This window comes from Natranaeroarchaeum aerophilus (assembly GCF_023638055.1).
GTDB lineage: Archaea > Halobacteriota > Halobacteria > Halobacteriales > Natronoarchaeaceae > Natranaeroarchaeum > Natranaeroarchaeum aerophilum.
Map to the genome: position 1 here is coordinate 57,672 of NZ_JAKRVY010000007.1, position 109,257 is coordinate 166,928.

118 protein-coding genes, 1 tRNA gene and 3 pseudogenes (2 of these 122 running past the window's edge) are annotated in these 109,257 nt (G+C 61.8%); 67 read left to right on the top strand and 55 right to left on the bottom strand.

The annotated features are described in order from the left end of the window. From AArcSt11_RS12190 to AArcSt11_RS12210, 5 genes are all read right to left on the bottom strand, one after another. A protein-coding gene (locus AArcSt11_RS12190; RefSeq protein ID WP_250597422.1) for a competence protein CoiA family protein crosses the window boundary here: on the bottom strand, positions 1–852 show its 5' portion. 282 nt of this gene lie to the left of the window's left edge; the window shows 852 of its 1,134 coding nt (coding positions 1–852); the start codon lies at positions 850–852; its stop codon lies off the left edge, out of view. 23 nt (positions 853–875) lie between these two features. Next, on the bottom strand, positions 876–1,511 hold the full coding sequence (locus AArcSt11_RS12195) for a hypothetical protein (RefSeq protein ID WP_250597423.1): 636 nt from the start codon (positions 1,509–1,511) through the stop codon (positions 876–878). A gap of 822 nt (positions 1,512–2,333) precedes the next feature. Then, a complete protein-coding gene (locus AArcSt11_RS12200; protein ID WP_250597424.1) occupies positions 2,334–2,519 on the bottom strand; it encodes a hypothetical protein in 186 nt (61 codons plus the stop codon). A gap of 286 nt (positions 2,520–2,805) precedes the next feature. Further along, a complete protein-coding gene (locus AArcSt11_RS12205) occupies positions 2,806–3,948 on the bottom strand; it encodes a tyrosine-type recombinase/integrase (RefSeq protein WP_250597425.1) in 1,143 nt (380 codons plus the stop codon). Then, entirely contained in the window at positions 3,945–4,328 is a 384-nt protein-coding gene (locus AArcSt11_RS12210) for a hypothetical protein (RefSeq protein ID WP_250597426.1), read from the bottom strand. Before AArcSt11_RS12210 ends, AArcSt11_RS12205 begins: the two co-directional genes overlap by 4 nt. Positions 4,329–4,391: 63 nt before the next feature. Between AArcSt11_RS12210 and AArcSt11_RS12215 the strand changes: the two are divergent. Then, positions 4,392–4,676 (top strand): annotated as a pseudogene (locus AArcSt11_RS12215) (endonuclease III domain-containing protein); the annotation flags it as partial. A 250-nt stretch (positions 4,677–4,926) separates the two neighbouring features. Continuing rightward, the gene (locus AArcSt11_RS12220) at positions 4,927–5,553 is read left to right on the top strand and encodes a TetR/AcrR family transcriptional regulator (RefSeq protein WP_250597427.1); all 627 of its coding nucleotides are present in this window, start codon (positions 4,927–4,929) and stop codon (positions 5,551–5,553) included. Positions 5,554–5,771: 218 nt separating this feature from the next. Here AArcSt11_RS12220 and AArcSt11_RS12225 read toward each other — a convergent pair whose 3' ends face one another. After that, a complete protein-coding gene (locus tag AArcSt11_RS12225; protein WP_250597428.1) occupies positions 5,772–6,200 on the bottom strand; it encodes a dCTP deaminase/dUTPase family protein in 429 nt (142 codons plus the stop codon). Positions 6,201–6,284: 84 nt separating this feature from the next. On the opposite strand from AArcSt11_RS12225, the gene AArcSt11_RS12230 reads away from it, so the two are divergent. After that, positions 6,285–7,391, top strand: a complete 1,107-nt coding sequence (locus tag AArcSt11_RS12230) for an AI-2E family transporter (protein WP_250597429.1) — start codon at positions 6,285–6,287, stop codon at positions 7,389–7,391. Here AArcSt11_RS12230 and AArcSt11_RS12235 read toward each other — a convergent pair. Further along, entirely contained in the window at positions 7,388–8,167 is a 780-nt protein-coding gene (locus AArcSt11_RS12235) for an alpha/beta hydrolase (RefSeq protein WP_250597430.1), read from the bottom strand. The two genes, AArcSt11_RS12230 and AArcSt11_RS12235, sit on opposite strands and share 4 nt — an antisense overlap. 489 nt (positions 8,168–8,656) lie before the next feature. On the opposite strand from AArcSt11_RS12235, the gene AArcSt11_RS12240 reads away from it, so the two are divergent. The 3 genes and pseudogenes from AArcSt11_RS12240 to AArcSt11_RS12250 all read left to right on the top strand — a co-directional run. After that, positions 8,657–8,995, top strand: a complete 339-nt coding sequence (locus tag AArcSt11_RS12240; protein ID WP_250597431.1) for a DUF7957 family protein — start codon at positions 8,657–8,659, stop codon at positions 8,993–8,995. A 256-nt stretch (positions 8,996–9,251) separates the two neighbouring features. Beyond that, positions 9,252–9,818 (top strand): hypothetical protein, encoded by a 567-nt coding sequence (locus tag AArcSt11_RS12245; RefSeq protein ID WP_250597432.1) that lies wholly within the window; start codon positions 9,252–9,254, stop codon positions 9,816–9,818. A 71-nt stretch (positions 9,819–9,889) separates the two neighbouring features. After that, a pseudogene (locus AArcSt11_RS12250) lies at positions 9,890–10,031 on the top strand (IS5/IS1182 family transposase); the annotation flags it as partial. Positions 10,032–10,092: 61 nt separating this feature from the next. Here the strand turns inward: AArcSt11_RS12250 and AArcSt11_RS12255 are convergent. Further along, complete coding sequence (locus AArcSt11_RS12255; RefSeq protein ID WP_250597433.1) at positions 10,093–11,337, bottom strand: eIF2B alpha/beta/delta subunit family protein; 1,245 nt, start codon at positions 11,335–11,337, stop codon at positions 10,093–10,095. Between the two features lie 129 nt (positions 11,338–11,466). Here AArcSt11_RS12255 and AArcSt11_RS12260 point away from each other — a divergent pair, with 129 nt between their 5' ends. Further along, positions 11,467–12,225 (top strand): coenzyme F420-0:L-glutamate ligase, encoded by a 759-nt coding sequence (locus AArcSt11_RS12260; protein WP_250597434.1) that lies wholly within the window; start codon positions 11,467–11,469, stop codon positions 12,223–12,225. A gap of 3 nt (positions 12,226–12,228) precedes the next feature. After that, on the top strand, positions 12,229–13,212 hold the full coding sequence (locus AArcSt11_RS12265) for a 5,10-methylenetetrahydromethanopterin reductase (RefSeq protein WP_250597435.1): 984 nt from the start codon (positions 12,229–12,231) through the stop codon (positions 13,210–13,212). Here AArcSt11_RS12265 and AArcSt11_RS12270 read toward each other — a convergent pair. Continuing rightward, the gene (locus AArcSt11_RS12270) at positions 13,166–13,402 is read right to left on the bottom strand and encodes a DUF8024 family protein (RefSeq protein ID WP_250597436.1); all 237 of its coding nucleotides are present in this window, start codon (positions 13,400–13,402) and stop codon (positions 13,166–13,168) included. The genes AArcSt11_RS12265 and AArcSt11_RS12270 overlap by 47 nt on opposite strands. Before the next feature lie 120 nt (positions 13,403–13,522). Between AArcSt11_RS12270 and infB the strand changes: the two genes are divergently transcribed. Next, the gene (infB, locus tag AArcSt11_RS12275) at positions 13,523–15,322 is read left to right on the top strand and encodes a translation initiation factor IF-2 (protein ID WP_250597437.1); all 1,800 of its coding nucleotides are present in this window, start codon (positions 13,523–13,525) and stop codon (positions 15,320–15,322) included. Positions 15,323–15,701: 379 nt separating this feature from the next. Here infB and AArcSt11_RS12280 read toward each other — a convergent pair whose 3' ends face one another. Both AArcSt11_RS12280 and AArcSt11_RS12285 read right to left on the bottom strand, forming a co-directional pair. Further along, on the bottom strand, positions 15,702–15,902 hold the full coding sequence (locus tag AArcSt11_RS12280) for a hypothetical protein (protein ID WP_250597438.1): 201 nt from the start codon (positions 15,900–15,902) through the stop codon (positions 15,702–15,704). Between the two features lie 41 nt (positions 15,903–15,943). Then, complete coding sequence (locus tag AArcSt11_RS12285) at positions 15,944–16,339, bottom strand: DUF5811 family protein (RefSeq protein WP_250597439.1); 396 nt, start codon at positions 16,337–16,339, stop codon at positions 15,944–15,946. Positions 16,340–16,574: 235 nt separating this feature from the next. On the opposite strand from AArcSt11_RS12285, the gene AArcSt11_RS12290 reads away from it, so the two are divergent. The 5 genes from AArcSt11_RS12290 to AArcSt11_RS12310 all read left to right on the top strand — a co-directional run bounded on the left by AArcSt11_RS12290 (position 16,575) and on the right by AArcSt11_RS12310 (position 20,492). After that, positions 16,575–18,797: a CDC48 family AAA ATPase gene (locus tag AArcSt11_RS12290; RefSeq protein WP_250597440.1), complete on the top strand. Its 2,223-nt coding sequence runs from the start codon at positions 16,575–16,577 to the stop codon at positions 18,795–18,797. Positions 18,798–18,844: 47 nt separating this feature from the next. Beyond that, a complete protein-coding gene (locus AArcSt11_RS12295; protein WP_250597441.1) occupies positions 18,845–19,030 on the top strand; it encodes a hypothetical protein in 186 nt (61 codons plus the stop codon). 115 nt (positions 19,031–19,145) lie between these two features. After that, complete coding sequence (locus AArcSt11_RS12300; protein WP_250597442.1) at positions 19,146–19,289, top strand: hypothetical protein; 144 nt, start codon at positions 19,146–19,148, stop codon at positions 19,287–19,289. 2 nt (positions 19,290–19,291) lie between these two features. Next, the gene (locus AArcSt11_RS12305; protein WP_250597444.1) at positions 19,292–20,074 is read left to right on the top strand and encodes a hypothetical protein; all 783 of its coding nucleotides are present in this window, start codon (positions 19,292–19,294) and stop codon (positions 20,072–20,074) included. 46 nt (positions 20,075–20,120) lie between these two features. Beyond that, the gene (locus AArcSt11_RS12310) at positions 20,121–20,492 is read left to right on the top strand and encodes a hypothetical protein (RefSeq protein WP_250597446.1); all 372 of its coding nucleotides are present in this window, start codon (positions 20,121–20,123) and stop codon (positions 20,490–20,492) included. A 29-nt stretch (positions 20,493–20,521) separates the two neighbouring features. Here AArcSt11_RS12310 and AArcSt11_RS12315 read toward each other — a convergent pair whose 3' ends face one another. Beyond that, on the bottom strand, positions 20,522–21,580 hold the full coding sequence (locus AArcSt11_RS12315) for a glucose 1-dehydrogenase (RefSeq protein ID WP_250597447.1): 1,059 nt from the start codon (positions 21,578–21,580) through the stop codon (positions 20,522–20,524). Positions 21,581–21,651: 71 nt separating this feature from the next. Further along, positions 21,652–22,209 carry a DUF6663 family protein gene (locus AArcSt11_RS12320; protein ID WP_250597448.1) on the bottom strand — a complete coding sequence of 186 codons (558 nt, stop codon included), beginning with the start codon at positions 22,207–22,209 and terminating at the stop codon, positions 21,652–21,654. Positions 22,210–22,297: 88 nt separating this feature from the next. On the opposite strand from AArcSt11_RS12320, the gene AArcSt11_RS12325 reads away from it, so the two are divergent. From AArcSt11_RS12325 to AArcSt11_RS12350, 6 genes are all read left to right on the top strand, one after another. Beyond that, on the top strand, positions 22,298–23,098 hold the full coding sequence (locus AArcSt11_RS12325; protein WP_250597449.1) for a hypothetical protein: 801 nt from the start codon (positions 22,298–22,300) through the stop codon (positions 23,096–23,098). An 82-nt stretch (positions 23,099–23,180) separates the two neighbouring features. Next, the gene (locus tag AArcSt11_RS12330) at positions 23,181–24,278 is read left to right on the top strand and encodes a BMP family lipoprotein (protein ID WP_250597450.1); all 1,098 of its coding nucleotides are present in this window, start codon (positions 23,181–23,183) and stop codon (positions 24,276–24,278) included. A gap of 30 nt (positions 24,279–24,308) precedes the next feature. Next, positions 24,309–25,892 (top strand): ABC transporter ATP-binding protein, encoded by a 1,584-nt coding sequence (locus tag AArcSt11_RS12335; RefSeq protein ID WP_250597451.1) that lies wholly within the window; start codon positions 24,309–24,311, stop codon positions 25,890–25,892. After that, a complete protein-coding gene (locus tag AArcSt11_RS12340) occupies positions 25,889–27,022 on the top strand; it encodes an ABC transporter permease (RefSeq protein WP_250597452.1) in 1,134 nt (377 codons plus the stop codon). Before AArcSt11_RS12335 ends, AArcSt11_RS12340 begins: the two co-directional genes overlap by 4 nt. Then, entirely contained in the window at positions 27,019–28,074 is a 1,056-nt protein-coding gene (locus AArcSt11_RS12345) for an ABC transporter permease (protein ID WP_250597453.1), read from the top strand. Before AArcSt11_RS12340 ends, AArcSt11_RS12345 begins: the two co-directional genes overlap by 4 nt. 66 nt (positions 28,075–28,140) lie before the next feature. Further along, positions 28,141–29,358, top strand: a complete 1,218-nt coding sequence (locus tag AArcSt11_RS12350; RefSeq protein ID WP_250597455.1) for a Gfo/Idh/MocA family protein — start codon at positions 28,141–28,143, stop codon at positions 29,356–29,358. Positions 29,359–29,392: 34 nt separating this feature from the next. Here AArcSt11_RS12350 and AArcSt11_RS12355 read toward each other — a convergent pair whose 3' ends face one another. Continuing rightward, positions 29,393–30,427 (bottom strand): Gfo/Idh/MocA family protein, encoded by a 1,035-nt coding sequence (locus AArcSt11_RS12355; RefSeq protein WP_250597456.1) that lies wholly within the window; start codon positions 30,425–30,427, stop codon positions 29,393–29,395. Positions 30,428–30,516: 89 nt separating this feature from the next. Here AArcSt11_RS12355 and AArcSt11_RS12360 point away from each other — a divergent pair, with 89 nt between their 5' ends. From AArcSt11_RS12360 to AArcSt11_RS12380, 5 genes are all read left to right on the top strand, one after another. After that, positions 30,517–31,194 carry an HAD family hydrolase gene (locus AArcSt11_RS12360; RefSeq protein ID WP_250597458.1) on the top strand — a complete coding sequence of 226 codons (678 nt, stop codon included), beginning with the start codon at positions 30,517–30,519 and terminating at the stop codon, positions 31,192–31,194. After that, entirely contained in the window at positions 31,187–32,146 is a 960-nt protein-coding gene (locus AArcSt11_RS12365) for a phosphotransferase family protein (protein WP_250597460.1), read from the top strand. The genes AArcSt11_RS12360 and AArcSt11_RS12365 overlap by 8 nt, the downstream gene beginning before the upstream one ends. Before the next feature lie 41 nt (positions 32,147–32,187). Continuing rightward, positions 32,188–32,406 (top strand): hypothetical protein, encoded by a 219-nt coding sequence (locus tag AArcSt11_RS12370; protein ID WP_250597461.1) that lies wholly within the window; start codon positions 32,188–32,190, stop codon positions 32,404–32,406. A 311-nt stretch (positions 32,407–32,717) separates the two neighbouring features. Continuing rightward, on the top strand, positions 32,718–33,530 hold the full coding sequence (locus tag AArcSt11_RS12375; protein WP_250597462.1) for a DUF726 domain-containing protein: 813 nt from the start codon (positions 32,718–32,720) through the stop codon (positions 33,528–33,530). Between the two features lie 298 nt (positions 33,531–33,828). Beyond that, positions 33,829–34,038, top strand: coding sequence for a hypothetical protein (locus AArcSt11_RS12380; protein ID WP_250597463.1), 210 nt, complete (start codon positions 33,829–33,831; stop codon positions 34,036–34,038). A 103-nt stretch (positions 34,039–34,141) separates the two neighbouring features. On the opposite strand, the gene AArcSt11_RS12385 is transcribed toward AArcSt11_RS12380, so the two are convergent. Both AArcSt11_RS12385 and AArcSt11_RS12390 read right to left on the bottom strand, forming a co-directional pair. Continuing rightward, a complete protein-coding gene (locus tag AArcSt11_RS12385) occupies positions 34,142–34,333 on the bottom strand; it encodes a DUF7563 family protein (protein WP_250597464.1) in 192 nt (63 codons plus the stop codon). A 438-nt stretch (positions 34,334–34,771) separates the two neighbouring features. Next, positions 34,772–34,845: transfer RNA gene (locus AArcSt11_RS12390), tRNA-Tyr, on the bottom strand. A gap of 144 nt (positions 34,846–34,989) precedes the next feature. Here AArcSt11_RS12390 and AArcSt11_RS12395 point away from each other — a divergent pair. The 4 genes from AArcSt11_RS12395 to AArcSt11_RS12410 all read left to right on the top strand — a co-directional run bounded on the left by AArcSt11_RS12395 (position 34,990) and on the right by AArcSt11_RS12410 (position 37,532). Beyond that, positions 34,990–35,499, top strand: coding sequence for a double zinc ribbon domain-containing protein (locus tag AArcSt11_RS12395; RefSeq protein ID WP_250597465.1), 510 nt, complete (start codon positions 34,990–34,992; stop codon positions 35,497–35,499). Positions 35,500–35,714: 215 nt separating this feature from the next. Beyond that, complete coding sequence (gene cdrS, locus AArcSt11_RS12400) at positions 35,715–35,891, top strand: transcriptional regulator CdrS (RefSeq protein ID WP_238477558.1); 177 nt, start codon at positions 35,715–35,717, stop codon at positions 35,889–35,891. 2 nt (positions 35,892–35,893) lie between these two features. Then, on the top strand, positions 35,894–37,087 hold the full coding sequence (ftsZ, locus tag AArcSt11_RS12405; protein WP_250597466.1) for a cell division protein FtsZ: 1,194 nt from the start codon (positions 35,894–35,896) through the stop codon (positions 37,085–37,087). Between the two features lie 229 nt (positions 37,088–37,316). Then, positions 37,317–37,532 (top strand): Ig-like domain-containing protein, encoded by a 216-nt coding sequence (locus tag AArcSt11_RS12410; protein WP_250597468.1) that lies wholly within the window; start codon positions 37,317–37,319, stop codon positions 37,530–37,532. A 15-nt stretch (positions 37,533–37,547) separates the two neighbouring features. Here the strand turns inward: AArcSt11_RS12410 and ncsA are convergent, their stop codons facing one another. Then, on the bottom strand, positions 37,548–38,558 hold the full coding sequence (ncsA, locus tag AArcSt11_RS12415) for a tRNA 2-thiolation protein NcsA (protein ID WP_250597469.1): 1,011 nt from the start codon (positions 38,556–38,558) through the stop codon (positions 37,548–37,550). A 48-nt stretch (positions 38,559–38,606) separates the two neighbouring features. Continuing rightward, positions 38,607–39,299: an alpha/beta hydrolase gene (locus tag AArcSt11_RS12420; protein WP_250597470.1), complete on the bottom strand. Its 693-nt coding sequence runs from the start codon at positions 39,297–39,299 to the stop codon at positions 38,607–38,609. 117 nt (positions 39,300–39,416) lie between these two features. Here AArcSt11_RS12420 and AArcSt11_RS12425 point away from each other — a divergent pair, with 117 nt between their 5' ends. Next, positions 39,417–39,578 (top strand): hypothetical protein, encoded by a 162-nt coding sequence (locus tag AArcSt11_RS12425; RefSeq protein WP_250597471.1) that lies wholly within the window; start codon positions 39,417–39,419, stop codon positions 39,576–39,578. A 3-nt stretch (positions 39,579–39,581) separates the two neighbouring features. Here the strand turns inward: AArcSt11_RS12425 and AArcSt11_RS12430 are convergent, their stop codons facing one another. After that, positions 39,582–40,454 (bottom strand): hypothetical protein, encoded by an 873-nt coding sequence (locus AArcSt11_RS12430; RefSeq protein ID WP_250597472.1) that lies wholly within the window; start codon positions 40,452–40,454, stop codon positions 39,582–39,584. Between the two features lie 81 nt (positions 40,455–40,535). Beyond that, positions 40,536–40,760 carry a hypothetical protein gene (locus tag AArcSt11_RS12435; protein ID WP_250597473.1) on the bottom strand — a complete coding sequence of 75 codons (225 nt, stop codon included), beginning with the start codon at positions 40,758–40,760 and terminating at the stop codon, positions 40,536–40,538. 204 nt (positions 40,761–40,964) lie between these two features. On the opposite strand from AArcSt11_RS12435, the gene AArcSt11_RS12440 reads away from it, so the two are divergent. After that, positions 40,965–42,398 carry an ATP-binding response regulator gene (locus tag AArcSt11_RS12440; protein WP_250597474.1) on the top strand — a complete coding sequence of 478 codons (1,434 nt, stop codon included), beginning with the start codon at positions 40,965–40,967 and terminating at the stop codon, positions 42,396–42,398. A gap of 166 nt (positions 42,399–42,564) precedes the next feature. On the opposite strand, the gene purH is transcribed toward AArcSt11_RS12440, so the two are convergent. Next, a complete protein-coding gene (gene purH, locus AArcSt11_RS12445) occupies positions 42,565–44,181 on the bottom strand; it encodes a bifunctional phosphoribosylaminoimidazolecarboxamide formyltransferase/IMP cyclohydrolase (RefSeq protein WP_250597476.1) in 1,617 nt (538 codons plus the stop codon). A 168-nt stretch (positions 44,182–44,349) separates the two neighbouring features. On the opposite strand from purH, the gene purB reads away from it, so the two are divergent. Continuing rightward, a complete protein-coding gene (purB, locus tag AArcSt11_RS12450; protein ID WP_250597478.1) occupies positions 44,350–45,732 on the top strand; it encodes an adenylosuccinate lyase in 1,383 nt (460 codons plus the stop codon). Between the two features lie 21 nt (positions 45,733–45,753). On the opposite strand, the gene AArcSt11_RS12455 is transcribed toward purB, so the two are convergent. From AArcSt11_RS12455 to lysA, 3 genes are all read right to left on the bottom strand, one after another. Then, positions 45,754–46,536 carry an SIMPL domain-containing protein gene (locus AArcSt11_RS12455; RefSeq protein ID WP_250597480.1) on the bottom strand — a complete coding sequence of 261 codons (783 nt, stop codon included), beginning with the start codon at positions 46,534–46,536 and terminating at the stop codon, positions 45,754–45,756. A gap of 72 nt (positions 46,537–46,608) precedes the next feature. After that, positions 46,609–47,688 carry a M20/M25/M40 family metallo-hydrolase gene (locus AArcSt11_RS12460; protein ID WP_250597482.1) on the bottom strand — a complete coding sequence of 360 codons (1,080 nt, stop codon included), beginning with the start codon at positions 47,686–47,688 and terminating at the stop codon, positions 46,609–46,611. Then, positions 47,688–48,923 carry a diaminopimelate decarboxylase gene (gene lysA / locus AArcSt11_RS12465; RefSeq protein ID WP_250597484.1) on the bottom strand — a complete coding sequence of 412 codons (1,236 nt, stop codon included), beginning with the start codon at positions 48,921–48,923 and terminating at the stop codon, positions 47,688–47,690. The genes AArcSt11_RS12460 and lysA overlap by 1 nt, the downstream gene beginning before the upstream one ends. A 120-nt stretch (positions 48,924–49,043) precedes the next feature. Here lysA and AArcSt11_RS12470 point away from each other — a divergent pair, with 120 nt between their 5' ends. Beyond that, entirely contained in the window at positions 49,044–49,913 is an 870-nt protein-coding gene (locus AArcSt11_RS12470; protein ID WP_250597486.1) for a hypothetical protein, read from the top strand. Between the two features lie 97 nt (positions 49,914–50,010). Next, positions 50,011–50,457, top strand: a complete 447-nt coding sequence (locus AArcSt11_RS12475; protein WP_250597488.1) for a glutaredoxin family protein — start codon at positions 50,011–50,013, stop codon at positions 50,455–50,457. Between the two features lie 21 nt (positions 50,458–50,478). Here AArcSt11_RS12475 and AArcSt11_RS12480 read toward each other — a convergent pair whose 3' ends face one another. After that, positions 50,479–51,111 (bottom strand): FAD-dependent oxidoreductase, encoded by a 633-nt coding sequence (locus AArcSt11_RS12480; RefSeq protein ID WP_250597490.1) that lies wholly within the window; start codon positions 51,109–51,111, stop codon positions 50,479–50,481. Between the two features lie 161 nt (positions 51,112–51,272). On the opposite strand from AArcSt11_RS12480, the gene AArcSt11_RS12485 reads away from it, so the two are divergent. Continuing rightward, positions 51,273–53,027, top strand: a complete 1,755-nt coding sequence (locus tag AArcSt11_RS12485) for a 2-oxoacid:acceptor oxidoreductase subunit alpha (RefSeq protein WP_250597492.1) — start codon at positions 51,273–51,275, stop codon at positions 53,025–53,027. Continuing rightward, positions 53,024–53,890 carry a 2-oxoacid:ferredoxin oxidoreductase subunit beta gene (locus AArcSt11_RS12490; protein ID WP_250597493.1) on the top strand — a complete coding sequence of 289 codons (867 nt, stop codon included), beginning with the start codon at positions 53,024–53,026 and terminating at the stop codon, positions 53,888–53,890. The genes AArcSt11_RS12485 and AArcSt11_RS12490 overlap by 4 nt, the downstream gene beginning before the upstream one ends. An 18-nt stretch (positions 53,891–53,908) precedes the next feature. Here AArcSt11_RS12490 and AArcSt11_RS12495 read toward each other — a convergent pair whose 3' ends face one another. Next, positions 53,909–55,240, bottom strand: coding sequence for a glycosyl hydrolase family 28-related protein (locus AArcSt11_RS12495; protein ID WP_250597494.1), 1,332 nt, complete (start codon positions 55,238–55,240; stop codon positions 53,909–53,911). A gap of 188 nt (positions 55,241–55,428) precedes the next feature. After that, positions 55,429–55,929: a GNAT family N-acetyltransferase gene (locus AArcSt11_RS12500; protein WP_250597495.1), complete on the bottom strand. Its 501-nt coding sequence runs from the start codon at positions 55,927–55,929 to the stop codon at positions 55,429–55,431. Between the two features lie 78 nt (positions 55,930–56,007). Here AArcSt11_RS12500 and AArcSt11_RS12505 point away from each other — a divergent pair, with 78 nt between their 5' ends. The 3 genes from AArcSt11_RS12505 (at position 56,008) to AArcSt11_RS12515 (ending at position 58,409) form a co-directional block, all read left to right on the top strand. Next, on the top strand, positions 56,008–56,625 hold the full coding sequence (locus tag AArcSt11_RS12505) for a hypothetical protein (protein ID WP_250597496.1): 618 nt from the start codon (positions 56,008–56,010) through the stop codon (positions 56,623–56,625). A 93-nt stretch (positions 56,626–56,718) separates the two neighbouring features. Then, a complete protein-coding gene (locus AArcSt11_RS12510; protein WP_250597497.1) occupies positions 56,719–57,801 on the top strand; it encodes a DUF3179 domain-containing protein in 1,083 nt (360 codons plus the stop codon). After that, positions 57,801–58,409 (top strand): hypothetical protein, encoded by a 609-nt coding sequence (locus tag AArcSt11_RS12515; RefSeq protein ID WP_250597499.1) that lies wholly within the window; start codon positions 57,801–57,803, stop codon positions 58,407–58,409. Before AArcSt11_RS12510 ends, AArcSt11_RS12515 begins: the two co-directional genes overlap by 1 nt. Here AArcSt11_RS12515 and AArcSt11_RS12520 read toward each other — a convergent pair. Both AArcSt11_RS12520 and AArcSt11_RS12525 read right to left on the bottom strand, forming a co-directional pair. After that, complete coding sequence (locus AArcSt11_RS12520) at positions 58,376–59,785, bottom strand: PAS domain-containing sensor histidine kinase (protein ID WP_250597501.1); 1,410 nt, start codon at positions 59,783–59,785, stop codon at positions 58,376–58,378. The genes AArcSt11_RS12515 and AArcSt11_RS12520 overlap by 34 nt on opposite strands. Positions 59,786–59,984: 199 nt before the next feature. Further along, positions 59,985–61,223 (bottom strand): mandelate racemase/muconate lactonizing enzyme family protein, encoded by a 1,239-nt coding sequence (locus AArcSt11_RS12525; protein WP_250597503.1) that lies wholly within the window; start codon positions 61,221–61,223, stop codon positions 59,985–59,987. 165 nt (positions 61,224–61,388) lie between these two features. On the opposite strand from AArcSt11_RS12525, the gene AArcSt11_RS12530 reads away from it, so the two are divergent. Beyond that, entirely contained in the window at positions 61,389–62,000 is a 612-nt protein-coding gene (locus AArcSt11_RS12530; RefSeq protein WP_250597505.1) for a translation initiation factor IF-2 subunit beta, read from the top strand. 178 nt (positions 62,001–62,178) lie between these two features. On the opposite strand, the gene AArcSt11_RS12535 is transcribed toward AArcSt11_RS12530, so the two are convergent. Genes AArcSt11_RS12535 through AArcSt11_RS12545 form a run of 3 tightly spaced genes read right to left on the bottom strand, consistent with a single transcriptional unit; the run spans position 62,179 to position 65,749 of the window. Next, complete coding sequence (locus tag AArcSt11_RS12535) at positions 62,179–63,735, bottom strand: cobyric acid synthase (protein WP_250597507.1); 1,557 nt, start codon at positions 63,733–63,735, stop codon at positions 62,179–62,181. Positions 63,736–63,770: 35 nt separating this feature from the next. Next, positions 63,771–64,427 (bottom strand): cob(I)yrinic acid a,c-diamide adenosyltransferase, encoded by a 657-nt coding sequence (locus AArcSt11_RS12540; RefSeq protein ID WP_250597508.1) that lies wholly within the window; start codon positions 64,425–64,427, stop codon positions 63,771–63,773. Further along, positions 64,424–65,749 (bottom strand): cobyrinic acid a,c-diamide synthase, encoded by a 1,326-nt coding sequence (locus AArcSt11_RS12545; RefSeq protein WP_250597509.1) that lies wholly within the window; start codon positions 65,747–65,749, stop codon positions 64,424–64,426. The genes AArcSt11_RS12540 and AArcSt11_RS12545 overlap by 4 nt, the downstream gene beginning before the upstream one ends. A gap of 213 nt (positions 65,750–65,962) precedes the next feature. Between AArcSt11_RS12545 and AArcSt11_RS12550 the strand changes: the two genes are divergently transcribed. Genes AArcSt11_RS12550 through AArcSt11_RS12565 form a run of 4 tightly spaced genes read left to right on the top strand, consistent with a single transcriptional unit; the run spans position 65,963 to position 69,100 of the window. Continuing rightward, positions 65,963–66,871 (top strand): ABC transporter substrate-binding protein, encoded by a 909-nt coding sequence (locus AArcSt11_RS12550; protein ID WP_250597510.1) that lies wholly within the window; start codon positions 65,963–65,965, stop codon positions 66,869–66,871. A 3-nt stretch (positions 66,872–66,874) separates the two neighbouring features. Then, positions 66,875–67,585 (top strand): ABC transporter permease, encoded by a 711-nt coding sequence (locus AArcSt11_RS12555; protein ID WP_250597511.1) that lies wholly within the window; start codon positions 66,875–66,877, stop codon positions 67,583–67,585. Continuing rightward, positions 67,582–68,409, top strand: a complete 828-nt coding sequence (locus tag AArcSt11_RS12560) for an amino acid ABC transporter ATP-binding protein (protein ID WP_250597512.1) — start codon at positions 67,582–67,584, stop codon at positions 68,407–68,409. Before AArcSt11_RS12555 ends, AArcSt11_RS12560 begins: the two co-directional genes overlap by 4 nt. Next, entirely contained in the window at positions 68,402–69,100 is a 699-nt protein-coding gene (locus tag AArcSt11_RS12565) for a TOBE domain-containing protein (RefSeq protein WP_250597513.1), read from the top strand. The genes AArcSt11_RS12560 and AArcSt11_RS12565 overlap by 8 nt, the downstream gene beginning before the upstream one ends. 2 nt (positions 69,101–69,102) lie before the next feature. Here AArcSt11_RS12565 and AArcSt11_RS12570 read toward each other — a convergent pair whose 3' ends face one another. Genes AArcSt11_RS12570 through AArcSt11_RS12600 form a run of 7 tightly spaced genes read right to left on the bottom strand, consistent with a single transcriptional unit; the run spans position 69,103 to position 74,854 of the window. Then, positions 69,103–69,870, bottom strand: a complete 768-nt coding sequence (locus tag AArcSt11_RS12570; RefSeq protein ID WP_250597515.1) for an adenosylcobinamide amidohydrolase — start codon at positions 69,868–69,870, stop codon at positions 69,103–69,105. Then, the gene (locus AArcSt11_RS12575) at positions 69,863–70,873 is read right to left on the bottom strand and encodes an aminotransferase class I/II-fold pyridoxal phosphate-dependent enzyme (RefSeq protein ID WP_250597517.1); all 1,011 of its coding nucleotides are present in this window, start codon (positions 70,871–70,873) and stop codon (positions 69,863–69,865) included. Before AArcSt11_RS12575 ends, AArcSt11_RS12570 begins: the two co-directional genes overlap by 8 nt. 1 nt (position 70,874) lies before the next feature. After that, positions 70,875–71,906: a nicotinate mononucleotide-dependent phosphoribosyltransferase CobT gene (gene cobT / locus AArcSt11_RS12580; RefSeq protein ID WP_250597519.1), complete on the bottom strand. Its 1,032-nt coding sequence runs from the start codon at positions 71,904–71,906 to the stop codon at positions 70,875–70,877. After that, complete coding sequence (locus tag AArcSt11_RS12585) at positions 71,903–72,547, bottom strand: NTP transferase domain-containing protein (RefSeq protein ID WP_353617775.1); 645 nt, start codon at positions 72,545–72,547, stop codon at positions 71,903–71,905. Before AArcSt11_RS12585 ends, cobT begins: the two co-directional genes overlap by 4 nt. Further along, the gene (gene cobS, locus AArcSt11_RS12590; RefSeq protein ID WP_250597666.1) at positions 72,532–73,317 is read right to left on the bottom strand and encodes an adenosylcobinamide-GDP ribazoletransferase; all 786 of its coding nucleotides are present in this window, start codon (positions 73,315–73,317) and stop codon (positions 72,532–72,534) included. Before cobS ends, AArcSt11_RS12585 begins: the two co-directional genes overlap by 16 nt. Beyond that, the gene (gene cbiB / locus AArcSt11_RS12595; RefSeq protein WP_250597520.1) at positions 73,314–74,228 is read right to left on the bottom strand and encodes an adenosylcobinamide-phosphate synthase CbiB; all 915 of its coding nucleotides are present in this window, start codon (positions 74,226–74,228) and stop codon (positions 73,314–73,316) included. Before cbiB ends, cobS begins: the two co-directional genes overlap by 4 nt. Positions 74,229–74,230: 2 nt before the next feature. Continuing rightward, entirely contained in the window at positions 74,231–74,854 is a 624-nt protein-coding gene (locus AArcSt11_RS12600; RefSeq protein ID WP_250597521.1) for an HAD family hydrolase, read from the bottom strand. A gap of 106 nt (positions 74,855–74,960) precedes the next feature. On the opposite strand from AArcSt11_RS12600, the gene AArcSt11_RS12605 reads away from it, so the two are divergent. From AArcSt11_RS12605 to msrB, 5 genes are all read left to right on the top strand, one after another. Next, positions 74,961–75,734: a nucleotide-binding protein gene (locus tag AArcSt11_RS12605; RefSeq protein WP_250597522.1), complete on the top strand. Its 774-nt coding sequence runs from the start codon at positions 74,961–74,963 to the stop codon at positions 75,732–75,734. Next, the gene (locus AArcSt11_RS12610; RefSeq protein WP_250597523.1) at positions 75,731–76,297 is read left to right on the top strand and encodes a DUF8054 family protein; all 567 of its coding nucleotides are present in this window, start codon (positions 75,731–75,733) and stop codon (positions 76,295–76,297) included. Before AArcSt11_RS12605 ends, AArcSt11_RS12610 begins: the two co-directional genes overlap by 4 nt. 63 nt (positions 76,298–76,360) lie before the next feature. Next, complete coding sequence (locus AArcSt11_RS12615; protein WP_250597524.1) at positions 76,361–76,696, top strand: DUF7577 domain-containing protein; 336 nt, start codon at positions 76,361–76,363, stop codon at positions 76,694–76,696. Between the two features lie 76 nt (positions 76,697–76,772). Then, entirely contained in the window at positions 76,773–77,744 is a 972-nt protein-coding gene (locus AArcSt11_RS12620) for a phosphoadenosine phosphosulfate reductase family protein (protein ID WP_250597526.1), read from the top strand. A 79-nt stretch (positions 77,745–77,823) separates the two neighbouring features. Continuing rightward, on the top strand, positions 77,824–78,240 hold the full coding sequence (gene msrB, locus AArcSt11_RS12625; protein ID WP_250597528.1) for a peptide-methionine (R)-S-oxide reductase MsrB: 417 nt from the start codon (positions 77,824–77,826) through the stop codon (positions 78,238–78,240). Between the two features lie 63 nt (positions 78,241–78,303). Here the strand turns inward: msrB and AArcSt11_RS12630 are convergent, their stop codons facing one another. After that, positions 78,304–78,741, bottom strand: a complete 438-nt coding sequence (locus AArcSt11_RS12630) for a bis(5'-nucleosyl)-tetraphosphatase (RefSeq protein ID WP_250597530.1) — start codon at positions 78,739–78,741, stop codon at positions 78,304–78,306. A gap of 164 nt (positions 78,742–78,905) precedes the next feature. Between AArcSt11_RS12630 and AArcSt11_RS12635 the strand changes: the two genes are divergently transcribed. The 3 genes from AArcSt11_RS12635 to AArcSt11_RS12645 are packed head-to-tail and all read left to right on the top strand — an operon-like array spanning position 78,906 to position 81,667. After that, positions 78,906–79,235, top strand: a complete 330-nt coding sequence (locus tag AArcSt11_RS12635) for an uS10/mL48 family ribosomal protein (RefSeq protein WP_250597532.1) — start codon at positions 78,906–78,908, stop codon at positions 79,233–79,235. Between the two features lie 52 nt (positions 79,236–79,287). After that, the gene (locus tag AArcSt11_RS12640) at positions 79,288–80,592 is read left to right on the top strand and encodes an amidohydrolase (RefSeq protein ID WP_250597535.1); all 1,305 of its coding nucleotides are present in this window, start codon (positions 79,288–79,290) and stop codon (positions 80,590–80,592) included. A gap of 25 nt (positions 80,593–80,617) precedes the next feature. Continuing rightward, positions 80,618–81,667, top strand: a complete 1,050-nt coding sequence (locus AArcSt11_RS12645) for a M48 family metallopeptidase (RefSeq protein WP_250597537.1) — start codon at positions 80,618–80,620, stop codon at positions 81,665–81,667. 1 nt (position 81,668) lies between these two features. On the opposite strand, the gene AArcSt11_RS12650 is transcribed toward AArcSt11_RS12645, so the two are convergent. Next, positions 81,669–82,163: a cupredoxin domain-containing protein gene (locus tag AArcSt11_RS12650; protein ID WP_250597539.1), complete on the bottom strand. Its 495-nt coding sequence runs from the start codon at positions 82,161–82,163 to the stop codon at positions 81,669–81,671. Positions 82,164–82,399: 236 nt separating this feature from the next. Here AArcSt11_RS12650 and AArcSt11_RS12655 point away from each other — a divergent pair, with 236 nt between their 5' ends. The 3 genes from AArcSt11_RS12655 to AArcSt11_RS12665 all read left to right on the top strand — a co-directional run bounded on the left by AArcSt11_RS12655 (position 82,400) and on the right by AArcSt11_RS12665 (position 84,901). Next, positions 82,400–83,209: a lipoate--protein ligase family protein gene (locus AArcSt11_RS12655; protein WP_250597541.1), complete on the top strand. Its 810-nt coding sequence runs from the start codon at positions 82,400–82,402 to the stop codon at positions 83,207–83,209. A 56-nt stretch (positions 83,210–83,265) separates the two neighbouring features. Then, entirely contained in the window at positions 83,266–84,093 is an 828-nt protein-coding gene (locus AArcSt11_RS12660) for a deoxyribonuclease IV (protein WP_250597543.1), read from the top strand. A gap of 70 nt (positions 84,094–84,163) precedes the next feature. After that, the gene (locus AArcSt11_RS12665) at positions 84,164–84,901 is read left to right on the top strand and encodes a GNAT family N-acetyltransferase (protein ID WP_250597545.1); all 738 of its coding nucleotides are present in this window, start codon (positions 84,164–84,166) and stop codon (positions 84,899–84,901) included. Between the two features lie 249 nt (positions 84,902–85,150). Here the strand turns inward: AArcSt11_RS12665 and AArcSt11_RS12670 are convergent, their stop codons facing one another. The 4 genes from AArcSt11_RS12670 to AArcSt11_RS12685 form a co-directional block, all read right to left on the bottom strand. After that, positions 85,151–85,936, bottom strand: coding sequence for an ABC transporter permease (locus AArcSt11_RS12670; RefSeq protein WP_250597547.1), 786 nt, complete (start codon positions 85,934–85,936; stop codon positions 85,151–85,153). Next, positions 85,933–86,661: an ABC transporter permease gene (locus tag AArcSt11_RS12675; RefSeq protein WP_250597549.1), complete on the bottom strand. Its 729-nt coding sequence runs from the start codon at positions 86,659–86,661 to the stop codon at positions 85,933–85,935. The genes AArcSt11_RS12670 and AArcSt11_RS12675 overlap by 4 nt, the downstream gene beginning before the upstream one ends. After that, positions 86,662–87,504, bottom strand: coding sequence for an ABC transporter ATP-binding protein (locus tag AArcSt11_RS12680; RefSeq protein ID WP_250597551.1), 843 nt, complete (start codon positions 87,502–87,504; stop codon positions 86,662–86,664). Positions 87,505–87,758: 254 nt separating this feature from the next. After that, positions 87,759–89,540, bottom strand: coding sequence for a hypothetical protein (locus AArcSt11_RS12685; protein WP_250597553.1), 1,782 nt, complete (start codon positions 89,538–89,540; stop codon positions 87,759–87,761). Between the two features lie 425 nt (positions 89,541–89,965). Here AArcSt11_RS12685 and AArcSt11_RS12690 point away from each other — a divergent pair, with 425 nt between their 5' ends. The 7 genes and pseudogenes from AArcSt11_RS12690 (at position 89,966) to AArcSt11_RS12715 (ending at position 94,621) form a co-directional block, all read left to right on the top strand. Next, positions 89,966–90,142, top strand: coding sequence for a DUF7987 family protein (locus AArcSt11_RS12690; protein WP_250597555.1), 177 nt, complete (start codon positions 89,966–89,968; stop codon positions 90,140–90,142). 167 nt (positions 90,143–90,309) lie between these two features. Next, positions 90,310–90,648, top strand: coding sequence for a hypothetical protein (locus AArcSt11_RS12695; protein ID WP_250597557.1), 339 nt, complete (start codon positions 90,310–90,312; stop codon positions 90,646–90,648). A 192-nt stretch (positions 90,649–90,840) separates the two neighbouring features. After that, positions 90,841–91,080: pseudogene (locus AArcSt11_RS17255) on the top strand (helix-turn-helix transcriptional regulator); the annotation flags it as partial. Between the two features lie 99 nt (positions 91,081–91,179). Further along, complete coding sequence (locus AArcSt11_RS12700) at positions 91,180–91,623, top strand: transcriptional regulator FilR1 domain-containing protein (protein ID WP_250597559.1); 444 nt, start codon at positions 91,180–91,182, stop codon at positions 91,621–91,623. 104 nt (positions 91,624–91,727) lie between these two features. Continuing rightward, positions 91,728–92,396, top strand: coding sequence for a hypothetical protein (locus AArcSt11_RS12705; protein ID WP_250597561.1), 669 nt, complete (start codon positions 91,728–91,730; stop codon positions 92,394–92,396). A 795-nt stretch (positions 92,397–93,191) separates the two neighbouring features. After that, on the top strand, positions 93,192–93,734 hold the full coding sequence (locus AArcSt11_RS12710; protein WP_250597563.1) for a GbsR/MarR family transcriptional regulator: 543 nt from the start codon (positions 93,192–93,194) through the stop codon (positions 93,732–93,734). Between the two features lie 149 nt (positions 93,735–93,883). Then, positions 93,884–94,621, top strand: a complete 738-nt coding sequence (locus tag AArcSt11_RS12715; RefSeq protein ID WP_250597565.1) for a GNAT family N-acetyltransferase — start codon at positions 93,884–93,886, stop codon at positions 94,619–94,621. A 13-nt stretch (positions 94,622–94,634) separates the two neighbouring features. Here AArcSt11_RS12715 and AArcSt11_RS12720 read toward each other — a convergent pair whose 3' ends face one another. The 5 genes from AArcSt11_RS12720 to AArcSt11_RS12740 are packed head-to-tail and all read right to left on the bottom strand — an operon-like array spanning position 94,635 to position 100,027. After that, positions 94,635–97,613 (bottom strand): DUF7286 family protein, encoded by a 2,979-nt coding sequence (locus AArcSt11_RS12720; RefSeq protein ID WP_250597567.1) that lies wholly within the window; start codon positions 97,611–97,613, stop codon positions 94,635–94,637. Then, positions 97,610–98,575: a DUF7284 family protein gene (locus AArcSt11_RS12725; RefSeq protein WP_250597569.1), complete on the bottom strand. Its 966-nt coding sequence runs from the start codon at positions 98,573–98,575 to the stop codon at positions 97,610–97,612. The genes AArcSt11_RS12720 and AArcSt11_RS12725 overlap by 4 nt, the downstream gene beginning before the upstream one ends. Next, on the bottom strand, positions 98,572–99,030 hold the full coding sequence (locus tag AArcSt11_RS12730) for a DUF7285 family protein (RefSeq protein ID WP_250597571.1): 459 nt from the start codon (positions 99,028–99,030) through the stop codon (positions 98,572–98,574). The genes AArcSt11_RS12725 and AArcSt11_RS12730 overlap by 4 nt, the downstream gene beginning before the upstream one ends. Next, entirely contained in the window at positions 99,008–99,517 is a 510-nt protein-coding gene (locus AArcSt11_RS12735; RefSeq protein WP_250597573.1) for a DUF7283 family protein, read from the bottom strand. The genes AArcSt11_RS12730 and AArcSt11_RS12735 overlap by 23 nt, the downstream gene beginning before the upstream one ends. A 45-nt stretch (positions 99,518–99,562) precedes the next feature. After that, positions 99,563–100,027, bottom strand: a complete 465-nt coding sequence (locus AArcSt11_RS12740; protein ID WP_250597575.1) for a DUF7311 family protein — start codon at positions 100,025–100,027, stop codon at positions 99,563–99,565. Between the two features lie 360 nt (positions 100,028–100,387). On the opposite strand from AArcSt11_RS12740, the gene AArcSt11_RS12745 reads away from it, so the two are divergent. The 3 genes from AArcSt11_RS12745 (at position 100,388) to AArcSt11_RS12755 (ending at position 102,604) form a co-directional block, all read left to right on the top strand. Continuing rightward, positions 100,388–101,566 (top strand): redox-regulated ATPase YchF, encoded by a 1,179-nt coding sequence (locus tag AArcSt11_RS12745; RefSeq protein WP_250597577.1) that lies wholly within the window; start codon positions 100,388–100,390, stop codon positions 101,564–101,566. Between the two features lie 93 nt (positions 101,567–101,659). Then, on the top strand, positions 101,660–101,884 hold the full coding sequence (locus AArcSt11_RS12750) for a hypothetical protein (RefSeq protein WP_250597579.1): 225 nt from the start codon (positions 101,660–101,662) through the stop codon (positions 101,882–101,884). Positions 101,885–102,286: 402 nt separating this feature from the next. Next, positions 102,287–102,604, top strand: coding sequence for a hypothetical protein (locus AArcSt11_RS12755; protein ID WP_250597581.1), 318 nt, complete (start codon positions 102,287–102,289; stop codon positions 102,602–102,604). Between the two features lie 19 nt (positions 102,605–102,623). On the opposite strand, the gene AArcSt11_RS12760 is transcribed toward AArcSt11_RS12755, so the two are convergent. The 4 genes from AArcSt11_RS12760 to AArcSt11_RS12775 form a co-directional block, all read right to left on the bottom strand. Continuing rightward, complete coding sequence (locus AArcSt11_RS12760; protein WP_250597583.1) at positions 102,624–103,475, bottom strand: UbiA family prenyltransferase; 852 nt, start codon at positions 103,473–103,475, stop codon at positions 102,624–102,626. A 79-nt stretch (positions 103,476–103,554) separates the two neighbouring features. Further along, on the bottom strand, positions 103,555–104,676 hold the full coding sequence (locus AArcSt11_RS12765) for a pyridoxal phosphate-dependent aminotransferase (RefSeq protein WP_250597585.1): 1,122 nt from the start codon (positions 104,674–104,676) through the stop codon (positions 103,555–103,557). A gap of 63 nt (positions 104,677–104,739) precedes the next feature. After that, positions 104,740–105,807: a type 2 isopentenyl-diphosphate Delta-isomerase gene (gene fni, locus AArcSt11_RS12770; protein ID WP_250597587.1), complete on the bottom strand. Its 1,068-nt coding sequence runs from the start codon at positions 105,805–105,807 to the stop codon at positions 104,740–104,742. 48 nt (positions 105,808–105,855) lie between these two features. Continuing rightward, positions 105,856–106,599 carry a proteasome assembly chaperone family protein gene (locus tag AArcSt11_RS12775; RefSeq protein ID WP_250597589.1) on the bottom strand — a complete coding sequence of 248 codons (744 nt, stop codon included), beginning with the start codon at positions 106,597–106,599 and terminating at the stop codon, positions 105,856–105,858. Between the two features lie 95 nt (positions 106,600–106,694). Here AArcSt11_RS12775 and AArcSt11_RS12780 point away from each other — a divergent pair, with 95 nt between their 5' ends. Together AArcSt11_RS12780 and AArcSt11_RS12785 are read left to right on the top strand one after the other, a co-directional pair. Then, positions 106,695–107,627 carry an RsmB/NOP family class I SAM-dependent RNA methyltransferase gene (locus AArcSt11_RS12780; RefSeq protein ID WP_250597591.1) on the top strand — a complete coding sequence of 311 codons (933 nt, stop codon included), beginning with the start codon at positions 106,695–106,697 and terminating at the stop codon, positions 107,625–107,627. Further along, positions 107,624–108,127, top strand: coding sequence for a DUF7122 family protein (locus AArcSt11_RS12785; protein ID WP_250597593.1), 504 nt, complete (start codon positions 107,624–107,626; stop codon positions 108,125–108,127). Before AArcSt11_RS12780 ends, AArcSt11_RS12785 begins: the two co-directional genes overlap by 4 nt. Before the next feature lie 21 nt (positions 108,128–108,148). On the opposite strand, the gene AArcSt11_RS12790 is transcribed toward AArcSt11_RS12785, so the two are convergent. Beyond that, positions 108,149–109,257: the 3' portion of a beta-alanine-activating enzyme beta-propeller domain-containing protein gene (locus AArcSt11_RS12790; RefSeq protein WP_250597594.1), read on the bottom strand. The gene runs 19 nt beyond the window's last position; the window shows 1,109 of its 1,128 coding nt (coding positions 20–1,128); the start codon falls outside the window, past its right edge — the gene reads right to left on this strand; the stop codon is at positions 108,149–108,151.

Below are 109,257 nucleotides of genomic sequence, written 5' to 3' on the forward strand. Positions count from 1 at the left end.
CTGTGACCTCCTTCTCAGGTTTGGGTCATCTTCGTACTCAATAACAGAGCCGTTACGTATTTTCCTCAAGAGGACTCGAAGGCGACCCATTCCATCGACTGCTAACCCTATCTCGCTCCTTGTTCGGCCGCTATCGTAGAGTGGGGCACTGAATATAGTCTGTTCTCCCCCCTTGCCTGAATAGGTGTTGTACAGGCTTATTGCCCAGAGTGTTGAATGCTGGGGCGTAAACAACTCATCTGGGAACGGGATAGTTCGCTTTACTGATGGGTGGTGGGGTAGTCGTAGCCACTTGATGATGTTGTGATACCCGGACCACTCGTCTGGAGGCGGTATCTGCGCCGCCCACCACTTCGAGAGGTCACCAGCTCCGAGGTTAACGTTGTGGTCGTCGAAATGCGTAGAATTGAGCCATAGAACACTGTACTCGTTCGAGCGAAACGTCGCTTGGACGGCTTCTTTATCCTTCGTATGGTGTTTATATTGGACCTCAATTGCAATCCCGTCTCCGAGTGATTCATGATGATGGTCGAACTCGACCAGAACGTCTGTACGCCGGTCTCCAATTGGAGTTTCAATCGAGACGGTCGAATTGGAGAACGTCGCCTCGGCTTTTGAGGCGGCGATAGATTTCAGTCGTTTGTGTTCCGCTGATTCACCGCTACCTGTTCCTGAACAACCGCCTGGTGGTTGCGTCGGATGTATAAAATGGCGAGCCACAAATGACCCTTTTCGACGGTGAGACTCCCGAATTGCGAGTTGGTTTCCGCATCCAGGGCACTCTGGAGAATCACTATTATTTGCTTCGTGTGGAGTACAGAGTTCCCCGTCGATTCGCGCGGTGAACGGCATATGTTGATGGACTCCTGAGCGGACTATTTGCTTGTGTTCAATACGTCTGAGTAATCCATACCCCAGAGAGGGTCTCGGGACATCTGTCGGAGGATGTGTCTCAACGAGGGCACAATCGTCTCCAGCTGCGGGTCAGGGATGTGGGGGATGAGTTCGGTAAAATCGTGGTCCATTCTCCCAGTGAGATGCGCCCGATAGAAAGTGAGGCCTTCCCATACGGCGTCGTGTCCGTATTCGTCGAGGAAGTCCGCTACATCGTCATTGACGTATGCTTGTCCCACTAACCCAATCAGCGGAGGATTGACGATTGCGTCATCCTCGTTCATTTCGTCGACAATTTTGCCTTCAGCCTCAAGAAAACCGGCTCTATACCCTTTTGATTGGGAGTTTGAGGCTATTTCTACTGCGCCAATGTCGACGAGTTCCTCGATGTCGTTGTACAGTGTCGACTGCGGGACCTCTAGGTATTCTTCTAATTTGGGGACGCTTAGCCCATCCCCGAGAAACGGATTGTCGCCCTCTTCGACGATGTTCCCCTCTACGTAGAGGGTGTACCAGATATGAGCAAGTCGGGGTTGATTAAGAAGTTGGCCGATAGCGGCTAACTCGTCCGCAGTCGTCCCAAGTGTATCCAACTTCTCATCACCTATATCATACATACTCATCAGTTTCCATAGAACATAAAAAGTCTCTTCGGTTAAATTAGTACTTAAATGTGTTTATTCCTCTGACTCTCTAAGTTCCACGATACGTAGCTCGCTACCCATTCGAGAGCGAAGAACATTACAAGGCCAAGGATTACAGCAGAGAAATAACAAGTGATGGAGACTTCAGACTCAGCACGCATGGTATTGATTCTGGTTCGAATGGTGAATATGCATCGATAGATTGACGTTATACGATAGAAATCTTTGAGTGGTGCGTTGAAGCCTCGGACACTCACGCACCATTTTCAGTACTTACTCCGTAGGTTCTTCACGTAGATGTCTCAAGAATTGCAAAAGCTCCTCGATTCGCCCTTCATCCTCGTCATCCACGGCTAACAGACCTTCGTCTCTTGCCCGTACGAATAGATAACTCACTGTCCGCTCCCACTCCATCAGATTACGAGCTACAGTGTCCCTGTCGTGGAGATACACGAAAAACTCAGCATCGCAATCATGGCACTCTAGGAGCTGTCCGTCACTGACTACACCATCATCACTCAACGGAGTCGTCTCACCGCACTCTCGACATTCGAATTCAGTCATCATTCATGACCACGCGATAGTGCTCGTCCAAATCTTGTTGTGACCAAATTTCAAACGATTCAGGAACCTTTGATAATCCGATAGCGTACTGAAACTCCTGTGAATCCAAATCTAAGAACCGTCGCTTGATGACTCTCTGACGTGGATTATCTTCGGTCCAGCCGTCATCCATTATTGTGATTAGTCGGTCGTCAAGCTCATACTCGGGTTCTCTATCGAGATTCATTCATCTCACTCTCTCCTGTAACTGTCTACTTGGCGCTCAACCTGCTCATGGAACTCATCATCATCAAGACCGCCAAAATCGTCGCTCACGTGGTCCAGCATCTCCTTCCATTCACTGATTTCTTTGAGACAATACTCTCTCGGCGTCATGCCTGCCTTACGCGCGTTACGCTCGACCTCATCTTGTGACATGAACATGACCATATCGACAAGAAACGCAGCAATTAGCTCTTTGGTCTCATTTTCATTAAATGGACTCGAAAATATAGCGTCATACCCTACCTTTTGCGTCTATATTTAACGGACAGTATAGGGTATCCCCATACCAGAACTGGGAAGAGTAGCTCCTTATCGCGCGTCTGTGGGTGCAGTTATGTATTCTATCTATAACGCCAAATGAATTTATGTACTGACTATTCACTACGTGATTGAATCAGAATCGCAAGAAAGCAGTTCGGTTATGTTAGTAAGAACAACGCTATTCTGTCGGGTCGTACGTATAATCAGGGTGGCAACGGTCGAACGCATCCCTGAGTTCAATATCCCTGAATCGCAAATAATATTTAGTCGATTCTAGACTCTCGTGCCCCATTACTCGTCGCAATCGTTCGATGTCCATCGGTGGTGTTCCTGTTCGTTCCACTCCTCGAACAGAGTGAACGGCAAATGAATGACGTAATGTTTTAGCTGTGATACGATTATTAACTGTATCATCAGCTCGTTGAATCCCGTCCTCTTGGATTCCAGCATTCTCAGCAGCTAATTTGACTATTTTATTTACTTGTCGAGCTTGTATTGAGGGCGTATTATATCCGACTATCAGATTATCAGACTCTGAGGCATGCGAATATGCATCTCGGCCACCTTTGTCGAGCCACTCCCTCATATGGGTTCGCATGGAACGTGAATAATAGACTGGTCTAAGATATAGTTCGTGGTCTGGGTCATCTATCTTCCTCGTACGAATTCTAACAAGGCGGTTTTCAGGTTCATGGTTAATTAGTTTCGCATTCGCTAATTCATGGGGTCTACAACCGAAATTCCAAAGGCAGCGGATTACCATCTCATTTTTGAAATTTTTTGCCCCATCAATTAATTTTTCAATGAGTTCCAATTTAATCCAGTTAACATCGTTACGATGCAATTGTTTTCGGGCCTCACTGCCAGCATCCAGCCACTGGAGAAGATAGTCGTCCTCGAACTTTTTATTATTTGCATCGATATATCCGATGCCATCTGTATCATATTTCCGCGTGTCAATGTGATACCGATTTAAATACGTGCGGACATCGTAGAATCGACCTTGTATTGTTGAATGTGCTAACCCTGCATCTGTTTCCAGCCACTGCGAAAATTTCCGTAATACTTCGTGGCCGCAGTTTTCAGGTGTGTTTAAGTACGGGTATAATCCATCCAACCATGTCTCGAAATTTTTGATGACATCCTCATCAGCCACCCCCATGTAATCGATTAAGAACTGGTCAAACTGCTCTAAAGCTATCCGCTTCCGTTTGATATTACCGTCACTTCTTCGACTTTGCAAGTCTCTGAGCCAGTTTTCACCGCGAGGGAAGTTTAGCTCTGTCTCCAGTTCATATATGCGTCCTGAAACATTACTCATAGGTCATCACTCTGTGGGCTCGGAATATCTTCAATGGAATCCACATCTCCGAAGATTCGTTTGATTTCTGAAGCAACAGCGTGCTCGACTTCAGCTGCTATAATATCTATATCAGTTTCTTCTAACTGGTCGATTTTGACCGAATCAAGCTTCGACTCCGTACGTTTGTCGCGCTCTTCCATCGTATCTAATCTATTCAGGATACGTTGTCCTTCTGCCTGAGTTTGAGAGAAATAAAAATACCGAACAGCGTTACGAATTAGTGCTCCGCGAGATTCAAAACCGAGTTCATCAGTATATTCATCCCATTTATCTCGCTTATCTTCATCCACCCAGACAGTGATTTGTACGCGTTCATTTTCATCATCTGCATCAGTCATACTTCCTGAATTCACCAGCTGTCTTTAAAATTGTATGGTATCACGCTACCACCATCTATCAAAGTCTTTCCCGTCGACACGCACGTCCACAGGATCTACCGGCGCATGGGAATCGCACCCGCCGACGCTGACCACGAAGCGGTCCGAACGGTACTGGAACGTGACGTCCCGGCGGACAAATGCGGGTTCGGCCACACTGCGACGATCCAGTTCGGCCGGGAGTTTTGTTCCGCACGCAAGCCCGCCTGTCTTGACGACCCCGAGGCCTGCCCGATGGCTGATCTCTGTGAGCAGGTCGGCGTCTACCCCGAAAGTGGCGAAGTCGTCGATCCGGTCGACGCGCAGTGATCGGCACTGGACCCACGGCACGGGATGGCGACCGCTGGATCGGTGATCCTCCGCGGCCGGTTGAGCGTTTGTTGGCACGGTGGGCAATCTCTACCAGTATTCGTGCTAACTACGCTCTCTGCTCTCCTGACGCATAACTACAGTCGTCGAAGTGTATCACTTCGAAAGTTGAAGTATAGCCGGAAACAGCCCTGATCATCAGTGAACTCCGAAACCGGTTTATCGCTTGCTAACTGGGTAGTCAGTCGGGATGAGCGACACGTCAGACGAGTCAGAGGCCGCGTCGGATTCGCGTGATGAGATCATGGATGCGACGTATCGCGCGCTCTGCGAGCACGGCCACGCCGACCTCACGATGCAACATATCGCCGACGAGGCGGGAAAGAGCACGGCACTGTTGCATTACCACTTCGACACGAAAGAGGAGCTACTTGCGGCGTTTATCGACCACCTGATTACCGAGTTCGAATCGACGGTCGCACCCGACGAGAACGACTCTGCCACCGAACGGCTTCGGGAGTTTCTGGATCTCTGGGTCCTAGAGCCCGAAGAGGATGACCGCACAGCGCTTCATCTCGCCCTACTCGAACTGCGCTCACGCGGCCCGTTCAACGAAACCTACCGCGAAGAGCTCGCCCGAAGCGACGAAGTACTGCGGAGGATCGTCGTCGAAATCATCCGAGATGGGATCGAACAGGGCGTCTTTCGGGACGTCGAACCGGAGGGAACTGCGCGGCTGATCGTCGCCACGCTCGACGGTGCGCGGACACGCCAGATAACGCTCGACGATCCGGCGTACTCCCAGCGGGTCCGCAAACAGTTAGAGGACCAGCTCGTCGAGGGGTTGCTCGTCAGCGACGATGCAACCCGTCGATAGAACGTGCGAAAGCGGGCGGACGGCCATCGGAGGCCAGTCACACACCGGAAGCCAGCCATCCCCCCGCTCCGCCCGGTGAAGTGGAACACCGGATGACGACCGTGCGTGCTGAAAGCACGCGTCCGAACGTCGCTCACAGACACACTAAACGGCTTCCCCTATACTGACTATATGTATCATTTTGGGATTTAACACTGGCTGGATGGCCACTTCTGAACTCACTCTCCTGCGAGCAGCGTCGATACTCGTGCGTTTTCCTTGAGGTAGATTCCCGCTCCACCGACCGACAGCGGCACCAATGAGAGCGACTCGACGTGCAGCGTCGGATGCAATGCGCCGCGGGCCCGGAGTTCGTCCCGAATCTGCAAAACTGCACGTTCGTCAATATCCAGACGCTCGTTGTACTCGATCAGATACTGCCCGGCGTCGAGATGCCACCACTGATACTCGTCATCGTCGTTGCGCCAGGTCCGGTCGTGGGCGACGAGTTCGGCCGCCTCTAGCTCGCCCCCGCCGAAATCGACCCGTCCCGGTGCTTCGATCTCGTACACCTCGGTGACAGTCAGATCGACCCTGTCATCGTGTTGCTGTGTCGGTTGATGCACGATTCCGTCCATCGCGTCGAGGAGTTCGCTAACAGTGGGCATCGGCAGTGATGTCGACGCGCCGGTGCAAAAAGTCCCGGTACTGACGATATCAACGTTTACATAGCTTCCTTCTGTGCTCGCCGTATGGACGTTCGAACCGCCTTCTTCGCCCTCCTGGTCGCTGTCCTCGGGATTATCGGGTTCCTGCTCGTCGACCCGTTCCTCCAGTACGTGCTCGCCGCTGGACTGCTCGCGTTCGTGCTCTTTCCGCTCCACGAGCGACTCAGCGAGCGGATCGGTCCGCGTCCGTCCGCGGCCGTCCTCACGGCAGTCGCGTTCGTCACGGCCATTGTGCCGCTCCTCGTACTGACACTGATCCTGCTGGACACGACGATAACGTTCCTGGACGACTTGCAGGGCAGTGATCTCTCGGTCTTTCTGGACTCCGTCCGTGGCTTTCTTGTCGACGACCTCGGCGTCGATCCGGGCCACGTCGAGGAGATCGAGGCCGCAGCAATCGAGGAGTTCGAGGACCTGCTCGCCGCCTCGGCCGAGATCCTGTTGACCCAGACGCTTGGCCTGCTCGATACGACGGTTGACGTCGGGTTCGGCGTGTTGATTCTCGCCTTCCTGCTGTATTACCTGCTGGTCGACGGTCCCGACCTTGTCGAGTGGACCCGCGAGGTGACGCCGCTCGACAACGACGTGCAGGACGAACTGTACGACGAGATGTCGGTCGTGACCTGGGCCGTCATCGGTAGCCACTTGCTGGTCGCCGTCGTCGAGGGGATTCTCGGGGGGATCGGTCTCTGGCTCGTCGACGTCCCCAACGCGGCATTCTGGGCGGTCGTCATGGTCATCGCCTCGATCATGCCCGTAGTCGGCGTCTGGCTGGTCTGGGCTCCGATGGTCGTCTATCTCGTCGTCGTCGGTCAACCGGTTGGCGCTGTCATTCTGCTTGTCTACGGCGTCGCGGTCCTCTCGGTGGTGGACAACTACCTCCGCGCGATCTTCGTCGACGCGGGATCGGGCGTCCACCCCGCCATCGTGCTCGTCGGCGTCCTCGGCGGGATCTACCTGCTCGGCATCATGGGTCTGTTCCTCGGCCCGATTCTGCTCGCCCTGTTCAAAGCCGCAGTGACCGTGTTCGATCGAACGCACGGCGTGTCGAGTCCGTCGAGAGAGGACGCGACGGCCGAGACGGGGGACGATGGGCCACCCGAATCGGGCGGCTCCGGGGCCAGCGGCTAGACTCGTTCTTCGAGAAAGTCCCGCGTCAGTTCGTACACCTCGTCGTACATGTCACCGTGAAACGGCACCGCATGATCGCTCGGGAGCGTCTCGAACTCGACGTCGGCTACTGGTGCGAGCGCCTCGGCAAACTGCTCGGACTGTGCGGGCGGAACGACCCCATCGTCGTTCCCGTGGAGCAAGAGCGTGGGCGACATCGAGTCGTCGACTCGGGCCGCGGGCGAGGCCGCCTCGTAACGGTCGGGGACCTCCTCGAAGGAGCCGCCGAGATACTGGGTATTGATCTCGGAGTCCCCGGATGCACCGTCCTCGTCGCCAGCCCGGAAATCGTAGATCCCCGAGTAGCCGACGACCGCCGCGGGCGGAGTGACACCCGCCTCTGCAGCGGTCGCCGCGGCGAGGGCGACCAGATTTGCGCCTGCGGAGTGCCCGATCGCGGCGACACGGTCGGGATCCGCGCCGTACTCTTCTCCCACGGATCGGATCCACTCGATCGCCGCACGGACGTCCGTGAGCGCTGCGGGAAACTGGTGTTCGGGCGCGAGCCTGTACTGCGGTTCGACGGCGAGATAGCCGTCGCTCGCGACGTCGATCGCGTGCCGGGCGAACTCGCCCTTGTCGCCAAAGAGGAACCCGCCCCCACGGACGAGAACGGCTACGGGAAGCGGCCCCTCACGGTCGGCTGGCTCGTAGACGTCGAGCCGGAGCGTCTCGCCCGCCACCTCCCGGAACGGCACATCCGTGTGAACGGTCACCGTCGATTCGGCTGTTGCCATGCGCTCACAGTCGAGCCACGCCAGGAATAAGCCTGCCGGAGAGCGTAGCCACTTGGGACGTTTGAGAGGGCGGCTCGGGAAAGGTCGTCGTCACAAGGGGCTCGGTGGGGGTAACCGTCGTCACTGCCGCCCGTCGGTGGTAGGCCGCGGCGGCGTTTTACGCTTGCGGGTCGCGTCTGGTTCGATCGCTGTACACACTCCCCCGGCTCTGTTGAAACCCTCTGCAACAGACACATGTAGCATGCTGAATCAGAGCGCGAGTCTTGCACGGGTAGTCCACCAAAAAGTCAGTTATTCAGATCGATTGATACAGGGCACGTACTGATCGGCTAATTCTCGCTCTGAACAGGCTCAAATAAGGCACGCATCAAAACCATCCTCCGAGGTTCTGGCAGTTCAGCAGTTTCATAAAAAGCAGCGGGAAGGCATCCAGAGGAGAATTTATAACACCAAAAGGTATTATCATTGAGTATCGTGGGCTGGTTGAAAATGGTGCAAAGGATTGGAGATGACACACTAAAAATTGGAAACTCTAAGGTCAAATTCAAACACCCAATAAAAAAGTATCTCAAAACAAAGGAGACAATCATAGTTCTCCTAGATGTCCCGGTCAACGAGCACAATAACAGGAATGTACTCGGAATAAATCACTCTGGTCATCAACTGTGGGAGATTGAACCGGTTATAGACCCTTCAGAGCGCTCTTCACACTATACGAATATAGTAGAAAGAGAGGGTGAAATTTGGGCACTTAATTGGCGAGGCGACGAATACTGTCTCGCACCCGAAACAGGCGAGGTTCTTAAAAAACAGTTCCGAAGATTTTGACCGGCCATACACACAACTGGGAAATGCAAGAAATATTTGAGTCGATAGGTGAGCGTCATCGTCAGAGGTGCACGGCTACCGAACGGCTGAATCACTGGTAGTGGACTGAAACAAATGATGTTGGTGCCTAGACTCATACCGGCTCATTAAGAGTAAGAACTCAGAACCCAACTCGCCTAAAGATCACGCTGACATCCTCTAACAATGAATAAAGTTATCAACAATAAACAACTATACATAGTTCAACTTCCCAACGATGAAGTTCAAAGCTGTAGCATACGTTGATGAATACGTCATTGATGGAGAGAACACGGGAACCTTCGCCGGGGATGACACACATATTACATACAGTCCGGAAGATGCGTCTACGTGGCCGTCATTTTCGATTCCAACGGACGAAGTTACCAGTATTACGATAAACCGGGATACAACACTCACCCAGAACAGATTCCTCGGCTGGTTCTTTGCGGCTATCACTGCCGTCCTGGTGATATTCACCTATATGATGTCCTTTGCCGGCCAAATAACAAATCCCGAAGTCAATAGTATCACCCTCATCATGGGCTTTTTTATCCTGGGTGGATTCACCACGACGGTTGAATACTTCACACGAGAAAGCCACGATGTTATCGTTGTGAACATCAAGACTGATAACGACGAACACCACGCCGTTCATGGACGAAGAAGCAATAACGAATTCGTCGAAGCATGCAATGAACTCATCACATCCGATCTTGAAACAGTGATTGTTGATAAAAAACTGAAAAGTGGATTCAGCGAACTCGAAACAGCACATCTCGGCGATAACAACCTCTCATCTTGAAATCGTATGCACCAAATACCGGTCATCCGTGTTCGCTCCGAAATGTAGTTCTCTACAACGAGTTAATCACGATGGCGGTCTGTCGAGTGCTCCTGGACCTGTCCGCGCAGGAGCACGATCCATCGGGCCATGCTGCCATCGTCTAACGTATTCCGATCGGGAGAACGCCAGCACTGTTGTCGCCCCCACAACTACAGCATCCAGACGCTGAAAATGCACTTTATATTCAGCAGGTTTTCAAAGATGTCTCATTCCAACCATTTCGACGGAGCCCCTACTCCCATTCCGATTCTCGCGGGTCTTCGTGCCCATCAGTTGGCGGGTCCTGCCACGCTGCTGCAGCGGCGTGCTCCTCGGCGATCGCTTCGATCTCCGCGGCGTCGAGCACCCCCCGCTCGGCGATGACGCCCGCAACGAGATCGCCCGGCGTGACGTCGAACGTGGGGTTCAACACGTCCAGCCCCGCCTCGCCGTCGTACACTGCCCCTGTATCGCCGGATTCGAGATTGACGGCCGACTCGTGGCTAACCTTGTCGCTGGCCGCGACGACGTAGACCGGAACCTCCTCGCGAGCGGCGGCCAGCGCGGCAACGCGCGTCCCGGTCTTGTTGATCACCCGGCCGTCCGGCAGAATCGTGTCCGCGCCGACGAGCACCGCATCGACGTCTTCGGTCGCAAGCACGTGGGCGATCGCGGCGTCGGTGTGGACGGTGACCGGCGCGTCGTGTTCGGCCGCGAGTCGCTCCGCGACGTCGATCCCTTCGCGGGCCGGGCGGGACTCGGCGACGAAGACCCCCGAGAGGGTCGCACTACCGAGCGCGTCCAGCACGGTTCCCGAACGCGAGAGCGTGAGCACGGCGTCGCCCTCGATCAGCTCCGCGGCTGCTGCGGCCGCCTCGGCGTCCGAATCGATCGCGCGGTCGATACCAGCCGTGGCGGCGCGCTGGATTGCGTCGGGTGTCGGGTCGTCCGTGCCATTCCATTCGTCTGCACCCCCCGCGTCGCTTACCGCCCGGTTCACGCGATTGCGGAGCACGGCCATGCTCGGGCGGGCTCTGAGCAGTCGCCGTCCGAGATCGTGGAGTTCATCCGGGTCCCGCTCGCCCTCGGCGGCCAGCAGCGCAGCCCGGTCCCGGAGCACTTCGAGCGCCCGCACCGAGAGAGAGGCAGCGCCGTGCTCGTCGTCCGCCGCGATGGAGCGAACCGTCGGCGCAACGCGCTCGTAGGGGTCCCACGCGCTGGGGGCGGCGTCATCGTCGAGCAGCGTGGTGGGACAGCGCCAGGCGCGCTCCGTGCCGACCGTGGGGCGTTCCGGCAGGTCGAACAGCACCGGCCGTAGCTGGTCATTCCCGATCGGCGCACCGATCCGAACCTGCTGGCTGTCGACGTCGCCCGGGACCAACCCAGCGACCGCCCGATCGGCGTCTTCGCCGTCGACTGTCGGCAACGCCCATCCCTGCTCGCCCTGTTCGACGAGCACGTCCCCATGGTGACGGAGTACTGCGTAGAACGTCGTCATACGCACGAGGAGACGCTCGCCGCCCGAACGTCTTTCGACATGGGAACGGGGGTTTTCAGGGCACCTTCGACAGCGGCCGTGCTTTCCACCATCAGGGGCCTTTTATCGCCACGCTGCCGAGGGGCGACTATGCAGGCGCTCCCGGTGCCCGATCTCCCGGAGATACGGGAAGGTGACGACATCGCCGCGTTAGTCGACGAGCGGATAGACCTGCGACCGTCGGACATCGTCGCGGTCGCGAGCACCGTCGTCTCGAAAGCGACGGGGCGGACTGCCGACCTCGACGATTTTCCGGCGGACGACCGGGCCCGATCGGTTGCACAGCGACTGGAGGACGCGACCGGCGACGAGAAGGACCCGCGGTTCGCACAGGCGGTGCTCGAAGAGAGCGAAGAGCTGCTGATCGAGTCGCCGTTCCTGCTGACCCGGACCCACTTCGGCCACATCACGGTCAACGCGGGGATCGACCGCTCGAACGTGCCCGGCCACGACCTCCTGTTGTTGCCCGAGGACCCATCCGAGCGCGCTGCCGAGATCCGCGCCGGGCTCGACGTCGACGCGCCGGTGCTGGTCACCGACACCTGCGGGCGGCCGTTCCGCCACGGCCAGCGCGGCGTCACGATCGGCTGGGCGGGGATGCCCGCGAGCCGCGACTGGCGCGGCGAACACGACCGGGACGGGCGCGAACTCGGTGTGACGGTCCAGTCGGTCGTCGACGAACTCGCGGCGACGGCGAACCTCGTCGCTGGTGAGGGCGCAGGCGGGACGCCGGTTGTCGTGATCCGCGACTGGGACTTCGGCGAGCACGGCGGAAGCGACGAACTGTTCCGCGATCTCGACGGCGACTTCGTTCAGCAGGCGCTGCGACAGTGGAGCTACGAGGACTAATCTATGCACGGAATCGAACTTACCCCCGAACATCCAGTGGCAGAGATCGTCGACCGCGCGCAGGCGGCCGAGCGAAACGGCTTCGACACGCTGTTTGCGGCGTGTCACTACTTCAACCGCGATCCGTTCGTCACGCTCGACCGGATCGCCGCGGCGACCGACGAGATCCGTGTGGGTCCTGCGGCGGCCAACCCGTACGTCGTCCATCCGGTCCAGCTCGCCTCGCAGGTTGCTACCCTACAGGAGGTCAGCGACGGGCGGGCCGTCTTCGGCATCGGCCCCGGCGACAAATCGACGCTGTCGGGGCTCGGCGTCGAGCGCGACAAGCCGCTCCGGCGTGTGCTCGAATCGTTCAAAGTCGCCCAGGACCTCTGGGCGGGCGAGCGCGTCAGCCACGACGGGACGTTCACTGCGAAAGACGCCGGACTGGAGTACGACGTCGACGGCGAGATCCCCGTCTACGTCGGGGGACAGGGACCGCACATGATCCGGATGAGCGCGAAACACGCCGACGGCCTCCTCTACAATGCCTCCCACCCCGACGACTTCGCGTGGGCGGCAGAACAGGTCGAGAAAGGACTGGCGGACCGGCCCGACGAGCGCGGCGAGTTCGAGTTCGCCGCCTACGCGAGCGTCAGCGTCGACGAGGACGCCGAGGCAGCCCGCGAACTGGCGCGTCAGCCCGTCGCCTTCATCGCCTCGGGCGCGGCCCCACCGGTGCTGGACCGACACGGAATCGACCGCGAGCAGGCTGCTGCGGTCGGCGACGCGATCGAGCGCGGCGACTTCGGCGAGGCCTTTGGCGCTGTCACGCCCGAAATGATCGATGCGTTCTCGGTCGCCGGGACGCCCGAGGACGTCGAAGCACGGATCGGCGAGATCATGGAGTACGCCGACGGCTTCGTCGCCGGGACACCGCTTGGCCCGGATCAGGAGTCAGCTATTGCTCATCTCGGGGCGGCGCTTGACCGACGGACTCCGGAGTAACCAGATCGATCGCGGCACGGACGGTAAGATAGCCAAAGACAAGCACCGAGACGCCGATGATCAACTGACCGACGATCACGAGGATCGCCGAAAGGGGATCGACAGTCAGAGCGGCCTCGAAGTGTTCTGCTGCCGTCCCGAGGTCCCCGACGAACGTCGTCACCGCCAGTGTAGCCAGGAGTTCGTACATGAGTGGCTCTTTGTGGGTCTGGTACTTGTTTGTGTCCGTCCAACCGTCGGCCGCGCGAAAAGATAGGCCTAAATGCCGCGCGCCGTAGCTTCGAACAAGAACCTTCTCCAGGTGGTCACTATGTCGGACTCTACAACATCAACGGACGCCGCCCTTCGGACGCCGATCGTCGCCGTTCTCGGACACGTCGATCACGGGAAAACAAGTGTGCTCGACAAGGTCCGTGGCTCGGCGGTCATCGAGGGCGAAGCGGGGGCGATCACACAACACATCGGCGCGACTGCGGTGCCGCTCGACGTCATCTCCGAAATCGCGGGCGAACTGGTCGATCCGACGGACTTCGATCTGCCCGGCCTGCTGTTTATCGACACGCCGGGCCATCACTCCTTCGCGACGCTGCGTTCACGGGGCGGCGCGCTCGCGGACATCGCGATCCTGGTCGTCGACGTCAACGACGGCTTCCAGCCCCAGACCGAGGAAGCAATCGAGATCCTCAAACGCTCGGAGACTCCCTTCATCGTCGCCGCGAACAAGATCGACACCGTCCCCGGCTGGAACCCGACCGAGGACGCGCCGGTGCAGGCGACCTACGAGAGCCAGAGCGACCGGGTGCGCGGCGACCTCGACGAGAAACTCTACGAGATCATCGGCCAGCTGAGCGATCGGGGCTTCTCGGCGGATCTGTACTGGCGCGTGCAGAACTTCCAGAACAACGTCGGCGTCGTCCCGGTCTCGGCGATGACCGGCGAGGGGATCCCCGACCTGCTGACCGTGATGATGGGCCTCTCCCAGCGCTACATGAAAGAGGCCATGGAGATCGACGTGGCAGGACCGGGCGTCGGCACCGTCCTGGAAGTCAAAGAGGAGAAAGGCTTCGGTACCACCCTCGACGTCGTGCTCTACGACGGCACGGTCAAAGAGGACGACACGATCGTCGTCGGTGGGGCCGACAGCACCATCGTTACCGACGTTCGCGCACTGCTGAAACCGCGACCGCTCTCGGAGATCCGCACCGAGAGTCGCTTCGAGGACGTCGACGAACTGAAGGCCGCAGCGGGGATCAAGATCGCCGCGCCCGAGCTGGACGACGCCATGTCCGGCGCGCCGATGCGGGTCGTCCGCGATCGCGAGATCGACGACGTGGTTAGTGAGGTCGAGGCCGAACTCGCGGATATCGCCGTCGATACCGAGGAACAGGGGATCGTCGTCAAGGCCGATACGCTCGGCAGTCTTGAAGCCATGTCCAACGCGCTCGAAGAGGCCGAGGTTCCGATCGTTCGCGCGGAGGTCGGCGACGTCGCGCCGCGGGATATCTCGGTCGCCTCGACCGCCGAGGATCCGATGCACGAGGCGATCCTCGCCTTCAACGTCGACGTGCTGGCCGACGCCCACACTGCCGCGGAGAACCAGGACGTCCGGATCTTCGAGAGCGACGTCATCTACAGGCTGATCGAGGAGTACGAGGAGTTCGTCGAAGAACGCGAGCAGGCCCAGCAGGAGACGATCCTCGACAAGATTACCCGACCAGCCCGCTTCCAGATTCTGCCCGATCACACGTTCCGGCAGAACGACCCCGCCGTCGTCGGCGTCGAGGTCCTCGCTGGCACCATCCAGAACAACACGAACGTCGCCCTGTTCGACGGCAAGGAGCCAAAACGCATCGGCCAGATGAAAGGGATTCAGGACGCCGGTGAGGACGTCGACGAGGCTCGCAAAGGTGATCGCGTGAGCGTCGCCATCGACGGTCCGACGGTCGGCCGGGGAATCGAGGAAGGCGACGAGCTCTGGACCGAGATCCCCGAAAAACACGCGAAGATCCTCGAACAGGAGCTCCTGGAGGATATCGAACCGGACGAGCGCGATGCCCTGCAGATGTACCTGGACAAGCACCGGCGGCGGGACCCGTTCTGGGGCAAATAATCCCACGGCTGCAGGCCCGTACTGATTGCGGGCAGAACGACGCCACATTGCAGCCACAATGTGTGGACATTGTATATTCTGCAGGGTGGGGAAAAGCCATGCAGTACGTACAATGTGTGGACATTCTATGCGCTGGCAGTGCCAGTGGCTGTCGCTGAAGCAGGCAGGAACAGCTCCCCACCGGATGGGGCGTCAGTCCGCACTATGCAACGGAACCGTCCCACAGTCGGGACAGCCGTTGTGTTTGGTCGTCTGGTAGTGGAGCTTCCGGCCACAACCTGCGCATTCGTAGTGTGCGTTACTCATCAACAGGGGGTATGGAAGAGGTGTACATGAGCGTTACGCTCGGCGGCTCTCTGTCAGGATTGTCGATCAAGGATCAGTCCCAGTGGTCGGGAGCGTAGCCCAGTCGTTCGACGAGGGGTCGGTAAAAGAGCCCGACGAGCATGGCCACGACGAGCCCGATCCAGAACGACAGGCCACCGGGAATCAGCAGTTCGGCGGCCTGAATACTCACGAGAACGAGCAATACGATAGCGAGGAGGTGTGGCAGTTCGTTGCGCCAGTACTCACGGTTCATACGAAGTACGATTCGCCGGAGAGTAAAATGCGGCTCGAAACTCACCGCGCGGTCGGCGTCACGTCGTCCTGTACGGTCTGTTTGACCTGTAGAGCTGCGCTGGCGGCGAGGCCACGGGCGACCTCGAACTCGTCGTCGTCGGTGATGAGCTGCTCGTCCTCGAAGTCATCGCCATCCGGCGTGAAGCCGGCGCTTACCGGGTGGCCGACCGGCGGCTGTACGGCGACGGTCGCGCGTGCGCCACCCGATGCTTGCGAGACGTCGGAGTCGACGACGTACTCGTCCGGGAGGAACGAACGCGTCCGGGCAGCGATCCGGGTGACGTTCTCCCGGAGGATACGCCGCTGGCTCGCGGAGAGTTCGGCGAGATCGGCTGACGCACGTTTTCCGGCCTGCGTGGTGCCCGGAGTTCCGGCGTACGGATTGTTGCCGTTCATGAAAAGTTCTCACCAGTTGTACGGAATCTATTTATAAAAGGGTTCGGGCTACTTCTCGTTTTGCCGCTGTTGTCCGTCCTGCCGCCGCCGTTATGCATTTGTAGTCGGGGGCTCCAGAGTATACTGTTAACACATACCACTATCTGGTGGGGATCGACGGCGGGACATATGAGTCAGCAAAAGACATATCGGACCCCGCCACGGAGACCCAACACGACCCCGCAAACTGGAAAACATGAACGAAGTTCAACTGGAAGTCGCGAAAGCCTACCCCAACGACTCGGGGCGTGGCATCGCTCGTCTCGATCCGGATACGCTGTTGCATCTCAAGCTCAGCCCTGGTGACATCATCGAAATAGAGGGTGCGGACACGACCGCAGCCAAGGTCTGGCGGGCGGACCGGCAGGACTGGAACACCGACACCGTCCGGATCGACGGGTTCACTCGGCAAAACGCCGATGTCGGTATCGGCGAGCGCGTCACGATCAAGAAAGCGGAGGCCCAGAAAGCCGACTCGCTCGTGCTCGCGCCGCCCGAGGAAGCGAGCGTCCAGTTCGGCTCCGACGCCGCCGGAATGGTCAAACGCCAGATCCTCAAACGCCCGGTCGTCGGGCGCGATATCGTCCCCGTGATGTCGAGTACGAACCACCCGTTCATGCGCTCGCCGGGACAGGCAATCCCGCTGATCGCTGTCGAGACCGAGCCCGAAGGCGTCGTGCTCGTCACCGAGGACACCGACGTCGAGTTGCGCGAGGAGCCGATCAGCGGCTTCGAGAAGACGGGTGGCGGCATCACCTACGAGGATATCGGCGGCTTACAGAACGAGATCCAGCGGGTCCGCGAGATGGTCGAGTTGCCGATGAAACACCCGCAGATCTTCAAAAAGCTCGGCATCGAGCCGCCACAGGGCGTCCTGCTGCATGGCCCGCCGGGCACCGGGAAAACCCTGCTTGCGAAAGCCGTCGCCAACGAAACCTCCGCCAGTTTCTTCTCTATCGCCGGACCGGAGATCATCTCGAAATACTACGGGGAGTCCGAACAGCAGCTCCGGGAGATCTTCGAGGATGCGACCGAGGAGTCGCCCTCGATCATCTTCATCGACGAACTCGACTCGATCGCGCCGAAACGCGAGGACGTCACCGGCGAGGTCGAACGCCGCGTCGTCGCCCAGCTACTGACGATGATGGACGGCCTCGAATCTCGTGGACAGGTCATCGTCATCGCGGCGACGAACCGCGTCGACTCGGTCGATCCCGCGCTCCGGCGGCCCGGCCGGTTCGACCGCGAGATCGAGATCGGCGTTCCCGACGAGGTCGGTCGAGAGGAGATCCTCCAGATCCACACCCGCGGGATGCCCCTGTCCGACGACGTGAACCTCGGCCATCTGGCCGACGAGACCCACGGCTTCGTCGGCGCGGACATCGAGAGTTTGACCAAAGAGGCGGCGATGAAGGCGCTTCGACGCTACCTGCCCGAGATCGATCTCGACGAGGAGGATATCCCGCCGAGCCTGATCGACCGGATGATCGTCAAGCGCCAGGACTTCCGCGGCGCATTGAACGAGGTCGAACCCTCCGCGATGCGGGAGGTGCTGGTCGAACTGCCGAAGATCAGCTGGGACGACGTTGGTGGGCTCGACGAGGCCCAGCAACAGATTCAGGAGAGCGTCGAGTGGCCGATGTCCAGCCCGGAGAAGTTCACCCGGATGGGCGTCGAGCCACCCAAGGGCGTCTTGCTCTACGGCCCACCGGGCACGGGCAAGACGCTGATGGCGAAAGCGGTGGCAAACGAGACCAACGCGAACTTCATCAGCGTGCGCGGGCCACAGCTGCTCAGCAAGTGGGTCGGCGAATCCGAGAAGGCGATCCGACAGACCTTCCGCAAGGCGCGGCAGGTCTCGCCGACGATCATCTTCTTCGACGAACTCGACAGTCTCGCGCCCGCCCGCAGCCAGGAGATGGGCTCGAACGTCTCTGAACGGGTCGTCAACCAGCTACTGACCGAACTCGACGGGCTCGAGGAGATGGGCGAGGTGATGGTGATCGGCGCGACCAACCGCCCGGACATGATCGATCCGGCCCTGATCCGCTCGGGCCGGTTCGACCGACTGGTCATGGTGGGACAGCCAACCATCGAGGGGCGCGAGCAGATCCTCAACATCCATACCGGCGACACGCCGCTGGCCGCAGACGTGAGCCTCCGTGAGATCGCCGAGATCACGGATGGCTACGTCGGCAGCGACCTCGAATCGATCGCCCGCGAGGCGGCAATCGAGGCGCTGCGCGAGGACGACGACGCCGAGGCTGTCGAGATGCGTCACTTCCGGCAGGCGCTGGAGGACGTCCGGCCAACGATCACCGAGGACATTCTGGACTACTACGAGCAGATGAAAGACGAGTTCAAGGGCGGCGGGAGCGATCCTCGCGGCCGACAGGGCGGTCGGATCGGCTTCCAGTGACCGCCTAGCCGGGGGAGTTTTAGTATCGTCGTGATAACTGTCGGTCGATGTCCGTAGTCGCGTACGTGGTCGCCAGTTTCGGGCTGTTGATTCTTGGCTCCGCGTTCATGACGCTCGCCAAGACGAACCACACCGAGGAGCTGTATCTGCGTGCGCTGGAATACGGATTCGCACTCGCGTTTCTTGTGTCTGCGATCGGGCTCGTGCTGGTTGCCGCGCTCACGACCTTCTGAGCGATACTCCTCGACCTGCCAAAATCAGCCGGGTATGTTTAAAAACAACCTGATATACAAACCGGGGAATGGGGTTAACTTATCTGGGATGGCCGAGTTGGTACGCGTGTATCGCATGAAACAGATGTCTGAGCGACTGCCGACGAGCCGATCGTTCGTCAGCGACATGAATGGCTCGGTCCCTCTTCGGATCGCACCGTTGCTCATTCTGGGTCTGAGCATCATCGTCCTCGTCATTATGTACGTGACCACGGTGTAACGATGTCGACGAGCAACCACAGCACGACAAGTAATGGCCGAACGCCCCCATCGACCACGGTAGAGTTCCTCGCGTGGGTCGTCTCCCTGCGGTGCTGGGTGCTCACCGCTCTCTCGGCCGGCGCTGTGGCGCTGACGATCGGAGCGATCGGACGCCTGCAGTACGATCTTGTCTTCACCGCGGTCGTCGCAGAGAGCCTGACCGCGCCCGTCGCCCTGCTTGCCGTATTTCTCGCTGGACGAGCGGTCGCCTCGCTCTCGACACAGTGGCGTCGCGACCGGCTGATGCGACAGGGTACATCGGTGCTATCGACCGATGTCAGCCTTCCGGCAGTAATCACCGTCGCCTCGTTCAACATCGTCGGCCTGATCGCCGCCGGTGTCGCGTTGCCGATCATCTACGAGATCAGCGGCCCCTTCTTTTATCTGGCGCTCGGGCTCGCAATCGTGACGGTCCCGATCGGCTACCTGTTGATCGCCTATCAGTTACACGAGTTGATCGCCGCGGATCGATACGATCGTGGCTATCGGGTCATGCCCGCGGCATGGTTCTACGCCGTCTCGATGCCGTGGATCGTTGCCGTCTGGTTCGCACTGACGGACGTGAGCCTCGTCACGATCCCCCTCCCAGCAGCGATCGAAACGACAGTCGGAAGCTACGCTGACGGGATCCCGCTTACCTTCTGGGGTGCGGTCTATGCGGGACTGATCGCGCCGACGCTGCTCGCGTTTCTGTATGCGCTGCGCCGGAGCGCCGAGGCGATACTGCGAACGCTACTGACCTGACCGGAAGGATTAATAACTGCACGTCAGAATGTCGGGTATTAGATCAATGGCTCAGGCATCAGAGGAAAGCGAGGGTGACTTTTCGGTTCGTCCGGAAGATATGTCCCCGGAACAGCTCGCGGCGATCGCGACGTTCGGGGCAATTCTGACGGGCGGCATATTCAGCATAATCGGCCTGCAGATGGGCATGAACCGGCATAGCGCCGCCATCGCGATCACGGCGATGTTGCTAGCCATCCTGCTCGGAACCGTCTTTGCGGTCATGCGGGCCATGGTAATCAGCGCAAAGCGCGACGACGGGAACCCGATGCACGCGCTGACGAACCCGTTGTTTATCGTTCTGTTCTTGCTCGTGGCGATCGGTGTCGCCGTCTTCGTTGGCGTATACACCTGGATCAACGCTGGCGCGCCGCTGTAGACCCTCGCCTCGATATCGTCGGGTCGACGTCAAAACTCGATTGCGGTCTTGATAACGTCGTCGCCGTCCTCGAACGCACGGTGGAGCTCTGAGAGGCCGTAGACGCCGGTGACGAGATCGTCACATAGCCAGTCTGGAAGCGCGTCGAGCGTGTCAACCGCAGCGTCGAAGTGGTCGATATTCGAGTTGACGCTACCGATCAGCGCCTTGTTGTGGAGGACGAACTCCTCGTGGAGTGCGCCGCCGTCGATCTCGAACTCCCACGGGTCAGGGACGCCAAGCAACGCGCCGACGCCATTGGGCGCGAGTGCGTCGATCGTCTGGAACGCGTGGGGTGGGTAGCCCGTCGCCTCGTAAATGAAGTCCATCCCCTCGTGTGCGGCGGGCACTTCGTCGACCGGCGTCTCGCGCGAGTCGACGTAGGTCGCGCCGAGTGTCTCGATGATGTCGATCGTCGGGTCGGGACGGTCACGACGGCCGAGACAGTAGGTTCGATCAAACGGTTCCGTGTGGATCGCCATCGCGAGGGTAAGCAGTCCGAGGCTACCGTTGCCCAGCACCATCGCGCTCTCGGGGTCCCACTCGAAGGCCGATCGGGAGGCGTATGCGTGCTCGAACGCTTTCTCGGAGATACTGATCGGTTCGATCAGAAAGCCAAGCTCCGCCAGTGATTCGGGAACCTCGATCAGGTATTTTCCCGGGGCAGTGAAATACTCCGACATGAATCCGTGCGTACCGATAATCCCACACTCGAAGTACTCGCCGTCAGGAGCCATATCCGGCTGGCCGCGCTCGAAGTACTTGTTCGACTCCCCCGGCGGCCGCCGAACCGTCGGAACGACAATGTCGCCGACGTCGTGATCGGTATCGCCGGGCTCTTCGACGACACCGACCGCCTCGTGCCCGAGCACAAGATGATCTGCACCCTGTGGATAGCCGCCATGAGAGCCGCTGATAACTTCGTGATCGGTTCCGTCGATGCCAACCCGCAACGTCCGGACGAGAGCCTCTCCCTCGCCCGGATCGGGTCTGGGCTTCTCGATTATCGTGGGGTGGTCCTCACCGCGTCGGACCGCTATCGCTTGCATACAGCCAGCGAAGATGGCGAGATGCAAATAATTTCTTTTTTAGGGGGAGTTCCGACAGAGTATCCCCTCGATCAGCGATACGTATCCCGCATCGTCCGCTCCAGCAGGCTGTCCGGCCCCAGCACGATATACACGAGGACGAACGGTTCCGGTGTATCGAGCACCCAGACCGAAAAGGGCGGTTCGGCGGCCTCGGCAGCGCGGGCGACCAGCGGTTCCAGCGGCTTGACGCCGTCCCGGAACTCGCCGAACAGGTCGCGCTCGCCTGCCTGCTCGGCGAACGTGTAGACCACGCCGTTGGGGTCGCTGTCCATGTCCCGCGTGATCTGAGAGTTCATGGCCGCTCCCTCCGCACGCGCCGACTCGAAACACTCCCGTGCAGCCTCGAAGGCTGGTTCGTCGGTGCGGATGAACCGAAACGTCGTGGCAGTGACGACGCTGTACTCGGCCACGACAGGATCGCCGTCTTCCCACACGAGTGTGGCATCGACGAGGTGTCCGACTGCTGGTGCCTCACCCTCGGGAACGGGGACGTAGCTCGGCTCGGCCGACTCGGGATCAAGCAATAGCAGTTCGTCGTCGCTTCGTCCGGGAAGCACGCGAAACCGCCCGTCCGTGGTCTGGTCCATCGGATGGTAGTGACCGCTCCACGGGTATGAGTGTTGAGAATATCGGCCGGGCTGAACACTTATGTCCGATTGGGGACATACTGCGGCCATGAACCGCCGGTCCCTCTCAATCGCAGCGATCGCCCTCCTCGCAGTCGTCTGTCTCGGTATGGTTGCCGCAGTCGCATTTCCGCTCTCGACCGGAGAGCCACAGGGGATGAGCGAGAGCTTCACCCAGCACGCCGACGAGGAGTACCAACTGAGCGGCGAGATCGAGACCGATGGGGATGTCAGTCTCGCAGTCGACGGCGCAGTGGCGGAATCGGGCGAGGGCTACGTCAGGATAGTCGACAACAGTGTCACCGACACACGGTATCAAGACGGGGACGACGAGACTGTCTACCGGCAGTTACTGATCGAGGACGCTGGGCCTGACCAGCCGGGTGCCGACCGGTATATCGAGGACATCGAAGACGATCCCGACGAGCGACTGGTGCGGGAGAACCGGGCCGGTGAAACGACCGAACTCGTCACCGTCGTCGAAGACCCTGATACTGAGATCGGTGACCGTCTCGACGGTGGCGCGAGCGTCGTCACGGAGGTGCTTGGCTTTGCCGAGTACGACTCCGTCGAGACGAGCGATGGGACCCAAACACTCACCCCGACCGACGGCTGGTTCGACGAGTATCGCTCGTACCGGATCGCAGGGAGTAGTGGGGACGTCCGCGTCGACGCCGAAACGAACGCAGTCGAGCAGGCGGACGTGCGCTGGGACGTGACCACCGACGCTGGTTCGTACGCCGAGTATCTGATCGCCGGCGAGACGACGACACAGCGTATCAGCTACGAGTACGAGGGCGGCGACGTGGACGTCGAGACGCCAGAGTGGGTTGACGGAATCGACGCTTGAGAGCGACAAACGGTGGCTATCAACGGAGGACAATAAAAGGATCACTGTTAGGGTTATATTCTATAACGAAAATACATTACCTATGGCGCAAGAGTCAACTAGCCATCAGGAGCTTGGGGGAGTACCAGCGAGGGCTGTCGATCGGCGCACGTTCCTCGCAGCGAGCGCGGGGATTGCAGGCATCGGCATGGCGGGCTGTCTCGGCAACGGCGCGGAGGGCGACGAGATCGCGATCATCTCCAGCGACGCCGGGTTCGACGACAACGCGTTCAACGACATGGCGCTCAGCGGGTTACAGAACGCACAGGAAGAGTACGACTTCGAGATCAACCAGATCGAGGAGACTGACACCACCGCGTTCGGAGACGTACAGGTCGAGGCGGCCGAAACCGAACCGGATCTTATCGTGATGGTCGGGTTCCAGCACACGTCGCCGCTGGAGGATAACGCGCCCGAGTATCCCGATCAGAACTGGATGCTGATCAACGACCCGCTCGACGAGCCAAACGTCGCCTCGTTTACCTGGGCCAACCACGAGATGTCGTATCTCGCAGGCGTGCTCGCCGGGACGATGACGACACACGAACTCGAACACGACGGGAACGAAAACGATCCCGAGAACGCCCACGTCGGCTTTGTCGGCGGTGAGGACGGCTCGTTGATCAACGCCTTCGAGGAGTCCTACATCGCCGGGGCCGAGTGGGTCAACGAGGAGGTCGAGGTCAGCACCGGCTACATCGGCAACTTCAGCGACACGAGCGTGGCAAACGACATCGCCACGTCGCAGTATCAGGACGGTGCGGATATCGTCTACCACGCTGCGGCGGCGGCCGGTGCGGGTGCGATCGAGGCCGCCCAGCAACAGGGGCGCTTCGCTATCGGCGTCGATGCCGATCAGTCCAGAACCCTGCCGGAGTTCCAGGACGTCATCATCGGCTCCGCGGTGAAGTTCATCGACGAGGGGACCGAGGAGGCCGCTCAGGCCACGTACGAGGACGAGTTCGACAGTATCGCCGACGAGCACAACCTGCTCGGACTCGCCGAGGAGGCGGTCGACGCCGTCATCGGACAGGCGTTCGAGGGTGCGCTGCCCGAGGAGGTCGACCAGAACATCGACGAGGCGACGCAGGCGATCATCGACGGCGATATCGAGGTTCCCTGTGAGGCGGACGGCTGCTAGACGCCGCCCTCCAGTACTCTGTATTACATCATGAGTCGGAAGGAGACACGGGAGACTGCCGTTCGTCTGGACGGGATTACGAAACGCTTCGGAGACGTCGTGGCAAACGACGGGGTCGATTTCACACTCGAATCGGGAACAGTCCACGCCTTGCTCGGCGAGAACGGCTCGGGCAAGACGACCCTGATGAGCATCCTCTACGGGCTGTACGATCAGGACGAGGGAGCGATCGCCGTCGACGGCGAGCCCCGGGAGTTCACCAGTCCACGCGACGCGATCGACGCGGGGATCGGAATGATCCACCAGCACTTCCAGCTCATCGAACCGATGACCGTCCTCCAGAACGTGGTGCTCGGACACGAGCCGGTCTCGGGAGGACTCGTCGACGAGGACGATGCCCGTGCGGAGATCGAAGCGCTCTGTAATCGCTACGCGTTCGACGTCGATCAGCATCTCGATACGCCGGTTCAGGATCTCGATATCGGTGTCAAACAGCGGACCGAGATCGTCAAGAGCCTCTATCGCGGCGCAGAGATCCTCGTCTTCGACGAGCCGACAGCGGTGTTGACGCCACAGGAGGTCGACGGGCTGTTCGACCTGATGCGTGAGTTGACCGAACAGGATCGGTCGCTGGTCTTTATCACGCACAAACTCGACGAGGCCATCGAAATCGCGGACGAAATTACGGTGTTGCGCGACGGGAACGCTGTCGGGACCGTCGACGCAGCCGACACCTCGAAAGCGGAGCTGGCGCGGATGATGGTCGGCCGGGAGGTGTTGTTCGACCGAACGGAACGCGAGGCGACGACGGGCACACGCGTTCTCGAAACCGAGGGGCTCCACGTCCAGGGTGACCGGGGTCTGGAACAGGTGACGGATGTCGACATACGGGTCCGGGAGGGCGAGATCCTCGGGATCGCCGGCGTCCAGGGCAACGGTCAGTCCGAACTCGTCGAGGCGCTGACCGGGCTGCGATCCGTCACATCCGGATCAATCCGTTTTGAGGGCGAGGAGATCACGGAGACGGACCGGCGCGAGCGGATCGAGCGCGGGATCGCCTACGTCCCCGAGGACCGCCAGCAGGAAGGGCTGGTACTGGAGTACGATCTGGTTCGCAACGCGTTGCTTGGCAATCAGACAGTCGAGCCGTTCGTCGACGGCTGGTTCGTCGACTGGGACGCCGTCGACGAGCACGCCCACGAGGTCGTGGCGGAGTACGATGTCCAGCCACCGGATCCATCCGTGCGTTCGTCATCGCTCTCGGGTGGCAACCAGCAGAAGTTCGTCGTTGGCCGGGAGATCAACCACGATCCTCGCCTGTTGATCGCATCGCATCCGACTCGCGGCGTCGACATCGGGTCGGTCGAGTTTATCCACAACCGACTGCTGGATCTGCGTGCAGAGGGTATTGCGCTCGTAATCGTCTCCTCGAAACTCGAAGAGATCCAGCAGCTCTCGGACCGGATCGCCGTCCTCTATGAGGGTTCGATCGTCGACATCGTCGACCCGGAGGAAGTAACCGAACAGGAGCTAGGGCTGTTGATGACCGGAACGGAGATCGACCGATCCGGGGTGTCAATCAGACAGCAGTCCGATCTCCCGGGGGAGCCATGAGCGACGCCGATCCCGGTCGTATTCGACCCACGCTCGACGCCGCCGCCGACTGGATGCTCCGGGCGACGCCCATCGAGCGGATCGCGCTGGCGGTCGCCTCGACGATTGCGGCACTGTCGATCGGGCTCGTCGTCGTTACCGCCTCGGGGCACAACCCGCTCCTGTTCATCAACGACATGCTCTATGGGGCGTTCGGGACCGAGCGCAGGCTAACGATCACCCTCCGGGAATCCTCGTACTTCATTCTTGCAGGCGTCGCGGTCGCGGTGGCGTTCCGGGCGGGCGTCTTCAACATCGGTGTACAGGGGCAGTTCATCGTCGGGATGCTGGCGACGACGATGACGATCCTGTGGCTGACACCGTTCCTCCCTGCCAACCGGATCGGCGGGGTCGGGCTCATGTTCGTCGGCATACTGGGTGGCGTACTCGCGGGCGGCGCGTACGGTGCGCTTCCGGGAGTACTCAAGGCCTACGCGGACGCCAACGAGATCATCACGACGATCATGCTGAACTTCATCGCCATCGGCGTGGTGTTCTACCTCGTCGACGGCCCGTTTCGGGGTGAGGGTGAGTCGGCGACCAGAACCGCCTCGATCCCCGAGTACGCGGAACTCCCGCCGGTGCTGTTCGAGGGATCCGGTTTCTCGATTCTCGGTCTCGCCGGGACGATCGGCGTCGCCGTGGTGATCTACGTGTTGCTCACGCGCACGCGGATCGGCTACGACATGGTGACGAGCGGCTACCAGGAGTCCGCGGCGGTCTACTCCGGCGTCGACGCGAAGCGGACAATCGTTGGGACGATGACGATCTCGGGGATGGTCGCGGGCGTCCTCGGTGCGCTCTTTATCATCATGCACGCGAACGCGACGCCGAACGCCCATGGGATCGACACGTACGGGTTCGACGCCATCGCGGTGAGCCTGCTCGCGGCGAACCACCCGCTGGGCGTGATTCCCGCGGGAGCGCTGTTCGGTGGGCTAGAGGCCGGCGGCCAGTACATCAACGTGTCCTCGGATGTCCCGCCACAGCTGATCGATGGCATCGTCGGGCTCGTTGTGCTCTTCGTCGCCGTACCCGAACTGTTCCGGATGACCGCACGGCGGACCGGTCTCGGTGGTGATGGCGAATGAGCGTCACCAGCTACGCGAGAGCGAACCCCGGTCGGATCGGCGTACTGGTCGGCCTCACGGTGCTCGCAGGGGTGGTCGTCGTGTGGCAGGATTCGGGACTGGCCCGGCTACTCACGCTCGGGTATCTCGAACGCTCCCTGCGGGCGGCGACGCCGATTGCACTGGTCGCCATCGGCGGACTGATCGCCGAAAAGAGCGGCGTGTTCAACATCGGCGTCGAGGGGTTCATGATCTTCGGCGCGGTCAACGGCCTCGCCGCGGCGTATCTCGTCTCCGGGAACGGTGAGGTCACACAGTTGCATCTCTGGATCGGGCTCGTCGTCGCAGTGGTAATCAGCGCCGTCCTCACGACCCTCTTTGCAATCTTGATGATCCGCTACGAGGCCGACCAGATCGTCGCCGGGCTGGCGGTCTGGTTCATCGGTCTCGGGTTCGGACCGTTTACCGCAATCCTGATCTGGGATAGCCGGAACAGCGGAACCGTGGGTCGGATCGGCAACATCGACCTGCCGCTCCTCTCGGAGATTCCGGTGCTCGGACCCGTCTTCTTCGATGCATCGCCGTTTATCCTGCTGACGATTATCGTCGCCGTCGCGGCGTGGGTGTTTCTCTACCGAACCCGGTACGGCTACTGGCTGCAGGCCGCCGGTGAGAATCCCGAAGCACTCGATACGGCGGGGATCGACGTCAACCGCGTTCGCTACGCCGCGGTGATCTTCTCGGGGACGATGGCGGGACTGGCGGGAGCCGTGTTGACCCTCGGCGTCACGGGCAACTTCATCGGCTCCGGGATGACAGTCGTCGACGGCCGGGGCTGGATCGGTATCGTCGCCTACCTCTTTGGCAACTACAACCCGATCGGGGCGTTCCTCGCCGCACTCCTGTTCGGCGCGATGGATATGCTCCAGATCCAGTTCCAGACGATCGGCGTCCCGCTACCCTCCAGTCTGGTCGATCTGTTCCCCTACGTCGTCGTAATTGTCGTTCTGACGTTCTACGGGTCGACACGGATGCCCTCGCGCGTCGGTGAGCCATACGAGAGCGAAAAGTAGGCCCGAGAGCAGGTCGCCCCCTCCCCCACCACCGGGAGTTATACGCTCCGAGACGGCGTCTCTCATATGGGGGAGAGCTTCGGTATCGGCTTCGTCGGTTGCGGATTCATCACTCGCGAGGCACACGTCCCGAGCGTCGAGTACCTGCCCGGCGTCCACGTCGCCGCGATCCAGAACCGAACACGGGAGACCGCGGAATCGGTCGCAGCCCGGTGTCGATCCGCGGGCTGGGGCGATCCAAGCGTCTACGGCGAGGGCGACATCGGCGCGCTCGTCGCAGACGAGGCCGTCGACGGTCTGTGGATCACCAGCCCGAACTTCATGCGGGTCGACGTCGTCGATGCAGCCGTCGATGCGGTCGAGGACGGCGCAAAACTGCGGGGGATCGCAATGGAAAAACCAGTGGCCCGAACCCTCCGTGAGGCGGGCCGGATCGTCGACCGAATCGAGGACGTTGGCCTGCCACACGCATATCTGGAAAACTGGCCGCACGAGCCGGAGATCCAGCAGTTGCGCGACCTGCTCTGGGAGCGCGGCCGGGACGCGGGACGGCCCTACCTCGCCCGCTCGCAGGCCGAACACGGCGGGCCACACTCGGCGTGGTTCTGGGACGGCAAGCGCCAGGGCGGCGGCGCGCTGACCGACATGCTCTGTCACGCACTGGCGGGCAACCACGTCTTGCTGGCCGATCCGGAGCGTCCCGACGGGGGCCTCGACGCGGTCTCGGTCTCCGCGGACACTGAGACGCTAAAGTGGGCCCGTGAGGAGTACGCCGCTGAACTACGCGAGGAGTACGGTGTCGATTACGAGACCACCCCGGCAGAGGACTACGCGCGGGCAACGATCCGCTACGAGAGCGAGGTAGGAGATCCGCTGATCTCCGAGGCCACGGGATCGTGGTGTTACGTCGGCGCAGGAGTGCGGCGCTCGATCGAGTTGCTCGGCCCGGAGTACTCGGGACAGGTTGTCACCGACGAGGAGTCCTCCAGTGTCTTCGTCTCGGACGCGCTGGGCGGAGGAGACGGCTGGGCAGAGAAACAGAACGCCACGAGCGGCCGGATGCCGATCGTCGGCGAGAGCGTCGTCGACGGGGGATACGTCGCCGAGAACTGTGACGCCGTCGACGCCTTCGAGTGCGGGGAGAACGGTTCTCTCGATCTGCACGACGGGCTGGACGTCTTGCGGCTCTGTATGGCGGCCTACCGGGCGGCCGAAACCGGTGAGGATGTCGACCTGCGGACCGCCGATCTGGAGACGTTTACGCCGCCCCCAGCGCGAGGATAGCGGATCGCTGTGCCAACTCGCGCTCCTGTACTCACTACTCGACCAGCCGCAAGGTCTCGCCCCGATCGGCACTCCGACGTGCCGTCTCGACGATCCGGTGTGCCTCCCGACAGAACGCGGGATCGGCTGGCCCCGACGGCTCGGTGTCGGTCTCCAGCAGGTCGATCAGGTAGGCGACCAGATTCTCGAACCGTTCGGGCAGGGGGGACGGCTCGACGGGGTAGCCCTCCGGCTCCGCCTCGGTCGTGACCCTGATCGGCGCGCTCCGTTCTCTCGTGCTGATCGCCCCCTCCGTACCGACGATCTCGTAGCCTTTCGGCGGCTGGGGCTGGATCTCCCACGGATCGGTGAGCATCCGCCAGGAGGTCTGAAACGCCGACAGCCCTTCTTCGAACCGGCAGATCGTCGAGGACTGGACATCGACGTCCATGTCCTCGGGCACGTACGTCTCGGCGGTGGCTTCCGTGGGCAGGTCGCCACCGCGGAACCACGTCGAGAACGTCGCGCCGTAGCCCAGATAATCCAGCATGGATCCACCGCCAGCACCAGGGTCGTAAAACCAGCTCTCCTCTGGAGGTGCCCCGGAGTTCCCACCGTAGTACTGGACCTCGATCACGTCGCCGATCGTCCCATCGGTGACCAGCGTCCGGACCTCGTGTAGTACCGGGTCCCACATGACTGGCCAGTTGAGGACGAACAGCCGGTCGGACTCGTCGACGGCGTCGAGTATTCGATCCCCTCCCGCGAGTGTCGCGGCCAGTGGCTTCTCGATGGCAATGTGGACGTCGTACGGCGCAACGCGCTCGACGAACTCGGCGTGTCTGTCATTGCGTGGACAGCCGATCACCACGTCAGGTTCGGTCTCGCTCAGACAGATGTCGAGATCGTCGTAGACGTCGCTGTCGGGGATATCGAACTCGCTCACCGCCGCCGACAGCGATCCGGTCGACGTGCTCGAATCCTCGTCGCACACCCCGACGAGTTCCGCGGCTGGATGGGCCGCGACCCAGCCGACGTTTGTGTTCATATGCATCTGATCGAAGTTCGCGCAGGCGAACGTCCACGTCATACGCTAGCAGTCCGAGCGAGGCGGGAAGAATCTGTGCCCGCCCAACGGCTTGACACGAGGTTTTTGCTCATGAAGACCAACTACTGACTGTGGCGAACTTCGAAGCCGTACTGTTCGATCTCGACGGGACGCTCTGTCGGCGTACACAGGATACCGACGCGCTGTACGCGCGGGTCTTCGAGCGGTCGGGCGAGGATCCGTTCGGCACCCCTTCCGAGCTCTGGACGGCGCTCTCCGGGCCGCCGGATCACGACGATCCGATCGGGTACTACGGGGCCGGGATCGCCCGGGTTGCCGCACAAAACGGCCGCTCGGACGCGGACACGCTTGCACTCGCGCGTGAACTGGTCGCGGCGATCGACGACAGCGCGGTCGAGCTGCTTCCGGGGACAGGAGCAGCACTCGACGCCGCGGCGGCAGTTGGACGGGTCGGCGTCGTCACGAACGGGCCAGCCGACAGCCAGCGAACGAAACTCGACGCGCTCGGTATCGCCGACCGGTTCGACACCGTGGTCTGTGCCGCGGAACTCCCCCGGGCGAAGCCCCACGCGCGGCCGTTCGAGCGCGCACTCGATGATCTGGATGTGGCCCCTGACCGCGCGCTCTACGTTGGCAACTCGCTGGAGTACGATATTGCGGGTGCACAGAACGCGGGACTCGCCGCGGCGTGGCTCCGTGACGAGCAGGGGTCGGGATCGTACGACCCGGAGTACACCCTGAACTCGCTGGCCGACCTGCCCGCGGTGCTGGGGGTGACCGATGAATAAATTGCGGGACGTGTTTGAGACCGAGCCACGGGGTGCTGCAGCCGAAGCCGCGCTCGGAAGCGTCAAGGAACCGGCGGTCGACGTCGAGCCGATCCACCGCGGCAACCGCAAACGAACCGCGGTCGTCCGCTTCGCCGAGCGCGGTCCCGTCGTACTACAGGTCTGTGATGAGCGGACGTGGCTCCGGACGGAGGTCGCGCTCCTGTGCGAGATCAGGGAACGAACCTTCGTGCCAGTTCCGCCGGTGCTCACGGCTGGCTCACACAATGGCGTCGCATACATGCTCACTGCATACGTGGCCGGAGCGGATCTTCACGAGCGATTCACCGGAGTCAACGCGGAGACGCGACGTGATCTCGCGTACTGGTTCGGTAAAGCGCTCGGCAGGCTCCACGAGACGTTCGAGTTCGATGGCTATGGGCGACTTCTCCTCTCTGACGGTGAGTTTACGACCGAACACACGGACTGGAACCGCTGGTTCCGGCAGTACGGTCTTCGAGCCGTTGAGCGGCTCCCCGACGCGTTCGACCCGCTACGTGACGATCTGCGCGCACTGTTCGAGGAGATACCGGTGTCGGACGCAGCACCACGACTGTTCCCCTGGGACTTTCGGCCCGGTAACGCGCTCGTCGCCGACGGGTCAGTCACCGCCGTGCTCGACTGGGAAGCGCCGCTCGCTGCCCCGCCCGCGCTCTCGGTTGCGAAGTCGGAGTACCTCGTGGCCGACTGGTACGTCGACGATCCCGACCCGCTCCGCAAGGCGTTCAGGGATGGCTACAGCGCTGTCAGACAGTACCCGTCGGTCCACTCGGCACATCGTGTCGTTGCGATCGCCGAAAGTGCAGTGGACTCTTGTGGGGTCGTCACTAACCCCCGGTATCCGCCTGTCGGGAGAGGGGACGCCATCGATTTTCATACGGATGCACTGCAGCACACACTGTCTGATGACTGACCGGCACAATGGTTACCACGTGAGGACGAACGGATCCTCGCATGTCTCGGCTCCGATGGGTGGTCACCGCACGGCTGCTCTCCAGCGAGGCGTTCCGGAAGGTTTCGGCGGACCACGTCGCCGAGCGACTGGCCACGCTCGAATACGCCGGGCTGGTCCACCGCGTCGAGACCACCTCCTTCGAGCTGGCCACTGACGTCGAGCGGTCTCTCGTCGGCAATTTCGACGCCGAGCGTCAACCTCTCCCGCGCCGGGTGTAGCTGTCGCTACGTGACCAAGGAGAGAGAAAGAGGGCGCGTTGTCGGTCTTCGACTTCGTACTCGAACAGCGTTGCCGACGGGATTTCCGGCGGTTCGACCGTTCTTCCGTTGAAAATGGAGCTGTTCGCAGGTGTGTACACGATGTAACATTGTAACATTGTTTACAACGTCACATCGTGTGATTACCCCCCAACCAGACAGATGGAGTCAGCCCCGGTACCGACGGATACTTGTTGGTTCAAAAGTAGCAGTACACTATCACTGAAGAGTCCAGCTCCGATAGCCGATCCACCCTCACGAGACGCCGTCTCATGTTTGCGGCAGGGGGCACGCTCGGGGTGGCTGGCGGCGGGGCGTTCTATGTCTACGAATCGCTCCAGGGCGACTTCGGGGACCACGCCGCCCCTTTGTCACCGCCTGTCCTCAGCACGCGTGGAACAGCCACCGACACTGGAGACGCAGGTCCAGTCCGGACCGAGGGGGCGTGGGCGATCGACGATTCGTCGGAGCTGTTCCTATTTGTCCACGGCTTCGATACCGAGGACGACGCCGCCCGTGATCAAGCGTACGCAACACAGGTCGGGCTCGACGACTTGCGTCCCGCACCGGTGGCCGCCTATAGCTGGGACAGTGCTGTCAACTGGGACGCGGCGAAACGGAACGCCGACGCGAACGCAGCCCCACTCGCCGACTGGCTGATCGACTGGGACCGAACCGACGGTAGACCGATCCATCTCGTCGGGTATTCGCTCGGCGCGCGCGTCGTCTGTGAAACGCTTCGCGTACTCGAAGACCACGGCGAGACCGGGGTTCCGGCCTCCGTGTCGCTTCTCGGGGGGGCCATCCCGTACGACAGCGTCGAGCGTCCCGGCAGATACGGCAGTGCGATCGCTGCAGTCGACGCTCAGGTCACCAACTTCCACAGTCGAAACGACCGCGTGCTTGGCTGGGTCTACCGCGTTTCCGACCGGACCCGCGCAGTCGGCCACGGTGGGATCAATACCCCCGACGCCGCTCCAGCGGGCTACAGGGACGTGGCTGTCACCGAACTCGTCGACGATCACTACTCGTATTTCCAGCCGGGGGAGGGCTGTCTTCCCCAGCTCGTCGAGCAGATCGAATGATTCAGAAAGGACGCAAGTCCGGCCCCCTGTGGTACGGGGTCGTTGCATTCGGCTTCTTTGCGAGAAGGGCGAGCGGTATCACAACCCCGGGTATCAGCCAGGCCCGCACCGGGTGCTCGCGGCTCGGGATACTCACAGGTCACACAGTCGACGACGTTGTTGTAGTCCGGCGCGACCTCGATGCCGGTACTCGTCGTGATCCCCTGCGACCAGTGCCTGACCGTATTGCTTGCCAGTCCTTCCTCCGGTAAGCACAAGAACCAACACTAATATGACAGTTGTTTGCGCAGTTCGGGGCATGCCCTCCGAAGAATCCAGCACCCACAACGACGCAGCGCAAGCACAGATGAACAGGTTGGTCGTACTCATGACCGTTGGGATCTTTACCGGGTTGGTGATTGACACGCTTTCTATTTTGCTGGCTATTTTCACTGGGATTGCATTCTGTGTGGTCTACCTGCTCTGGGAAATCTCTGTACACCTCCAGGAGCTTCGATTTGAGACGTAGTCGCCAACCTCCAGCTGTCGACAGAGAGCCCATCACACCGACCACCCCACGATCGCAACGGTGATCCACGCGAGATTGTTCGCGACGACCAGGGCGCTCGGGATCACTCCGGCGAGCAAGACGGGCGTCCGACGGCCACGCTCCCGCGTCTCAGTCGGCGGCTGGTATCACACTCACGACAGCGGTGGGCGACGTGATCCTCGTCACCGAACACCCGCTGGAAGTCCTCCGAGACGTGGGCTCCACAGTTCCGGCAGGTGGCGGACTCGTCGCTCTCGGTGACGAGTTTCAACACGAGAACCACCTCCGTTTTGCACTGTGAATTTCGCCAGAAGGCGCGGACCCCCGACTGGTTACCAGTTCAAATCCGGATTTTCGCCGCGATTTCGAAAATCCATATCTCAGATTAGAGGCACTGAGGACAGTGCAAACAGCCGTTTGGCTATCTACTGTGTTTCGGGTAGGAAGTAGGTCCGCCCTCCCCGATATTGAACAGATGAGAGACGGTCTCGCTCACTTCGTTCGCGAGCGTGCGACTCTCGTGTTCAAATCGGCTCAGGATGGATTTCTCACTGCTCACGTTGTTCGCAGGAGAAAGTCCGCCCTCCCCGATTTAGAACGCCGGAAGACGTGCTCGCTCCGCTGTGCGCGCCTTCCGAGCCCTCGTTCGCTTCGCTCACGAGGACGGGGGACAAGTCGATGGAGGTCGACTACGATTCGACTCGAAAACCAGTCCGCCCTCCCCGATTTGAACGGGGGACAAGTCGATCTACAGTCGACTGCTCTACCAGTCTGAGCTAAGGGCGGGCGTGCGATTCTTACTCGTTCGCTGTCGGACTTAAGGGTTATTATCGACTCCCGCTATGCCAGTGGGAACCAGCCGGTGACAGACACGCGTCAGACACGTGCGAACGTTGATAAGGGATCGCGACACAGTGACAGATGAGCGGTATGAGCAAGATCACGTTCCGGGCGGACGACGACCTCGTCGAGGAGATCGAGGCGTTCGACGCCTCGAAAAGCGAGGTGCTACGCGAGGCGCTACGGAGCTACATCGAGGATCACGAGCCAGCAGACAGTGGCACGTCGCCGGATTCGGACTCGCTGGACGCGCTGGTCGCCGACCGTGTCGACGAGTTGATCGACCGACGGCTGGACGAGCGGTTGGGCCAGCAGTCCACGCCACAGGACGTCACAGTGAACGTCTCTATCGAGGACGAGCGCGCGCAATCAGAGCGTAAGACAGAGTCATCAGGGGACGTGACCATCGAACCTGACGACAGGACGTGCACTCAGTGCGGCGAGGGGGTGGGCGACGAGCACGTCTACTGCCCGAACTGTGGGGAGAAGGCGTCCAAACGTTCGTTCTGTGAATGTGGTGACGAGCTCCGTTCGGACTGGGCGTTCTGTCCAGGCTGTGGGCGTCGGACACCGGCTGCAGACGTGCTAGATCCTCGGTAGAGGCTCACACACTGCCGAAGGCGGCGTTTACTTCTTTGTGTCACAACCGCCGTTACATTTATTATGTATGCCCGTGAGGTTCCAGTCGCGTAAGACGGTTGTCTTACACAAAGGGGTGGAACCCCTCACTCCCGGCGTTGTCGGGTGGCGAGGGCTGTAAGACAGACGAGCGGTATCCACGAGAGACAGCCGTCTTACACAGGGGAATACAACATATGGAGCGTGTGACACTGCGAATTCCGAAACAGCAGATCGATGCGGTCGAACAGATGGTCGACACCGGCCAGTACCCGAACCGTAGCGAGGCGATTCGGGCGGCTGTCCGGGAGATGGTCGACGAACAACAGGAGACCTCCCAGAACTCCAGTAAACGAACCTGGGCGAAGGTGTAGTTATGCAGGATATTGTTCAGGATGCGCTTGAAAACGCCGAAGAGGAGAAACGGGAGATGGACGCTGCGGCAGACGACGACGAGTTTGGCGATCCTCGGATCGTGATCGTCGGTGCTGGCGGTGCCGGGAACAACACGGTCAATCGGCTGTACAATATCGGCGTCGAAGGTGCCGAGACCATTGCGATCAACACCGACAAACAGCACCTCAAGATGATCGAGGCCGACACGAAGATCCTCGTCGGCAAGTCCCTGACAAACGGACTCGGAGCAGGTGGCGACCCATCGATGGGCGAGCGAGCTACCGAGATGGCCCAGGGAACGGTCAAGGAAGTACTGGGTAACGCCGATCTCGTGTTCGTCACCGCAGGGATGGGTGGCGGGACCGGGACCGGAGCAGCACCGGTCGTCTCGAAGATCGCCAAAGAACAGGGTGCGATCGTCGTCGGTATGGTCTCGACGCCGTTCAACGTCGAGCGCGCACGGACGGTCAAGGCCGAGGAGGGGCTGGAGAAACTGCGCGACGAGGCCGATTCGATCATCGTACTCGACAACAACCGTCTGCTGGAGTACGTGCCAAATCTGCCGATCGGCAAGGCCTTCTCGGTGATGGACCAGATCATCGCCGAGACGGTCAAGGGAATCTCGGAAACGATCACCCAGCCGAGTCTGATCAATCTGGACTACGCCGATATGACGACCATCATGAACCAGGGTGGCGTCGCAGTGATGCTCGTCGGCGAGACACAGGACAAGAACAAGACAGAAGAAGTAGTCAAGGACGCGATGAACCATCCACTGCTTGATGTCGACTACCGCGGCGCGAGCGGCGGGCTGGTTCACATTACTGGCGGCCCCGACCTCACACTGAAGGAGGCCGAGGGCATCGCGGACAATATTACCGAGCGACTGGAAGCCAGCGCGAACGTCATCTGGGGGGCCCGAATCCAGGAGGAGTACAAGGGCAAGGTCCGCGTGATGGCGATCATGACCGGCGTCCAGAGCGCGCAGGTGCTTGGTCCGACGACGCAAAAGCAGGCCAACAAGTCCCGCGAGAGTCTCCAGGGCGCGAACGAAGCATCCTTTGACGCCAGCCAGAATCTCGACGACTCGGGAAGTCAGGGTAACTTTGGCGCTCAGAGCGACGGCGGAAAGAATACCGTCGAGAAGCAAAACGGCCTCGACGTCATCCGGTAGCTGAATCTTCCTTTTCCGGCGGCGTCGTTCGGAAACGCTGATTTACTCGCATCACTAACAGCGATGTATAGTGACGATCAGCACCTCTCGGCGTCGGCTGCTGGCCGCCAGTTGTGGGCTCACATTCGGAGCGATAGCTGGATGTACGGAGAATGAGGACGGACATACCACGTATGACATCGAAAACCAGCGATCCGAGGGGGTAGCTATCGACTTTCGGATGTACACAATGGGAGAGCTCGTCATTGCCCGGGAGTACGAACTCGACTCGGGTGAGACTCGCCGGGAAGAAAACGCGCTGGCAGGGACGGAGTTCGAAGTCGAAGTGACCATCGACGAGGAGACGGCGACGTACGACCTCGAGCAGAAGGGCTGTGACGATCAGGAGCTACGAATCCGGATTCGGGACGACGAGGTTGTGTTCGACTCCGACGACTGCGAGTGAGAGGAGTTCCCCGTCTTACACCGACTGGACCGAATCGACCAGCGCGCACTTCCGGCAGCGCTCGCGCGTGGTCGGCGCACCACACTCGACGCACTCCTGGGTTTCCGTCGTTCCTTCACTGTCGTCGTTGTAACTGTCGGCTGCGAGCGCAGCCAGTTCCTCGTAGCCGGACATGATCGAATGCCGGGTTCCGGGATGGTTCTCTTCGAGGTCGTAGAGCAGCTGTTGAATCTCCCCGCGGTAGGCTTCGCTGGAGTGTGGACACTCCGTTATATGAGCGGGCAGATCCCGGAGGTGTGCGTAGAGCGCGACTTCCTTTTCGGGGATATCCCGGAGGGGCTTCGCCCGCGGGACGAACACATCCTGATCCGACCGGGAGCCAGGCGACCTGTCTTCGGAGTCCGGTAGATCACGGTCATCGAAGTCGCCGAGGCTCGCATCGAAGTGACTGGCCATCTGCTCGACGTTCCCTTCGAGGACGTTCATCAGAGCGGTCTGGGCCTCATCATCGAGGTTGTGTCCGGTTAGCAGTTTGTCGGCGTCGAGCTCATCCGCGTACTTCGAGAGGAGGTCCCGCCGAAAGACGCCACAGTACGCACACGCCGCCATATTCTCCGGATCTTTCTCCACGACGTCGTCCATCCGGACGCCGAACTCCTCCTCATATGTGACCAGTTCGTGGCGCAGGTCGAGTTCGGCGGCCAGTTCCTCACAGGCGTCGACGCTTTTGTCACGGTAGCCCTCGATCCCCTCGTGGATCGTCAGCCCGATCAGCTCGATTCGTGGATCCTTCGCGAACGTGTCCTCGAGGATCTGCGTGAGGACGACGCTGTCTTTCCCGCCCGAGAGGCCGATCACCCATCGCTGTGGGTTCTCGGGAGTGGCCGAGCGCGGAACCAGACTGTCCTCCCGGATGCGATGGCGGACGCGGCTCTCGACAGACTCGCAGAAGTGCTCCTCGCAGAGATGCGATCCCGAGTACGCCGCATGCATCACGGCCTCGCGGTCGCACTTGGTGCAGTCCATTGGGAGAGCGTAACCGCGTGAGCGGTATCACCGTTTCGGCTCGGCGTCTTACAGCGCGTCCGGACCGTCTCGAACGGCGGCGAGCAGCGTGTCGATTAGCCGCTCGCGGTCAGGCGAGGAGAACAGTTCGTGGCCGCCGTCGTACAGCCGGATCCGATCCGATGGGACCCGATCCCCGATTGCCCGCGTACTGACCAGTCGATCACTGAGCGTACAGAAGACGACGGAATCCTCGCTGATCGGTGGGAGGGCGCGCTGAGCGTACCGTATCTCCCGGAGGAACGACGGCGCGGCGCGTCCGGCTCCGTCCGAGAGCTGTCGATCCGTGGCTAACTCGCCAATCGCGTCTCTGTCGGTCACCTCTGTGGGGACGATCGGTACCGATATCGGCAGTTTTCTGACGAGCGATAGTGCTGGCCCCTGTTGGTTCTCGGCATAGCCCCACCACGGGCTGAGATAGGTCCGGGTCTCGGCGTCGTCGAGATACGGCCCGATCAGGCCGCCAGTGCTATGACCCAGCAGCCGGAACGAGTCGAGCGTCTCGACGTAGCGCTCTACCGGGAGCACGTACTCCTCGACGAAGTCATCGATCGTGTCCGGAATCTCGAAGACTGTGACGCGATACTCCGCTGTCAGTTCGTCTAGTAGCCACTGCACGTTCTCGTGATCGATTCTGTTCCCCCAGCCGAGGACAAACACGAGTTCGTCGTCGGAGCCTCCGTCGAACGTCTGTCGGCGCACAGACTGGTCTTCATCGACGGGAAGTATAAGCGTTGGCGCTGGATCACTCGTTCGTGAATCAAGCGGTTCGGTAGCACACCCTCGAAGATTATGATCGTGTCCGTCGAAGATCGACATATGGCCCGGAATACGGAGCTAGCGACGCTGTCGCACTGCTGGAACTGCGGGTTCGAGGCACCACCCGGAAGCGACGAGTGGGACCGACTCGATGCGGTATCAATCGGAACGCTGACCCGCTGTCCGGAGTGTGGGAGTACGGATGTCTCGACCGGTCGGTGAGTATCACCGGAGACGGTCAGTCACACCGTCGAGACATCCTTCCCAGAGACATCTCCGAAAGGCGATATCGTAACCGGTCGTATCCCGAACCGCATCGAGGTTCGTTCGGAGGGTGTCCCATTCGTCGGCGGTCAGCGCGATCTCCTCGTTGGTGCCCATCACGCCCGTGTTGTCGGGGTCGTCGTCATGACACAGTGTGAGGTGGGCAATCTCGTGGAAAAGGAGCCGTTCCTGTTCCCACTGATCTTCGCGATCACAGACAACCGCCCGGTTACCGACACTGAACCCGTTGACGTGGCCGTCGACGCCGCCACCGAGCAGGTTGGCCCAGGGGCTGTAGACCAGTCCACCGTACCCCTCGAACTCGTGCCCGGGGATAACGAAGACCTGCACCGCAACATCTCGGACAAACGGTTCGACTTCGTCGTGATACAGGCCGGTTCGATCCCAGAGCAACGTCCTGGCGTTCCAGCCGTACTCGCGTTCGATCCGATCGCGTTCGTATCGGTGCGGGTAGTCGAGCCACTGCGCGTAGATCCCGTGTTTGCGGAAGCGCTTTTCGATGTTGCGTTTCGTTCTCTGGTCGATCGATGCCCCTCCGACGTATCTGATATCGAGCAGAAGGTCTCGTCGCTCCGGGTCAAGGCCCTCAAACTGGTCTCGACCGAACAGGCCGACGAACCTGCGGTGAAACGAGTCGGAGCGTTCTTTGCTATCGGGGATCCCATCCCCGTCTTCGTCGGTGAACCGGCGGTCCGTCAGGTACCCACCTGCGCTGACGCCTGCTGGGACGCCAATCCCCCCACCGACCGACTGAAGCACCGCCCTGCGGCTTGTTCGGGGCTTCTCCTCGCCACCGTCCGTCGAGGGGGGCATTTCTCATCTCATCGGTTTGCATGATTATATATGAAGATACTGGCCGCTTGCTGGACATTCCTCTTCTATGAGGTATTCTTGTTACTCCGTGTCGGGTGTGACGAGTTCGTTATTTCGATCGAACAGGTTCGGCAGTACAACCTCAGTACTGCCAAACATCGCCGGCGCGTCGGCGCTTGCCTCGGTCTGCTCCGTGGGTACGGCGCTCTCACTGTCAGGGGTCTCTGTGGCCGGTGTGGCGTGGCGATCGGCGGTTTCACTTGTCGTTCTGACGGCTCGTCGTGTTGTCTGCGTGTTGGCTGGCATTGAATGAACTGCGGTGGATCGGTCGGCTACTGGACGTGGGTCAGAAAGAGGGGTCGCGTACTGCTACAGATGTGTGCATCGTATCTACCACTGTGAGCTTATCCTTAATAATTGTTTATGTTGTTTCTCCCCTTCCGACTCCGGCCACCCACGCACGTCTGTACGGACCAAAACCTCATCTATACGCAGAATAGATATCACATAGTGACGACGAACGAGCCGATTTCCGTTCTATACGTCAACGACGACCCCGAACTGCTTCGGTTGGTCAGTACACGTCTCGAACGGGAACGCGACCACCTGACGATCCACAGGGCCGACTCCGTCGAAGACGGGCTTTCGATCCTGCGAACCGACGACATCGATTGCATTCTGAGCGATTACTACATGCCCGACCGAAACGGGCTCGATTTTCTCCGAACCGTCCGTGCGGACGACGACGAGATCCCGTTTATACTGTTCACCGAAACGGGCGACGAATCCGTTGCGAGCGAGAGCATCAGCGCGGGCGTCACCGATTACATCATCCAGGAAGCGATCGGCAACCAGTCCGCACTGCTGGCAAACAAGATCACGACACACGTTGAGCACATCCGCGCACGTCGAACGGTGGAGTATACGGATCGACAGCTTCGAGACATCGCCGAGACGACCGAAGATGTTCTGTGGGTATTCTCGGCCGACTGGTCGGAGCTTCGATTTGCCAACTCCGCCTACGAGGAGACATTCGGCCACTCGATTGAGGAGCTTCGAGCTGATCCCTCGTCATTTCTCGCGCAGGTGGTTGCGGACGATCGGGACCGCGTGCAGCGGGCGATGGAGCGGGTTTCGGATGGAGAGCCACTACGGATTGAATATCGGGTGAACTACTCCGATGATATTCGTCTCTGGGTCGAATCACGATGTCGGCCGGGATTCGACGAGAACGGCGACCTGGACTATGTCGCCGGATTTACCCGCGATATCACCGAGCAGAAATCTCACGAGAAAAGCCTCGTTCTCAAAAACGAACAGCTAGAGCAGTTCAGCTCGACGGTAGCACACGACCTGCGTAACCCCCTCAACATTGCCGATGGGAACATCGACCTCGCACGTGAGGAGTGTGACAGCCAGTATCTCGACATTGCGTCGGAGGCAGTCTCCGAGATGGCCGTGCTCATCGACGAACTGCTCGCGCTCGCAAAGGAAGGCGAGACTATCGACGAACGGTCACAGGTCGGGTTCGAAGAACTCGTCCGGTCGGGGGCTCGAAACGTTGTTCTGGATGCAACACGACTCGATATCCAGGGCAGCGCAACGCTCGACTGTGACCCCTCGCGGCTGCGCGAGGCGCTGGAGAACCTGTTACGGAACGCGACCGGCCACGGAGGCGAGGATGTGATGGTAACGGTTGGGTTGATCGACGACGGAACCGGGTTCTACGTCGAGGACGATGGGCAAGGAATCCCTGCCGACAAGCGGAATGTCATCTTCGAGCGCGGACATACTGAGTCACAGCACGGGAGCGGGTTCGGGCTGGCAATCGTCGACCAGATCGTCGATGCACACGGCTGGGAAATCGTGGCAACCGAAAGTTCCAGCGGCGGCGCACGCTTCGAGATCACCGGGATCGATTCACTCTCGATCGAATCGGAGTGAGGCCGGTGATTTCGAGCCTCAGATATTTTTTCGCTGCGCTCAGTCATTCTAAAGCACCGAAAGACTCCCTCCGGTCGTCTTTCGACTTTCCGCACTAGTCGTGGCGGAAACACCGAAAGACTCCCTCCGGTCGTCTTTCGAGCTTTCGACATTCCCTCGCTAACGCTCAGTCATGTCTAAAGCACCGCTGGCCGGTCATTACCATCGCGATATCGTGTTCGTCGGCGGCTTCGATGACGTCCTCGTCGTTGACCGACCCACCGGGTTGAATCACAGCCTCGATGCCCGCTTCTGCGGCTTTCTCGATGCCGTCCGGGAACGGGAAGAACGCGTCTGAAGCCATCACTGCGCCCTCCGCTGACTTTCCTTCTGCGTCGCGCTCGGCTTTCATTGTGGCGATCTCGACCGCGTCGACGCGCGAGACCTGTCCCGCGCCGACGCCGACGGTCTCGGTACCGCTGGCGAAGAGGATCGCGTTCGATTTGACGTGTTTGATCGTCTGCCAGGCAAAGAGCATCGAGTCGATCTGCTCGTCGGTCGGCTCGCGTTCGGTGACGACCTCCAGGTCCTCGGCGGAGAGTTTCTGATCGTCGCGCTGCTGGATCAGTCGCCCGCCGACGAGATCCTTCTGGGTGAGCGGTTCGTACCCCTCGCCGAACTCGCCGACATCGAGGACACGCAGGTTCTTTTTTTCCGTGAGCACGTCGAGCGCGTCGTCGGTGTAGCCCGGCGCGACGACAACCTCCTTGAACGAATCGATGACTTGCTCGGCAGTATCGACGTCACAGACCCGGTTCAGCGCGACGATGCCGCCGAAGGCGCTCTTGGCGTCGGTCGAGAGGGCGCGCTCGTAGGCCTCCGCAAGCGTGTCCGCAGTCGCACAGCCCGCCGGGTTTGTGTGTTTGATGACAGCGCAGGCCGGGTCGTCGAACTCCTTGACGATGCCCAGCGCGGCATCCGTATCGTTGTAGTTGTTGTACGACATCCCCTTCGCCCCCTCGTTCAACTGGGGTGCGCCGACGATGCTGGCCTCCTCACAGGTGTTATCGACGTAGACCGCGGCGTCCTGATGGGGATTCTCCCCGTAGCGCAGTTCGGCCGCCCGATCGGCTGTTTCGACGTGACGCTGGGGGAGCTGTTCAGCCGTATCCGAGGCTACCGTGACCTCGCCAGCGTCGAGGTTGACGTCGACGTTGCCCTCGGCGAACCAGCGCACCGCACGCGGGTAGGCGGCGAACTCGCCCTGATAGAGGATCCGCTCTGCAAGGCTATCCTCGTCGTCGCCCTCGTAGACGGGGATCGGCTCCTGAGTCACGACCGGGCCGCCATCTACCTCGCTCTCGACGACCTCTCCCTCGTCGTCGGTCGCGTCGGTGACGATGTGGACCGTACAGCCGGAGACGGAGACGCCCGAATCCAGCGCGTCGCCCCACGCGTCCATGCCGGGGAAGGCAGGAAGCAGGGATGGGTGCACGTTCAACGTCGTCGGCTGCGCGTCAAGGAACTCGCCGGTGAGGATCCGCATGTAGCCATCGAGACAGACGAGTTCGAACTCGTAGTCGGCCAGCGCGTCGTTGATGCGCGCCTCGTGGGCCTGTCGGCTCTCGCCGTCCTCGCGTTCGACGACTTCGGTTGGAATACCGCGTTTCTCGGCTTTTTCCACGACCGGCGCGTCGGCGTCGTTGGTCAAGATGACCGCAAACTCCGCGCCGCCGGGCGCGATATCCGCGATGTGCATGAGGTTTCGGCCACGATTGCTCGCCATGCCCGCGATCCGTGTCATAGCTGAGTGAGCGAGCGCGTCGACAAAAGTAGTTGCGATACGACCGGGCAGAGTATACATGTACATGTATATCTTTTACCCGTATCTTCCGATGTTAGACCCAATCTGTTCACATCCGTGGCTCTTCGTTCCGACACGCTTTTGCTTTCGGCCGGGCCAGCATTTCCCATGACAGAATCCCTGTACGCCGTCTCGCCGCTGGACGGTCGCTACGCCGGTCGCACCGCACCGCTGTCGCCGTATGCCAGCGAGGCAGGCCTGATGCGAGCGCGCGTCCGCGTCGAGGTCGAGTATCTCATCGCACTCGCCGACACCGAGGGGATCGACCTCCAGCTTGGCACACAGGCGCGCCAGGTGCTCCGTTCGCTGTACAAGAATTTCACCGAAGAGGACGCGAACGTCATCAAGAAACTCGAAACCGAGGGCTATGCCGGATTCGACGCGACGAACCACGACGTCAAAGCCGTCGAGTACTTTATTCGCCACGAACTCTCCGGGGACCTTGCACACATCTCGCCATGGATCCACTTCGGGCTGACGAGCGAGGACGTCAACAACGTCGCCCACCGACTGCTCGTCCGCGACGCGATGGAGGAGGTCGTCCTCCCCGAACTGCTAAGCGCACGGAACGACCTCACGAAACTGGCCCGCGAGTACCGCGACCTCCCGATGCTGGCCCGGACCCACGGCCAGCCGGCGACGCCGACGACCTTCGGCAAGGAGATGGCAGTCTACGCCGCCCGACTCGGCCGCGCTATCTCGGAGGTACAGCGAGCGACCGAGAACCTCGCCGGAAAGCTCGGCGGGGCAAGCGGCACCTACGCAGCTCACGTCGCGGCCTACCCCGATATCGACTGGCGCGGGGTCGCCGAGCGCTTTGTCACCGGACTGGATCTGGAGTACGTCTCGCCGACGACGCAGGTCAATCCCTGTGACGACCTCGCCACGCTGTTCGATGCGCTTCGTCGGGCAAACTCCATCGTCCTCGATCTGGATCTCGACATGTGGCTCTACATCTCCGATCGCTATCTCGGACAGGAGACGACCGAGGGCGAAACCGGCTCCTCGACGATGCCCCACAAGGTCAATCCGATCGACTTCGAGAACAGCGAGGGGAACCTCTCGAAAGCGAATTCCGACCTGGAGTTTCTCGCCGATTACGTCACGACCTCCCGGCTCCAGCGCGATCTCTCCGATTCGACCGTCAAGCGCAACATCGGCGGTGCGCTCGCGCACTGCCTGATCGGCTACACCAAGCTCCAGAACGGCCTCGACAAGGTCGTCCCCAACGAGCAGGTAATGCGCGATGAGCTCCGGAACACGCCCGAAATCATCGGCGAGGCCGTCCAGACGATCCTCCGACGCGAGGGCCACGAGGACGCCTACGAGCAGGTCAAAGCCCTCACCCGCGGCGAACGTGTGGCGATCGAGGACTTCCGCGCGCTGTTCGAAGAGCTCGATATCGACGACGACGTCGAAGCCGAACTCAAGGCGCTCTCGCCGGAGACCTACGTCGGTATCGCTGATCGACTCGTCGACGACATCGAGTAGCGTCTGGACCGACCGGGACGCCTACCCCATCTCGTACTGCACGTCGACGGACGCACTCACCGTCACGTCACCCGGTTCAAGCGTGGTTTCGGGCGCCGTATCTGCAGCGTCGTCCTCCGCGAGATCGTACTCCTCGTGGACGGGGCTGACGCCGCCGCCTGATGTGTCGACGTGTTTCGCTTCGACGACTGTGGCGTCGACCTGGTCGGCGATGAACTCGGCCTCCGCGTCGGCGTCGTCAAGCGCTTCTTCCAGCGCGTTCTGTCGTAGCTCGTCGCGCTTGTCCTCCGAGAGCGTGAACTCGATCCTCCCGACTGTATCCGCTCCCGCGTCGACCGCTGTGTCAACCACTTCTCCGGCGTCGTCGACTGCGTGGACCTCGACGCGGTAGGCGTGCGTCCCGACGTAGTAGACGTAGGGTTCGAGTTCCTCCTCGGAGTCCGGTTCGACGCCGTCCTCGCGCATCCGCTGGTGATCGATCCGGTCGCGGATCCGGAACCGGTCGGTCGTGATGTCGTCCTCGTCGATCCCGTACTCGACTAGCGCGTCGTAGAGGGCGTCGCCGCGCTCGGCGAGATCGTCCCGGACGCCCTCGGCATCGTCGCCCGTCGATTCGACACCGACCTGCAGGACTGCGAGGTCGGGATCGGCGTGTACTTCGCCCGATTCCGATACCGTAATCGTTCGCTCGGAGCCGTCGGTGTCGTCGCCGGGTTCTTCCTCAGCATCGGAACCGCCGAGACAGCCGGCGAACGCGGTCGATGCCACCGCACCACCCGTGAGCAGTAGTTTGCGTCGCTGCATACGTACGCCGAGTACTGGTAGCACAGTTAAACTGCCGTAGGCTAAAACCGCGATTGTAGTCTTCTCGTCGGCTTACTCGCCGAGCAGTGACTCGACCGTCTCAGTGACTGCATCGGCCGCCGCATGAACCTCCTCCAGCGAGACGTACTCTCGCTCGGAGTGTGCCACTGCACCGTCCTCGTCGGCGAGCGTGCCGGGACCGAAGACGACGGTCGGCGCGTCGCGGGCGAAGTACGATGCCTCGGTGGCAGCGCCGAACGCGCGGACCTCGCCGCCGCTCGCCGCCTGAAGTCGCTCGACGAGCGAGGCACCCTCGTCAGTGACGAAGGGATCGGGAAACGGCGTGTCGGGCCGGATCAACTCGACTGTTGCCGTGATCGGTTCGGAGACGTGCTGATCGAGGTGGGCCTGTAACCCGGCCGCGAACGCGTCGCTGGTCTCGGGTGGCACGTTCCGACGATCGAACGTGATCGTTGCCTGGTCGGGCACCCGGTTCGGCGCGTCGCCGCCAGCGAGTCCCGTGGGTGTCAGCTTCGGCGCGCCGAGCACTGGGTCCGCATCCTGCCCTTCGATCTCGTCGTACGTTTCGAGGGCACGGAGCACCGTCGAAACGGCGTGGACCGGGTTTCGTGACCGGTCGACATCCGCTGCGTGTCCGCTCTCGCCCTCGACGACGATCCTGCCTTCACATTGCCCACGTGCGCCGATACAGACGTCGAGGCCGGTCGGCTCGCCGACGATGTAGGCGTCCGCGTCGAGACGCTCGCTCAGGGCTTTCGCTCCTGTCTGGGTCGTCTCCTCGTCCGGCGTGATCGCCAGCGTGAGCCGTCCCTGTTCCATCTCTGCCCGCAGAAACGCGGCGAGCAGGGCGGCGAGTGGACCCTTCGCGTCGCAGGCTCCACGCCCGCGGACGATGTCCCCATCACGTTCATATGGTAGATGCGGCGGGACGGTGTCGATATGGGTGTTGAGCACAATATGAGGGCCGTCGTCGTCCCCCCGCGTCGCGACGACGTTGCCGAGGTCGTCGCTGTCAGGTTCGTACCCCTCGGCACGAAGCCGATCGACGAGCAGGCTGCGCATCTCGGTAACGGACTCGTGAGAGGGTGTTTGTACTGCGTCGGCGTGGAACGTCTCGATGTCGAACGTCATTACTGCTCCACGCGAGTCACGTCGTCCAGCGTCTCACGGCGGCGAGCGACGCGGGCCTCACCATCTTCGAGTGCAATCTCGGGCGGACGCGGCTGGGAGTGGAACTGGCTCGCGAGTTCGTACCCATAGGAGCCAGCGTTCCCGATAGCGAGCACGTCGTCGCGCTCGGGTCGCGCAATGGGTCGATCGTGGGCAAAGACGTCCGCGCTGGTACAGACCGGGCCGCCGACTGTCACTTCGTGGGGATCGCGGTCAGGCGCGGAGACGTTGTACATCGGGTGATACGAGCCGAACATCGCCGGGCGAATGAGCGTTGCGAGGCTGGCGTCGACACCGACCACAGTGGTATCGGGCGCTTCCTTGATCGTGTTTACAGTGGTGAGGATCAGCCCGGCGTCGGCGACGATGTACCGGCCCGGTTCGAGTTTGAGCGTTGCATCGAGCTCACCGACCGCATCGCGAACCATCTCGCTGGCGACGTCCAGATCGAGCGGCGGTTCCTCCTCGCGATAGGGGACGCCGTAGCCGCCGCCGACGTCGACGAACTCCAGCTCGTTGTCGCCCACCCGTCGCGCCATCTCGCCGACGCGCTCGATGGCTTTGCAGTGGTCTTCGAGCCCATCGGTAAGAACGCCGCTGCCCGCGTGGGCGTGTAGCCCGACCAGATCGAACTCCTCGCGGACGCGCTCTGCGACCTCGGGGACCTGCTCGTAGGGGATACCGAACTTCGCGTCCGCACCTGTGGCGACTTTTTCGTGGTGGCCGGTGCCGATGCCGGGGTTGATCCGGATGGCGACCCGTCCGTCGTAGCCGCGGTCGGCCAGCCGGTCGAGCGTGTCCGTCGCGCCGATCGTAATCGTAAGTCCCGGCGCGTCCTCGGCGAGATTGACGGCGTAATCGAGGTCGTGGTCCGGCGGGTTGACCGCGGTGTACTGGAGCGTGTTCGGGTCAGCACCGGCGTCGATCGAGCGCTGGAGTTCGCCCCACGCAGCGCACTCGATGTCCGCTCCGACATCCAGCAGGGCTTCGAGGACGGCCTTTCCGGTGTGTGCCTTCGCAGCGTACATCACGTGGGCGTCGGGAAACGCCGCCGAAAAGCGGGCGTAGTTTTCCTTTACGCGATCCAGATCCATCACGTACTGGGGTGTTCCGTGTTCGGTCGCGAGCCGTGTGAGCAGATCGGCGTCCCAGTCAGCCAGCCGCCGGACTGGCGGCGAGTCGGCGTGATCAGTCATTACCCGCCAATTGGCCGTCGCGGCCCTGAATGTTCTGGTTCGGTGGCCCCGATCCTCCGCGTCTCACCGAGGGAGAATCACCAGTAACGCTAAGTGGGAATACGGCCCGCCTTTCCGGCAGTGCCAGTCGATCCGATCGTTACTGGATTGATCCTCGCGGAGGTCGTGAACGTCCCGTTAGTTGGGGAGGTTGATCTCGAAGAGCACTCGGTCGTGCTGTCGACGATCCTGATCGCGCTTGTCGACGGTTTTAACCCCTGCTCGCTGTGGGTGCTGGTCGTTCTGATCGGTCTCGTTAGCCACTCCGGCAGGGGCAGGGTAGTCCTCGTCGGGACGACGTTTCTCCTCGTCACTGCTGGGATCTACGGACTGTTTATCGCCGGGCTGCTCAGTGCGTTTCACTACGTTGCCCATCTGGACGTTATTCGGTACGTCGTCGCGACGGTTGCCTTCGCGTTTGCCGTGGTGAGCCTCAAAGAATACATCGCGTTCGGGCGGGGGGTCTCGCTGACGATTCCCGATCGCGTGAAACCACGGATCGTCGCCCGTACGCGGGAACTGATCCGGAGCGACGGGACGATAACCACTGTCGTGTTCACTGCGCTGTTTGCGGGGGGCGTTGCGCTGATCGAACTGCCCTGTACAGCAGGGTTCCCACTCATCTGGTCCAGTCTCGTCGTCGAAGCGAACGTGAGTGGCGTGTCGTACGTCGGACTCCTGTTGACCTACGTACTCACGTATCTCTCCCTGGAGCTTCTGGTGTTTCTCGCCGCAGTTACGACCATGCGGCGTGTCGAATACGGCGAATCCCGCGGACGCGTTCTCAAACTGTTTGCAGGAGTCATGATGCTGTTTCTCGGTGGCAGCATTCTCGTCTATCCTGATCTTCTGGAGAGTGTGAGCATGACCGGCTCAGTCGTCCTCCTATCGGTGCTGCTGACAGTGGTAATCGTCATCATCGATCGATCCGTAGTCGCCATATCGGGTTGATGACAGCGACGTGGGCACGCCTGCGATTGACGGTCGCCTCCGAAATCGATTGGTCGACGCCGAAATCGATTTATGAGCTATGTTCGAAGCCGAGTGTATGGCCAGTCTTCGCTCGCGGCGATCAGTGTTACGGCTGTGTGGAACGGTGGGTCTGGGTGCAGGTCTCGCTGGCTGTCTCGGCGACGGCGGCGAGACGCCCGAGCAGGCGGTAACCTCGCCCGACAGTGCGGATGCCGCGGTGGTCGTGTACTGGTTCTGGGGGGACGGCTGCCCCGTCTGTGACGATCAGAAGGGGTTTATCGACGAGATTGCTGCGACCTCCGAAACGGATGTCGTTGCGCTGGAGGTGTACAACGATGCCGAAAATAGAGAGCTGTTTCACGACGTCATCGACGAGTACAACATCCAGCGGGAAGCCGTCCCGACGACGGTGATCGGAAGTGAGCACTGGATCGGGGACTCATCAGATATCAGGGACGCTATCCAGGCCAAGGTGTCGGACTGTCGCGAGGAGTCGGGCTGTCAGCCATCTGCTGTCGTGTGATGGGGCAGTCAGTCCAGCGGACTACCCGAAACTTTCGACCGCTGCAGCATCGAAGTCCCCTCCGGCATCGCTGACCGCGTCCCGGGCCGCCTCGACGAACGACTGGAAGCCGAACACGTACAGCTGCCCCTCGTCGACGACCGACGCGACGGCAGTGGTGAACGCCCCGGTATCCTCGCCGATGATCGTAACGTCCGCACCGGCCTCGACCAGCGCGTCCAGGCGCTGCTCGTGGGCTGGCGCGTCGTCCTGATACACGATTACTGCGTCGTTGCCCGTCTCGGTGGCTGCTTCGGCGATGCCGACAGCAGGCCCGACGCCCGGTCCGCCCGCGAGTACGACAACGTCCCCATCCTCGTATGCGACACTCCCGAAGGGACCCTCGATCCGCAGCGTGTCGCCCGCTTCCCGATCGGCCAGCCACGGTGAGAGGTCCCCCTCGGGATCGACCCCCACGGTGATCTCGAAGGTATCCTCGACGTCCGGCGAGGAGAGAGTGTAGTAGCGAGCGATCTCCTCGCCGTCGACGGTACCGTAGAGCCTGACAAACTGACCGGGCTTCGCGTCGAAGTCGGTGGGCGTTTCGAGTTCCAGAGCGATCGTCTCCGGTCCGACGGTGGCGACCGCGCGAACCGCGACCTCGGTCTCGTCCATGGACGAACTACGCCGTTCGGTCCCTAATGGGTTGTGTTTGGAGCACCGTTACAATCCACTCCCGGCAACACGGAATTGGTCATGGACCGATTCCACATAAATTATTGGGTAGGTGTTTCAGAAGGCTTTTGCCGTGTCGCAGACAACTCGGGTCTCAATACATGCCATCAGATCTGAACTGGGCGATCGGCGGAGAAGCCGGTGATGGGATCGACTCTACCGGGAAAATCTTCGCTCAGGCGCTGTCGCGCGCTGGCCGTCACGTCTTTACGTCGAAGGACTTCGCGTCCCGGATTCGCGGCGGATACACGGCCTACAAGATTCGAACGTCGACGGAGAAGGTCCAGAGCGTCGTCGACCGGTTAGATCTGCTGGTGGCACTGACACAGCGAACGATCGACGAGAACCTCGACGAACTCCACGAGGAGAGCGTCATCATTTACGACGGCGAGCGCTCGTGGGAGGCGGAGATTCCCGACGAGATCACCGGTGTGAGCGTCCCCCTCAAATCGCTTGCCGAGGACGCTGGCGGGGCAATTATGGCGAACACGGTCGCGCTCGGAGCGGCCTGTGAGATCGCCTCGTTCCCAATCGAGAACCTCGACGAGTCCCTCGAAAAGCGCTTCGGTGACAAGGGCTCGAAGATCGTCGAGAACAACAAGGATGCAGCACGCCTGGGCCGGGATCACGTCCAGGAGCACTACGGTGAGTTCGACTACGAGCTGGAGACGACCGACAACGACTACGTCCTGCTCAACGGCGACGAGGCCATCGGAATGGGAGCGATCGCTGCTGGCTGTCGGTTCTACGCCGGCTACCCCATTACCCCCGCGACGGACGTGATGCACTACCTGATCGGCCGAATCGAGCAGTACGGCGGCCACGTCATTCAGGCTGAAGACGAGCTGTCGGCGATCAACATGGCGCTCGGAGCGGCCCGCGCCGGTGCCCGGTCAATGACGGCGACGTCCGGTCCGGGAATCGATCTGATGGCAGAAACCTTCGGCCTCGCGGCGACCAGCGAAACGCCGCTCGTGATCTGTGACGTGATGCGGTCCGGCCCCTCTACCGGGATGCCGACCAAACAGGAGCAGGGCGACCTGAACATGACGCTGTACGGCGGGCATGGCGAGGTGCCACGCTTTGTCGTCGCGCCGACGACGATCTCGGAGTGTTTCCACAAAACGGTTGAGGCGTTCAACCTCGCAGAAAAGTACCAGCTTCCGGTCTATCTCGTCTCGGACCTCGCGCTTGCGGTCACCGAGGAAACGTTCGACCCGATGGAGTTCGACATGGACGACGTCGAGGTCGAGCGCGGAAAGGTCGTCGACGAGGACGACGTCGATGAGTGGCTCGACGAGGAGGGACGGTTCCGCGCGCACGCCGACACCGAGGACGGGATCAGTCCTCGTTCGCTCCCAGGGACGGCCGACGGGGCACACATGTCGACCGGCCTCGAACACGACGAGCTCGGCCGTCGAACCGAGAGTACCGACATGCGCGTCAAACAGGTCGACAAACGGCAGCGCAAAGTCGAGACAGCCCGCGAACGGGAGACCTTCGACTGCCGCGAGTTCGGCAAGACCGACGCCGACACGCTCGTCATCTCGTGGGGGTCGAACGAGGGTGCACTCGTCGAGGCGCTCGATCTTCTGGAGGACGAGGGGATCGACGTCCGCGTGCTCTCGGTGCCGTACATCTTCCCGCGGCCGGATCTCACGGACGCAGTCGAAGACGCCGAGGACGTTATCGTCGTCGAGTGTAACAAGACCGGCCAGTTCGCCGATCTGATCGAGCACGACGTACTGACGAGGGTGAAACGGATCAACAAGTACACTGGCGTGCGCTTCAAGGCCGACGAGCTGGCCGAGGAGATCAGGGGAGCACTCGCCGCAGACACGGAGGTAAAAGCATGAGTTCCGACGTTCGATTCACAGATTTCAAATCCGACAAGCAGCCGACCTGGTGTCCCGGATGCGGGGACTTCGGGACGATGAACGGCATGATGAAAGCACTGGCCAACACCGGCAACGACCCGGACAACACGTTCGTGGTCGCCGGGATCGGCTGTTCCGGCAAGATCGGGACGTACATGCACAGCTACGCGCTGCACGGCGTCCACGGCCGCGCACTGCCGGTCGGCACCGGCGTCAAGATCGCCAACCCCGACCTCGAAGTGATGGTCGCTGGCGGCGACGGCGACGGCTACTCGATCGGTGCGGGCCACTTCGTTCACGCCGTCCGCCGGAACGTCGACATGACCTACGTCGTGATGGACAACCGCATCTACGGGCTGACGAAGGGGCAGGCCTCGCCGACGAGTCGCGAGGACTTCGAGACCTCGACCACGCCGGATGGCTCGAAACAGCCTCCGGTCAACCCCCTTGCTCTGGCGCTGGCCTCGGGTGCATCCTTCATCGCCCAGTCGTTCAGTTCCGACGCGCTACGACACGCCGAAATCGTCCAGAAGGCAGTCGAACACGACGGGTTCGGGTTCGTCAACGTCTTCAGTCCCTGCGTGACGTTCAACGACGTCGACACCTACGACTACTTCCGTGACTCGCTGGTCGATGTCGCCGAGGACGACGACTACGATCCGACGGATCGCGAGCAGGCCAAAGACGCAATCACGGATGCCGACAAGGAGTACATGGGCGTGCTCTATCAGGACAAGGAGTCGGTACCGTACAACGAGCGCCACGGCGTCGAGGCGAACAAGGCCGACATCCCGGACGGCGCGCCCGAGGGCGCGATGGATCTGGTTCGGGAGTTCTACTGACGGTTCACCGTCCGACCGTTACGGTTGGCCGGCTCTGTTGAAATTCCTGGAAAGCGACGCTTTGGCTGATACGTCCCATTCTGCTATCTCCCCATCGACTACAATTTTACTGCCGACGTTATCGAATTGTACACCGCCATACGTAAGGGTACTTTCAGGACCTACATAGATGCCTGCGCCCCCGCAATCAGTTGCCTGGGAGGTTATGAGCGTGACAGCAACGTTGTCACGGAATCTAAACGCCTGATCTACACCCCCCGTCGCGGTTATATTGTTCATTCGTAGATTCTCCATGTCGTCGAAGATGATGGAGTTGGTGAACGCTCCCTCAACGGTGACGTTCGAGATGTTGGCACCATTGAATCCAGCCCCATACAGTCCCGATCCAGCAGCCAATTCAGCGCTCTCCGTTTGTATTGTTGCATTGTTTATTGTCAACTCTTCACGTCCACTTTTGATGTGTCCAAGCGTAATGCCTCGTGCGTTTTCAAGACATGAGACGTTATTGACGGTCATTCCCTGGATTGACTCACCGGGATCGGAGCGAATTCCAGTGTACTGACAGCCGGTGATGATCCCGTCTGTAATCGTGAGTAACTCGTGTTCCCCCCGGTGGATGTGGACGCCATGGGACGGACCGTTCTCGGCATTGATTTCAAAATCCCGGACTGTGCAGCGTTTTGTGGGGGTACCATCATCTTCCACCAGTGTGTCGTTCGTGCCGTCCCAGACCCTGTTTGCAGAGATGCCTTCTTTTTGAGCGTCAAACTGAAGCGGGGCATCTGAGTCAGCCTCTCCACCACGGCTCGCCCAGTAGCCGTCAACAGTGACGTTTCGTGAGGAAACAATATCGATATGATGGTACAGGATAGCGTCGCCGTAGATGTTCTCTAATCTAACATTTTCGGCGTGTGCTGGCATGATTCCGTTCGAGCTTGGGGAATCGATTCGAATGTTTCGAACACTCCAGTTCGAGGCACCCCCATATCCCCTTTCGTCGTAGCCTCTGTTGGTAAGGAGTGCTCGTCCTTCATCACCAGCAGGCCGGACGCCTTCGAAGACCGTTGATCTACCTGCACCCAAAAGTGTCGTATCGGAACCTACCAGCGGAGTCTGCTCGAACAGATACCGTCCCGGTGGGAAATAAATAACGCCACCACCCTCGCTGGCAACAGTATCAAGAAGGTCTTGTACAGCACCACCGACCTCGGTCTCACCATCTCCCTCGATCCCGTGCGCTGTAACAGTATACGCGAAAGGCTCTCCTGACGGACTGGAGTCTGCCTCCTCAGCAAACGGAGTACGGTTGCTGCAGCCTGCAAGCATTCCGGCTCCCACCGTGGCTGCCATGAGAACGGATCGCCGCCGCATCCGTGATCGATTCATGAGTTGCGGTTTGCTTAACAGATTGTAAACTTTCGTGTTCGTTAGATCACCGCACTTGATGGTATCTTGCTTCTATCGGTCACACTTATAGGCGCTGCATTCGCTCCCTGTATTCAGCAATTATCAGGGTTGAAGGGTTTCAATAGAGTCGCTCAGCCTAACTTTTTGCGGTATCGACGATCCGTCACTATTTCCCCGAACAGATCCGCCTCACGCTCTTCGACGGCCTCGTAGCCCTGCGAGCGGTAGAACGACTGGCCGACATCGTTGTCCGCGAGGACGTATAGCTGGACCACGTCGTAGCCGCGGGTCGACCAGCGCCTCTCGAACTCTGTGAGCAGCGCCGTTCCGATCCCATCGCCCCAGCGGTCGGGTGTAACGTAGATCGATCCGAGACCGACGACCGTACTGTCGTGTGCAGCGCCGCTCGCGTAGCCGACCACAGTATCCGCTTGCGCGGCGACGAGGTACGTCACGTCGTCGTCCTCGATGCGCTCGCGGGTGAGGGCGGGATCGTACCACTCGGCCAGCGCAGCCTCGATGGTCGCGTCGGCGAGCACGTCTCGATAGGCGGTCGTCCAGCCCTGTTCGGCGACGCGGGTGATCCCTTCGATATCTTCGGGAATCGCATCACGAACCATCAGTTCCTCCATACAACCGGATCATGTCCCACTGACAAAACCCTGGGGGCGAGCACGAACGTTCAAACGGTCCTGAGCCATAGCGAAGGTATGGACGGCGACGCCTTTCGAGACCGACTCGAACGCGAGCATGCGGAGCGACTGGGCGCATTCGACTCGCCGGAACTGCTCGTCGCGCTCGCGGACGGCAAGCCGACGCCAACCCCGCTACTCGAAGCGGCGGCCAACAGCGAACACGCTGCCCAGCGAACGTTCGAGCAGTGGGCCGAGACCGAGCAGGACGCCGCTGCACGCGATGCCTTCGAGGATAGCGCCCAGCAGGAACACCGTCACTACCAGCTAGTTGTTGATGAGCTATCGCAAGACTACGAGCCCGCCGACGGCGGTCCGCTACATGCGTATCTCCGCGGGCGAGAGGAGACTATTCAGCGGGTCGCCACGGGGATGGTCGGCCGGTCGCTCGTTAGCCTGCGGACTCACGCCCGGTTGATCGAGTACTTCGAGGGCGAGCGAGCGGCGCTGTTCGTCGAGCTACGGGACGAAACCGAAGCGACCCTTCACACCGGCCTCTCCCTGCTGGATACGATCTGTACAGGGAAGAACTGGGAGCGCGCCGAGATGGCAGCGAGCTACGTGATCCGGGTCGCCCACGAGGATTACGTCGACTCACTCGCGGCGATCGAGCATAAAGAGTCGAGCGAGAGCTAACCGGCAGGCCGGGCGCTTCTCACAGGTCTCGGGTGTGCATCGAATACGCACGCGAGGGCACTGCTGATATTGATGTCTCCCAAAGTGGGTTGTATGCCCCCGGAACTTACGCGGCGTCGTGCTCTCGCGGCCGGTGCAGTCGCCGCCCTCGCTGGCTGTCTGGACCGGCCAGACGGTAGCGACGGTCCCGAAGCGGGCAGTCGGGATGAGGACCCACCCGACGATCCACCGACGACCGAGCCGCCCATCGAGATGGCCCACTCGACCGCCGCGATGCGCCAGGAGGTCGCCAACGGCGGGGTCCCACAGGACGGCATCCCCTCGATCGACGAGCCCGTTTACACGGATGCTGGTAGCGATGCCGTCCCGGCGGACGACGAGATCGTCTTCGGCGTGGAAATGAACGGGGAAACGGCCGCCTATCCCCGAACAGTGCTCGTCTATCACGAAATCGTCAATACGGAACTGGGCGGCGAGTCCATCAGCGTCACGTACTGTCCACTGACCGGGACTGCACAGGGGTTCTTCCGCGGCGGGACGGAGTTTGGGGTCTCCGGACGGCTGGTCAACAGCAATCTGATCATGTACGATCGCGAGTCCGAAAGCTGGTGGCCCCAGGTGCCGGCCGTGGCGATCGACGGACCACACGACGGCAACTCACTCCGGGAGTTCCCCGTAATCTGGACTACCTGGCAGCAGTGGCGCGACCGGCATCCGGACACGCGAGTCCTGACCGACGAGACCGGCTACGTCCGTGACTACGGGAGCGATCCATACAACGGCAGTTACACTCCGACGACGGGCTACTACGACGATGGCGGGCCGATGTTTGCCCCGATAGTCAGCGACGACCGCCATCAGGCCAAGACCATCTTCATCTGTGCGCGAACGCCCGACGGCCCGCTTGCGATCCACAAGGATCGTCTGCGCTCGGAGTCCATCGTGGAGCCGGTCGTGGACGGCGAGCCCTACCTCGGCGTCTACGACCCCCGGCTCGACACCGGCTACGTCTACGCGAATCCCGACGAGCGCTCCTTCGAGTATATCGACGGCCGTCTCCACGAGGACGGGGCGAGTTACGCCCCCGACGAACTGCCGCTGGAGCGCAGTCTCCGGCTCGACGCAATGTGGTTCGCGTGGACGGGGATCTACCCTGACACGGAGGTCTACGACTGATGGTTCGGCAGCGACTCTCGCTGACGATCGGGGCCATCAGGACGGCGCTGACCCGCGGAGAGTCGTTGCTGATCGCTATCGGGGTCGCGTTCGTCTACCTGCTGGGCTATCTGTACGCGATCGGCGATCTGAGTATCAGGGAGGGTGTCGGCGTGGGCATCGAGGTGCCAGTCGAGGAGCCGCTCGTTCATATGCTCGGCCGGACGGGGCCAGCGTCGTTCGAGGCCGTCGCGTTCGTCGATCTGGAGCCGTTTCGGCTCCTGTTTTCGCCGCTGAATACGCTGCTCGGGCTTGGACTGGCCGCGCTGGTCGGTATCAACCTCGCGCTCAGTTATCTGGCCATCACGCAGCCCCGTTCCTGTGGGATCGGCGCTGGCTCGGGGCTGCTCGCCTCGATCCCGGCCCTGCTCTCGGGGAGCGCCTGCTGTGCACCCGTCGTGCTGGTCGTGCTGGGGATTCAGGCCAGCGGCCTGTTGCTCACCGCGATGACGTGGCTCCTGCCGATCGGCATCGTCCTGCTTATCGGCTCGCTCGTCTGCCTTGCCGGGAAAATCGATCCGACGCTGTACAGGACTCACATGGAGTCGTCGGCCGCTCGGGGCAGCTGAATCGTGATCTCGTTTCCGTCCGCCGCCCGACTGAATGTAACCTGTCCGCCGGAGAGGTCGACCGCCCAGTAGACGAGCCAGAGACCGAGCCCGGTGCTGTGATAGACCTCCGTCATCTCTTTTTCGCCCGTCAGGACACGGTACTCCTCGTCGGGGATCGGCGGACAGTCGTCGGTAAATCGGACGAGCACGTCGTCTCCCTCTACCCGGATCTCGACATCGACAGCCGAATCTCCGGATTCGGTATGTTCCAGTGCGTTTTCTAGCAACTCGACGAATGCTGCTTGCAGCTCCGCCAGTCCCTGTGCCTCGATCGAACCGGGGGTGCTGATCCGAACGGCTGCCGCCGGATACCGTTCTGAGACGTTCCGTGCTGCCTGCTCGGCTGTCTCGGCGACGTCGATCGTACCCGGTCGCTGAATCCCCGTCAGGAGATCGATGATCGCTCGTTGCTTCTCCGCGGTCGCGAGCAGATCCGTCCCGAACTGGCGAATGATTGCTGCGTGGCCTGCCATCTCCTCGTCGCCGCTCTGTTCTATCTGGTTTGCCTTTCCGAGAATGACGGACAGATCGTTCCGGAGATTGTGCCGCAACAGGTTGTCCATAACCGTGAGTTGTCGCTCCCGCCGATGTCGGTCGGTGATATCACGGGTGAACCCGACAATTCGGTGGACCTCCCCGTCCTCGACGATTGGTTCACCCTGTACCCAGACGTACGTGTCGTAGTCGGCTTCGGCGTTCACCCGATACTCGACGTTCACCGATTCTCCCTCCGCCATTCGCCCCATAGCGTCTTCCACACATGGCACGTCGTCCGGATGAACCGTATCGAGGAAGGCAAGCGGATCCTCTCGCAGGGTCTCGATCGATTGGCCGTAGATCTCCTCGTAGGCGGGCGAAATGAACAGCAACTCCGTCCAGTCCCCCGAGTACATCCAGACTGGGTCGCTGATCGTGGTGGCGATCTCCTGCAATCGGCTCTCGGCTGTATCGCGTTTTTGCTCCGCTCGAACCGTCTCCGTGACATCACGGGAGCTAACGACGTAGCCGCCGAGATCGTCGTCCGTAATGTTCGAAAACCGGCTCTCCATCCAGACCCACGAGTCGTCCGCCGCCCGAAACCGATAGCGGGTCGTCTCGGTCGTTGGCTCGTCGCTCGTGATGACCCGATCGAAGCAGTCACGACACGCCTCCCTGTCGTCGGGATGCATCAACTCGAACGCGTTTTCACCCACGAGCGTTTCTGGATCGTATCCAAGTATTCGTCCTGCCGCCTCGTTGACGTACCGAAACTCCCCGGACTCGTCGACAAGGCTCACCTTGTCCTGTGTGTAGGCGAGAAGCGACTGATCCGATGAATCCAGGGACCGACGCATACCCCCGTATTGCCGCGGGAACTGTATAAGAGTGGTGGCAAACTGTCTGTTCCGACGTGCAAAACGCAGTACGACGACAACTTCAAAAATCGAAGTATTGTACTTCAAAAACTGTAGTGAGGTGCCATCTTGCGGTTCGTGCGTGCTGCAAGCGACCCGGGTTACCGGACACCCCGTCTCCGGCGAACTTGCCTTCGGCTCAGGCCTCGTCGAACAACGTCTCGCCCTCAACCATCTTCTCCTTGACGACGTCCATGTCGAGGGTGACACCCAGACCCGGCTCTTCGGGAATCTCGATGTAGCCGTCCTCGATGACGTCCTCCTCGACGAGATCCTCCCACCAGCCGAGTTCGTAGGAGTGGTACTCGACGGCCAGCGAGTTCGGGATCGCCGCGCCGACGTGGGCGCTCGCCATCGTCGCGACGGGCGAGGCGACGTTGTGCATCGCCACCGGCATGTAATACATGTCGGCCTTGTCGGCGATTTTTGCAGTTTCACGCATGCCGCCGACCTTCGGCATGTCGGGGGCGATCATGTCGACAGCCTGATTCTCGATGAGGCGGCGCTGGCCGTGCTTGCGGTAGACGTTCTCCCCGGCGGTGATCGGCGTGGTCGTCGACTGCGTGACCTCGCGCTGAACGTCGTGGTTCTCCGGCGGGACGGGGTCTTCGAGCCACCAGACGTCGTACGGTTCGAGCGCTTTTGCAAGTCGCTTTGCGCTGCCGCCCGAAAACGTCCAGTGACAGTCGAACGCAACGTCTGCACGCGATCCGACGCGTTCGGTGACGGCCTCGACGATGCTGACCTTGTGATCGATTTCCGGTTCGCGCAGGTGACGGTTCGCGCGGTCTTTCTCGTGGCCCGATGGGACGTCGAGATCGAACTTCAGGGCGTCGTAACCGAGTTCTTCGACGACGCGTTCGGCCTCGTCGGCGCAGGCGATGGGGTCTGCCTCCTCCTCGGTGTGACAGTCACAGTAGACACGCATCTCGTCGCGGTACTTGCCGCCCATAAGCTGGTAGGCCGGGAGATCGAGAATCTTCCCTGCAAGGTCGTGCAGTGCGACCTCGATGCCGGAGATGGCGGTGACCGTGACGCCGCCGATCGATCCCTCACCGGACATCTTCTGGGTGAGATGCTCCGTGAGTCGGTCGATATCCAGCGGGTTCTCCCCCTGCAGGAACGGTGTCATTCGCTCGATGAGTTCCGGTGTGCCAGCACCCCAGTAGGCCTCGCCGGTACCGACGATCCCGGTGTCAGTGTAGATTCGGACGAGGGTCCATGGGAAGTTCCCATCGACCATCGTCGTCTGGATATCGGTGATCTCGACATCGCGACCGCCGCCTCGTTCATTCGTCACTCCCATCGTCTCAGAAGAGAGATCGCGCATCGTGTACTCCGCATTCGGATCGTGCAGGTCGCCGTAATTGACACCCATGCTCCGTGCTTTACTAAGCATACAGTAAAACCTTGAGATATGCCCCCGAACCCGTTCGGGCGAACCACGTATCGCCCTCCCTCGGGTCTCTCCGGATCCTGTGCACCGACTGGCCGAATGCCCCGTACCGAACGCTCTTTACGTTTCGACGCGCTGGATTCGAGCATGGATTACGAAGACAGTCTGGATCGGGCCATCGAGGAGACGCCCGATATCGGCGGCAGTGACGAGCGGCTCTCGATTCCCGACGCGACGGCCCAGAAAGACGGGGCATTCACGCGGTTTACGAACCTCTCCGACATCGCGGACACGCTCTCGCGTGATCCCGAACACCTCCACCGCTTCGTCCAGCGCGAACTCGGCACCAGCGGGACGTTCGAGGAGGGACGCGGCCGATACAACGGTAGCTTCTCCGACGGCGACTTCGACGCCGCAGTCGCAAAGTACACCGACGAGTACGTTACCTGTACCGAGTGTGGACTACCGGACACCCGACTCGTCCGCGAGGACCGGACGCCGATGCTTCGCTGTGACGCTTGCGGTGCGTTCCGGCCGGTCTCGAAACGCTCCAGTACGAGCAGCAACGTCTCGACGGCCGCCGTCGAGGAGGGCAAGACCTACGAGGTCAAGATCACTGGCACGGGACGGAAAGGCGACGGTGTGGCCGAGAAAGGCAAGTATACCATCTTCGTCCCCGGCGCGGAGGAAGGGGACGTAGTCGAAGTGTATATCAAAAACATCAGTGGCACGCTTGCGTTCTCACGGCTCGCGAACTAGGTACGAAAGGGGAGAATTTCACGGGTCCGAGACCCGCAAATCAGTTGGGGAACTGTCAGCATACGGAGCGTGGCCGTCTCGTGTGACGGGACTGTAAACGACCACACGCTATCCTGCCCATCCAATGTACTAAAGCTTGCGGCCTCTGCTGTCACGAGACCCGCCGAATGATGGCGATTTAACACATCTCGGGTAGCCTCTCTACGTCGAGTTTATCGAGCGCGACGAACTTCTCGATCAGCGCCGCAGCCTGGTCGTAGCTGGTTCGTCGTGGCGTCGTCCCCCTGGGCCGGTCGATCCCCGCCGCCTCGAACACCGTCTGGAGGAACGCCTCTCTGGCGGTCCGATTTTCGAAGAGCCCGTGGAGATACGTACCCAGAACGCTCTCGGTTGCCGCCCCAGCTTCGGGAAACGGCCGGTCGACCGGTCCCGTGAGCGTCGTTTCCCCCATGTGAATCTCGTAGCCCGACACCGGACCACTCGCCCCGTCGAGCGGCCCTGTCCCCGAAAGTTCTCGCCTGGTCTGTTCGAGGCATTTCTCCGACGAAAATCTGGTCTCGACGGGCAAGAGACCGAGTCCCTCGACTGTGGTTCGCTCACCTGTACCCTCGATATCTGCGTTCGTGATCCGCTCGCCCAGTAACTGGTAGCCGCCACAGAGCCCGACGATCGGGCCGTCGAACCGCCGGATCTCCTCGTCGAAGCCCGCATCCCGTAGCGCGAGCAGGTCGTCGACGGTGTTTTTCGTCCCCGGAAGTACCAGCGCGTCGGTGTCGCCGTAGGCTGCATCGGGTGGTCGGTACGACACCCGGACGCCGGACTCGCGTTCGAGCGGCTCCAGATCGGTGAAGTTCGAGATACGGGGAAGCCGCGGAACGGCGATCGTCACCGCGCGGTCGTCCGGGACGCCGTCCTCGGTGCCACGCAGGGAATGCTCGCCAACCGGGGGGAGCGAGACGCTGTCCTCGGCGGGCAGGCCGGGATCGTCGTAGGGGACGACGCCAAGTACCGACACACCCGTCCGTTCTTCGAACTCCGCGATTCCCGGTTCGAGGATCGAGCGATCGCCCCGGAACTTCGTGATGACGACGCCGCCAACCTGCTCGCGGAGGTCGTCGGGCAGGAGCGAGAGCGTCCCAACGAGGCTGGCGAACGCGCCGCCGCGCTCGATGTCCGCGACGAGCAGAATCGTTGCGTCGGTAAACCGGGCCGTCTCGACGTTCGCGAGATCCCGGTGGTGGAGGTTGATCTCACCCATCCCGCCCGCACCCTCGGCGACGACGATGTCGGCGTCGTCGGCAAGTCGTCGGTGCGCGTCGACCGCCGCCGCTCGCGCACGATCCCAGTGCTCGTCGTAGTACTCACCGGCCGAGTAGTGACCGACCACCCGGCCGTCGATCACGAGCTGGCTCTCGCCGTCGCCGCGCGGTTTCAACAGGACGGGATTGGCGTCCGTGGTCGGTGGCCGACGCGCCGCACGGGACTGGACGTACTGGGAGACGCCGATCTCGCCGCTTCCTGCGCCGTCATCAGCACCCGCCGTCTGGCCCGCCCGTGGGACGACCCGGGCGTTGTTGCTCATGTTCTGTGCCTTGAACGGCGCGACGTCGACGCCACGATCGGCGAGATATCGGCAGATCCCCGCAGCGATCGTGCTCTTGCCGACGTGGCTGGCCGTCCCGCCGATCAGGAGGGTCGGCGTGTCGGAGTCGTTTCTCGTATGGTCCTCGGCCACCGCAGCCGACTCCGCGTCGACGTCCTCGCGCCTCGTCAGTACTCGGTTCCCTTGCGGGCAGCCTGTCCGACGTCGATCGGATGTTTTACTTTGCCAACCTCGGTGACGAGATCCGCGTGTTCGAGGAGGTAGGTCGGCTCCTCGTGGCTCCCCGTCAGGACGAGTTCGAGCTCGTCAGGGGCGCGCTCGAGCAGATCGAGGAGCCCTTCGGGATCGACCAGCTCACGGTCCGCGGCGTACAGTATTTCATCGAGGATCAGCATGTGGAGGTCCTCGCCGTCGATACCCTCCATGATGAGTTCCCCGGCGCGCTCGAAGGCCGCCTGTGCCCGTTCGTCGTGGTCCGGATCGCCGCCCGCCGCGCCGAAGCCGTGCCAGCCGTAGTGGCCGGCGTTCTCGTACGTGAATCCGGGGATGTGCTCGATCGCGTTGTACTCGCCGCGGACGTCCTCGACGGTCTCGGCGCCGCCTTTCATGAACTGGAGCATGTGGACGCGGTAGCCGTGGCCCGCCGCGCGCAGTCCCATTCCCATCGCGGCGGTGGTCTTTCCCTTTCCGTCGCCCCACCAGACCTGGACCAGCCCGAACTCATCGGGTTCGCTCGGTTCGATGGGCTGGGCGGTTGGTTTCCGCCCGCCCAGTGTTGGTCCTTCGCTGTCACCGTCGTCATCAGTCTGGATATCGTCTGTCATGTGTCGAGTGTGTCGAGAAAACTGTCGAACGCGCCGCTCTCCGGGTGGACGTGGGCGTACGTCCCAAGGGTTCGATACTCGGTGAGCCCGTCCTGCTCGTCGTCGATACCGTCGCCACGCCGGACGTCGAAGGCAAACCGTGCGTCACCCGCAACGTCGGCGCTGGAGTAATGGAACTCGTGACCGCGCAGTCGCCCGCCACCGCTGGCAGTGAGCGTGTCGTCGCGGGCCTCCAGTTCGACGTGATCGAGCGCCTGATACCGGTCGTGCATCGTCACGTCGGCGGGGAGGATGCCCGCCATCTCGTGGCGCTCGCCGTCCGCCGTCGTCAGCGACTCACAGAGAGTCATCAGGCCGCCGCATTCGCCGAGGATCGGAAGACCCTCTGCGGCTCGCTCGGCCAGCGTCGACAGCGCAGGACTCGCCGCGAGCGACTCGGCGCGCAACTCGGGATAGCCACCGGGGAGGTAGACGCCGTCACAGGGGGGAAGGTCGTCGCCCGCCGCGGGCGAGAACGTCACCACGTCGGCCCGCTCCCGGAGCTGTTCGAGGGTCCCCGGGTAGGCAAAGGCAAAGGCCGTCCCACGTGCTACGGCGACCGTCGCGCCGGTGGCGTCATCGGTCGATGCTGTCTCCGTATCGGGTCGCGGTGGGGTATGCGCGATATCGCGCAGCCGATCCGCTCGCAGGTGTTCTGCGGCGGCGTCGAGAGCTTCGACCGGGAGCGCGGCTTCCTCGCCCAGCTCCAGCCCGAGATGTCGATCCGGGATTTCGAGGTCGTCGTCCGGCGGGATCCGGCCGAGATACTCGATCGACTCGGGCAGCGCGTCCCGGATTCCTGCCTCGTGTCGACCGCCGTGGGCGCGCTGGGCGATGACGCCGACCACGTCGATCTTGCGACCCGCCTGCTCTGCGTACTGCTGGAAGCCGTAGGAAGTGGCGGCGACGCTTTCCATCCCCGCCTTCGCGTCAACCACGAGCACGACCGGCAGATCGAGGGTCTCTGCAACCATCGCGGTCGAGGAGCCGTCGCCGTCGTACAGCCCCATCACGCCCTCGACGACGCAAATGGTTGGCGGGTCTTCGGCCTCAGTCGGTCGATAGTAGTTCCGTCGCACCCCGGAGCTCCCCTGCAGCCAGCAATCCAGCGTCCGGGACGGACGGCCAGCGACCGCCTCGTGATGGCTGGGATCGATGAAGTCCGGGCCAGCCTTCGCTGGCTGGACTCTCTCACCTGATCGTTCGAGGGCCCGAATAGTGGCGAGCGTCGCGACGGTCTTGCCGACCCCGGAGGCCGTTCCGCCGAGCACGAATCCCTTCACACCCGATTACCCCGGATCGACATCGGTCGCCTCGAACTTCCTGTCCTGGTCATCTGGATACAAAAACAATTGCAATAAATAAAAATTTGTTGTGCTTCACATCTCGAGAATGGCCGGTAGCGCAGACCGCTTCTCGGCGGCGATGTAATCGCATCTGGTTACGATAATGCCTAATAATTATGTAAGTAGCCGATAGTCGTTGTATCATACACGATGCATCGACGCGAGTTCGTCGCGACGCTCGGGGGAGGGACAGCGGTGGCGATTGCAGGATGTAGCGATACTGATGATAGCGGCGACGCGGGGATTACCGACGAAACGCTGACGCTCACGACGACGACGAGCACGTACGACACCGGGCTGGTCGACGAACTGAACCTCGCCTTCGAGGAGCGGTTCGGCACGGGGGTCGCAGCGGTCAACGAGGGGACCGGTGCGGCACTCGAAACCGGGCGACGCGGCGACGCGGACGTCGTCATGGTCCACGCCCGGTCGCTCGAAGACGAGTTCATCCGGGAGGGCTACGGCGTCAACCGCCGTGATCTGATGTACAACGACTTCGTTGTCGTCGGACCGGACGACGATCCCGCAGGGATCGACGGAATGGATGACGTCACGGAGGCGTTTCGAGCGATCGCCGACTCCGAGAGCGTCTTCGTCTCGCGGGGCGACAGCTCCGGCACGCACACGAAGGAACTCGAACTCTGGGACGCCGCCGGGATGGATCCGGGAGGAGAGTGGTACCGAGAGGCCGGGAGCGGGATGGGGCAGGTGCTCGTACAGGCCGACCAGAGCGAGGGCTACACGCTCGCCGATCGTGGTACCTTCCTCTCGATGCGCTCACAACTCGGGGTGGGGATCCGCGTTGAGGGGCCGATCGAGGAGGGACCGGAGCTGCTGGCGAACCCCTACGGGATCGTCGCCGTGAACCCCGCAGTCCACGACAACGTTGCATACGATCTCGCGCTCGCCTACATCGGCTTTCTCACCTCGCGGGTGGGCCAGGACGTCATCGAGTCTTACACTGTCGAGGGCGAACAGCTGTTCTTTCCGCGGGCGCTTTCAGAAGAGCCGAACTTCGAACAGTACCTTCCGGAAGACTGGACGCGGGAGGAGTGCTGAGAGATGGTCGGCGCGATCGTCGAGCTTGCAACGCTCCCGCTCGTCGAGTTCCCCTTCGAGTCGAACTACGTACGGAGTATCGTCTTCGTCTCGCTGTACGTGAGCCTCACAGCCGTCGTACTGAGCACGCTCGTCAGCCTTCCCGTCGCGATGCTCGTCGGCTTCGCCGAGTTCCCGGGCCGACGGCTCGCGATCGCGCTGATCAACACCGGGATGGGCCTGCCGAGCGTCGTCGTCGGGCTGGCGGTTCTCTTTCTCGTCTCGAATCAGGGGCCGCTCGGGACCTTCGATCTCGTGTTCACGAAGGAGGCGATGATCATGTCACAGTTCGTGCTCGCCACACCCGTGATCACCGGCGTCAGTCTCGCCGCCGTCACGGGCGTGGATGAGGGGGTCCGGGACGCCTCCTACGCGCTCGGCGGGACGCGCCTCGACGTTGCACTCGTCACGATCAAGGAAGCCCGGTACGGGATCGCTACAGGCGTTCTGGCCGGGCTCGGGCGAGCGATCAGCGAGGTCGGCTCCGTCCTTATCGTTGGCGGAAACATCGCCGGCGCGGACGGCACCGCAATTACGCGAACGTTGACGACCGCGATCCAGCTCGAAGCCCGACAGGGTCGCTTCGAGCTTGCACTCCTGCTCGGCGGAATATTGCTCGTACTCGTCTTGCTGGTCAACGCTGTCGTGCTCCGGCTCGGGGGTGGGCGGATATGAGCGATCGAGTGATCGAGACCAAACGTCGCCGAGTCGAGGATGGGATCGTCGCCACGGACGTGAGCCACGGGTTCGACGACACCGGCGTACTCGATGAAATCTCGCTCGGCCTCGAACGCGGTGAGATCCTCGCAGTGATCGGTCCCTCGGGGACCGGCAAGACGACCCTGCTGGAGCTACTCGCCGCGTTCTACCCGCCCGACGAGGGGGAGATCCGGATGAATGGAGGGGACGTCTGGTCCCAGTCCGAACGCGAGCGCCTCATGGCGCGACGCCGGATCGGCATGGTGTTTCAGGAGCCGAACCTGTTCGACGCAACCGTCCGACGGAACGTGAGCTACGGGTTGCACGTCCGGCGCGACTGGCGATCCCGGATCCGGGAGTGGGGTGCGCGGCTCTTCGGCGCACGCACGACTCACAGGGTGACCGACGCGCTGGAGACGGTCGGCCTCGCGGACGTCGCAACACAGACGGTTAGATCCCTCTCGGGCGGTGAGGCACAGCGGGTCGCGTTCGCCCGGGCGCTCGCGTACGATCCCGACGTCCTGTTGCTGGACGAGCCGACCTCGGATCTCGACCCGCGAAACACCGCCCTGATCGAGGAGGCAGTCGGAACGGCGCGGAACCGGGGGATCGGCGTCGCCGTGGCGACCCACGACATGCACCAGGCGGAGCGACTGGCCGACCGGGTAGCGGTGATGCTCGATGGAAGCCTCATCGAGGTCGGGCCGGCAGAGCGGGTGTTCAGTGATCCCGATGATCCCCGGGCGCGGCGGTTCATCGACGGCGAACTCGTCTACACGGCGGGTGAGAACGGTGACTGAGACGCGCGGACGGGGTGAGGCGGCGCTCGTCGAGGGGGATGTCGAGTTCGACGCCCGCGACGCCGCGTTGCTCCGCGCGATCGCACAGGCCGGGTCGGTTGCGAGGGCCGCCTCCGAACTCGATCGCTCCCGGGCACGGGCGCTGACACGAATCGAGGCGCTCGAAGCGGCCTTCGGGTCGCTCGTCCGGCGGCAGCGCGGTGGTCGCGACGGCGGTGGGAGTCGCCTTACTGAGACTGCGAGGGATCTGCTGAACCGCTACGAGCGGCTCCGGGCCGCCCTCGACGCGACGGCCCAGGTTCCCGAGACTGTCCTCTATGGGGACGTCACGTCGGTCGACGGCGAACTCGCGCTGGTCGAGACGCAAGTGGGCACGGTGCGAGGCCTCCACGACGGGAGCGAGCGAGGCCAGCGGGTCCAGGTTCGGATCGGCGCGGACGCGATTACGGTGCTCGACAACGCAGCAGAACCGGACCCAGACGCGACGAGTGCGAGAAATCGGGTTTCGGGCGAGGTCGTCGGAATCGACCGCGGTGAGACCGTCGTGACAGCACATATCGAGGTCGGCGGAACGACGTTTGAGACGCTCGTCACGTCGGACAGCGAGCAGCGCCTCGGGCTGAGGGAGGGCTGTCAGGTCACGCTTACCTGGAAGGCAACGGCGACGCGGATCGTCGGCGATCGGGAGTGATCTCAGGGACGAAACACGTTCGCGGAGCGGTCGGTCACCACTCCATACTCCGCGTCGGCGACCGTCTCGGGAACCGGTGTTTCGTCGTATCTGGCCCCAAGACTGGCCTGAAGCGCGTCCCGCACGCAGGCCCGGGCCGCCGCGCCGATCGGTGTTCCGCTGCCAGTGAACCGTATCGGCTCGACGCCGCCGGACGAGTTGCCAGCCCCGACGATCACCGCATCCGTGGTGGTCCCCGGAAAGCCCGTCTCGCGCAGGAGCGTTGCCGCTTTGGCCTCTGCGACGACCGCAATCAGGTTGGCGAGTGCGCCCGCCGCGAGTGGGTGATCGACGTGGACGAGCAGGTTCACCGTCCCCGGTTCGGGATGTTCTGTATCGCTATCTCCGTGGGACTCCGGGTCCGCAGCGGTGTCCTCCTCGGGAAACAGAGTGGCGGGATTCGAGACGCCCGCGGTGGCAACCGCGAGCACGTCGATGCTGTCCTTGCTGCTGTTTTTATCGCCCGCGTCGCGCTCGGCGGTGAGCCGTGCACAGCGCGCGTGGGTCATTTCGACGCCGGTAAGCAGCGTCGGCCCCACGTGCTCGAAGCCTGCCTGAGTCCGTCGCTCCGCGATATACTCATCCAGATCGGTCCGATCCCAGCCATCCGGGACCGTGCAGTTGTACGCGGCGTCTGCCCGGATTCGTCCACCGTCCCAGCCCGTCGAGAGCCACGATGTCTCGGGGGCGAGCAGTTGCAGGACCTCGTTGCGAACCCGAATATCAGGCATTCACGAGCACCTCCAGCAGCCGATCGTTCGCCTCGCTATCCTTCATGGCGACCCGAACGTGCGAGTCGAGTTCGCGGAACGTCCGGGCGTCCCTGAGTGCGATTCCGTGTTGGTGTGCGTGTGCCAGCAGGTCGTCTACCTCCCCTTCGCCGACGTCGAGGAGGAGGAAGGGAGAATCCGATGGATGGACGTCGTATCGGGCCGAGAGTGTCTCCCGCATCCGTTCGCGCTCGTGCTCGATGCGCCGACGCGTCTCGGCGACGAACTCGTCGGCGCGGAGACAGTGGGCTCCGACCGCCGCGGCGGGCGTCCCGAGGTTCCACGCACGGCGTGCGGTCTGCAGTGTGTCACGCTCGTCTCCTGTCGCAACGGCGAAGCCAGCCCGGAGGCCCGGCAGGCCGAACAGCTTCGTCAGCGAGCGCGCGACGATCACGCCCTCCTCCCCGGCAAGCGAGGGTATGTCGGTGAAGCCGAGGAACGCCTCGTCGACGAGCAAGCGGGTATCGACGTCGCGACAGCGGGCTGCGAACTCGCGGAGTGCGTCGGGATCGTAGGCCTCTCCGGTCGGATTGTTCGGCGTGCAGACGATGGCGAGGGCGTGGTCGGCCGGATCGGCGTCGAGCAACCGGTCGTGAGACACGAACGCGGGGTCCGCTCCCTGTAACTCGACCTCCCGGGCGTACTCGCCGAAACTCGGTGTCGGGACGAGCACGCTCTCGCCGGCGTCGACGGTCGTCTCGATCGCCAGCCGGATCGCCGCGAGCCCGCCGGGGGTCGGGACGATCTGTTCGGGACCGCACTCGACATACTCCGCGGCGGCGGCCCGGAACTCCGGATAGGCGTCGTTCGGATATCGGCGCGAGGCCGAGAACGCCTCGCGGTAGACCGCCTCGGTGCCAGGCGGTATCTCCGTATTTGTATTGGCACTAAAATCTAGCTCCTCCGGATCGTCGCTCCCGCCGTGGGGTACTCGGTCGGTCGTCCGCACCGCGTCGGGATCCATCTCAGCGGTCACCTCGATCGGCTGCTGGCGCGCTTTCCGGCGTCGAGTCGGGATCGAGCCGATCGTACACCGCCGCGATCTGCGCTCTGATCGTCTTCATTCCGATCCCATCGCGCTCGGCAAGCGCCAGCGCCCCACCCATCCCGACGCCCTCTTTCGCTTCGCCAGCGACGTATCGCTCCATTGCGACGTGCTCGCTTCGCTCGAAGCCGGGATCGGTCGCCGCTACGTCGAGGTCGAGCGTCGATGCTGCGGCATCGAGGTCGACCGCCGGGTCGGCGGCGACAAAGGAGGTAGTAGCCAGTGAGAGAGGTTCGTCACATCCGAACGCCCGAACCAGCGCGGCGGTCGCGACCAGCTGTGTCCCGCCCGCGAGCGTCACCGAACTCCCGGATTCGAGCGCGCCGACGGTCAGACCTGCGACGGTCGCCTGGACCGGGTCGCCGACCGCCTCGACAGCAGTCAGTGGCGAGTCGACCAGCTCGCCGGGAGCACTCCCGCTCGCATCGAGCGCCGCTGTGGCGACCTGCTCTTTCAGTGGGATTGGGTTCTCGGGCAGCGACGAGGAGACGCCCAGATCGGTGCCGAGCGCGCGGAGCAGCGCCGCGGCGGTCGTCGTCCCGCCGGGGATCGTCTCGCCGATAAATAGCTCGTCATCCGGCAGCGACCGGCCGAGTTCACGGGCGCGATCGAACACCGCGTCGACGTTCGGGACGGCACGCTCCTCGCGGATGTCGCGGCCCGGCTCGGCACCGACCGAAACCGTCGGTGCGTCGGTTTCGGCGGCGAGCCCGGCATCGATCACCGTCACATCGAAGCCGACCTGCTCGCGAACGGCACGCGAGATCACCGCGGGGGTTGGACAGCCGGTCGGGCTGACGGGGACCAGATCGCTCGATACGGGCTGGCCGTAGACGAGGATCTCCGCGTCGATCGCAGGGGTGTCCGCCATCAGTTCCGGCGTGGCTCCCGCGGCGCTGATCCCCTCGATGGTCGCCGTCCGCGTCGTTCCGGCCGCAAGGACGAGTCTCATAGCAGTGCCTCCGCGATCCGTGCGTCTCGCGCTCGATTCACGTTCACCACCAGTCGCTCGTCGTCTGTCAGGTACATCGTATCCGTGTTCGTGTCAGTTGGTGCACCGACCACGTTCAGGCCGGTCGGCGCGATCCGGTCGGGCATTTCCTCGCTGTCTGCTCGCCCGTCGATCAGCTCCGCAGTCATCGCGTCCCGTTCCATTACGGTATCCGCGGAGACGCCGAGACGGTCTTTGCGCGTGGCCGGGACCGCAACGGTCATCGAACCGCCGTCGATCCCAATAGCTGCGTAGGCGGAAAGCATGCTGTCGACGACGCAACCGGTCAGCAGCGGCAGATCCGCGGCGACGGTCAGGACGGGCCGATCGATATTGTCGAGTGCCGTCGAGAGGTCCGTAACGTAGCCCTTGCCGGGCGTCTCGATCACCGAAACACGCTCGGCGATGTGTCCGCGCGTTTCGGGCGTTGCGGGCGAGACGGCAGCGTGGACCTGGTCGACCTCGCTCGCCTCGAGCGCATCCAGCACCCGGTCGACCATCGGCCTCCCGTCGATCGGGTACATCGGCTTTTCGGGAGCGTCCCTGCCAAGCGAGTCCGCGAGGCGGGTCCCTTCGCCGCCACACATCACGAGAGCGTCCACGCGATCACCCCCATCACATCGCCGGTCCAGAGCGTCCACGCGAGCACGCCAGCCAGTAGCCCCCCGAGCCGCCCGAGCTCGGTCGTCGCACCGAGCACGTCGCCGTTGACGCCACCGAGCATGGCACTGGACCAGCGATAGAGTGCGAGTGCGACCGCGACCGCCGCGACGACGGCCGCCGTGGCGACGTACGACGGACGAGCGAGCACGACAGCGGGAAGCGCGACCAGCACGGGTGCGACGAGGCTTCGGGGGCCGTTGACACCGGTCAGTTGGCTTCCGAGCCCCTCGTGGGGCGCGGTGCCGACACAGACCAGTACGGCGGTTCCCAGTCTCGCGCCGACCTCCGCGGCGACGACGATGCTCGCCGCAACGGCGATGGGGGCCCCCGCAAGCGGAACGGCCGCGAGCACGAGGCCGAGAAGCAGCCCGACAAGTGCGAGCGTCCCGCCGACGCCGAGGGAGCTGTCTTTGAGCACCTCGCGCCGTCGCTCCGGGTCGCCATGGACCACCGCGGCGTCACCCAGATCGGCGACGCCGTCGGCGTGGTTGATACCCGTGACAGCGTACAGGACGAGGACGTACAGAAACGCCGTAATGGTCGGCGGGGCGGGAACCAGAAAGACGAGCGCGCCGAGCACGCCGACGAGATAGCCGACGGCCGGGAACGTTGCGGGGGTGCGGGTAAACGCTTCCCACCCAGTTTCGTCGTGACCGACCGGGAAGCGAGTGAGAAACCCGACAGCGCCACGCAGCCCTGCAAGGCTCAGAACAGCCACGCGATCACCCCCGGCAGCGCGGCAAGGGCGTACGCGAGCAGTCCAGCGCGGCCGACGAGCGCGACGCCGCGACGGGCCTGCTCCGTGGTCGGCAGCGAGGCGAGTTCGTTGAGGACGTACGCGTCGGGCTTTTCGAGGCGGACCTGCAGCGCGCCCGCGGCGGTCGCCATCGGCCACCCGGAGTTGGGCGAGGCGGTCTCGCCGCGCCACCGTCGCGCAGTCAGCACGGGATCGGGCGAGAGCGCCGCTGCAGAAAGCAGCAGGGCGCTAAGGCGGGCGGGCACCCACATGACGAGGTCGTCGAGCCGGGCACTTGCCCAGCCGTGGGGTTTCGAGGGGTACCCGAGCATCGAGTCCAGCGTGTTCACGGCCTTGAGCCACGCCGCCGCGGCGGCACCCAGCGCGATCGAGACCGGCGCGAGCAGGGCAAAGGCGAGCAACGGCGCGACCAGACCATCCGCGAGGTTCTCGCTTGCGCTCTCAACGGCGGCACTGCGTAGCAGGGCGGGCGAGAGGTCAGCAGGATCACGCCCCGCAAGCGCTGGCAACCGCTCGCGGGCCGCGGCTGGGTCCGTCGCGCTGGCCTCTATTACGCCTGCAGCCTCCTCCAACAGCATCTGTAAACTGGTCGTCGTAAAGAGGACGGTTCCAGTGGCGAGGACACCCAGCAGGGGATGAAGTGCAACAGCCACAGAGACGATACCGAACGCGACAGCCGTCGGGAGCACGGGAAGTGCCAGTGCCATACCGACACCAGCCAGCCGTGGTCGAGCCCATTCCCTGTCAGCCCGACCGACGAGGCTCCCGAAGAGGGCGACTGGATGGATCCGTGACGGGAGTTCACGCACAGTCCGGTCGAGGATGGCCGCAAGCACGACCGCGAGCGTAATTTCGACGGCCACGGTTACGCCACCTCGTCGAGCAGGTCCGGCAGGTCGGCAAGCGAGTGCTCGTCCAGCAAGATGGCGGTCCCACCGACAGCCTCGATGCCAGCATCAGTGTCCGGATCGTCCCCGACGTGGATCACAGACTCGACGTCAACACCCAGCCTGGAGGCGAACGACTCGAATGCACGGGGATCGGGTTTGCGCCACCCACAGCCGGCGCTCGATACGATCACGTCGAACGCCGATCGGTCGATATCGGACCGAAGCAACGCTCTCGGAACGAGCTCGGGCACGCTACAGTTCGAGAGGACGCCAACCTGCCCGTGCTCGGCCGCGGCCGAAACCGCGTCGACAGCACCGGGACGCGTTTCGACAGTCGGGTCGAACGCCGCGACGACTGCCCGGCGCACGACGTTGTTCGTGGGGGATACGCCACGGCTTCGGAGCGCTGCGGCGACGTGTGCGGGAAGCGGAACTTCCGCCCCTTCAGGAGCGTCGATCTGGACCTCCCGGTAATCAGCTACAAACTCCGCTGGAACGTCGACGCCGCGGCTCGTCAGTTCCGCGGCGACGGCGTCGGCTGGTGAGTCCGGCCGATCGACCGACACGAGCGTCCCGAAGAGGTCGAACGAAACTGCCACTACCGGTGTATTACTCCAAGTCGACTTGAACACGACGGTCCCGGACGGAGATCTATTCCTCTAACAAACGACAAAATTTTTACTGAGCAAGAGCGATCAGTATATAATGGTCGAGGCGTTTGCCGTCGCAAGCGGAAAGGGGGGAACGGGGAAGACGACAGCGACACTCGCGCTCGGCATGGCGCTGGCCGAGGAGCACGACGTGACGATCGTCGACGCGGATACCGGGATGGCGAACCTCCTCTTTCACGCCGGGCTCGACGACGTCGAGACGACCCTCCACGACCTGCTGATAGCCGAGCGAGACGTGCCGGTCGAGGCGGCGGTCTACGATCGCCACGGACTTTCGGTCGTGCCCTGCGGGACGAGCCTGGCGGATTTCGAGTCGGCCGAACCGGAGCGACTGCGCGAGGTCGTCGCAACCCTTGCCGAGAACACGGACGTTCTCCTGCTCGATTCGCCAGCCACCCTTGGCTCAAAAAGCGCCGTGCTGCCGATCGTACTCGCCGATCGGGTGCTCCCCGTGCTGGCACCGACGATCCCGGCGCTGAGCGACGGGCTGAAAGTTCAGGAGTACGCGAGCTCGTACGGAACGGACACGGCTGGCGTCCTGTTCAACAAAGTACGCGAGGAAGGGCGCATGGACACTGTCGTCGACCGGACCGAACGCTACTTCGAGGGACCGGTCCTCGGCACTGTCCCGGAATGCTCCGCACCGCATCAGGCGAGAGCTGCTGGTGAACCGCTACTCTCGTATGCACCCAGCTCACCCGCGGCCGTCGCGTTTACCGAGGCCGCTTCGGAGCTGACGATCGAATCCGGCGACTCGGCGGATGTCGCGGCGCGTTTCAAAAGCGCGGTCGTCCCTGACAGACCATGAAGGTCCCACACGGTCGGTTGCTACGATCGCGGGTCGTATCGAACCCAGCGACCGCGTTTTCTACCGTCCTTGACGACTCGTTGACCGGCTATCTCGTATTCGAGCCACAGGACACGCTGTTGCTCGACGACCGGGGCCGTGGTGTCGTGACCGTTCGGAACGGCGTCCCGGTTCTCGTCTACCACACGGGGACGGATCGTGGTGGCGTCGACGGACTCGCTGATCTGGCCGTTCCTGGCCCCTACAAGATCGATGTGTTCGAGCTGTCTGACGCGGAGATCGAGCGACTACACGACGCCGACGAGCTTCGGGTCCCACCGGGAGAACCGGCCGAGCGGGTCGCCGGGGACCCCCATCTGGCGGACCGGACGCGGTCCCGTGCCCGCGAGCACGGGCTGTTCCCCGACGACGTCGCTAATCTGGACACGAATGAGGATGCCGTCGTCTCCTTCCTATCCGACGAGGAGCGGATCGAAGCGATCAAACGACAGGCTCGCGAGGACGCCGAACGACAGGCCAGCGAGTGGGGGTTGAACGACGAACTGGCTGGCTCTGACCAGTGAGGCTGTAGCTGCTGTCACCAGCTCTAGAATAGACGTATTTTCGTAGCCTTGCTAGATGCCCCCATGGAGCCGTCGACGCTCACAATCCTGTGGCGGCTTGCCGTTACCGCGTTCGTCATCGTCGCACCGACACTCCTGTTTCTCGGCCTCCTCCGCGGGCTCGAACTGCTCCGGGACGACGAGTTGATCAACAAGATCGCCGATGCAGAGCATCTTCGTGTCGACGACACCGACGACTTACTCAGGATCCTCTCTACGGATACCGTGATCGACAGCGACGCTGACCCCGCGTTGGACCGGTTGGCGGACGCGACCACCACAACCCGCTGTCAGCACTGTGGCGCACCGAACCAGTCGACGGCAACATACTGTCACGACTGTCTGGAGCCGATCGGCTGAGCGGCGTCCGCGACGGCGGCGAACGCTGCCGCACCCCCCGAGTATTTCACCTCGGCTAATTATATCTAATTACACGATGTCGAACGACGTTCCCGACTACGCCGACGTCAACTACGATGACGGTGCGGACGAGACGTTCGAGGAGTACAGTACCTTACAGGCGAAAATCGAGAAGGCAGTCGAGGTTACCCGGCGTGGCCTCGAGGAGTACGAGAACCCCGCCGTGATGTGGACTGGCGGAAAGGACTCGACGCTCACCCTGTATTTCATCAAGGAGGTCGCCGAGCGCTACGACCTCGAGGTTCCGCCTGCGGTCTTCATCGACCACTTCCAGCACTTCGACGAACTCCACGACTTCGTCGACCGATGGGCCGAGGAGTGGGACCTCGACGTGATCTACGCACGCAACGAGGATGTGGGCAACTACGTCGAGGAACACGGCCTCGAACCGGGCGACGACATCCCGATCGACGAGCTCTCCGAGCACAACCAGCACCACGTCCGGGAGATCCTGGAGTACGAGGAGGACACGTTCCCGTTCCTGCTGGACACCTACGTCGGCAACCACCTGCTCAAAACCGTCGCGCTCAACGACGCGCTCGAAGACTACGATATCGACGGTGTCATCTCCGGCGTCCGCTGGGACGAGCAGGAAGCCCGTGCCGACGAGACGTTCTTCAGCCCACGACATGATCCCGATATCTACCCGCCCCACGACCGTATCCAGCCCATCCTCCAGTTCGAGGAGCGGGCGGTCTGGGATGCCTTCTGGCACTACGTCGTGCCGGACACCGTCGAGGCGTTCCCGGACGAAGGGTTCATCCCTGAGAGTGCCGACGACCTGCCCGAGGGCGTGGGGATCGACGACGTTCCGATCTCGCCGAAGTACTTTGCCGGGTTCCGATCGCTCGGTAGCGAGGTCTCGACCGAGAAGACGACCGAGGATCCCGCATGGTTGCAGGATCTCGAAGGGACGACCGAGCGCGCAGGCCGCGCCCAGGACAAGGAGGACCTGATGAAGCGCCTGCGCGATCTCGGCTACATGTAGGCCACCGACGGTCGCCGCTCGTTTTGTGGCTCCCCAATACGCCGACAACCCTTTTGACGCCGCGACCCACTCTGTAGGTATGAGCGACCAGCACGCCGACGACCTACCGAAAACCGACGCCGAGTGGCGCGAGCGCCTGACCGAGGAGGAGTACAAAATGCTTCGCAAAGCCGGGACCGAGCCTCGATTCAGCGGCGATCTGCTCGACGTCAAAGGAGAAGGCGAGTTCGCCTGTGCGGGCTGTGGGTTGACCCTGTTCGACGCCGACACCAAGTACGACTCCGGAAGCGGCTGGCCGAGCTTTTATGACATCGTCGACGAGGACAATGTCGAGACGCAGGTCGACAGGAGCCTCGGGATGACACGGACGGAAGTGGTCTGTGCGCGCTGTGAGGGACATCTCGGCCATCTCTTCGATGATGGGCCGGAACCAACAGGCCAGCGTTACTGCATCAACTCGGCGTGTCTCGACTTCGAGCCCAGCGAGAAAAGCTGAGGGTGGAGACGTCACTACGGGACGCGCGTCCCAGTGTGTGAACCACCCTTCCGAGCGCGGGCGTTACTCCTCGTCCTCTTCTTCGCGTTCGTTCAGGAACTCGTGGGCCTGTTCGAGGATCTCTCGGGGACCATCCTGCGTGATCGTATTGATCGCCTGTTCGTAATCACGCCACTGCAGATCCCGGTGTTCGTGGGACAGCTCGGCACTGGCCTCGAACGATCTGGCGATGAACAGATGCACCGTCTTGTGGATGGTGTTCCCGTCGGCTTCGAAGACGTAGTCGTAGTCCTCTCGGAACCCATCGAGTAGTCGGAAATCGGCGATACCAGCTTCCTCTTCGACCTCACGGATAGCCGTCTGCTGGAGCTCTTCGGTCCCCTCGACGCCGCCCTTGGGGAACTCCCAGTCCCCGGGTCGGCTTTTGAGGAGCAGATACTCCCGGCGGCCCCGCGTATCCCGAAAGAGGATCGCGCCCGCGCTCGTCGCTTCAACCGTCATTACCGTAAGGTAAACGCGCACCCGTTAAGAGAATATCGGACGAGCGACCGGACGCGTCGTTCGAAAACAGCTCCCCCCGAGTCCCCTAGTAAGACTCTGACACACGCAAAATCGATAGAGTGGGGTTTTTACACACGGAGCGATCATACACAATCCAACCCCCAATGACCTTCGTCACGAAACTTACCCTGCAAAGCGGCGATCGGGCGGTCCTCGACAGCGTCGTCGAGGATATCCGCTCGACGACCGAGCGAAAAGGCGTCGAAATGAACGGCCCCCACTCGAAATCCCCCGAACGGCTCCGCGTTCCCCAGCACAAGCGGACGACCGGCGGCGCGGAGTTCTCCTCGTGGGACTACACGGTCTACACCCGCAAGATCGAAATCGTGGGTCATGACGAGATCGCCCGGCAGATTGCGGGCAAGGAGTTTCCCAACTCGTTGCACGTCGAAGTCGAGGTCGAGCAGATCAGTCAGGTCGGCTCCGGTTCGTAGGCTCGTTTCTTTCGCCGGTAGTAGTTAAGTGATCGCTCCCCAAGACACGGACATGAGTCAGACCAGCCGAGACGACCGCCTCGTCTCGCTTCGGCGCGACCTGCACAGGCAACCTGAACCCGCGTGGCGTGAGTTCTACACGACTGCACGGATCATCGAGGAAGTCGAACGCATTGGCGTCGACGAACTGTACGTCGGCGAGGACGCCCTCTCGGGCGAGGACCGACTGGCAGTACCACCGGACGCAGAGATCGACGAGTGGTTCGAGCGGGCCCAAACACTGCTCGCTGAGCAGGAGGGCAGCGACCCCGAAATTATCGAGCCGATGCGCGGTGGCTACACCGGTGCGGTTGCGGTGCTCGACCGCGGCGAGGGGCCGACGGTCGGCCTGCGCGTCGATATCGACGGCCTGCCGCGTCCAGAATCCGACGACCCGGAGCACGTTCCGGCGGCGGAGGGCTTTCGCTCGGAGACGGGCGCGATGCACGCCTGTGGCCACGACGCCCACGCGACCATCGGGATTGGTGTTCTCGAAGCGATCGTGGACAGCGACTTTGCGGGGACGTTCAAACTCTTCTTCCAGCCCGCAGAGGAGGTGATCGGCGGCGGCTCGGCGATGGCACAGAGCCGCCACATTGAGGATATCGACTACCTGCTTGCGGCCCACATCGGGCTGAACCATCCCACGGGCGAGATCGTCGCCGGGATCGGCGAGTTCCTGGCGGTCACCCAGCTGGAGATCGAGTTCGAGGGCGAGTCAGCGCATGCGGGCGCACAGCCCCAGATCGGCAAGAACGCGAACCAGGCACTCGCTGCCGCCGTCCAGAACCTCTATGGGATCCCGCGCCACGAGAAGGGCGGGACGCGGGTCAACGCTGGCGTGATCGAGGGCGGGACAGCCTCGAACATCGTTGCCGAGCAGGCCCGCGTCGAGGGTGAAGTGCGGGGCGATACAACTGCTCTGCGGGACTACATGCTCGATCGGGCCCACGACGTTGTCGAGGGGGCCGCCACGATGCACGGCTGTGAGGGCCACATCGAGGAGGGTGCAAGCGCGCCGAGCGCGGAGAGCGACGCCGAGATCGCAGACACCGTCGCCGAGGTCGCGACGAGCGTCGAGGCTGTCGACTCGATACTGGAGTACGATGCCCTCGGCGGGAGTGAGGATGCAACCTATCTGATGAAGGCGGTCCAGGACCGCGGCGGCAAGGCCTGTTACGTCGGGATCGGTACGGACCATCCCGGCGGCCACCACACCGCGACGTTCGACGTCGACGAAGCGAGTCTACCAATTGGCGTCGACGTGCTGTCCGGGGCGATCCGGCGGTTGAGCGAGTCCGGTCATCGAACCAATTAAGCCGAAAAAACACGTCACTCCGCATGTGTGGCCCTCCATGCCCGATCGCGTCCACCTCAGTCTCTGGCTCCGTATGCTCGCCGCCTGCGGGCTGTTCGTACTGGTCCTCCTCCCTGTGTTGCTCGCCGGTGCGCTGGTCGCCATCCTGTTCGTGGGGCTCTTCGCCTGGACGTTCGGCACGTGGGGGCTCTCCCTCGTGCAGGGGGTTCTCGGTGCGGTCGGCACGTCCGAAACGGTAATCGACGTCGCAACCGCGCTCGTCCTCGGCGGCTACGCGTTCGTCGGCCTGTACCTGCTCGTCCGACTCGGCCGGAGAGTGCCGGACCACGTCCGTTCGTTCGTCGGCAATCTCGAAGCCACCGCGGCGATCCGGGACATCGAGACGACCACGGTGCGCGATCTCGGTGAGACCATCGAGATTGCTTCGGGGAAAGTGATAGACGTCACTGAACTCGAACATCGCGTCGCACGTCTCGCACAGCAGGCGGACGTCCCGCCGCCGGACGTCGAGATCACCCGGAGCTGGACGCCAACGGCGGTTACAGTGGGCTACCGGGCCGCCGACTCGACGATCGTCTTCTCGACAGGTCTCCTCGATGCCGTCGAGGGTGACGAACTCGACGCCGTCATCGCTCACGAACTCTCCCACGTCAAGCACCGGGACACTGCTGTCATGACCGGGCTGTCGGCGGCGACGGCGATGGCCGGGCGCATCGTCGCACAGCTCGGTGTCCACGTCCTGATCGTCGCCGGACTCGTCGCGCTCGCGGTCTGCAAGTGGTGTGTCGCCGTCGTCGCGCGCTGTCGCGAGCGGGCAGCCGACGACGGCGCGGTGGCGATCACCGGCGATCCGGCCGCGCTCGCGAGTGCTCTCGAATCGCTGGACCGCGAGCTGGATATCCGTCCGGCAGCAGATCTCAGGGAGAGTGACTCCGCCGCCGCGCTCTCGATCCTGCCGCCACCGTGGGAGGAACGTGGACGGTTCGACCGGATCAGGCGGTTCGTCCGCCGTCGCCTCTATGGGACGCATCCCTCGACGGAAGAGCGAATCGAGCGCGTCCTCGAAAAGTACTGAACTACTCGACGACGAGGTAGCCGACCATCTCCTCGTGTTCCTCACAGACGTACCGGTACTCGCCCGGTGTCTCGGGGACGAACTCGATCTCGAACCCGGCCTCCTCGACTCTCTCATGGCCCTCGAATTCGCCCCCATCTGGCAGGTGTGTGGGGCTGACCGTGTGCCCGTCGTGCAGCCAGACCCATCGGAGCGTCGTCCCAGTCTCGACCCGGACGGCATCGGGCTCGAACACTGCCTCCCCACCCGACCCGACCTCGATTGTCGCCTGTGTTTCGTCCGTCCAGTCAACCGGCTCCGGGATATTCAGCTCCACTGGTTCTCCGTCCCCGTTAGTGTCGTCCACATCACCGTCGTCCGGGGATTCCTCGTTTCCACCGTCGGCGTTTTCCTGATCTTCGTTTTCGCCGTCATCATCGCCAGAACACCCCGCCAACCCGGCTATGCCGGTCGCCGACAGCATCGCAAGAACCTCCCGACGAGTACTCAGGATCATCTATCAGGTCGTTTGAAAGCGCGAGGTGAAAAACTCTCGTGCAAGGACGTCAGCATCAAGACTACAGTGACCGTGGTACAAGCGTCAACATCGCCGTGAAAGATATCAAGAGACGGAGTCTTCCGTGATGACGAGACGGTTTGTGTCTCGAACCACTTGACCTCTCAGACGGGTCACTTTCCGAACCGGTGTGGCACTGCCGACATTATTTTGCCCGCTCCCCGTCAACGACGGCTATGACCGATCTCAGCGGGCGGGCGTGGCGTTCGATCCCGGAACAACGCCTGTCCGGTCCCATGACAATGGCACTCGACGAAATCGCGGCCAGGACAGCAGTAGATGACGGTGTACGGACGGTTCGAGTCTACACATGGGATCCGGCGACGCTTTCACTCGGCTATGGACAGGACCCGGATTCGGTTGACTGGGAGTACTGCCAGCGGGAGGGGATCGACGTGACGCGCAGACAGACTGGCGGCGGTGGGATTTACCACGACACCTACGGCGACATCTCCTACTCGATCATCGTCCCCGCCGAGGAGGTGCCGGGCGACCTGATGGAGACCTACGAACTCCTCTGCGAACCGATTTTCGATGCCTTCGAGCGTATGGGCGTCTCCGCCGCGTTCGCGGATCGGGAGTACCCCGAAATACATCGTCCAGCTTGCTATCTCCGGGCGATCGATCCGGCCCATGATATTCTCGTCGACGGCCAGAAGATCAGCGGTAACGCCCAGTATCGACAGCGCGATGCAGTCATCCAGCATGGCTCGCTCTCGTTCGATCTGACGCCCGAGCGCCATCTCGGCGTCTTCTCGAACCCCGATACTACGCATGAACGGTTTCGCAAACGAGTCACTGGTATCCGCGAACACGCCGACATCTCGCGGGAGACGGCAGCCGATTGCCTCGAAGCCGCGCTCCGTGAGTGGGCAGATGCGGACGACGGCGAGTGGTCGGAAGCGGAGCTGGAAGACGCGACGGCCCTCGCCGATCGGAAGTACGGCTCCGATACGTGGGTTCGCGATCGGACGGTGCCGGAGTAGCGACAGAGCCGAGGCCGTTCGAAGTTACTTTGATGGTTCGATCCCTGCATCTGGATATGCAAGTAGGAGCACACGTTTCGGTGGCTGGCGGCGTCGATAACGCCGTCGAGCGGGAGCTAGATGTCGGTGGGAACTGCGGACAGATCTTCACAACCTCGCCACAGGTATGGCAGCATCCCGATATTGACGACAGCGAAGCGGCGGCGTTCCGTGACGGTACGGCGGCAAACCTCGACGGCCCGTGGGTTATCCACTCGGCGTATCTGGTCAACCTCTGTACGCCAAAAGACGACCTGCGGCGAAAGTCGATCGAGAGCATGCAGGCAGAGGTCGACGCGGCCGATACGCTGGATATCGACTACGTAAACGTTCACCTGGGCGCACACACCGGAGCGGGCGTCGACGGCGGACTCGACAACGCGGCAAGCGCGCTCGATGAACTGGAGATCCCCGAGGGCGTTACTGTCCTGATCGAAAGCGACGCCGGGAGTGGCACGAAACTCGGCGGGGAGTTCGAACACCTTGCGGAGGTGCTCGACCGGAGCGAGCAGGAACTGGACGTCTGTATCGACACCGCCCACGCCTTCGCAGCGGGATACGACCTCTCGACGGAAGCCGGTGTCAACGAAACGATCGAGGAGTTCGACGACGTGGTCGGACTCGACCACCTCAAGTGTATCCACCTGAACGACTCGAAACACGAGTGTGGGACCAACAAGGACGAACACGCCCACATCGGCGAAGGGCTGATCGGCGAGGAGGGAATGCGGACACTGATCAACCACGATGACGTCGCGGACGTCCCGCTCGTGCTAGAGACGCCTAACGAGGACGGCAAGGGCTTCGCGTGGAACATCGACCGCGTCCAGGAACTGCGAGACTAGCCGCACGGATTTTTTCATCCACGTCAGTTCCACCGCAACTTTGATACAGTCAGTCGTGGTAGGTATCCTCATGCACAGCACACAGCGCCTGGAGTTCGACCATTCGGACCGGGAAGCGATCTACTCCTACGTCGAACGGTCGGGAAGCATCGATAGAGACGAGGCCCAAAAGGAGTTGCTCCCTCACGATCCGGGCGGCTTTCGGCACCACGTTGCAATCCTCAAGCGAAATGGCTACCTCGACGAGGCCGACGACGGGACGCTTTCTGTCGCAATCGAGGTGAACGGTGCCGAGGAGTTCAGCGGTGATGAGTTCAGCTTCGAGGTCAGGCCAGCAAACCAGAGCGATCTCTCCGGCATCGTCGGTGCAATCAGACAGGTAGTCCAGCAGGGCCGGTACATCGTCGCCGAGTCGGTCGCTCAAGAGCTCGACCATCAGGACGTGTTGCTCAGGCAAAACGAACTGGAGTCACGGATGTTCTTCGTCGCGACGGTCAGCGACGAGGTTGTCGGCTGGGTCCACGTCCACTCACCCGAACTGGAGAAACTGAGTCACACAGCCGAGCTGACCGTCGGTGTCATCGAAGAATACCGGGGGAACGGCCTCGGCAGCCACCTCCTGGAACGAGGCCTCGAATGGGCGGCGTCAAACGGGTATGAGAAGGTCTACCAGAGCGTCCCTGCGACCAACGAGTCCGCTGCGGAGTTCCTCGAACAGCACGGCTGGGAGACGGAAGCGATCCGGCGGGACCACTACCGAATCGACGGCGACTACGTCGACGAGTTGATGATGGCGATCGATATCTAGCTCCTTGTCAACGGCGACGAAGGACGATTGCGGTGCTGTCTCCCCTCCCTACGACCTCGCTTCGATCGGTCGTTGAGGATGGGGATTATTATCCCAACGCTGAGCGAACCGGAGGGTCGCGATGTACGCGAATCTTCGATTCGCTTGACTTGGGATTCCTCCGCCTTCAGGCGGAGGAGGATGTCAACGCCTGCAATTAGCCCCAAGCGCAGATTGCTACATGTGACGAATGGTCGAAAACGGAAGCGGCTACCGAGCCATGTTCGCCCCCATAGCGAGCACTCCGGCCAAGATCAGAACGATCACTGCCCAGAGCGCGTTGTCCGTCGCGACGTCGGGCGCAAATGATGCACTGAGGATGAGCTGGATGGCGTGATGGCCAGGGTGCCATTCGACCCACCATTCGGTCCCCTCCACCGGCCACTGCAGCAGCATGAGTTCGAGCATGGGCGCAAACAGCAAGATGTAGACGCCCGCCATCCGGCCCAGAACCAGCCCGACGAGGGCACCAATCGCACCGTAGGTCATCGCCGCGAGCGCGAGACCAAGGACGAACCAGCCGATGTGGTCGGGTGTCAGGTGGAGAAGAGAGACCGCAGTGATGACGCCAACGGTGCAGGTCGTGATAGCTACCAGGATGGCGAACCGAGCGACCAGAAGCTCGACACCGCGAAATCCGGCGACGGTGAGCCGCCGATCGGCATCAACCGACCGCTGGACAAGAAACAGACCGGTAATCCCGACCAGCAAGGCACCGGTCACGGGCGCGACGAGGGCAGTCATCAGCTCCGGGAAGGCGACCGGAATCTCCTGGGTTCCCTCGGCCGTCGCAACGTGGATCGGCACGACTGCATCTGGGACCATGGTTCCCCAGATCCCAACGAAGTAGGCGGGCAGGACGACGAGCATCCCCAGCAACACTGGGTCACGATATACATCACGGCTGCCAACCGTGGTTGCGGCACGGATTCGGCTTGCCGTGGGGGTGTCGCTACTGGCGGCGGTTTCAGGTCCGCTCTGAATCGTATCGCTCACGACGAATCACCCCTGAGCGTGACGGCCGCAAGTGTGAGGACGGCAAGTCCCACCACGTAAGTCACGGCAATGAGGGCATCAGCGGTTGCAACCGTACCGTCGTGGACCGCCGAATCGAGCAGATTCGACGGATGGGACAACGGCACGTAATCGACGGCAGTATGATCCATCGGAATCACGCCAAGGGAGGCAAAAGCGTCGTAGTCTGCCAGGAAGACGAGCACGAGCGACCCCACGAGTTCCCTGTTGAGCACCGCGCCAATGAGGACACCGATCAGACCATATATGAGAGCGGCAACAAGCAGTGATACGATAGCGAGGGCGTGAGAAGCAGGCGTCAGGTCCGACAGCGTGAGGAAGATTACGTAGACAATGCCAGTGACAAGCGCGCTTGCGAGACCGATCGTGAGCACCCGGGCAAGTAACATCTCCCACGGTCGGAAGCCACAGACGATCAACCGGCGGTCGGGGTCGGCCGCCCCGACCACCTGGAACAGGCCGAGGAGGCCGGCGAGAAATGCCGTCGCAAAGAGGGCACCGCCGAGCTCTGCCGCTGCGGACGGGACATCCAGACCGGGGACGTCTGCAACTACGTCCATCGAGAGGTCAAATGCAAGCAACACGATCGGCGGTAGCACGACCAGCAGCCCGAGATTTGTCGGTTCGCGAAGAAATGTCCTGAGGCCAGTTGCAACTGCCGCGCGCTGGCGTCCAACGGAGGTCATCTACGGTCCCTCCGTGCCTCCGTTATCATCGATGACTCCGCCAGCTTGCTCGGGATAGTCTGCGTTTTCGGAGGTTCCCTCCCCCTCCACACCGCTCCGCTGGCCGTCCTCTAGCGTTGATGACTCAAGGATCCCATCCTGCAGTTCATAGATCCGATCGAATCGATCGCGATCCTGAACGAAGTGGCTGATAATACCGATGCCGGTCCCACGCTCGACGAGGTCATCGGTCAGGTCCCAGAAAGCGAGGTATGTCTCCCAGTCAAAGCCAGTGTACGGCTCGTCGAGCAAGAGGACGTCGGGATCGTGGAGCAGGGCCACCGAAGGGTTGACCTTCTGTCGGTTGCCGCCAGAAAGCCGATCGATCCGCGTATCGAGGTACTGCTCGTAGCCGAGACGGTCGGCGAGCCAGGCAAGTTGCTCGTCGCGGCGGTCGGACGAGATGCCGTACCCTTCAGCAAACAGGTGGATGGTCTCGCGGACCGTCAGGCGGTCGTACAACAGCGGCTCCTGCGGACACCAACCGATGGTCCCCCGGCGCTCGACGGTTCCGGCGTCCTGTTCGAGCGTACCGACGAGAATCTGCATCAGTGTCGACTTCCCCGAGCCGTTCTCACCGACGATGCCAACGAGCTCGCCCGAATGGATTGACAGCGAGGCGTCATCGAGAACCTCGACGGTTGGTGAAAACGGAAGCCAGGAGTCGTAGGTCTTTTCGAGACCGATTGCAGCAATCGATGGGGCATCGGTTGCGGGACTCGTCGAGCCGCTGCCATCAGCGATGGCGCTCCGACCACTGTGAGCTACTCCGTCTAAAGTTGTTCTCGCATCGGGTCGAGTCATTCGTCCCACCTCTGGAGAATCCTGGTGCGATAACAGACCGGAACAGTATTTATTCGAAACATTCGATGATTCCAACAAAGTAGGGTAGATATCGGTTGGTTCCCACTCGGTTTCGAGATACGAACGGCAAAATAGGCGGTCGAGCTTCTACCAGATACAGAGAACTACCAGAACAGCAAGAAGAATCGGCGATTCAGACGAGTGCCGGACAGCGCCGCCGCTCACGAGTTAGCAAACCGAAGGAAGGCGCGGCGTCAGTGCGGCGGTGGCTTCGACCCGAGACCGAACATGCCCTCCGCGACCGCCAGGAACCGGCTAGCCGTCACGAGCGGCGTGTAGTCGGGATCGTCTTCGACGGATAGCTTCACCAGAAGGTCAACCAGCCGCCAGCAGTTGCACAGCGTACACGCGAACATGAACCCGAAGAACCGGAGAACCGGGTCTTTACTGCCCGAACGCGGCAGGAAGTGACCGACCTTCTTGTAGCCGTTCTCGATCCCCCACCGGTTGCCGTAATTACGAACCATCCGCGCAGCGGCGTGTATCTGCTCTTCCTCCGGAATCGTGTCCCGGTTCCGTCCACCGCGCTTGTTCGCCAGCGGGTGGTTCGTCTCGAAGACGACATACTGCTCAGCACCGTCGATGTCGTCCTCGCTGAGCCCTTCTTCCTCTTCCTGCTCGCGGATGTCGTCCACGAGAGAGTCGAACGGGGACTGGTCGGGAAGTTCGTCACCACCGGCCTCTTGGAAGTCGGAGAGGAGTTCCTGGCGAAGCTCGGACGGGCCGTCATCCTCGTCTTCGTCCTCTTCGTCGGCGAGCACGTGCGGGACGTAGATCGTTTTCCGCGTCGGCATTCCGGGGCGGTCTTCCTCTTCGACGATTCGGACGGTCTCGCGGTTGTCCCACATCTCGCGCATCCGCTTCTTGTCGTCCGTGTCGCGGCTCTTCTTGTTGAGGTAGTACGTGGAGTGTTTCTCCGCCGAGTTCTTCGCTGCTTCCGAGTCGAACCCGGCGTCCATCATCACGATCTCCGGGTCGTGGAGCAGGTCGTTCGCCGTCGCCATCAGTTCGTCCACGATCTCCCCCTTGGTCATGCCGCGCTTCACCGGGATCGCATCGAGGATCAGCGGCACGTCGAGGCCGACGACCTGGACGGTCGCCCACTGGAAGTAGTGTTGTGTGCGCGTGTCGTTGTCGTTCTTATAGCCGAGAATCCAGTCTTCGGCGTTGCTCCCGTCGGCGTTCCGTTCGACCTCGCCCGTCCACGGGTGCCCCTTCGTCTGGTCGATAGCGACCTTCATCTTCCCGACCAGTTCGCCCTCGCGGCGAGCCTCCTTGATGAGGTCGCGGGTCACCTCCTGGTGCAGCTCGCGTACCTCCTCGATGGTGAACTTCTTGAGTTCCCGTCGGTGGGTCGAAGCGTACTGCACGCGCTCGTGGCCGGACTTCGCCATCATGTTCCCGAGACCGGATTCGGGGAACACGTCGTCGCTGCTCGTGGCGAGATAGGCGTGGCCATCGAAGAAGTTCGCTTCCGGAATCTGCCAGTTGTGGTGACGCTTCAGATGCCAGTGCCGGAGTACCATCGGGCGTGCGTGATCCCACACGTCGGCGGTTTTCTCGATGGTCAGATCACGAACGGTCGGGTGATCTTCAGTTGGTTCTTCAGTCTCTATATTTTCCTCGGGCAGGAACACATCCTTCGGCGCGGGGAAGCCGTTCTCGCGGCAGTAATCGACGAGGCGCTCGGCGATGACGGTGACCGCGCCTCGATGTCGGTCGGTGAACGTCTCTTCCCACACGTCGCGCAGCTGCGTGTAGCTCGGTGGGTCTCCCGGATCGCCCTTGACCGGCCCTTCGTCAAAGAAGCCGAGCATCTGCGGGAGATCTCGCTCTTTGGCGAGTTGCTCCGCAGTCCGTTTGATTGACCACCCGTTGACCTCGCGGTAGATGTGACCGAGTATCCACGATTCGATGGGCGTGTAGTTGTGATGCCACTCCGCGCGTTCATCCGGAATTTCCCCAGAGAATTTCAAGAGTGGAGCGATATCATCGATTTGCGGTTCGGATCGGTACGGGAGAGGGCCGCGAAAGCATACCTCGATAGGGCCGTCAATGTGGATGGTTTCGGAGAAATCTATCTCAATTCTGTCTTCTCCGAAGTCCTCCGTCCCGGTTCCAGACACAGTATCGAGCGACTAGTATTCAAACCGGACTTAAAAGAATACCGACTGGTGCACATGCGATGGGAAAGACAACTCGAAACATTTGGGTTCCCCGACTCTAACCACCTGCATCTTCAAATATTTCGATAGTGGGTTTTGACCAGAGTGGGTTTGTTGAAATCCCATTCTTCAGATATATTTTTAACTGAAACAGCTGATTGATGAGATCTGCATATTGACTGAAGAAGGTTCACTCAATGGGTGGAACTATATGCCTCAGAAGCATCCCTCTGAGCATGGTTGCCCGTGAGAATAAGGTATTCTACGTATTTGGAGCGTCAGCCCTCGTCATATTCTTGGCCCTCGTAGGTTTCACTGAGTACCCATCATGGGTTAACACTGTAGTTCTCTTTGTAGTCGGAATATTTGTTCCTCTACTCGTCAACGACCTCCTTGATGATCGGGAATCATAGGGGATACCCCACTGCGGTAACCAAATAGAAAATGAATGCCTGTTGATAAAAATATTCCATATTAAACGGTACGTGCTTGACCAGTACTGAGGGATTGGGGTGTAGAACTATCAACCGCTAATGATTTCAACAAAGCCTTAAATTCGTATTGTTCGATTAGACGGGTAATGACAGACTGGGAGCGTGTGAGACGGAAACTTGAAGAGGCGGGCTATTCTGGATTCGAGTTCGATAGCGGCGACACGGCTGTGTCGGGGCTGTCCGGTGAGTGGGTGTCCGGTAAAATCCCACGCGAGGAAGGATTGAAACACGAGAACCAAACACGTTGGATACGAATTCTCGACGCATTATCATGGGACGGTGGTGCCGTGGATGCTGCTCCAGAAAACGCCCCGGAAAGCATACGCAACATCGCCACTGAACACGGGTTGGAAGTCGTGATATTCACCGTCTCTGCCGAGGAGGCGCGTATCGCACTTTGTGACCCCTCAAAACATGATCTGTAACGGTGTGTTCGCAAATCCACCTACCGGTTGTTTCACCTATCGAGCCAGATCTGTTCCAACCGCCCTCAATAGTATAATCGACTGCTAACTGTAGAAAGTAGGTCTATTACGGCTATCTGTTCAAACTCATGTACGAACAGGGGAGCGGTCAATTCAACACCATTCATTTTCTTCCCGCCCATATGGTATCATATGACGGAAAGTGACGAACAGTTCCGAAGTGTCCTCGATCATCGATATAGTACGCTCCGGTATCTCGCTGATTCCCCGGCTTCCAAGCCCAAATTAGTTGACGGATTAGAAACCTCTCGATCTACTGTTGATCGTGCGATTAATGACTTGGTTGAAATTGGGTGTGTTACGTCCGAGAATGGGGAATACAGGCCAACGACAGCCGGGCATCTTGCGATGCGCGAGCACAGGCGATATCGAGAGACGACCCACGCAGTCTCCGAAACCACTGACTTTATTAATCATCTCCCACCGGACACTGGTCTCGATACTAGCCTTCTTGAACAAGCGACGGTCACGATGTCCAAGGAACACGCCCCTGAGCAGGCACTCACACCAACGATAGATATTTTTGAGCGGGCGACACATATGCGAGGGCTTGCTCCAGTAGTCCTGAACTTCTACCCGAATCTAATATCGAATCAACTCGCAGAGAGTGACCTCACAGTCGAAATCATCGCCGAAACGGATGTCGTCACAACACTACCTGATATCCCAAACACGGGCGATGTATCATTGAGCGATGCCGAAGGTCTCTCTCTTTACGAGACGGACAGTGATCTTCCGTATGCACTCTGGCTGATGGAAACGCCAACTGAGACGTACGCAGGAATTACGGTGTATGATTCCGGTGGCCCTGCTGGCGTGCTTATTAATGACACGGATGCTGCGGTTCAGTGGACAGAGACACAGTACGAGCAATTCCGGGAGAGCGCCCAATTAACCTCTGCATCAGAACTCTAACTCGGCAAGCGGTTGTCTCACCGTTTGGCGGTGATTTCTTCGCTCCCCGAACATCTGCTTGATGTATGATGTTATGTTGTACGAGCCCGTATCCAAACGTAGATATGACCACCCGCATTGCATCACTTTACGAGAGCAAGATTCTCCGAACTGTCGTTGGCACTACTGCCGTACTTGTCGTGCTCGTACGATTCACGGAGATGACGCTCCGGACAGTTGCCCCGATAGTGTTCATGTTCACGGCAGTGATGGCACACGACGCTCTTGACGAGGCGTACGACCTCCCTGAGGGGGCGAACTGGCTCTTCTACGGAGGTTCCCTTGTCATTGCAGGCCTCTATCTGACCGTCGTTGATCTCGCTCCGTGGGTCGGTGGAGTGGTGGCCCTTGCCGGTCTCTGGTTCGTCTTCGATGGCGCGACAACGATCCGATATGGCGCGTCTCAGACGACGCACGAGTATGTGTCTGACCTTGAGGACGAGATGGGTGAAACGATGCTCCGCATGCAGACGTTGAACGTGGTGTATCAGGCTCTGAAAGAAGCCTCTGTGGCTCAAAGAACCGAAGAGCTTGCGACCGACCTCAACCTTACAGAATCACGCGTCGAACGTGCCCTGGAATTTCTGGAAAGCGAGGGGCGTATCGAGCAAATAGGGAATCAATATCGTGTGGAACCGCCCCGGTGGGGGCGGGTGACTCCCATTGTCCAATTCCTTGTCTGGTTCCCACGTCGGGTTGTCCGCCCGTTTCACCGGGTAACTACGAAAGTATAGCCCCGCTGGACTCTTCGGCCCTCCTCTCCGCAAGAGACCCGTAGTCTGTCTGAACGGAAATTAAATTCAGTAAACATTTGCTTGACCGACTGATGGTGAATTCACCGCTCATCGAACAACTACATGATTCTTGCTATTAGAGGGAGTCATAGAGCAGTTCATACACCAACGGTGTTAACCACAGACCAAGTAGATGACAAGCCAGCAGAGAATTAGCTTGTTTGTTTATCGCGGTTCGTTTGTAATCTTGGATACATCCAAACCCAGATGGCCACCAGAAACACACAGCTGAATAGCCAGACAGGGTCAGTAAATTTGTCACGAAGAAACACAGAGGGCGTTTGTCCGAGTATAAATGCCCCAAGAGCGCCGACAGCTACGAGGCCTGTCACAAATACACTAATGAAAATAATTGTGTCACGTCTAAATGACGGCTTCATACTCTCCGAATGGTCTCTACGAGTATACACTTTCGGTACATTCGCAAGTCTACTTATCAGCATATTCAGTCCGTTCTACAATAAAAACTACCTTGCGAATCGTTCTATGACTCCCTCATAAACGGCTATTCGGATTGGAACCCGAGGGCCGACGAGTTACATGGGGAGCTGTAGCGACTGACTACATCATATAATTTTCCGTATATTAGTTTTGGGGGGGGGTAATGCCACGTCTACCGGCGTTCGAGACCATGGCAATCCAAGCGATAATCAACTACTTCATTGGAATCAGCATTCGGAATGTGCCGAACGTACCGAACAAACGGTTTTTATTGTTTCGGTTCGAAGGATGAATATGGTTAGTGAGGAGATTCTGGCGGCCCGCGAGGAGGTCATCACTGCGATGGAAGCGATTGCTGCGGAGTATGGACTGCCACGAAGTGTTGGACAGGTCTACGGCGTGCTCTATTTCGCCGACGGCGCGCTCTCGCTGGACTCCCTTGCCGAACGAAGCGGGTATGCAAAGTCGACTGCAAGCGACGCCGTCCATACGCTTGAGACGCTGTATCTCGCGCGACAGACGAGCCGGCCCGCCGGTGGTCGGCGTGCGTACTTCGAGGCAGAACGGGACCTCTGGACAGCGTTCAACCGCATCGCCGTAGAGTCCGGCAGACGGGAAATCGATCTGATGCAGCGCGCGCTAGCGAACGCCGAAGAACAACTGGAGTCGGTTGACGGCGGAACGGCGGATCTCGATCGGGTCAAGAACCTCCAGGCGACCTACGAACAGATGGCCACGATGCTTGCGGTCCTCGAAAATGCTGATCCAGAGGAGCTGATTGACGCTCTGGAACAGACTATCGATTCCAGTGGCTCCACTGACGGTGGATTGCCATGATGGCGATCACTATCTGACAGCGGGCACTGACGAAGTATTGAACCCGGACGTCAGTTGTCATTGTTACATCGATTGGCGGACGATTGCGCCGTTTCGGGAACCAGTATTTGGAAAAGTAGTAAATATTGGCACATCCTATCCTTCTAGATATGGCTTCATCCAATCCAGTGTCGTTCGACCACCGGGACAGACAGCGAATCTACGAGTTCGTCGAACGACAGGGAACCGTCGATCCGCAAACGGTCCGCTCGGAGCTATTTCCGTCGGATAGTCGGGGGTTCCGCCACCACATTTCCATTCTCCGACGCAACGGTGTGTTAGCACAGACGGAAAACGGAGATCTGCGCGTCGCCGTCAGCGCGGGCGGGGAAACACGGGTGACAGAAGAAGGTGTCGAGTGTACCATCAGACCGGCACGTCAGGAAGACCTTGCCGGTATCGTCGGCCTGATCAAATCCGTTGCAGCGCCAGGCATTCATATCGTTGCGGAAACCGTTGCCCGCGAAATCGATCGGGACGAGGCATTGCTTCGGCACAATGATGTCGAATCGCGGATGTTCTTCGTTGCAACCGTCGACGAGGAGGTCATCGGCTGGGTCCATCTCAGCGCCCCTGAAATCGCTAAGCTGCGACACACCGCGGAGTTGACGCTCGGCGTACTCGAAGAGTACCGTGATCAGGGGATCGGAAACCATCTGCTCGAGCGTGGACTGGACTGGGCTGGAACTCACGAGTACGAAAAAGTCTATCAGAGCATCCCTGCAAGCAACCACGCAGCGGTCGAGTTCCTGGAAAACAACGGCTGGGAAGTGGAAGCGATCAGGGAAGGACACTACAAGATCGACGGCGAGTATATCGACGAAGTGATGCTCGGCATCGAACTGTGATACTACTTCGCAATCACTCTCCGTTCTCCGATCGATCTGTCTCTGTATTACCAGGACAGTTGCGTCCGTTTTCGGCGGAATCGATGCCAGGGCCGGTCGTATCCCACGCGTCAGTACAGTCGAACCACGTACCGGTATCACCGACTCCGGGGGAGCCGCCGGGGACGACCCCGACGATCACGGTTCGACTGTCGAACCGTATCGGCTCGACACTTCCGATCCGTGCACGTTCGCCGTCAAGCTCCAGGTGAACGCTCCTGTCCTCCCGGATGTACGTCGTCCCGGCTGGTGAATCGGGAGCGCCGTCGGCCGCACTGACCTCGAACCGGGCGTACTCGCCGCTCACTTCGACATCCCAGACGCTGAACGACGCATACCAGAAGCTCGGAAACGGAATCACCGGAACACCTGGATAGCTGATCCAGTTCCCGTAGCGTGCACTCATCGGGGCATGTGTCGTCCCCGCTGTATCGAGCGGGGGCGCACCGGCGGGCCGGACGGCCGCGACCTCCTCGCGTTCGACCGGTTCGACCGAGAGGTACGTTGGTGCACCACGAACAGTGAATCCCACCTCCTCCGTCAGCGGTGAGCTATCGAGCGAGCCAGCGTTCTCCTCGATATCGCCGTTCAGCGCGTCTTGCCCAATACCCAGCGACGTGTCGAGTACGTTGTTCACTGCGCTCGCGTCCTCGCCAAGTTGGTCACCGATATTGTCTTCGATCCCATCCCGAAGATCTTCGTGGCTATCACCCACAGCCTCGATTGCGTCGATCAGACTCTCGATATACGCCAGACGCAGTTCGGCTCTCGCCTTCGCGGGCGCGTTCTCGTAGCTGTCGTGGTCTCCGTCGAACACGATATCGTCCTGACGGTGTCGGAGTTCCTCGACGTACCCTTTGATCGGACTGTTGTCCGCCGTGATCAGTTCGTGTCGTTCGACTTCGAGCGGGCCGACCTCCGCTCTGACATCCCCGCGCACGTCGTCTACCTCGGCTTCTAGCCATGCTTCGAGGGAGTCCTCATCGTCCGGCTCTACCGTGACATCGAGCCAGCTGTCGTCCTCGTAGTCGAGCATCGAAACCAGTTGCTCACTATCGTAGACCTGTCGTGGTTGAACCCGCGATTCGAGCTGGTCGTCGATCTCTTCCGGATCGATACTCGTGTCAAACACTTCCCGTACAGCACGTTCAGGGAGAGCCTCGAAGTTCCCAACACGTTGACGATCAGGGCCTGGTCGTGTCGATCCGCCGGGTCGAAACGCGTACTCGACCTCCGGATCGTATCCGGCGCTGTCGACCGCCGCACCATGGCTATGTCTTCCGTCAATATCGATTGCCACCTCGAAACGCTTCGTCGAATGGTCCACACTCGTAACTGACTCGGTTCGGTTGGTTGTGGCGTCCCCGTCTGTTCCGTTCGTCGTGCTGTTTCCATCCGTTCCGTTCGCCGCGTCGATCTCCCGTTCCCACGTACGCGTCTGTTCGTACTCGTTTGTGAGTATGATCTCGTAGCTGTACAGCGGACGACTCTGTGCCGTGTCGTCACGCCAGAGGGTCCGGCTATTTACCGTCGTATCGCTGTCGTTGACGATCGTCTTTCGATCGTCGTGAACCTCGGTCCAGTTCCCCGAATCGCTCGCGACACGATCCGGCGGATCGGCGGTCGGCAGTTCGCCGCTCGTTTCGATATCGTCCTCGGCACGCACCGACGCGCTATACACCGAGTCGACGACGTCCGGTACCTCCCCGCTTGCGGTATCAATCAACGTATCGAGGGAGTCCGGCGTATCCTCCGAGTTAACTTCCTCGATATCCTCGAAGGCGTCCTCGGTCATCGGATCGTCTTCGTCCCAGTTGAACTCCTCGCCGACAACGTCGTAATACGCAAGATCGGCCAGCTCGTCGATAGGGATGTCGACGGTCTCCTCGGCGAACTCCGAATCGATGATTTCGTCTTCTGCGAGTTCGGTCAGTGTAGGTGCATCAGGTAGCTCCCCTTCGTGATCGCCGTAAATGTACTCTATATCCTCACAGAGCTGTTCCGCGTCATAGCTGTCATCCGTATTCTGGTCGGTGTCAAGCAACTCCTCGCCGATGTCGGCACCCATACACGCCCATGCGCCGCGCATCGTTCGCTCGCCGTGCGGGTCGGTCGTCCCGAACGTCGACTCCTGCACCGAGAACGCCGCGTGATTGGCCAGGACCTCGGTGTGGTCGTTCGGCGTGACATTCTCGAAGTCCCCGGGGCTCCGGTACTTGTGTGCGATCTTGAGATAGGACACCGGATAGAGCCGCGCTGCGAGTCGGCGTCCGAGTCCATCGTAACCCGTCCCCTCGTCGAAGATACCTGTATTCAACCGGGATTCGTACTCTTTGGTCCGTTCGTGGAGTTCATACAGTGGTGAAGCAATCGTAACAGTCAGATCCTCCTGGCGGTCCGCAACTGTCGTTCCACCCCGCTCTGCCTCGAAGGCGACGTCCTCGACGGTGATTCGTATCGTCCCGTTTTCGACCCCGGGGTCGCTCGGCGTCGCTATCTCGACACGGTCGAGCGCAGCCTCGACGCTCTCGGTTGTCGGTTCGACCGATTGGAGCGATGCAGTGGTGCTCGTTTCGCCCCCGAAGTCCTGCCCCGTATGCTCCAGTCGCTGTTCGGTCTCCAGATAGACCAGGAGCGCCAGATAGGCATCGAGGGGGTCGTCCTCCCGGTCTGCGATCGCTGCACCCACAGTACTGTTCGGATCCGGTTCCGTAACCGGCGACCGTGCCGCGTTTTCCGTCGCATCGACGGCGGCAGCCCGAACAGCTGTCTGTGACGCCGCCACAGTTCGGTCGAGTGCAACCGTCGAATCGTCGTCGACCGTCGGTTCGGGTCTCGTCTCCAGCGTGGCGACGACCCCGACGCTACTGACGAGCAACAGAACGCCGATCATCGCGAAGGGGACACGTGCGCGGTCGTCGACGCGAATCGACACGGACCGTCGCCGACTCATGGATCCCACGTCCTCACGACGATCCGAACCTCGCCCGTGGAGAGTAGCTCGTCGGTTGCCCGTGCCACGCGTTCAGCGTCGCTGTGGTTCGTCTCGGCCGACGTATCGAGCTCGTCGCCGAGCGCATCCGAAAGTTCCTCGGCGACGATGTCGTCGGCAAGCCCGTCCGCTAACTCGTCGTTCGCCGCAAGCGCGTCGGCATCCGAGCGGCTCCTCTCGTCGTCGATGTCGTAGCCGTCGACCGTATCGAGCGATCCGACCATCCGCTCGTAGCGGTACGCGACGAGCTGGCGTTCGATACCCTGGCGTTCGAGCGCGAGCTGTGTCGCCTCGGGTGGGAATATCCCATCGATAACTGTCCCCGAAACGATCACAGCAAGCGTCTCGTAGTCCTCTTCGTAGGCCTCGCGCAACTCGGACTCTGTCGGCTGGTCGATTCCTGAGGCAACGGTCATCGTGGCGCTGCTGACATCGGCGTCCGGTGGTGGGGCCGGGCCAGCCGTCGCCTCGCCGCGGATCGACGATCCCTCGTAGGGGGCCCAGACCGCAGTGACGTTGGCGTTTCCGTCGATTTCAGTGGTCGTTTCGGAGACCACTCCGTCGAGGCGCACCTCGTACTCTTCACCAGCACGGGAGAGCTGCGTCTCGCCGATTTCTGTGTTCGTCACTGCGGCCGACGCCAGCAATCCGGCGACGGGACCGTGGTCCGTGCGCTCGTACGCGCTTTCCGTGTCGATCGGATCGGCGTCGAACTCGTCGTCAGCTCGTATCGGCGACATCGAGTACTCCACCGAGGTGGTCGTCGCGCCCAGCAGTTCTGCTGTCCGTTCGGCCCGGTCGGGTGCAGGGTCATCAGTGCCCGGTTCGGCGACGAGCGCGATCGTCAGCACCGCAGCGCTGACCAGCGCCAGACAGAGCGTGACGTCGACAACAGTACTGACGCCGCGCCGGTGTCGGGTCACTCCCAGACCTCCACGCTGAGCGTGCCGACGTCGACGTCACCAGGGAGCTCTTCATCGATCACGGGAATCGACCGGCTCGCAGTCCGGGCACCATCCGGGGGCAAGCCGGGATCGTCATCGCCGTGTGCATCGATCCGCACGCGATCGACGATGCGTTGCTCACCTCGTACGTCCTCGACCGAGATGGTGACGCGGACGTGATAGCCGTCCGGCAGCGTCTCGCTGGAGAGCGTTTCCAGCGCATCGGCGTTCGGGTCGTAGAGTCCATCATCGCCGAGGTCAGTCCAGACCGTATCGAGGGTGGTCTCCTCGACGGCCCGGTCGCTCGTGCCCGGGAGGGCGTTGGCGGCGTAGCCCGCGTACAGGCTCACGCCGAGACAGACGGCAGCGACCGCAACGAGCGCGGGAATCGGCTCGGTCTGCCCGCACTCGTCAGGCCGCCACGAGCGTGGCACGCTTTTCACCTCCGGATGTTGGGTACGCAACCGTCCGGACGCGCACTGTTCCGTCGGCAGGTCGCCACTCCGGATCTTGTGCCCGGTCGCGTGCGTCCTCGACATCCCCATGGAAGGCGGCCCACGCGTCGCGGTCGGCGTTGTGATCGTAAACGGAGGTGGCATCGTCGCCATCGAGGACGGCTCGCAACTGCTCGTCACCGCTTGCCGGTACCATCCGGCCGTACGCAATTCGGGCCGTACTCTGGGTTCCGTCCGCTCGGAGCCAGAGACGTCGCTCGCCGATCCGCGCTTCGGTCCCATCGTGGTCGTACTCACCTGTCGCCTCGGCAGGGCTGGCTGCCGTCTCCTCGATCGTGTTCGCCGCTGTGGTAGCGTCCGGTGGTGGTGTCGACGGGATGCTCAAGGCGAGTCCGGCGAGCCCAATACTGACCGCCGCGACGCCGAGCCAGACATACCAGGCATCGACCGGTGCTTCGGTGTCCATGGCCCCAGATCGCCGCGTTCTGGTACTTAAACCGTCGGGCGGGGATCACCGTCGAGAGAGCTCGACGATCGGCTTTCCGCCTGCACGGTCGCGTGTGAGACTCAGCACGAGGCTTCGCTCGCCGGTCCCCTGAAGTGCGATCGTGTCGCTACCCGGATCGGCGGCATCGACGATCGGTGCGTCGACATGCATCGCGTGCGTGTGTCCTCCTTCAACCGCGTAGCGGATCACGGAGCGATCGTCATCCACCCGGTGGATCTCGAACCGATCTACCGGTGCGGTCGTGAACGAGTCCGCCGGAAGTGTCAGGGTCAGGCTTCGCCGTGCGCCGTCGACCCCGGCAGGTGGCGGGTCCTCGTCGTCAACGAGCGAGGTGGCAGCGGTTTCGATTTCGGCGGCCTCCCGGTCGAGCACACCCTCGGTGTTGGTAACACCCCCGCGGTCGATCGCCGGGACCGCGATAGCGAGCAGCGTGGCGGTCAACAGGACCGCGAGCACGACGCGAATCATGGTGGGACTGGCCGCGGGATCGCTCTTGAACCTGTGGCCCGACCCGGCGGTTGCGGTGGCGCGCGCTGGCTGGCGCTTGCCGCCAGCCGAAACTGCGTGAGGGACGCCGCAGAACGCAGTGAAGCGGCGAGGCTGGGGAGGACGAGGCTGTGTGGGTGGATCGAAAGGGGCCGTCGCGGTCGACGCGTCCGCGGCCCGCCAGCACTGCAGGCGAGCGTAGTGAGCCGAAGCGCGCACGGCCGCAGAGGGGGCGAGCGTGGCGGGGGCTTTCAGGCTGGCAGGAGACGTACGGTCATCACGAACCCAACCACCGACTCCGAGAACCGAAAGGCAGTTTTCCCCGACCCGAGAAAGGCTCCTATGCTCTCGATCGCGCTTGCCGGGAAGCCAAACGCCGGCAAGTCCACGTTCTACACCGCGGCGACGCGCGCGGACGTCGACGTCGCCAACTACCCGTTCACGACAATCGACGCGAACCGCGGCGTCACACACGCACGCACCGAGTGTCCCTGCCTCACCCGCGAAGAGCGGTGTGGTAACCAGAACTGCCACGACGGGAAACGCTACGTCCCGATCGAACTGCTGGACGTCGCTGGCCTCGTTCCGGGTGCACACGAGGGGAAGGGGCTGGGCAATCAGTTCCTTGACGAACTGACGAACGCCGACGCGATCATCAACGTCGTCGACGCTTCGGGCGGGACGAACGCGAAGGGTGAACCGGTCGAGACCGGCAGCCACGATCCGATCGAGGACATCGACTTTATCGAGGAGGAGATGGATCTCTGGCTGGCGAGTATCGTGGACCGCAACTGGGAGACCGTCGAGCGCCAGTCCCGCTCGCCGGGCTTCGACATCGACGAGGCGCTCGCGGAAATGCTCACCGGCTTCGGCGCGACCGAGGCGGAGGTCGCGGCCAGCCTGCGCGAGGTCGAGTACCCCGAGAACCCGGCGGACTGGACCGACGAGCACCGCGAGGCGCTGGCACGGGATGTCCGCGAGCGCACGAAGCCGATCATCGTCACGGCGAACAAGATCGACGTCGCCCCCGAGGAAAACGTCGAGAAACTGCTCGAACTGGACAAGCCCGTTATTCCCACCACGGCGGAGGGCGAACTCGCCCTGCGCAACGCCGCCGACGCCGGGCTGGTCGACTACGATCCCGGCGACGCCGAGTTCGCGATCGGTGAGGGCGTCAGCGACGAGCAACGCGCTGCCCTGGATGGCCTGCGCGGCGCGATGGACCGCTGGGACGGCACCGGCGTGCAGGGCGCGCTCGACTACGCGGTGTATGACCTGCTCGATCGGATCACCGCTTACCCCGTGCAGGACGCCAGCAAGTGGACCGACGCGACGGGCAACGTCCTCCCCGACGCCTTCCTGCTCCCGCGGGGCTCGACGCCGGTCGACCTGGCTTACGCCGTCCACTCCGATATCGGGGACGGCTATCTCCACGCCGTCAACGCGAAAACCAGCCGTGAGGTCGGCGAGGGCTACGAACTGGAGGAGGGCGACGTCATCAAGATCGTGAGCACGAACTGAGCCAGCCGCCTGGCCCAGATTTTATTTCATCGGGACGTGAACGACGGTCCGATGAGCAGTTTTCCCTCTTCCGACGGGAAGCCGCCGTCGGGTATGTCCACTGCGGAAGCCGTCCTCGGACTGATCGCGTTGATCTCCCTGCCCGCAGTAGCCGTGCTCGCCGCAGCCGCCTCGTGGGTGCTCTGGCTGGTACTCCCGGTTGTCGTCCTCGCCGTGCTCTACCTGCTCGTGCGGATCCTCAGGACGCTCCGCGAGTTACAGGAGTCGGTGAATCAGCTGGAACGACGCCTCGACAGATTCGATCGCGATGAACAGTAACAGTCCGGACTCCCCGAGCCCTCGCAGCGACAGCTAGTTCCAATCGGATCGACGCTCCAGTCTCTCTATGGCTACGGATCGCTCAGAGCTTGCGCCGAACGGTCGAGCAGATAGAGGAAACGCTCGACCGCGAACCGTAGACTGGTGGCCATCGAGTCAGTTCAGTTCTGATGTCACAATGTAACGTTGTATACAATGTGATATTATGTACAATGTGACGCCCCCGTATGTCGGCAGTCCGGACTCTCACCGAAACAGCTGTCAGCAATACTTTATACTGCAGTGAGGTCAACAACTAGCCGAGAGATGGCCCTCATAGACTGGTTCCCCGATCGTCCTCCAACGTGGTCAGAGGTTGGGTCGGCTGGATTCGGCGTCCTGTCGGTTCTGACAATGATTCCGATGCAACGGCCGGTTTTGCCGTCGTGGCTCGTCGCCGGATTCGTGACGGCAGCGATCGGTCTCGGACCGGTCGCACAGTCGTCCGCCGGTGCCCGGATCGGGAACTGGTTCAGAGGTATCGGAGAGACAGGGCGTGCGGTCGCAATCGTGGTCTTCGCACTTGCTATGTGGGGCGCGGTGTTTGCACTGGAGCCGTCGCTTTCTGCGTTGTCGAGTGCGGTCGCCGGTGCTGTAGCGGCGTTGGCATTGTATACGATACTGTTCGTGATTCTTTCAGGGAGTATCGAGGGGTGGACGACGCCACTGGACGGGTCGTGACCGAGAATCGCAGTAGATCTCAGACAAGCGGCTGCCACCATACCGCGGCGACCAGCACGGCAAGAAAGACGTAGCAACCCCGAACGAGCAACATGGTGGCAATTTCGGGGTCGGCACGCCGCGCAAATCCGGCGACGACGGCGAAGGCCAGCACAGCAATAACGGAACTCGGCGGGAACGGGCCGAGCGCCGCGAGGGCAAGCACGAGCACGAGTGCGGTGAGCATCAGCCCGTAGGCAAGCGACATCGCGCGATCGGGGCCGAGCGAGACGGCGACGGTGCGTTTCTCGATCGACAGATCGTACTCGTAATCCTGCATGTCGTCGATGACCTTGACGCCCGAGAGGAGGACGAGAAAGACTGCACCGAAGGCGAGCGCGACCGGTGCAAACATCGTTGCCTGTACGTAGAACCCGCCAACGAGGGCGAGGGCGATCCCGGCGGGGTAGCCGGTCGTCGTGGTGATCGGATTCGTGTCCAGTTGGGGGGCGTGGTGGTAGCCGATCAGCCAGCACGGCAGGGTGACGAGCGCGGCGACGGCGTCGACGAGCAGGGCGAGGGCGACCAGACAGGCGAAAAATATCGTCGTCGAGCCGACCAGTGCGGCGCGACAGCCCCATTCGGACATGGGGTGGTCGTCGTCCTCGCCACGGCTGTAGAAGTCGACGTAGCCATCCTTGACGTGGGCGGTGTACACCGCGGCAAAAATCGCCAGGGCGTGAATCCCGGCAAGCCGGGGATCGAACGCACCGGCGAGGACGCCGCCGAACAGCGAGGCGGCGACCGGCGGGAGCATGAACACGGGGTGGACCTGGGAGAGCAGGGCGCGCAGATCGGCACCCAGTCCGGCGTCGTGGCGTGCAACCGACATGCACCACAGTATGTGGGGAGTTGTCATATATGCAGCGCACGACAACCCGATCACAGCTGGGGCGTGGATCGCTCCCTGGCTACTGAACTCGCGCCGTCACGTCTCCGATGATCTCTAGCGCTTCTTTCAGTTCCTCCATGCCGGTCGCGTAGGAGAGCCGTGCGTAGCCCGCGCCGTTCGCGCCGAAGGCGTCACCGGGCACCGCGACGACGCCGCTATCGATCAGTTCGTCGACCCAGCCATCGGGCACTTTCGGCATGACGTAGAACGCGCCGCTGGGTCGGGGGACCTCCAGACCAGCGTCTTCGAGCCCGTCGAGGACGACGTCGCGGCGCTCCTCGAAGGCAGTGACCATCTCCTCGACGGGCTCTCTGGGGCCAGTCAGGGCGGCCTCGGCCGCGTACTGTGCGGGGGCGCTCGCACAGGCCTGCATGTACTGGTGGACGCGGAGCATCCGCTCGACGCGGCGGTTGGATCCTGTAACCCAGCCGAGTCGCCAGCCGGTCATCGAGTAGGTCTTCGAGCACGCTCCGACGACGACCACGTTGTCGCTCTCGGCGTACTCGATCGGCGAGTGGTGTTCCCCCTCGAAGACGATGTGCTCGTAGACCTCATCGGAGATACAGAGCACGTCGTGCTCGTCGGCGATCCGGGCGAACTCGCGGATGTCGGCCTCGCTCTGGACCGCACCGGTCGGATTGGCCGGGCTGTTGACGACGAATGCTGCAGTGTCTTCAGTGATGGCCTCTTCGACGGTCGCCGGATCGAGGGTCAGATCCTCGCGCAGCGGGACCGGCGTCGGGACGCCGTCGGCCAATCGCGTGAGTGCGTCGTAGGAAACGAAGCCAGGATCCGGGAAGATCACTTCCTGACCCGGATCGACGTGGGCTTCGACCGCGAGATGGAGGGCTTCGCTCCCGCCCGTGGTTGCGATGACGTTCCCTGGATCGACGTCGATGCCGTGATCGCGGTCGTAGGCGGTGCTGATCGCCTCGCGAAGGCTCTCGGTCCCCTTGTTCGAGGTGTAGGCGTCGGCTTTGCCCGACTGGATCGCCTCGACAGCGGCCGACCGCGCGTGGTCGGGAGTCGGAAAATCCGGCTGACCCAGCCCGAGGTTAATCGCGTCCTCGCCCGCCGCCTCGAACACTTCACGAATACCGCTGATAGAGATCCCTTCGACCCGTGCTGCAAACTCTGTCATACCAGTGAGGCGGGGCCCGCCGGGGTTAACTGTTGATGTTGCGGGTCGAGAACACGACGCACTTTATCGGCGCTCCTCGACGTATTCAGCAGTCGCGCCGCCGATCACGTATTCGGCGTTCTGAAGTGCCTCAACGGAACCCGAACCGGTGACGAACATCGCCGTTCTGAGCTCGGCTTCGATCCCCTCGATCATGTCGACAACCGCCTCGGGGCCATCGATCGCGGGTTCGAGGAACGGCTTCGCCAGCCCCCCGGCTCGCGCGCCCAGCGCGATGGCTTTCGCGATGTCCCGGCCGGTGCGGACGCCGCCGCTGGCGACCACGCAGTCGTGCTCGCGAACGCACTCGATCGTGCTCGCGGCGGTCGGGATTCCCCAGTCACGGAACAGCCGACCGACCTGCTCGTGACGCCGCTCATTGACGGCTGCCGCACGGTAGGCCTCGATGCCGGACCAGGTCGTACCGCCCTTTCCGGCAACGTCGATCGCATCAACTCCGGCATCGGCGAGCCGCCCCGCCGTCTCCTGAGAGATCCCGTTCCCCGTCTCCTTGACGAGCACCGGCACCGACAATCCCTCGGCAACGCGTTCGATCGCTGCCAGGCTATCCCGTGCATCGACATCACCCTCCGGCTGAACGGCTTCCTGGAGATAGTTCAGATGCACCGCGAGCGCGTCCGCGTCGATCATCTCGACCGCGCGTTCGACGGTGCCAGGGTCGTACTCTCGGAGCTGTGCCGCGCCAAGATTCCCGTACACGAACGCGTCGGGACCTGCCTCGCGGACGACGGTGTAGGACTCCAGCAGGTCCTCGTCGTCGAGTTCCAGCCCGGCCCGCTGGCTCCCCACACCCATCGCGATCCCCGTCTCTGCAGCCGCGGCCGCCAGCGCGCGGTTGATTTCGGTCGTGTTCGGGTGGCCGCCGGTCATGCTCTCGATGACGATCGGCGCGTCGAGCTGACGTCCGAGGAACTCGATGGACGTATCGATCTCGTCGTAGTGGAGTTCGGGAAGCGCTTCGTGGACGAGTCGAACGTCCGCAAAGCCCGTCCCGGAGGTCTCGACGTCCTCTTCTCTGATGATCCGAACGTGATCGTCTTTCCGGTCTTCAGTTTCCGACGGCTCCGACATTACGAAAGAATCCGAGCGTATCTCGCAAAAGCGTGTTGGTCGATCGCCCTACTGGAACATCTGGATTCGCTGGGCCTGCGAACTCTCCTGCGTATCGGCTTCTTGCATCCGCTGGGCGAGCTGTTCTTTCTGCTCTCGGATCGAGTCGGCCTGCTCGACCAGTCCGTCTACGTCCACCGTGACTGCTGCCAGCGGCTCGATCCCTTGATTGATCAGGATCCGGGCCGCTTCGGGGTCGGGAAACCGTGGGTCACTTTCGACGACCAGCGCAGTGGCGTCAAGGTTGGCCTGTGCTGCACGGTTGAGCAGTGCACCGGCGGGACCGGCGATCGCACCGTTTTCGTCGGGCCGACCGACATCGTGGTCGTCAAGCCGATCGGCAGTCACCTCGCTCGTCGCCACGCCGAATAGTTCGGGTGGGACATCGCTCTTTTCGGCCGGGAAGCCGCTCAGATACAGCGGATCGACATCGTTGGCGTCGAGCCAGCCGGTCAGACATGCCGCGAACTCGGAGGTTGCGTCGACCGCGACCGGGACATCGCTTCGCAGTGCGACCAGATCGGTCTCCGCGTCCGCATAGAGCCGGACCGGCGGCCGGATCGTGCGGTCACCCGTCTCGTAGACGCCGATCGGTGCGAGTCCGTCACAGTGGATGCTCGCGTAGTAGGTCATCTCGAACTCCTCGATCAGATGGTCGGTCGCGATCTTGCCGACCAGCCCGATGCCGGGCATCCCCTCGACGAGCGTCGGCGAATCCAGTTCGATCTCGGCGTGTTCTCTGATCTGTCCCATGTCCCGTGTGTTCGCTGGCCAGTGTAGTAAAACCGGGGCCGACTCCGGCCACTGCTCCGAAACCCCCAAGCGCCCCCCGGGCGAAAGGAGCGGCAATGGAACCACTGGAACGCTATCGACCGCTAATCGACGACTTCGAGGCGTTCACCGCGGCCTGCGAGCGCCCCCTGCCCTCCGCCGTTCGAGTCAACAGCATCAAGGCGACGCCCGCACAGGTCGAGCGGGCGTTCGACGACGCCGATATCGGGTACGAGACCGCTGACTGGGCCGAAGGAATCTACCGGCTGGAGACGTCATCGCCGGGGACCCTCTGGCCCTCGGTCCACGGCTGGATCCACGGGCAGGAGGAGGTCTCCTCGCTACCCGCAAAGGTGCTGGATCCCCAGCCGGGCGAGCGCGTCTGGGACGCCGCCGCCGCGCCGGGCAGCAAGGCGACCCAGCTCTCGGCGCAGATGGACGACCGCGGCCTCGTGGTGGCGAACGACAACAACCTCGGGCGACTCTCGGCGCTCCGTTTCAACGCCGAACGGCTCGGCGTGACGAACATGGCTGTGACGAATCAAGATGCGCGTAACTTCTCGCTCAAGCGCTTCGGCGAGGGCGGCACGGACGACCGGCGTGTCGACGCCTTCGACCGGGCGCTCGTCGACGCGCCCTGTTCCTGCGAGGGGACGATCCGAAAGAACCCCGACACCTTCGACGAGTGGTCACTGGGCCACGTCGAGAGCGTCGCCGGGATCCAGCAGGGAATCCTCCGGCGGGCCGTGCAAGCGACCAGACCCGGCGGGCGCGTCGTCTACTCGACCTGTACGTTCGCCCCCGAGGAGAACGAGCGAGTGCTCGATCAGGTGCTCGACAAGGAGAACTGTCGGGTTGTCGACCAGGAGATTCCGCTGGAGCACGCCCCGGGCGTCACCGAGTTTGAGGACGAGGAGTTCGATCCCAGCGTCGAGAAAGCAGCGCGGATCTACCCACACCATAACGATACGGGCGGCTTTTTCTGTGCAACGCTGGAGGTGGGACAATGACCGAGAACGTCGGCGAGCGCTTCGACCGGCTTCCGGCGACCGCCGCGGATCGTGAAGTAGAGGGGCGGGCCACCCGCGAGGAAGTGATCGACTGGTGGCACGAGCGCTTCGACGTTCCACGCGAGACGTTCGAGGCGTACACCTTCTGGGAGAAAGGAGCCGGAAAGATCTGGGTGTTCGCCGACGACGTCCCCTCACCCATCCGGATCGAGGGGCTGGGAATGACGTTCCTGCGAACTCGCCAGGAACACTGGAAACCGACGACCGACGCCGCCCAGCGATTCGGGCGCGAAGCGAGCAAGAACGTGATCGAACTCGCCGAGGACGAGGCGAAAGCCTTCCTCACCGGCGAGGATCAGGAACTCGACTGGGACGGCGACTGGGGGTATCTGATCGCGGCACACGACGTTGGAGGCGAGCGAGAACCGCTCGGCGTCGGCCTGTACGTCTACGGCGAGTTACGCTCGATGATGCCGAAGGGGAGACAGCGCGAGCTCTAGATCGGCGGGTAGTATCTCAACTCACTGGTCGTGATGGCCAAGCGTACCCAGTTCCGTACGCGTCCCCGCGCTCGATCCCTCGGCCTCGATATCCAGCCCGTAGACGTTCCCGTCATGGCTCCCGACAAAGAGGGTGCTGTCGACCACGGTTGGCGACGAAAGCACTGACCCACCCGTCTCGAAGCGCCACGCGACCTCACCGTCGTTCGCATCAAGCGCGTAGACGTGCTCGTCAGCACTTCCGAAAAACACCCGTCCGTCAGCGACCGTCGGCGACGAGTAGACGCGGTCGTCGGTTTCCGTGAGCCACTGTAAGTGTCCGTTCGCCACGTCGATCGCGTAGACATCGCCGTCGTAACTGCCACCGAAGACGATCCCGTCGACGACCGTCGGTGAGGAGCCGACCTGCGTTCCAACCGGGAACGCCCACTCTCGCTCGCCCGTTGTGGCGTCTACCGCGTAGAGAGTTCCGTCGTGACTGCCAAACAGAACCCGTCCGTCCCAGACGGTCGGTGACGAGCGCACGGAGACGTCCGTCTCGAACTGCCAGGACTCCTCGCCCGTTTCGGAATCGAGCGCGTAGAGGCGTCCGTCGTCGCTGCCGACGAAGACCCGCTCATCGACGACAGTTGGCGAGGACTCGATCGGATCGTCGGTCTCGAAGCGCCATTGCTCCGCACCGCTCTCGGCGTCAATCGCATAGACGTTTCCGTCGTAGCTGCCGACAAATACTGTCTCTTCGGCGACGGTTGGCGAGGATGGAACGGTTGCCCCGGTCTCGAAGCACCATCGCTCGGTGCCGGGGGCGCCCCCGCCGTCGATACTGATTCCGTAGATCCGGAAATCGTCGCTGCCGACAAAGGCCGATCCGTTCGAGACGGCCGGTGAGGACCGGATACTCCCGCCGGTCGCGAACTCCCAGTGCTTGGTTCCATCGTCGCTGTCGATCGCATATAGGGAGCCATCCCGACTGCCGACGAGAACCAACTCGTCGAATACTGTGGGCGAAGAAAGCACGATATCATCCGTCTCGAACCGCCACCGTTCGGGAACGCTCTCATCGAAGACGTCGAGACAGCCGGACGCGGTTCCGAGAACGCCGACGGCGAGGCTGAGCTGGAGGAGCTGGC

What these genes read in the sequence shown, in the direction of transcription:
- AArcSt11_RS12195 (WP_250597423.1), bottom strand. Translation starts at nt 1,511, where the DNA reads ATGTATGATATAGGTGATGAGAAGTTGGATACACTTGGGACGACTGCG.
- AArcSt11_RS12200 (WP_250597424.1), bottom strand. Translation starts at nt 2,519, where the DNA reads ATGTCACAAGATGAGGTCGAGCGTAACGCGCGTAAGGCAGGCATGACG.
- AArcSt11_RS12205 (WP_250597425.1), bottom strand. Translation starts at nt 3,948, where the DNA reads ATGAGTAATGTTTCAGGACGCATATATGAACTGGAGACAGAGCTAAAC.
- AArcSt11_RS12210 (WP_250597426.1), bottom strand. Translation starts at nt 4,328, where the DNA reads ATGACTGATGCAGATGATGAAAATGAACGCGTACAAATCACTGTCTGG.
- AArcSt11_RS12220 (WP_250597427.1), top strand. Translation starts at nt 4,927, where the DNA reads ATGAGCGACACGTCAGACGAGTCAGAGGCCGCGTCGGATTCGCGTGAT.
- AArcSt11_RS12225 (WP_250597428.1), bottom strand. Translation starts at nt 6,200, where the DNA reads ATGCCCACTGTTAGCGAACTCCTCGACGCGATGGACGGAATCGTGCAT.
- AArcSt11_RS12230 (WP_250597429.1), top strand. Translation starts at nt 6,285, where the DNA reads ATGGACGTTCGAACCGCCTTCTTCGCCCTCCTGGTCGCTGTCCTCGGG.
- AArcSt11_RS12235 (WP_250597430.1), bottom strand. Translation starts at nt 8,167, where the DNA reads ATGGCAACAGCCGAATCGACGGTGACCGTTCACACGGATGTGCCGTTC.
- AArcSt11_RS12240 (WP_250597431.1), top strand. Translation starts at nt 8,657, where the DNA reads ATGGTGCAAAGGATTGGAGATGACACACTAAAAATTGGAAACTCTAAG.
- AArcSt11_RS12245 (WP_250597432.1), top strand. Translation starts at nt 9,252, where the DNA reads ATGAAGTTCAAAGCTGTAGCATACGTTGATGAATACGTCATTGATGGA.
- AArcSt11_RS12255 (WP_250597433.1), bottom strand. Translation starts at nt 11,337, where the DNA reads ATGACGACGTTCTACGCAGTACTCCGTCACCATGGGGACGTGCTCGTC.
- AArcSt11_RS12260 (WP_250597434.1), top strand. Translation starts at nt 11,467, where the DNA reads ATGCAGGCGCTCCCGGTGCCCGATCTCCCGGAGATACGGGAAGGTGAC.
- AArcSt11_RS12265 (WP_250597435.1), top strand. Translation starts at nt 12,229, where the DNA reads ATGCACGGAATCGAACTTACCCCCGAACATCCAGTGGCAGAGATCGTC.
- AArcSt11_RS12270 (WP_250597436.1), bottom strand. Translation starts at nt 13,402, where the DNA reads ATGTACGAACTCCTGGCTACACTGGCGGTGACGACGTTCGTCGGGGAC.
- infB (WP_250597437.1), top strand. Translation starts at nt 13,523, where the DNA reads ATGTCGGACTCTACAACATCAACGGACGCCGCCCTTCGGACGCCGATC.
- AArcSt11_RS12280 (WP_250597438.1), bottom strand. Translation starts at nt 15,902, where the DNA reads ATGAACCGTGAGTACTGGCGCAACGAACTGCCACACCTCCTCGCTATC.
- AArcSt11_RS12285 (WP_250597439.1), bottom strand. Translation starts at nt 16,339, where the DNA reads ATGAACGGCAACAATCCGTACGCCGGAACTCCGGGCACCACGCAGGCC.
- AArcSt11_RS12290 (WP_250597440.1), top strand. Translation starts at nt 16,575, where the DNA reads ATGAACGAAGTTCAACTGGAAGTCGCGAAAGCCTACCCCAACGACTCG.
- AArcSt11_RS12295 (WP_250597441.1), top strand. Translation starts at nt 18,845, where the DNA reads ATGTCCGTAGTCGCGTACGTGGTCGCCAGTTTCGGGCTGTTGATTCTT.
- AArcSt11_RS12300 (WP_250597442.1), top strand. Translation starts at nt 19,146, where the DNA reads ATGAAACAGATGTCTGAGCGACTGCCGACGAGCCGATCGTTCGTCAGC.
- AArcSt11_RS12305 (WP_250597444.1), top strand. Translation starts at nt 19,292, where the DNA reads ATGTCGACGAGCAACCACAGCACGACAAGTAATGGCCGAACGCCCCCA.
- AArcSt11_RS12310 (WP_250597446.1), top strand. Translation starts at nt 20,121, where the DNA reads ATGGCTCAGGCATCAGAGGAAAGCGAGGGTGACTTTTCGGTTCGTCCG.
- AArcSt11_RS12315 (WP_250597447.1), bottom strand. Translation starts at nt 21,580, where the DNA reads ATGCAAGCGATAGCGGTCCGACGCGGTGAGGACCACCCCACGATAATC.
- AArcSt11_RS12320 (WP_250597448.1), bottom strand. Translation starts at nt 22,209, where the DNA reads ATGGACCAGACCACGGACGGGCGGTTTCGCGTGCTTCCCGGACGAAGC.
- AArcSt11_RS12325 (WP_250597449.1), top strand. Translation starts at nt 22,298, where the DNA reads ATGAACCGCCGGTCCCTCTCAATCGCAGCGATCGCCCTCCTCGCAGTC.
- AArcSt11_RS12330 (WP_250597450.1), top strand. Translation starts at nt 23,181, where the DNA reads ATGGCGCAAGAGTCAACTAGCCATCAGGAGCTTGGGGGAGTACCAGCG.
- AArcSt11_RS12335 (WP_250597451.1), top strand. Translation starts at nt 24,309, where the DNA reads ATGAGTCGGAAGGAGACACGGGAGACTGCCGTTCGTCTGGACGGGATT.
- AArcSt11_RS12340 (WP_250597452.1), top strand. Translation starts at nt 25,889, where the DNA reads ATGAGCGACGCCGATCCCGGTCGTATTCGACCCACGCTCGACGCCGCC.
- AArcSt11_RS12345 (WP_250597453.1), top strand. Translation starts at nt 27,019, where the DNA reads ATGAGCGTCACCAGCTACGCGAGAGCGAACCCCGGTCGGATCGGCGTA.
- AArcSt11_RS12350 (WP_250597455.1), top strand. Translation starts at nt 28,141, where the DNA reads ATGGGGGAGAGCTTCGGTATCGGCTTCGTCGGTTGCGGATTCATCACT.
- AArcSt11_RS12355 (WP_250597456.1), bottom strand. Translation starts at nt 30,427, where the DNA reads ATGACGTGGACGTTCGCCTGCGCGAACTTCGATCAGATGCATATGAAC.
- AArcSt11_RS12365 (WP_250597460.1), top strand. Translation starts at nt 31,187, where the DNA reads ATGAATAAATTGCGGGACGTGTTTGAGACCGAGCCACGGGGTGCTGCA.
- AArcSt11_RS12370 (WP_250597461.1), top strand. Translation starts at nt 32,188, where the DNA reads ATGTCTCGGCTCCGATGGGTGGTCACCGCACGGCTGCTCTCCAGCGAG.
- AArcSt11_RS12375 (WP_250597462.1), top strand. Translation starts at nt 32,718, where the DNA reads ATGTTTGCGGCAGGGGGCACGCTCGGGGTGGCTGGCGGCGGGGCGTTC.
- AArcSt11_RS12380 (WP_250597463.1), top strand. Translation starts at nt 33,829, where the DNA reads ATGCCCTCCGAAGAATCCAGCACCCACAACGACGCAGCGCAAGCACAG.
- AArcSt11_RS12395 (WP_250597465.1), top strand. Translation starts at nt 34,990, where the DNA reads ATGAGCAAGATCACGTTCCGGGCGGACGACGACCTCGTCGAGGAGATC.
- cdrS (WP_238477558.1), top strand. Translation starts at nt 35,715, where the DNA reads ATGGAGCGTGTGACACTGCGAATTCCGAAACAGCAGATCGATGCGGTC.
- ftsZ (WP_250597466.1), top strand. Translation starts at nt 35,894, where the DNA reads ATGCAGGATATTGTTCAGGATGCGCTTGAAAACGCCGAAGAGGAGAAA.
- AArcSt11_RS12410 (WP_250597468.1), top strand. Translation starts at nt 37,317, where the DNA reads ATGGGAGAGCTCGTCATTGCCCGGGAGTACGAACTCGACTCGGGTGAG.
- ncsA (WP_250597469.1), bottom strand. Translation starts at nt 38,558, where the DNA reads ATGGACTGCACCAAGTGCGACCGCGAGGCCGTGATGCATGCGGCGTAC.
- AArcSt11_RS12425 (WP_250597471.1), top strand. Translation starts at nt 39,417, where the DNA reads ATGGCCCGGAATACGGAGCTAGCGACGCTGTCGCACTGCTGGAACTGC.
- AArcSt11_RS12430 (WP_250597472.1), bottom strand. Translation starts at nt 40,454, where the DNA reads ATGCCCCCCTCGACGGACGGTGGCGAGGAGAAGCCCCGAACAAGCCGC.
- AArcSt11_RS12435 (WP_250597473.1), bottom strand. Translation starts at nt 40,760, where the DNA reads ATGCCAGCCAACACGCAGACAACACGACGAGCCGTCAGAACGACAAGT.
- purH (WP_250597476.1), bottom strand. Translation starts at nt 44,181, where the DNA reads ATGACACGGATCGCGGGCATGGCGAGCAATCGTGGCCGAAACCTCATG.
- purB (WP_250597478.1), top strand. Translation starts at nt 44,350, where the DNA reads ATGACAGAATCCCTGTACGCCGTCTCGCCGCTGGACGGTCGCTACGCC.
- AArcSt11_RS12455 (WP_250597480.1), bottom strand. Translation starts at nt 46,536, where the DNA reads ATGCAGCGACGCAAACTACTGCTCACGGGTGGTGCGGTGGCATCGACC.
- AArcSt11_RS12460 (WP_250597482.1), bottom strand. Translation starts at nt 47,688, where the DNA reads ATGACGTTCGACATCGAGACGTTCCACGCCGACGCAGTACAAACACCC.
- lysA (WP_250597484.1), bottom strand. Translation starts at nt 48,923, where the DNA reads ATGACTGATCACGCCGACTCGCCGCCAGTCCGGCGGCTGGCTGACTGG.
- AArcSt11_RS12475 (WP_250597488.1), top strand. Translation starts at nt 50,011, where the DNA reads ATGGCCAGTCTTCGCTCGCGGCGATCAGTGTTACGGCTGTGTGGAACG.
- AArcSt11_RS12480 (WP_250597490.1), bottom strand. Translation starts at nt 51,111, where the DNA reads ATGGACGAGACCGAGGTCGCGGTTCGCGCGGTCGCCACCGTCGGACCG.
- AArcSt11_RS12485 (WP_250597492.1), top strand. Translation starts at nt 51,273, where the DNA reads ATGCCATCAGATCTGAACTGGGCGATCGGCGGAGAAGCCGGTGATGGG.
- AArcSt11_RS12490 (WP_250597493.1), top strand. Translation starts at nt 53,024, where the DNA reads ATGAGTTCCGACGTTCGATTCACAGATTTCAAATCCGACAAGCAGCCG.
- AArcSt11_RS12495 (WP_250597494.1), bottom strand. Translation starts at nt 55,240, where the DNA reads ATGGCAGCCACGGTGGGAGCCGGAATGCTTGCAGGCTGCAGCAACCGT.
- AArcSt11_RS12500 (WP_250597495.1), bottom strand. Translation starts at nt 55,929, where the DNA reads ATGGAGGAACTGATGGTTCGTGATGCGATTCCCGAAGATATCGAAGGG.
- AArcSt11_RS12505 (WP_250597496.1), top strand. Translation starts at nt 56,008, where the DNA reads ATGGACGGCGACGCCTTTCGAGACCGACTCGAACGCGAGCATGCGGAG.
- AArcSt11_RS12510 (WP_250597497.1), top strand. Translation starts at nt 56,719, where the DNA reads ATGCCCCCGGAACTTACGCGGCGTCGTGCTCTCGCGGCCGGTGCAGTC.
- AArcSt11_RS12515 (WP_250597499.1), top strand. Translation starts at nt 57,801, where the DNA reads ATGGTTCGGCAGCGACTCTCGCTGACGATCGGGGCCATCAGGACGGCG.
- AArcSt11_RS12520 (WP_250597501.1), bottom strand. Translation starts at nt 59,785, where the DNA reads ATGCGTCGGTCCCTGGATTCATCGGATCAGTCGCTTCTCGCCTACACA.
- AArcSt11_RS12525 (WP_250597503.1), bottom strand. Translation starts at nt 61,223, where the DNA reads ATGGGTGTCAATTACGGCGACCTGCACGATCCGAATGCGGAGTACACG.
- AArcSt11_RS12530 (WP_250597505.1), top strand. Translation starts at nt 61,389, where the DNA reads ATGGATTACGAAGACAGTCTGGATCGGGCCATCGAGGAGACGCCCGAT.
- AArcSt11_RS12540 (WP_250597508.1), bottom strand. Translation starts at nt 64,427, where the DNA reads ATGACAGACGATATCCAGACTGATGACGACGGTGACAGCGAAGGACCA.
- AArcSt11_RS12550 (WP_250597510.1), top strand. Translation starts at nt 65,963, where the DNA reads ATGCATCGACGCGAGTTCGTCGCGACGCTCGGGGGAGGGACAGCGGTG.
- AArcSt11_RS12555 (WP_250597511.1), top strand. Translation starts at nt 66,875, where the DNA reads ATGGTCGGCGCGATCGTCGAGCTTGCAACGCTCCCGCTCGTCGAGTTC.
- AArcSt11_RS12560 (WP_250597512.1), top strand. Translation starts at nt 67,582, where the DNA reads ATGAGCGATCGAGTGATCGAGACCAAACGTCGCCGAGTCGAGGATGGG.
- AArcSt11_RS12570 (WP_250597515.1), bottom strand. Translation starts at nt 69,870, where the DNA reads ATGCCTGATATTCGGGTTCGCAACGAGGTCCTGCAACTGCTCGCCCCC.
- AArcSt11_RS12575 (WP_250597517.1), bottom strand. Translation starts at nt 70,873, where the DNA reads ATGGATCCCGACGCGGTGCGGACGACCGACCGAGTACCCCACGGCGGG.
- cobT (WP_250597519.1), bottom strand. Translation starts at nt 71,906, where the DNA reads ATGAGACTCGTCCTTGCGGCCGGAACGACGCGGACGGCGACCATCGAG.
- AArcSt11_RS12605 (WP_250597522.1), top strand. Translation starts at nt 74,961, where the DNA reads ATGGTCGAGGCGTTTGCCGTCGCAAGCGGAAAGGGGGGAACGGGGAAG.
- AArcSt11_RS12610 (WP_250597523.1), top strand. Translation starts at nt 75,731, where the DNA reads ATGAAGGTCCCACACGGTCGGTTGCTACGATCGCGGGTCGTATCGAAC.
- AArcSt11_RS12615 (WP_250597524.1), top strand. Translation starts at nt 76,361, where the DNA reads ATGGAGCCGTCGACGCTCACAATCCTGTGGCGGCTTGCCGTTACCGCG.
- AArcSt11_RS12620 (WP_250597526.1), top strand. Translation starts at nt 76,773, where the DNA reads ATGTCGAACGACGTTCCCGACTACGCCGACGTCAACTACGATGACGGT.
- msrB (WP_250597528.1), top strand. Translation starts at nt 77,824, where the DNA reads ATGAGCGACCAGCACGCCGACGACCTACCGAAAACCGACGCCGAGTGG.
- AArcSt11_RS12630 (WP_250597530.1), bottom strand. Translation starts at nt 78,741, where the DNA reads ATGACGGTTGAAGCGACGAGCGCGGGCGCGATCCTCTTTCGGGATACG.
- AArcSt11_RS12635 (WP_250597532.1), top strand. Translation starts at nt 78,906, where the DNA reads ATGACCTTCGTCACGAAACTTACCCTGCAAAGCGGCGATCGGGCGGTC.
- AArcSt11_RS12640 (WP_250597535.1), top strand. Translation starts at nt 79,288, where the DNA reads ATGAGTCAGACCAGCCGAGACGACCGCCTCGTCTCGCTTCGGCGCGAC.
- AArcSt11_RS12650 (WP_250597539.1), bottom strand. Translation starts at nt 82,163, where the DNA reads ATGATCCTGAGTACTCGTCGGGAGGTTCTTGCGATGCTGTCGGCGACC.
- AArcSt11_RS12655 (WP_250597541.1), top strand. Translation starts at nt 82,400, where the DNA reads ATGACCGATCTCAGCGGGCGGGCGTGGCGTTCGATCCCGGAACAACGC.
- AArcSt11_RS12660 (WP_250597543.1), top strand. Translation starts at nt 83,266, where the DNA reads ATGCAAGTAGGAGCACACGTTTCGGTGGCTGGCGGCGTCGATAACGCC.
- AArcSt11_RS12665 (WP_250597545.1), top strand. Translation starts at nt 84,164, where the DNA reads ATGCACAGCACACAGCGCCTGGAGTTCGACCATTCGGACCGGGAAGCG.
- AArcSt11_RS12675 (WP_250597549.1), bottom strand. Translation starts at nt 86,661, where the DNA reads ATGACCTCCGTTGGACGCCAGCGCGCGGCAGTTGCAACTGGCCTCAGG.
- AArcSt11_RS12680 (WP_250597551.1), bottom strand. Translation starts at nt 87,504, where the DNA reads ATGACTCGACCCGATGCGAGAACAACTTTAGACGGAGTAGCTCACAGT.
- AArcSt11_RS12690 (WP_250597555.1), top strand. Translation starts at nt 89,966, where the DNA reads ATGGTTGCCCGTGAGAATAAGGTATTCTACGTATTTGGAGCGTCAGCC.
- AArcSt11_RS12695 (WP_250597557.1), top strand. Translation starts at nt 90,310, where the DNA reads ATGACAGACTGGGAGCGTGTGAGACGGAAACTTGAAGAGGCGGGCTAT.
- AArcSt11_RS12700 (WP_250597559.1), top strand. Translation starts at nt 91,180, where the DNA reads ATGTCCAAGGAACACGCCCCTGAGCAGGCACTCACACCAACGATAGAT.
- AArcSt11_RS12705 (WP_250597561.1), top strand. Translation starts at nt 91,728, where the DNA reads ATGACCACCCGCATTGCATCACTTTACGAGAGCAAGATTCTCCGAACT.
- AArcSt11_RS12710 (WP_250597563.1), top strand. Translation starts at nt 93,192, where the DNA reads ATGGTTAGTGAGGAGATTCTGGCGGCCCGCGAGGAGGTCATCACTGCG.
- AArcSt11_RS12715 (WP_250597565.1), top strand. Translation starts at nt 93,884, where the DNA reads ATGGCTTCATCCAATCCAGTGTCGTTCGACCACCGGGACAGACAGCGA.
- AArcSt11_RS12720 (WP_250597567.1), bottom strand. Translation starts at nt 97,613, where the DNA reads ATGAGTCGGCGACGGTCCGTGTCGATTCGCGTCGACGACCGCGCACGT.
- AArcSt11_RS12735 (WP_250597573.1), bottom strand. Translation starts at nt 99,517, where the DNA reads ATGGACACCGAAGCACCGGTCGATGCCTGGTATGTCTGGCTCGGCGTC.
- AArcSt11_RS12740 (WP_250597575.1), bottom strand. Translation starts at nt 100,027, where the DNA reads ATGATTCGCGTCGTGCTCGCGGTCCTGTTGACCGCCACGCTGCTCGCT.
- AArcSt11_RS12745 (WP_250597577.1), top strand. Translation starts at nt 100,388, where the DNA reads ATGCTCTCGATCGCGCTTGCCGGGAAGCCAAACGCCGGCAAGTCCACG.
- AArcSt11_RS12750 (WP_250597579.1), top strand. Translation starts at nt 101,660, where the DNA reads ATGTCCACTGCGGAAGCCGTCCTCGGACTGATCGCGTTGATCTCCCTG.
- AArcSt11_RS12755 (WP_250597581.1), top strand. Translation starts at nt 102,287, where the DNA reads ATGCAACGGCCGGTTTTGCCGTCGTGGCTCGTCGCCGGATTCGTGACG.
- AArcSt11_RS12760 (WP_250597583.1), bottom strand. Translation starts at nt 103,475, where the DNA reads ATGTCGGTTGCACGCCACGACGCCGGACTGGGTGCCGATCTGCGCGCC.
- AArcSt11_RS12765 (WP_250597585.1), bottom strand. Translation starts at nt 104,676, where the DNA reads ATGACAGAGTTTGCAGCACGGGTCGAAGGGATCTCTATCAGCGGTATT.
- fni (WP_250597587.1), bottom strand. Translation starts at nt 105,807, where the DNA reads ATGTCGGAGCCGTCGGAAACTGAAGACCGGAAAGACGATCACGTTCGG.
- AArcSt11_RS12775 (WP_250597589.1), bottom strand. Translation starts at nt 106,599, where the DNA reads ATGGGACAGATCAGAGAACACGCCGAGATCGAACTGGATTCGCCGACG.
- AArcSt11_RS12780 (WP_250597591.1), top strand. Translation starts at nt 106,695, where the DNA reads ATGGAACCACTGGAACGCTATCGACCGCTAATCGACGACTTCGAGGCG.
- AArcSt11_RS12785 (WP_250597593.1), top strand. Translation starts at nt 107,624, where the DNA reads ATGACCGAGAACGTCGGCGAGCGCTTCGACCGGCTTCCGGCGACCGCC.